77 protein-coding genes and 3 pseudogenes (1 of these 80 only partly in view) are annotated in these 87,233 nt (G+C 71.9%); 50 read left to right on the top strand and 30 right to left on the bottom strand.

The features are described from left to right. Positions 1–125 precede the first annotated feature (125 nt). A complete protein-coding gene (locus ABZZ38_RS13415; protein WP_138962230.1) occupies positions 126–407 on the bottom strand; it encodes an HPr family phosphocarrier protein in 282 nt (93 codons plus the stop codon). 129 nt (positions 408–536) lie between these two features. On the opposite strand from ABZZ38_RS13415, the gene ABZZ38_RS13410 reads away from it, so the two are divergent. Genes ABZZ38_RS13410 through ABZZ38_RS13395 form a run of 4 tightly spaced genes read left to right on the top strand, consistent with a single transcriptional unit; the run spans position 537 to position 6,041 of the window. Continuing rightward, positions 537–3,491 (top strand): GNAT family N-acetyltransferase, encoded by a 2,955-nt coding sequence (locus tag ABZZ38_RS13410; RefSeq protein WP_356738936.1) that lies wholly within the window; start codon positions 537–539, stop codon positions 3,489–3,491. A 40-nt stretch (positions 3,492–3,531) separates the two neighbouring features. Continuing rightward, positions 3,532–4,116, top strand: coding sequence for a DUF5998 family protein (locus tag ABZZ38_RS13405; protein WP_356738933.1), 585 nt, complete (start codon positions 3,532–3,534; stop codon positions 4,114–4,116). Beyond that, entirely contained in the window at positions 4,116–5,321 is a 1,206-nt protein-coding gene (locus tag ABZZ38_RS13400) for a nucleotide pyrophosphatase/phosphodiesterase family protein (RefSeq protein WP_356738931.1), read from the top strand. Before ABZZ38_RS13405 ends, ABZZ38_RS13400 begins: the two co-directional genes overlap by 1 nt. Before the next feature lie 42 nt (positions 5,322–5,363). Beyond that, positions 5,364–6,041, top strand: a complete 678-nt coding sequence (locus ABZZ38_RS13395; protein WP_356738929.1) for a thymidine kinase — start codon at positions 5,364–5,366, stop codon at positions 6,039–6,041. On the opposite strand, the gene ABZZ38_RS13390 is transcribed toward ABZZ38_RS13395, so the two are convergent. Then, positions 6,010–6,786 (bottom strand): VOC family protein, encoded by a 777-nt coding sequence (locus ABZZ38_RS13390; RefSeq protein ID WP_356738927.1) that lies wholly within the window; start codon positions 6,784–6,786, stop codon positions 6,010–6,012. The genes ABZZ38_RS13395 and ABZZ38_RS13390 overlap by 32 nt on opposite strands. A 226-nt stretch (positions 6,787–7,012) precedes the next feature. On the opposite strand from ABZZ38_RS13390, the gene ABZZ38_RS13385 reads away from it, so the two are divergent. After that, the gene (locus tag ABZZ38_RS13385) at positions 7,013–7,849 is read left to right on the top strand and encodes a sulfurtransferase (RefSeq protein ID WP_356738925.1); all 837 of its coding nucleotides are present in this window, start codon (positions 7,013–7,015) and stop codon (positions 7,847–7,849) included. Positions 7,850–7,894: 45 nt separating this feature from the next. Here the strand turns inward: ABZZ38_RS13385 and sepH are convergent, their stop codons facing one another. Beyond that, positions 7,895–8,920, bottom strand: a complete 1,026-nt coding sequence (gene sepH / locus ABZZ38_RS13380) for a septation protein SepH (protein WP_356738923.1) — start codon at positions 8,918–8,920, stop codon at positions 7,895–7,897. A gap of 487 nt (positions 8,921–9,407) precedes the next feature. On the opposite strand from sepH, the gene ABZZ38_RS13375 reads away from it, so the two are divergent. Then, positions 9,408–10,166, top strand: a complete 759-nt coding sequence (locus tag ABZZ38_RS13375) for a hypothetical protein (protein WP_356738920.1) — start codon at positions 9,408–9,410, stop codon at positions 10,164–10,166. Positions 10,167–10,170: 4 nt separating this feature from the next. Here ABZZ38_RS13375 and ABZZ38_RS13370 read toward each other — a convergent pair whose 3' ends face one another. Together ABZZ38_RS13370 and ABZZ38_RS13365 are read right to left on the bottom strand one after the other, a co-directional pair. Beyond that, positions 10,171–11,493 (bottom strand): D-arabinono-1,4-lactone oxidase, encoded by a 1,323-nt coding sequence (locus ABZZ38_RS13370; RefSeq protein WP_356738942.1) that lies wholly within the window; start codon positions 11,491–11,493, stop codon positions 10,171–10,173. Then, complete coding sequence (locus ABZZ38_RS13365) at positions 11,450–12,706, bottom strand: MFS transporter (RefSeq protein WP_356738918.1); 1,257 nt, start codon at positions 12,704–12,706, stop codon at positions 11,450–11,452. Before ABZZ38_RS13365 ends, ABZZ38_RS13370 begins: the two co-directional genes overlap by 44 nt. A 217-nt stretch (positions 12,707–12,923) precedes the next feature. On the opposite strand from ABZZ38_RS13365, the gene ABZZ38_RS13360 reads away from it, so the two are divergent. Then, on the top strand, positions 12,924–14,051 hold the full coding sequence (locus tag ABZZ38_RS13360; RefSeq protein ID WP_356738916.1) for a ferrochelatase: 1,128 nt from the start codon (positions 12,924–12,926) through the stop codon (positions 14,049–14,051). 9 nt (positions 14,052–14,060) lie between these two features. Beyond that, positions 14,061–14,894, top strand: coding sequence for an inositol monophosphatase family protein (locus ABZZ38_RS13355; RefSeq protein WP_356738914.1), 834 nt, complete (start codon positions 14,061–14,063; stop codon positions 14,892–14,894). 308 nt (positions 14,895–15,202) lie between these two features. On the opposite strand, the gene ABZZ38_RS13350 is transcribed toward ABZZ38_RS13355, so the two are convergent. Next, a complete protein-coding gene (locus ABZZ38_RS13350; protein WP_356738912.1) occupies positions 15,203–15,373 on the bottom strand; it encodes a hypothetical protein in 171 nt (56 codons plus the stop codon). Between the two features lie 404 nt (positions 15,374–15,777). On the opposite strand from ABZZ38_RS13350, the gene ABZZ38_RS13345 reads away from it, so the two are divergent. The 4 genes from ABZZ38_RS13345 (at position 15,778) to ABZZ38_RS13330 (ending at position 19,301) form a co-directional block, all read left to right on the top strand. Then, a complete protein-coding gene (locus tag ABZZ38_RS13345; protein WP_031075931.1) occupies positions 15,778–16,431 on the top strand; it encodes a response regulator transcription factor in 654 nt (217 codons plus the stop codon). Positions 16,432–16,434: 3 nt separating this feature from the next. Next, entirely contained in the window at positions 16,435–17,661 is a 1,227-nt protein-coding gene (locus ABZZ38_RS13340) for an ATP-binding protein (RefSeq protein ID WP_356738910.1), read from the top strand. Positions 17,662–18,055: 394 nt separating this feature from the next. Then, positions 18,056–18,352, top strand: a complete 297-nt coding sequence (locus ABZZ38_RS13335; RefSeq protein ID WP_003955561.1) for a DUF4193 domain-containing protein — start codon at positions 18,056–18,058, stop codon at positions 18,350–18,352. Positions 18,353–18,365: 13 nt separating this feature from the next. Then, the gene (locus tag ABZZ38_RS13330; RefSeq protein WP_356738908.1) at positions 18,366–19,301 is read left to right on the top strand and encodes a hypothetical protein; all 936 of its coding nucleotides are present in this window, start codon (positions 18,366–18,368) and stop codon (positions 19,299–19,301) included. Positions 19,302–19,333: 32 nt separating this feature from the next. Here ABZZ38_RS13330 and ABZZ38_RS13325 read toward each other — a convergent pair whose 3' ends face one another. Continuing rightward, positions 19,334–19,804: a DUF3093 domain-containing protein gene (locus ABZZ38_RS13325; RefSeq protein ID WP_356738906.1), complete on the bottom strand. Its 471-nt coding sequence runs from the start codon at positions 19,802–19,804 to the stop codon at positions 19,334–19,336. Between the two features lie 58 nt (positions 19,805–19,862). Here ABZZ38_RS13325 and ABZZ38_RS13320 point away from each other — a divergent pair, with 58 nt between their 5' ends. The 8 genes from ABZZ38_RS13320 (at position 19,863) to ABZZ38_RS13285 (ending at position 27,969) form a co-directional block, all read left to right on the top strand. After that, on the top strand, positions 19,863–20,438 hold the full coding sequence (locus tag ABZZ38_RS13320) for a PaaI family thioesterase (RefSeq protein ID WP_356738904.1): 576 nt from the start codon (positions 19,863–19,865) through the stop codon (positions 20,436–20,438). Beyond that, complete coding sequence (gene dut, locus ABZZ38_RS13315) at positions 20,438–20,950, top strand: dUTP diphosphatase (RefSeq protein WP_356738902.1); 513 nt, start codon at positions 20,438–20,440, stop codon at positions 20,948–20,950. The genes ABZZ38_RS13320 and dut overlap by 1 nt, the downstream gene beginning before the upstream one ends. Position 20,951: 1 nt before the next feature. Continuing rightward, a complete protein-coding gene (locus tag ABZZ38_RS13310) occupies positions 20,952–21,725 on the top strand; it encodes a DUF3710 domain-containing protein (RefSeq protein WP_356738900.1) in 774 nt (257 codons plus the stop codon). 858 nt (positions 21,726–22,583) lie between these two features. After that, positions 22,584–23,315: an ABC transporter ATP-binding protein gene (locus tag ABZZ38_RS13305; protein ID WP_356738898.1), complete on the top strand. Its 732-nt coding sequence runs from the start codon at positions 22,584–22,586 to the stop codon at positions 23,313–23,315. A 217-nt stretch (positions 23,316–23,532) separates the two neighbouring features. Next, a complete protein-coding gene (locus ABZZ38_RS13300; RefSeq protein ID WP_356738896.1) occupies positions 23,533–26,109 on the top strand; it encodes a sensor histidine kinase KdpD in 2,577 nt (858 codons plus the stop codon). Beyond that, entirely contained in the window at positions 26,106–26,792 is a 687-nt protein-coding gene (locus ABZZ38_RS13295) for a response regulator (RefSeq protein ID WP_356738894.1), read from the top strand. Before ABZZ38_RS13300 ends, ABZZ38_RS13295 begins: the two co-directional genes overlap by 4 nt. Positions 26,793–26,805: 13 nt before the next feature. Further along, complete coding sequence (locus ABZZ38_RS13290) at positions 26,806–27,204, top strand: OB-fold nucleic acid binding domain-containing protein (protein WP_356738892.1); 399 nt, start codon at positions 26,806–26,808, stop codon at positions 27,202–27,204. 3 nt (positions 27,205–27,207) lie between these two features. Beyond that, positions 27,208–27,969 carry a DUF3159 domain-containing protein gene (locus tag ABZZ38_RS13285; protein ID WP_356738889.1) on the top strand — a complete coding sequence of 254 codons (762 nt, stop codon included), beginning with the start codon at positions 27,208–27,210 and terminating at the stop codon, positions 27,967–27,969. 320 nt (positions 27,970–28,289) lie between these two features. On the opposite strand, the gene ABZZ38_RS13280 is transcribed toward ABZZ38_RS13285, so the two are convergent. Both ABZZ38_RS13280 and ABZZ38_RS13275 read right to left on the bottom strand, forming a co-directional pair. Continuing rightward, a complete protein-coding gene (locus ABZZ38_RS13280; protein WP_356738886.1) occupies positions 28,290–28,964 on the bottom strand; it encodes a TrkA family potassium uptake protein in 675 nt (224 codons plus the stop codon). Next, positions 28,964–29,632: a TrkA family potassium uptake protein gene (locus tag ABZZ38_RS13275; protein WP_356738884.1), complete on the bottom strand. Its 669-nt coding sequence runs from the start codon at positions 29,630–29,632 to the stop codon at positions 28,964–28,966. Before ABZZ38_RS13275 ends, ABZZ38_RS13280 begins: the two co-directional genes overlap by 1 nt. Before the next feature lie 226 nt (positions 29,633–29,858). On the opposite strand from ABZZ38_RS13275, the gene ABZZ38_RS13270 reads away from it, so the two are divergent. The 8 genes and pseudogenes from ABZZ38_RS13270 to ABZZ38_RS13235 all read left to right on the top strand — a co-directional run bounded on the left by ABZZ38_RS13270 (position 29,859) and on the right by ABZZ38_RS13235 (position 38,141). Next, the gene (locus tag ABZZ38_RS13270; protein WP_356738882.1) at positions 29,859–31,907 is read left to right on the top strand and encodes an APC family permease; all 2,049 of its coding nucleotides are present in this window, start codon (positions 29,859–29,861) and stop codon (positions 31,905–31,907) included. Positions 31,908–31,976: 69 nt separating this feature from the next. Next, complete coding sequence (locus ABZZ38_RS13265) at positions 31,977–33,305, top strand: class I SAM-dependent RNA methyltransferase (RefSeq protein ID WP_356738880.1); 1,329 nt, start codon at positions 31,977–31,979, stop codon at positions 33,303–33,305. Between the two features lie 959 nt (positions 33,306–34,264). Continuing rightward, a complete protein-coding gene (locus ABZZ38_RS13260) occupies positions 34,265–34,795 on the top strand; it encodes a hypothetical protein (protein ID WP_356738878.1) in 531 nt (176 codons plus the stop codon). A 10-nt stretch (positions 34,796–34,805) separates the two neighbouring features. Further along, the gene (locus tag ABZZ38_RS13255; RefSeq protein WP_356738876.1) at positions 34,806–35,213 is read left to right on the top strand and encodes a hypothetical protein; all 408 of its coding nucleotides are present in this window, start codon (positions 34,806–34,808) and stop codon (positions 35,211–35,213) included. Positions 35,214–35,703: 490 nt separating this feature from the next. Further along, positions 35,704–36,073 (top strand): annotated as a pseudogene (locus ABZZ38_RS13250) (hypothetical protein); the annotation flags it as partial. A gap of 117 nt (positions 36,074–36,190) precedes the next feature. Next, positions 36,191–36,976: a hemolysin III family protein gene (locus ABZZ38_RS13245; RefSeq protein ID WP_356738874.1), complete on the top strand. Its 786-nt coding sequence runs from the start codon at positions 36,191–36,193 to the stop codon at positions 36,974–36,976. A gap of 605 nt (positions 36,977–37,581) precedes the next feature. Then, positions 37,582–37,938 carry a PRC-barrel domain-containing protein gene (locus ABZZ38_RS13240; protein ID WP_356738872.1) on the top strand — a complete coding sequence of 119 codons (357 nt, stop codon included), beginning with the start codon at positions 37,582–37,584 and terminating at the stop codon, positions 37,936–37,938. Between the two features lie 35 nt (positions 37,939–37,973). Next, the gene (locus ABZZ38_RS13235) at positions 37,974–38,141 is read left to right on the top strand and encodes a hypothetical protein (protein WP_356738870.1); all 168 of its coding nucleotides are present in this window, start codon (positions 37,974–37,976) and stop codon (positions 38,139–38,141) included. Between the two features lie 82 nt (positions 38,142–38,223). Here ABZZ38_RS13235 and ABZZ38_RS13230 read toward each other — a convergent pair whose 3' ends face one another. From ABZZ38_RS13230 to ABZZ38_RS13190, 9 genes and pseudogenes are all read right to left on the bottom strand, one after another. Beyond that, entirely contained in the window at positions 38,224–39,462 is a 1,239-nt protein-coding gene (locus ABZZ38_RS13230; RefSeq protein ID WP_356738868.1) for a PP2C family protein-serine/threonine phosphatase, read from the bottom strand. 968 nt (positions 39,463–40,430) lie between these two features. Further along, positions 40,431–40,916: pseudogene (locus tag ABZZ38_RS13225) on the bottom strand (MMPL family transporter); the annotation flags it as partial. A gap of 217 nt (positions 40,917–41,133) precedes the next feature. Further along, on the bottom strand, positions 41,134–41,349 hold the full coding sequence (locus tag ABZZ38_RS13220; protein ID WP_356738865.1) for a ferredoxin: 216 nt from the start codon (positions 41,347–41,349) through the stop codon (positions 41,134–41,136). Between the two features lie 4 nt (positions 41,350–41,353). Next, positions 41,354–42,652, bottom strand: coding sequence for a cytochrome P450 (locus ABZZ38_RS13215; protein WP_356738862.1), 1,299 nt, complete (start codon positions 42,650–42,652; stop codon positions 41,354–41,356). 89 nt (positions 42,653–42,741) lie between these two features. Next, a complete protein-coding gene (locus ABZZ38_RS13210; protein WP_356738860.1) occupies positions 42,742–43,527 on the bottom strand; it encodes an ABC transporter permease in 786 nt (261 codons plus the stop codon). Further along, positions 43,524–44,501 (bottom strand): ATP-binding cassette domain-containing protein, encoded by a 978-nt coding sequence (locus ABZZ38_RS13205; RefSeq protein WP_356738858.1) that lies wholly within the window; start codon positions 44,499–44,501, stop codon positions 43,524–43,526. Before ABZZ38_RS13205 ends, ABZZ38_RS13210 begins: the two co-directional genes overlap by 4 nt. Before the next feature lie 146 nt (positions 44,502–44,647). Next, positions 44,648–45,484 carry a DUF4097 family beta strand repeat-containing protein gene (locus tag ABZZ38_RS13200; protein ID WP_356738856.1) on the bottom strand — a complete coding sequence of 279 codons (837 nt, stop codon included), beginning with the start codon at positions 45,482–45,484 and terminating at the stop codon, positions 44,648–44,650. 81 nt (positions 45,485–45,565) lie between these two features. Then, entirely contained in the window at positions 45,566–46,099 is a 534-nt protein-coding gene (locus ABZZ38_RS13195) for a hypothetical protein (RefSeq protein WP_356738854.1), read from the bottom strand. A gap of 380 nt (positions 46,100–46,479) precedes the next feature. After that, the gene (locus tag ABZZ38_RS13190) at positions 46,480–47,103 is read right to left on the bottom strand and encodes a TOPRIM nucleotidyl transferase/hydrolase domain-containing protein (protein WP_356738852.1); all 624 of its coding nucleotides are present in this window, start codon (positions 47,101–47,103) and stop codon (positions 46,480–46,482) included. A gap of 447 nt (positions 47,104–47,550) precedes the next feature. Between ABZZ38_RS13190 and ABZZ38_RS13185 the strand changes: the two genes are divergently transcribed. Next, positions 47,551–49,827 carry an excinuclease ABC subunit UvrA gene (locus ABZZ38_RS13185; protein WP_356738850.1) on the top strand — a complete coding sequence of 759 codons (2,277 nt, stop codon included), beginning with the start codon at positions 47,551–47,553 and terminating at the stop codon, positions 49,825–49,827. Between the two features lie 148 nt (positions 49,828–49,975). On the opposite strand, the gene ABZZ38_RS13180 is transcribed toward ABZZ38_RS13185, so the two are convergent. The 7 genes from ABZZ38_RS13180 to ABZZ38_RS13150 form a co-directional block, all read right to left on the bottom strand. Continuing rightward, positions 49,976–50,140 (bottom strand): hypothetical protein, encoded by a 165-nt coding sequence (locus tag ABZZ38_RS13180; protein ID WP_356738848.1) that lies wholly within the window; start codon positions 50,138–50,140, stop codon positions 49,976–49,978. A 309-nt stretch (positions 50,141–50,449) separates the two neighbouring features. Then, positions 50,450–51,448, bottom strand: coding sequence for an EamA family transporter (locus ABZZ38_RS13175; protein WP_356738846.1), 999 nt, complete (start codon positions 51,446–51,448; stop codon positions 50,450–50,452). Next, positions 51,445–52,584, bottom strand: a complete 1,140-nt coding sequence (locus ABZZ38_RS13170; RefSeq protein WP_356738844.1) for an arginine deiminase family protein — start codon at positions 52,582–52,584, stop codon at positions 51,445–51,447. Before ABZZ38_RS13170 ends, ABZZ38_RS13175 begins: the two co-directional genes overlap by 4 nt. Then, positions 52,584–53,780, bottom strand: coding sequence for a hypothetical protein (locus ABZZ38_RS13165; RefSeq protein ID WP_356738842.1), 1,197 nt, complete (start codon positions 53,778–53,780; stop codon positions 52,584–52,586). Before ABZZ38_RS13165 ends, ABZZ38_RS13170 begins: the two co-directional genes overlap by 1 nt. Beyond that, positions 53,768–55,033, bottom strand: coding sequence for an ATP-grasp domain-containing protein (locus ABZZ38_RS13160; RefSeq protein ID WP_356738840.1), 1,266 nt, complete (start codon positions 55,031–55,033; stop codon positions 53,768–53,770). Before ABZZ38_RS13160 ends, ABZZ38_RS13165 begins: the two co-directional genes overlap by 13 nt. 107 nt (positions 55,034–55,140) lie before the next feature. After that, positions 55,141–55,809, bottom strand: a complete 669-nt coding sequence (locus tag ABZZ38_RS13155; RefSeq protein WP_356738838.1) for an iron-containing redox enzyme family protein — start codon at positions 55,807–55,809, stop codon at positions 55,141–55,143. Positions 55,810–56,634: 825 nt separating this feature from the next. Next, positions 56,635–58,476, bottom strand: coding sequence for a BTAD domain-containing putative transcriptional regulator (locus tag ABZZ38_RS13150; RefSeq protein ID WP_356738940.1), 1,842 nt, complete (start codon positions 58,474–58,476; stop codon positions 56,635–56,637). Between the two features lie 452 nt (positions 58,477–58,928). Between ABZZ38_RS13150 and ABZZ38_RS13145 the strand changes: the two genes are divergently transcribed. Genes ABZZ38_RS13145 through ABZZ38_RS13125 form a run of 5 tightly spaced genes read left to right on the top strand, consistent with a single transcriptional unit; the run spans position 58,929 to position 65,750 of the window. Further along, positions 58,929–59,390: an SseB family protein gene (locus ABZZ38_RS13145; protein WP_356738836.1), complete on the top strand. Its 462-nt coding sequence runs from the start codon at positions 58,929–58,931 to the stop codon at positions 59,388–59,390. Continuing rightward, positions 59,387–59,956, top strand: a complete 570-nt coding sequence (locus ABZZ38_RS13140; protein ID WP_356738834.1) for a hypothetical protein — start codon at positions 59,387–59,389, stop codon at positions 59,954–59,956. The genes ABZZ38_RS13145 and ABZZ38_RS13140 overlap by 4 nt, the downstream gene beginning before the upstream one ends. After that, positions 59,953–64,578, top strand: coding sequence for a putative T7SS-secreted protein (locus tag ABZZ38_RS13135; RefSeq protein ID WP_356738832.1), 4,626 nt, complete (start codon positions 59,953–59,955; stop codon positions 64,576–64,578). Before ABZZ38_RS13140 ends, ABZZ38_RS13135 begins: the two co-directional genes overlap by 4 nt. Before the next feature lie 12 nt (positions 64,579–64,590). Beyond that, positions 64,591–65,148 carry a hypothetical protein gene (locus ABZZ38_RS13130; RefSeq protein ID WP_356738830.1) on the top strand — a complete coding sequence of 186 codons (558 nt, stop codon included), beginning with the start codon at positions 64,591–64,593 and terminating at the stop codon, positions 65,146–65,148. Continuing rightward, a complete protein-coding gene (locus ABZZ38_RS13125) occupies positions 65,145–65,750 on the top strand; it encodes a DUF4291 domain-containing protein (protein WP_356738828.1) in 606 nt (201 codons plus the stop codon). The genes ABZZ38_RS13130 and ABZZ38_RS13125 overlap by 4 nt, the downstream gene beginning before the upstream one ends. 478 nt (positions 65,751–66,228) lie before the next feature. Here the strand turns inward: ABZZ38_RS13125 and ABZZ38_RS13120 are convergent, their stop codons facing one another. Continuing rightward, positions 66,229–66,990, bottom strand: a complete 762-nt coding sequence (locus ABZZ38_RS13120) for a LysR family transcriptional regulator substrate-binding protein (protein WP_356738826.1) — start codon at positions 66,988–66,990, stop codon at positions 66,229–66,231. 37 nt (positions 66,991–67,027) lie between these two features. Between ABZZ38_RS13120 and ABZZ38_RS13115 the strand changes: the two genes are divergently transcribed. Next, positions 67,028–67,441 (top strand): DUF5997 family protein, encoded by a 414-nt coding sequence (locus tag ABZZ38_RS13115; RefSeq protein WP_356738824.1) that lies wholly within the window; start codon positions 67,028–67,030, stop codon positions 67,439–67,441. Positions 67,442–67,607: 166 nt separating this feature from the next. Here the strand turns inward: ABZZ38_RS13115 and ABZZ38_RS13110 are convergent, their stop codons facing one another. Beyond that, on the bottom strand, positions 67,608–68,261 hold the full coding sequence (locus tag ABZZ38_RS13110) for a ScbR family autoregulator-binding transcription factor (protein WP_356738822.1): 654 nt from the start codon (positions 68,259–68,261) through the stop codon (positions 67,608–67,610). 195 nt (positions 68,262–68,456) lie between these two features. Here ABZZ38_RS13110 and ABZZ38_RS13105 point away from each other — a divergent pair, with 195 nt between their 5' ends. The 8 genes and pseudogenes from ABZZ38_RS13105 to ABZZ38_RS13070 all read left to right on the top strand — a co-directional run. Further along, positions 68,457–69,599: an acyl-CoA dehydrogenase family protein gene (locus tag ABZZ38_RS13105; protein WP_356738820.1), complete on the top strand. Its 1,143-nt coding sequence runs from the start codon at positions 68,457–68,459 to the stop codon at positions 69,597–69,599. A 203-nt stretch (positions 69,600–69,802) separates the two neighbouring features. Beyond that, complete coding sequence (locus ABZZ38_RS13100; protein ID WP_356738818.1) at positions 69,803–70,294, top strand: phospholipase; 492 nt, start codon at positions 69,803–69,805, stop codon at positions 70,292–70,294. 71 nt (positions 70,295–70,365) lie between these two features. Then, positions 70,366–72,096 (top strand): DNA polymerase/3'-5' exonuclease PolX, encoded by a 1,731-nt coding sequence (gene polX / locus ABZZ38_RS13095; protein WP_356738816.1) that lies wholly within the window; start codon positions 70,366–70,368, stop codon positions 72,094–72,096. 74 nt (positions 72,097–72,170) lie between these two features. Then, a complete protein-coding gene (locus ABZZ38_RS13090) occupies positions 72,171–72,428 on the top strand; it encodes a hypothetical protein (RefSeq protein ID WP_356738814.1) in 258 nt (85 codons plus the stop codon). Between the two features lie 93 nt (positions 72,429–72,521). After that, the gene (locus ABZZ38_RS13085) at positions 72,522–72,920 is read left to right on the top strand and encodes a cell division protein SepF (protein ID WP_356738812.1); all 399 of its coding nucleotides are present in this window, start codon (positions 72,522–72,524) and stop codon (positions 72,918–72,920) included. A 65-nt stretch (positions 72,921–72,985) separates the two neighbouring features. Next, entirely contained in the window at positions 72,986–74,227 is a 1,242-nt protein-coding gene (locus ABZZ38_RS13080) for an ATP-binding protein (protein ID WP_356738811.1), read from the top strand. After that, a complete protein-coding gene (locus ABZZ38_RS13075; protein WP_356738810.1) occupies positions 74,224–74,592 on the top strand; it encodes a nucleotide pyrophosphohydrolase in 369 nt (122 codons plus the stop codon). The genes ABZZ38_RS13080 and ABZZ38_RS13075 overlap by 4 nt, the downstream gene beginning before the upstream one ends. 125 nt (positions 74,593–74,717) lie before the next feature. Further along, a pseudogene (locus ABZZ38_RS13070) lies at positions 74,718–75,161 on the top strand (DUF6099 family protein); the annotation flags it as partial. A 303-nt stretch (positions 75,162–75,464) separates the two neighbouring features. Here the strand turns inward: ABZZ38_RS13070 and ABZZ38_RS13065 are convergent. Then, positions 75,465–75,650, bottom strand: coding sequence for a hypothetical protein (locus ABZZ38_RS13065; RefSeq protein WP_356738809.1), 186 nt, complete (start codon positions 75,648–75,650; stop codon positions 75,465–75,467). Between the two features lie 205 nt (positions 75,651–75,855). On the opposite strand from ABZZ38_RS13065, the gene ABZZ38_RS13060 reads away from it, so the two are divergent. Further along, entirely contained in the window at positions 75,856–76,779 is a 924-nt protein-coding gene (locus tag ABZZ38_RS13060) for an LLM class F420-dependent oxidoreductase (protein WP_356738808.1), read from the top strand. 103 nt (positions 76,780–76,882) lie between these two features. Here ABZZ38_RS13060 and ABZZ38_RS13055 read toward each other — a convergent pair whose 3' ends face one another. Next, positions 76,883–79,423: a polynucleotide kinase-phosphatase gene (locus tag ABZZ38_RS13055; RefSeq protein WP_356738807.1), complete on the bottom strand. Its 2,541-nt coding sequence runs from the start codon at positions 79,421–79,423 to the stop codon at positions 76,883–76,885. Next, positions 79,420–80,877, bottom strand: a complete 1,458-nt coding sequence (locus tag ABZZ38_RS13050) for a 3' terminal RNA ribose 2'-O-methyltransferase Hen1 (RefSeq protein WP_356738806.1) — start codon at positions 80,875–80,877, stop codon at positions 79,420–79,422. Before ABZZ38_RS13050 ends, ABZZ38_RS13055 begins: the two co-directional genes overlap by 4 nt. 311 nt (positions 80,878–81,188) lie before the next feature. Here ABZZ38_RS13050 and ABZZ38_RS13045 point away from each other — a divergent pair, with 311 nt between their 5' ends. The 6 genes from ABZZ38_RS13045 to ABZZ38_RS13020 all read left to right on the top strand — a co-directional run. After that, positions 81,189–81,908 (top strand): Crp/Fnr family transcriptional regulator, encoded by a 720-nt coding sequence (locus ABZZ38_RS13045; protein ID WP_356738805.1) that lies wholly within the window; start codon positions 81,189–81,191, stop codon positions 81,906–81,908. Positions 81,909–82,046: 138 nt separating this feature from the next. Continuing rightward, entirely contained in the window at positions 82,047–82,892 is an 846-nt protein-coding gene (locus ABZZ38_RS13040; protein WP_356738804.1) for a hypothetical protein, read from the top strand. After that, on the top strand, positions 82,889–85,177 hold the full coding sequence (locus tag ABZZ38_RS13035) for a hypothetical protein (RefSeq protein WP_356738803.1): 2,289 nt from the start codon (positions 82,889–82,891) through the stop codon (positions 85,175–85,177). The genes ABZZ38_RS13040 and ABZZ38_RS13035 overlap by 4 nt, the downstream gene beginning before the upstream one ends. Further along, positions 85,174–86,559, top strand: a complete 1,386-nt coding sequence (locus ABZZ38_RS13030) for a hypothetical protein (protein WP_356738802.1) — start codon at positions 85,174–85,176, stop codon at positions 86,557–86,559. The genes ABZZ38_RS13035 and ABZZ38_RS13030 overlap by 4 nt, the downstream gene beginning before the upstream one ends. Next, positions 86,556–87,047, top strand: a complete 492-nt coding sequence (locus ABZZ38_RS13025) for a Pycsar system effector family protein (RefSeq protein ID WP_356738800.1) — start codon at positions 86,556–86,558, stop codon at positions 87,045–87,047. Before ABZZ38_RS13030 ends, ABZZ38_RS13025 begins: the two co-directional genes overlap by 4 nt. Positions 87,048–87,059: 12 nt before the next feature. Beyond that, a protein-coding gene (locus ABZZ38_RS13020) for a VWA domain-containing protein (protein ID WP_356738798.1) crosses the window boundary here: on the top strand, positions 87,060–87,233 show its beginning. The gene runs 2,364 nt beyond the window's last position; 174 of the gene's 2,538 nt are visible here — the first part of the coding sequence; its start codon is at positions 87,060–87,062; the stop codon falls past the right edge of the window.

The raw sequence follows: 87,233 nt of genomic DNA, 5'->3' as shown, positions 1-87,233 counted from the left end.
CGCGCGACAGGTTCATGATGCGGCCGATCTGCGCGGCCTCGTCCGGCGACACCCGCTGCACGCCGACGAGCCCGGAATTCCGGTCCGCACGGCTCAGCCGTTGAATTCTTGTCGTGACGGCGGGGTCAGACGGTCTCGGGCAGTTCCTCGAGGCCCTCGGAGACCAGCTTCGCCAGGCGGTCCAGGGCGGCGTCCGCGCCCTCCGCGTCCGAAGCGAGCACGATCTCCTCGCCGCCCTGCGCGCCCAGGCCGAGCACCGCGAGCATCGACGCGGCGTTCACCGGGTTGCCATCGGCCTTGGCGATCGTCACGGGGACGCCGGAGGCCGTGGCGGCACGGACGAAGATGGAGGCGGGGCGGGCGTGCAGGCCCTCGGCCCAGCCGACGTTGACGCGGCGCTCTGCCATGGTGTTGCCCTTCGAGTCCGGGGGTTGTCTAGACCAGTCTCCCATAGTGCGCGGAGTGCTCGGGGACTCCCGGCCGTGCCTCGTCCACAGGCCCTCCGCGACCGGTGCCCCGCACCGTACCCTGGCCCCATGCGGACCCCGTCGGATCAGCCGGAGCATGACTACCCCGACCACTGGGAAGCCGACGTCGTGCTGCGCGACGGCGGCACCGCGCGGATCAGGCCCATCACCCCGGACGACGCGGAGCGGCTGGTCAGCTTCTACGAACAGGTCTCCGACGAGTCGAAGTACTACCGGTTCTTCGCACCCTACCCCCGGCTCTCCGCCAAGGACGTGCACCGCTTCACCCACCACGACTACGTGGACCGGGTGGGCCTCGCGGCGACGGTGGGCGGCGAGTTCATCGCCACCGTCCGCTACGACCGGATCAACGACCAGGGGCATCCCGCGAGCGCCCCCGCCGACGAGGCGGAGGTCGCCTTCCTCGTCCAGGACGCCCACCAGGGCAGGGGTGTCGCCTCCGCGCTCCTGGAGCACATCGCGGCCGTGGCGCGGGAGCGGGACATCCGGCGGTTCGCGGCCGAGGTGCTGCCCGCCAACAACAAAATGATCAAGGTCTTCACGGACGCCGGGTACACCCAGAAGCGCAGCTTCGAGGACGGCGCCGTACGCCTCCACCTCGACCTCGAGCCCACCGACCGGTCGCTCGCCGTCCAGCGCGCGCGGGAACAGCGCGCCGAGGCCCGCTCCGTACAGCGGCTCCTGGCCCCCGGCTCCGTCGCCGTCATCGGCGCCGGCCGCGCCCCCGGCGGCGTCGGCCGCACGGTCCTGCGCAACCTCCTCGACGCCGGCTTCGGCGGCCGCGCGTACGCCGTGAACCGCGCCCTGCCCCAGGGGCGGAGCACCATGGACGGGGTGCCCGCCTTCCGCTCGGTCGCCGACATCGGCGAACCCGTCGACCTCGGGATCGTCACCGTCCCCGCCGACCGGGTGGAGGAGGTCGTCGCCGACTGCGGCGCGCACGGCGTCCAGGGGCTGGTCGTCCTCTCCGCCGGGTACGCCGAGCAGGGCGCCGAAGGACGGGAGCGCCAGCGCGAGCTCGTCCGCCAGGCCCGCTCGTACGGCATGCGCATCATCGGCCCCAACGCCTTCGGCGTCATCAACACCGCCCCCGGCGTCCGCCTGAACGCCTCCCTCGCGCCGCACCCCCCGGCACAGGGGCGGATCGGCCTGTTCACCCAGTCCGGCGCGATCGGCATCGCCCTGCTCTCCGGACTGCACCGGCGCGGGGCGGGCCTGTCGTCGTTCGTGTCGGCCGGCAACCGTGCGGACGTGTCGGGCAACGACATCCTGCAGTACTGGTACGACGACCCCGACACGGACGTCGTCCTGATGTACCTCGAGTCGATCGGCAACCCGAGCAAGTTCACCCGGCTCGCACGCCGCACGGCGGCGGTCAAGCCCGTGGTCGTCGTCCAGGGCGCGCGCCACAGCGGCAGCGCCCCGCCGGGCCACGCCGTGCCGGTCACCCGCATCCCCTACGCCACCGTGTCGGCCCTCCTGCGCCAGGCGGGCGTCATCCGCGTCGACACGGTCACCGAGCTGGTCGACGCGGGCCTCCTGCTGGCCGGGCAACCGCTCCCGGCCGGCCCGCGCGTGGCGATCCTCGGCAACTCCGAGTCGCTCGGGCTGCTGACGTACGACGCGTGCCTGACCGAGGGCCTGCGCCCGCTGCGCCCGCTCGATCTGACGACCGCCGCCACACCGCAGGACTTCCGCGCGGCCCTGTCCGAAGCCCTCCGGGACGACGCGTGCGACGCGGTCGTGGTGACCGCGATCCCCTGGGTCGGCGAGAACGGAGTGACCGAGTCGGGCGACGGCGAGGTGCTGGCGGACGCCCTGCGCGCCGCCTCCGCCACGACCCCGGCGAAGCCGGTCCTCGTGGTCCACGTCGAAATGGGCGCCCTCGCGGACGCCCTGGCCGCCGCCGCGAGCACCGCGCCGCAACCGGCCGCCGCGAGCACCGCGCCGCAACCGGCCGGCACGGTCGCGGACCCGGCCGCCGCGAGCACGGCGCCACCACGCCAGGCCGTCCCCGCGGACGGGCCACACGGGACTCCGGCCGACCCGTCCGCAGCTCCGGCCACCCCACCCCCCGCCCCGTCCGCACCCGACCCGTCACCGGGGACCGACAACACCCGCATCCCCGCCTACCCCGCCGCCGAGCGGGCCGCCCGCGCGCTCGCCGAGGCCGTGCGGTACGCGCAGTGGCGGCGGCAGGCCGCCGAGCCGGGGCGGGTGCCCCACTACGAAGGCATCGACGAGGACGGCGCGGCCGAGCAGATGAAGCGGGCCCTCGGCGGAGACGGGGGCGGAGGCCGGACCGTGGGGGAGCGGGGCATCACCCTGGACACCGAGGCCGCCCGCGACCTGCTCGGGCGGTACGGCATCGACGTACGACCCGCTCTCCTCGCGCCCACCCCGGACGCCGCCGTCCGCGCCGCCGGCAGCCTCGGCTACCCCGTCGCGCTCAAGACGACCGCCCCGCACCTGCGCCACCGCCCCGACCTCGGCGGCGTACGCCTCGACCTCGCCACCGAACAGCAGCTGCGCGCCGCGTACGCCGAGCTGACCGAGGCCCTCGGCAAGCCGGAGGAGCTCCAGCCGGTCATCCAGGCCATGGCGCCGCGCGGCGTGGACACCGTCGTCCGCGCCGCCATCGACCCCGGCGTCGGCGCCGTGCTGTCCTTCGGCCTCGCCGGCGCCCCCTCCGAGCTGCTCGGCGACACCGCCCACCGGCTCGTCCCGGCGACCGACCGGGACGTCGCCGAGCAGATCCGCTCCATCCGCACCGCGCCGCTCCTCTTCGGCTGGCGCGGCTCGGACCCCGTGGACACCGCCGCTCTCGAAGAGCTGCTGCTCCGGGTGTCGCGGCTGGTCGACGACCATCCGGAGATCGTCACCGTCGTGCTTGAGCCGGTCGTCGTCGCGTCGCGCGGCCTGAGCGTCCTCGGCGCGACCGTCCGGCTCGCCCCGCCCCCCGCCCGCACCGATCTCGGGCCACGGCGGCTCCCCAGTTACTGAGGGGGCAGCCGTGCCCGACCGGCCCCGTAGGATGGAGCCCATGGCGAAGACCGGTACGACGACCCAGGGGCTGCGCGCGGCGATCGAGCGCAGCGGCTACTACCCGGCCCTCGTGGCCGAGGCGGTGGAGGCCGCCGTCGGCGGGGAGCCGATCGCGTCGTACTTGGTCCACCAGGAGACCACCTTCGACGCCAATGAGGTGCGCCGTCACGTCACCGTCCTGGTCCTGACGGCCACGCGGTTCATCGTCAGCCACACCGACGAGCAGAACGCCGACACCAGCTCCCCCACTCCGTACGCGACCACCTCCACCGAGTCGGTCAAGCTGGGCCGGATCTCCTCCGTGGTCCTCAGCCGGGTCGTCGCCAACCCCGAGTCGTACACCCCCGGCACGCTGCCGCGCGAGGTCGTGCTGAACATCGGCTGGGGCGCGGTCTCCCGTATCGACCTGGAGCCCGCCGCCTGCGGCGACCCGAACTGCGAGGCCGACCACGGCTACACCGGCAGCTCCACCGCCGACGACCTGAGCCTGCGCGTCAGCGAGGCCGGCGACGGCCCCGAGACGGTCCGCCAGGCCCTGGCCTTCGCACAGGCGCTGTCCGAAGCCACCGCGGCCACCCGCTGATGGCGCAGCCCACCGCGGCGGCCGCCGCCTGGCCCGACGACCCCGTCCCGCTCGCCCTCGACACCGCGCCCGTCCCCGAGTACGGCTCCGGCTCCCTCGCCGACCTGCTGCCGACGATCGGCGCGGCACAGGGCGTACCGGGCTGCGAGCACCGCATCACGGAGCTGGAGCCCGCCGACCGGAACTGCGTGTTCCTGATCGACGGCCTCGGCTGGGAGCAGCTCAAGGCCCACCCGGACGAGGCGCCCTACCTCACCTCGCTGCTCACCACCTCGCGCGGCGGCACGGGCCGGCCCCTGACGGCCGGGTTCCCCGCCACCACCGCCACCTCGCTGGCCTCCGTCGGTACGGGACTCCCGCCCGGCGCCCACGGCCTGCCCGGCTACACCGTGCTCGACCCGGACAACGGCGCGCTGATGAACCAGCTGCGCTGGCGGCCCTGGACGCCGCCGCACGTCTGGCAGCCGTACCCCACGATCTTCCAGCTCGCCGACGCGGCCGGCGTCCACACCGCGCAGGTCTCCTCCCCGGCGTTCCAGGACACCCCGCTGACCAAGGTCGCGCTCTCCGGCGGAACGTTCCACGGGCGGCTCTCCGGTGACGAGCGCATGGACTTCGCCGCCGAGCAGCTGGCCGCAGGCGACCGGTCGCTGGTTTACACGTACTACAGCGAGCTGGACGGCAGCGGCCACCGCCACGGCGTCGACTCCGACTCCTGGCGCGGCCAGCTGATGTGCGTCGACCGGCTCGTCCAGCGCCTGGCCGAGCAGCTGCCGCCGCGCGCCGCGCTGTACGTGACGGCCGACCACGGCATGGTCGACATCCCGTTCGACGAGCAGTCGCGCATCGACTTCGACGAGGACTGGGAGCTGCGCGCCGGAGTCGCCCTGCTGGGCGGTGAGGGCAGGGCCCGCCACGTCTACGCGGTGCGGGGCGCCGAGGCCGACGTGCTGGCCTGCTGGCGTGAGGTGCTCGGCGAGCAGTTCTGGGTGGCGAGCCGCGACGAGGCGATCGCCGCGGGCTGGTTCGGACCTCGGATCGACGAGCGGGTGTACGGCCGGATCGGTGACGTCGTCGCCGCCGCGCACGCCGACGTCGTGATCACCGCCTCCGTCAACGAGCCGCACGAGTCGGCGATGGCGGGCGTGCACGGCTCGATGACCCCGGCCGAGCAGCTCGTCCCGCTCCTCGAAGTACGTTCGTAACCCCCGCCGGACCCACCTGACCCGAAAGGTCGTCACTTCGCCATGCCCGAGCTGGTGTTCTTCTCCGGAACGATGGACTGCGGAAAGAGCACCCTCGCTCTGCAGATCGAGCACAACCGCTCCGCCCGCGGCCTCCAGGGGATGATCTTCACGCGTGACGACCGCGCGGGTGCGGGCAAGCTGTCCTCGCGCCTGGGTCTGGTCACGGACGCCGTCGAGGCCGCCGAGGGCTTCGACTTCTACGCGTACCTCGTGAGCCACCTCTCCAAGGGCGGGCGCTGCGACTATGTGATCGTGGACGAGGCGCAGTTCCTCGCCGCCGAGCAGATCGACCAGCTCGCCCGCGTCGTCGACGACCTCGACCTCGACGTCTTCGCCTTCGGCATCACCACCGACTTCCGCTCCAAGCTCTTCCCCGGCTCCCAGCGGCTGGTCGAGCTGGCCGACCGCATGGAGCGGCTTCAGGTCGAGGCGCTGTGCTGGTGCGGTGCGCGCGCCACGCACAACGCGCGCACCGTCGGCGGCGAGATGGTCGTCGAGGGGGCCCAGGTCGTCGTCGGTGACGTCAACGCCGGGGACGAGATCGGGTACGAGGTGCTGTGCCGGCGCCACCACCGGCGCCGTATGACGGCCGCCACCGCGCACGCGGCGGCGCTGTCCCCGGACGTCCTGCCGGTGGCAGAGGAGATCAGCGACCGGTCGAGGACCGTACGATCGTGAAGACCGCGCCCTCCGGGTCCGCGACCGTCGCGAGCCGCCCGGCGGGGTCGTCGCGGGGCGGCTCCAGGACCTGACCGCCCAGCTCGGTGACGAGTCGCGCGGACTCGTCGGTGTCCGCCACCCGGAACCAGGTCATCCAGTGCGCGCCCCGGTCGCGCGGCAGGGCGGCGCCGACGCCGTGCAGCGAGGCCACCGCACGGTCGCCCACCCTCAGGGTCACCAGGTCGAGATCGGCCGAGACCAGCGGGTCCAGCTCGTAACCGAACACCGTCTTGTAGAACTTGCTGACGGCTTCCGTCTCCTGCGTCAGCAGCTCGTGCCACGCGGGGGTGCCGTGCGTGCCCGCCACGGCCGTACCGAGGTGCGCGGCGGCCTGCCAGACGCCGAAGACGGCGCCCGTCGGGTCGGAGCAGATCACCATGCGACCGGCGTGGGCGGCGTCCAGCGGGCCGACGGCGACCGTGCCGCCGCTGCACCGGATCGATTCCGCCGTCTCGTCGGCGTCGTCGGACGCCAGGTACGGAGTCCAGGCGACCGGCAGGCTCCGCTCGCCCGGCAGCCGCCCGATGCCGGCGACCTCCCGGTCGTCCATCAGCCCGCGCACGTACGGGCCGAGCTGGTGCGGCCCCGGTCTGAACCGCCAGCCGAACAGCGCCCCGTAGAACTCCTGCGTCGCGTCAAGGTCGTGCACCATCAGGCTCACCCAGCAGGGTGTACCGGGTTTGCGGCGAGCCGCCTCGGTCATCGTCACTCTCTCCTCGGACCATCGTGGTGGCCGTGCGGGGGGACCGGGCGTGAGCGCCGTTCGTGACAGGCCTTCACGCCTTGACAGATGCTCGCACCACTGGCCGCGTGGCGCGCTCGGGCCGCGCCGGGATATGGCGCGATCCCGCAGGAGGCTGCCCGAATTCTCGTCGGCCATCCGCGCTGTGACGGTCACCGGCGCCGGGGCCTGAGCGAGGATGGCTCGTATGAACCCCATCATCTCCGCAGCCGAACTGGCGACCGAGCTCGCCGGGCCCCGCCCCCCGGTCCTCCTGGACGTCCGCTACACGCTCGGCGGCCCGCCCGGGCGTCCTGAGTACGAGGCGGGACACATCCCGGGTGCGGTCTACGTCGACCTCGACACGGAACTGGCGGGCACGCCCGGTCCGGGAGGCCGCGGCGGCCGCCATCCGCTGCCGGACGTGGCGGAGTTCGGCGCCGTGATGCGCCGCGCCGGTGTCTCCGCGTCCTCGCCGGTGGTGGCGTACGACGGCTCCCAGGGGTGGGCGGCGGCCCGGGCCTGGTGGCTGCTGCGCTGGACGGGGCACACGGACGTACGGGTGCTGGACGGCGGCCTGGCGGCCTGGCAAGGGGAGCTGTCGACCGCGACGCCCACGCCGGCCGTCGGGGACTTCAGGCCCCGGCCGGGCTCGCTGCCGCTGCTGGACGCGGACGGTGCGGCTGCCCTCGCGGGCACGGGCCTGCTGCTGGACGCCCGGGCGGCGGAGCGGTACCGGGGGGACGTGGAACCGATCGACCGGGTGGGCGGCCACATCCCGGGCGCGGTGTCGGCCCCGACCATGGAGAACGTCGACGAGGAGGGCCGCTTCCTGCCCGCCGAGGCCCTCGCGGCCCGCTTCAAGACCCTCGGCGCGACCGACGCGCCACAGGTCGGCGTCTACTGCGGCTCGGGCGTCTCGGCGGCCCAGGAGATCCTCGCGCTCGAAATCGCCGGCATCCGGGCGGCCCTCTACGCGGGCTCCTGGTCCGACTGGTCGAGCGACCCCAACCGCGCCATCACCAAGGGCCCCACGAGGGGCTGACGGCCGGTTCGGCGGAGGCGGGGAGGCCCCGCCTCCCCGCTGGTCCTACTCCTGCTTCTTGCGGCGCGTCCCGAAGACGATCTCGTCCCAGCTCGGCACCGCCGCCCGGCGCCCCGGGCGGACGCCGTCCGCCTCCGCCTGGCGGTCCGTGGTGCCGGTGAGCCGGTCGCGGTGACCGCTCACCGCGCGCGGCATCAGCACATCCGCGTACGCCGAGCCGGCGCCCGCCGAGGCGGCCGGGGCCGGAGGCTCCTCCGCGTCCGGTTCCAGGTCGGGATCGGTCGCGGACGGGTCCGCCGAGGCCGCGCGCTCGGGCACCACCATGTCGCCCCGGAAGCTCGGCACCGCCTCCAGCAGGCTGGTCAGCGAGTCCCGCTCGGACGCCTCCTCGGGCTCCGGAGCCGGCGGGGGCGCCGGGGTCCGGTCCAGCGGCCGGTCACGCGGCAGCCGCGCGATCCGCGGTACGAACGGGAAGCTGGGCTCCTGGACCGCGACCGCGTCGTCGGACTCACCGATCAGCGCGCGCGCCTCGTCGTCCACCGCCTGGACCAGCCGCCTGGGCGGGTCGTAGGTCCAGCTCGCCGAGTGCACCTCGCCCGCGACCCGGTAGACCAGCAGCACCTCCCAGGTGCCGTCGTCCCGGCGCCACGAGTCCCACATCGTGGTGTCCTTGTCGGCGCCGCGCAGCAGCAACCGCTCCTGCACCGCCTCGCCGAGCTGGGGTCCGGTGTTCTCACCGGGTCGCCGTACGGGGGTCTTGCGGGCCCGCTCGGCCATGAAGGCGCGCTCCGCGAGCACGGGCCCCTCGAAGCGGCGTACCCGCTCGACGGGGATGCCGGCGAGCTGCGCGACCTCCTCCGCGGAGGCACCCGCGCGTATACGCGCCTGGATGTCGCGGGGGCGGAGGTGGCTCTCCACCTCGATCTCGATCTGGCCGAGACGGGCACGGTCGTTGCGCACGGCGGCGCGCAGCCGCTCGTCGATCGGAAGCGTGTACTCCGTGTTGTCGGCAGCCTTCAGCACCAGTCGTGTGCCGTCGTTGGAGACGGCCACGACACGCAGTTCGGGCATGGGGACCTCCCGGGTGGTGCCTGCCGACGTCACCTGCGTCGCCGCTTCCGCTAGTCGAGTGTGGCCTGCCCGGGTGCAGCCTGCCACAACCTTGCCGAGTTGCCCGGCGTGTCGGGCATGGGCCCTGGTACGCCGTTATGGCACGGTTACCTATTCGCAACGCAGGGTGACCGAGGTGGTCACTCTGCGCAGCGGGCATCCGTGCGGTGCCGCGGCGCCGCCGGATCGAGTGCCATGTCCGGCCCCCTCCCGTTGGTCCCGGACACCCAAGAAGGACCGGGGCCCAGGGTTCGTCACAGTACTCCATTCGGGCCACCTGGGTGGACCGGCACGCCGTCCAAGGTGCCCCCGAACACGCCGGTTGAATCCTCGTCGGTATTCCCGTACGTGGCATCCTTCACAGAATCGGCAGAAACGGAACTATTCGCTTCGCCCAAAGGTCCCTTCTCCTCGCACGTACGAGCAGATGGGTCGCCAAGGGGGCGAAATGGAACAGAGGTCGGACAAGCCGAAGCGGCTGGATCTGAACGCCGCACAGGTCGCGGGCAGCGCGGTCGCCGCCGTCGTGGCCGCCAAACTCGCCTCCAACATGGGGGTGTACGGAACCGTCCTCGGTGCCGGTGTCATCAGCGTCATCGCCACGTGCGGGGGTTCGGTGTTCCAGCATGTGTTCAGGACCACGGGGGAGCGGGTACGCGATGTGACGGTGCCGGCCCGGGTGCCCCGGCCGAGGACCCGCCACGCGCGCGTGGCGCGCGGGGAGTTCGGCGAGCCGGGCGGGCCGGCGGACTTCGGCGCGCCCACGACGTACGGCACGCGGGTGCGCGGGCGAAGGCGTTCGGCGGTCGGGGCGGCGCTGGTCTTCGTCCTGGCGATGGCCGGCATCACCTCGTACGAACTGATATCCGGTCATGACTTCGGTGGCGGCGAGGGCACGACCATCAGCTCGGTCGTACGCGGCGGCGACGAGGCGCACCGGCCGGCCACCACACCGCCCCCTGCTTCCGAGGACGGCGGCGATCCGAAGGGGGACCAGGAGCGGAGCCCGGAGGAGCAGCCGGAGCCAGGGACCGGCTCCCCGACCCCGCCCCCGTCCACGACGAACCCCTCCCCGTCCGGTCCGTCCGTGTCCCCGCCCGCACCGACGCCGTCCGCACCGGCGCCGCCCCCGTCCTCCGCTCCCGAGAGCCCGGCGCCCGAGGCCCCGACCCCTACGGTCCCGGCTCCGGAGGCGACGGCCGGATGACCCGTCAGTCGCCCAGCACCCGCCGCAGATGGTCGTTGCCGAACAGCCGGTCCGGGTCCAGCCGGTCCCGCAGCGCCGTGAACTCGCCGAACCGCGGGTAGGCCTCCGCCAGGTACGCCGCGTCCCGCGTGTGCACCTTGCCCCAGTGCGGCCGGCCCCCGTGCGCCGTCATGATCCGCTCAGCCGCGGTGAAGTACCGCCGGTACGGCGTGCCCCGGTACATGTGCACCGCGATGTACGCGGTGTCCCGGCCCGACGCCGTCGACAGCGTGATGTCGTCCGCGGGCGCCGTGCGCACCTCCACCGGGAAACTCACCCGCAGCGGCGACCGCTCCACCATCGCCTTGAGCTCCCGCAGGGCGCCGACGGCCGCCTCCCTCGGCAGCGCGTACTCCATCTCCATGAACCGCACCCGGCGCGGGCTGGTGAAGACCTTGTACGGGATGTCCGTGTACGTACGGGCCGACAGCGCCCGGCTGGAGACCCGGGCGATCGCCGGAACGGCCGCGGGCACCGCCCGGCCCACCGAGTTCACCACCTGGAACAGTCCGTTCGACAGAAACTCGTCCTCGATCCAGCCGCCGAACCGCCCGGGCGGGGCCGCCGGGCCCGCGCTGCGGTTGTTGCGCTTGGTGGTGCAGTTGCCGGTGTGCGGGAACCAGTAGAACTCGAAGTGCTCGTTCTCCGCGTGCAGCGCGTCGAACTCCGATGTGACCCGGTCGAAGGTCATCGGCTCCTCGCGCGCGGTGAGCAGGAAGATCGGTTCCACGGCGAAGGTGAGGGCGGACACCACACCCAGCGCGCCGAGCCCGATCCGGGCCGCGGCGAAGATCTCGGGGTTCTCCTTCTCGGAGCAGGTCAGCACCCGGCCGTCCGCCGTGACCAGCTCCAACTCCCTGATCTGGGCGGCGATCGACGCCGAGTCACGGCCCGTCCCGTGCGTACCGGTGCTGGTCGCGCCCGCGACCGTCTGCTCCATGATGTCGCCCATGTTCGTGAGCGACAGGCCCTCCCGGGCCAGGGCCACGTTCAGCCGCTTCAGCGGCGTGCCCGACTCCACCGTCACGGTCATCCCGCGCCGGTCGATCCGCCGGATCCCGGTGAGCAGATCGGGCCGGATCAGCAACCCGTCGGTGGCGGCGATGGCCGTGAACGAGTGGCCCGTACCGACGGTCTTGACCCGCAGCCCGTCCTCGGCCGCACCCCTCACCGCGTCCGCCAACTCCCGCACCGACGCCGGACGCGCCTCCCGCACGGGCCTGACGGCTACGTTCCCCGCCCAGTTACGCCACGTGCCCCTGCCGCTCCGGCTGTTCAGACCCTTCAGAGTCCCGCTCACGCTGCCCCTCCCGCGTCGGCACCGGCCTGCGCAGCCGGCGGTAGCCCAGGAACGCCACCACGGCCGCCAGCACCCCCGATACGCCGGGCACCGCGTACCCCGCCGCCGCTCCGTGCGCGTCGACGACCCAGCCGGCGGCCGAGGAGCCGAGCGCCACGCCGACCGCGAGCCCGGTACCCGTCCAGGACATGCCCTCGGTCAGTTTGGTGCGCGGTACGTGCGCTTCGACGAGGGCCATGGTCGTCACCATCGTCGGTGCGATGGCAAGGCCCGCGACGAAAAGCGCCACGGCCAGGACAGGCAGGCTCCCGGCCAGTTGGAGGGGGATCATACTCACGGCCATCGCGCAGACACCCAGCAGCCATCGGCGGGACGGCTCGCCCTTGAGGTGCAGCAGCCCGAAGACCGCGCCCGCCAGACAGGACCCCAGCGCGTACACCGCCAGCACCAGGCTGGCCGCCGCCTTGTGGCCCTCCTCCTCGGCGAAGGCCACCGTCACCACGTCCACGGCGCCGAAGATCGCACCGGTGGCGACGAAGGCCGCCACCAGCACCTGCAGGCCGGGCGAGCGCAGCGCGCTGCCGCCGGTGTGCTGCTCGACGGGGTGGGGCTTCGGCTCGGTCGCGCGCTGCGCGGTCAGCCACCAGACCCCCACCAGCAGGAACCCGGCGGCGAGCAGCGGCCCGGCCTCCGGGAACCAGATGGTCGACAGCCCGATCGACACGATGGGGCCGAAGATGAAGCACACCTCGTCGATGATCGACTCGAAGGAGTACGCGGTGTGCAGCTCACGCGGTGAGCCCCGGTAGATCGACGCCCAGCGGGCACGGGTCATCGCCCCAATGCTCGGCACGGCCCCGGCGGCGGCGGTGAAGACGAACATCGTCCAGTCGGGCAGGCGCTGCTGGGCACAGATCAGCAGACCCGCCACCGCCACGACCGTGCTCAGCGTCGCCGGGCGCAGCACCCGGCGCTGCCCGTACCGGTCGACGAGCCGGGAGATCTGCGGGCCGAGCACGGCGGCGGAGATCGCGAGGGTCGCGGAGAGCGCGCCGGCCAGGCCGTACCGGCCGGTGAGCTGGGAGACCATCGTGACGATGCCGATGCCCATCATGGCCAGCGGCATCCGGCCGAGGAAGCCCGCGGCGGAGAACCCCACGGTGCCGGGGGCGGCGAAGAGCGCGCGGTAGGGACTGGGCAAGGGGTACTCCGGCCGGTGAGGCGTGCGCGCGGGGCGCGAGGGCGTCGAGGGTCTGCTTGCGGCCTACGCGCTTCCGGCGGGCACGCGGCGTACGGGTCGGCGTACGTGCGTCCGCGTCCGCGTAAGGCGTATGGGCAGCCTTCACAGGTTACGTCCGAATGGATGACCGTGCACGGCGGTTTTCCGGCTGTCGGACCCGGGTGGCAGGATCGACACCATGTCCGATCAGCGCGATCCTGCCCCCTACGACGCCCTGCTGCTGCTCTCCTTCGGCGGCCCCGAGGGCCCCGACGACGTGGTCCCGTTCCTGGAGAACGTGACGCGGGGCCGTGGCATCCCCAAGGAGCGGCTCAAGGAAGTGGGGCAGCACTACTTCCTCTTCGGCGGCGTCAGCCCGATCAACGACCAGAACCGCGCGCTGCTCGCCGCGCTGCGCGAGGACTTCGAGGACGCGGGCCTCGACCTCCCGGTCCACTGGGGCAACCGCAACTGGGCGCCGTACCTCACCGACACCCTGCGCGAGATGGTCCAGGAGGGCCACCGCCGCATCGCCGTCCTCGCCACCAGCGCCTACGCCTCGTACTCCGGCTGCCGCCAGTACCGGGAGAACCTGGCGGACGCCCTGGCCACCCTGGAGGAAGAGGGCCTGCCGCTGCCGCGGATCGACAAGCTCCGCCACTACTTCAACCACCCCGGCTTCGTACGGCCCATGGTCGACGGGGTCCTGGCGTCGCTGTCCGAGCTGGACGAGTCCGTCCGCGCGGGCGCGCACCTCGCCTTCACCACCCACTCCATCCCCGGTGCCGCCGCCGACAGCTCCGGCCCGGTGGAGGAGCACGGCGAGGGCGGCGCGTATGTGAGGCAGCACCTGGACGTCGCCCGGCTCATCGCCGACGCCGTACGGGACGAGACGGGGATCGAGCACCCCTGGCAGCTGGTCTACCAGTCGCGCAGCGGAGCCCCGCACATCCCGTGGCTGGAGCCGGACATCTGCGACCACCTGGAGGCCCTCCACGGTGCCGGGGCGCCGGCGGTCGTGATGGTCCCGATCGGGTTCGTCTCGGACCACATGGAGGTCCTGTACGACCTGGACACCGAGGCGACCGCGAAGGCGGCCGAGCTGGGTCTGCCGGTACGCAGGTCGGCCACCGTGGGCGCCGACCCCCGGTTCGCCGCCGCCGTCCGCGACCTCGTCCTCGAGCGCGCGGCGGCCGAGCGGGGCACAGTGGTGGAGCGGTGCGCGCTGGGCGCCCTGGGGCCTTCGCACGACCTCTGCCCCGTCGGGTGCTGCCCGGCCAGGACCGAGCGGCCCGCGGCGGCGGGCGCCGACAGCCCGTACGCCTGAGGAGGCGCTGTGACAGGGGACGCTGTGACGAGCGACGTGGACACCGACGGCCCGCTCCTGGACGACCTTTTGGGCCTGGCCCTGGAGGCCGGGCGCCGGGCCGGGGCGCTGCTGCGCGACGGCCGCCCGGCCGATCTCGGGGTGGCGGCCACCAAGTCGAGCCCGATCGACGTCGTCACCGAGATGGACATCGCCGCCGAGAAACTGATCACCGGGTTCCTCGCGGAGCACCGCCCCGACGACGGCATCCTCGGTGAGGAGGGCGGCGTCACGGAGGGTGTCAGCGGTGTCCGCTGGATCGTCGACCCGTTGGACGGCACGGTCAACTACCTGTACGGCCTGCCGACCTGGGCCGTGTCCATCGCCGCCGAGCGGGACGGCCGCACCCTCGTCGGGGTCGTGGAGGTCCCGATGCGCGGTGAGACGTTCCGCGCGGTGCTCGGCGGTGGGGCGTTCCTGAACGACCGCCCCGTCCGCTGCCGGCCGGCCCCGCCGCTGGACCAGGCCCTGGTGTCGACCGGCTTCAACTACGTGGCGGGGGTCCGCGCCCACCAGGCCGACGTGGCGCAGCGGCTCATCCCGAGGCTGCGCGACATCCGCCGCGGCGGTTCGGCCGCGATCGACCTCGCCGACGTGGCCGCGGGCCGCCTGGACGGCTACTACGAGCGCGGCCTGAGCGCCTGGGACCTGGCGGCGGGAGCCCTGATCGCCCGCGAGGCCGGCGCCCTGACCGGTGGCCGGCCGGGCGCACCGCCGTCGGGCGAGCTGACGGTCGCGGCGTCCCCGGGCGTCTTCGAGCCGCTCCAGGAGCTCCTGGAGGAGTTCGGCGCCTGGCACGACTGACCGCGCCCGACCGCGCCCGGCCCCCCTGCCGGACCGGGCCCGGCGAGGGCGGCCACCCGGGACCCGGCCTGGGCGACCCGGCGACCCGGTCGAGGCGCGGGTAGGCCGAGCGGGGCCTGGACAGGCCGTACGCGGCCCGGGCACGGGGTGGCACGCCCCCGGGCCCGCCCCTGATCGCGGCGGGCCGCACAGGCCGCCCGGGCCGCCCGGCAATGGTCGGCGGACCCGGCAGACGGCCTGCCGCGTCGCCAGGGCATGCGAAAGGGCCCCGATGTCATACCCGGACATCGGGGCCCTCGCGCACGAGCTCAGGCGTTGGCGACGATCTCCACGCCGTGTTCGGCGGCCAGCCGAAGCAGGTCGTCGAGCTCTTCCTGCTCGACGTCGGCCAGGAAGTCGTCGCCCGTCTCGCGCGCCCGCGTGAGGTCGTACTCCGTGGCCTTTATGCGCTGCAGCAGTCCAGCGGTGAAAGCGTCCATCGTGCGCCCCCTCGTCATGGGTCGGTGGCACGGGGGTGTGCCGAGGGTTGTGGTCGATCGGGTTGTCGATCACGCATACACACGCACAGCACCTCTGGGGGACAGAGCGATTCGTGGCGCGCCACATACACGGCGTGATCTCGGGTGTGCAGTCGTCCTCCCCAAGAGCAACCTCACAGAAACCTCAAGCCGCCCGTGATTCCGGTGAATTCCCGGTGCGGGTTCCGTGACTCCGTGACGCCCCCGCCCGCGCACCCGCGCCTGCCAGGCCCCCGCCCCAGGCCGCCTTACAGCCGGTTTACGCGCGTAAGGGGCAGGATGGATACCCACAGTCCGTGCCGGTCGGTACGGAAGCTCTGCCCGAAAATCTGCCCGGATCCGGGCTCGGAGGAAGGAACAGCGCCGTGCGCGTACTCGTCGTCGAGGACGAGCAGCTGCTCGCCGATGCGGTGGCCACCGGATTGCGCCGGGAGGCCATGGCCGTCGACGTCGTGTACGACGGGGCGGCAGCCCTGGAGCGCATCGGGGTCAACGACTACGACGTGGTCGTCCTCGACCGTGACCTGCCGCTCGTGCACGGTGACGACGTCTGCCGCAAGATCGTCGACCTTGGTATGGCGACCCGCGTCCTGATGCTCACCGCCTCCGGTGACGTCAGCGACCGCGTCGAGGGCCTGGAGATCGGCGCGGACGACTACCTGCCCAAGCCGTTCGCGTTCAGCGAGCTCATCGCCCGCGTACGGGCGCTGGGCCGGCGTACGACCGTGCCGCTGCCGCCCGTCCTGGAGCGGGCCGGCATCAAGCTGGACCCCAACCGCCGTGAGGTGTTCCGCGACGGCAAGGAGATCCAGTTGGCGCCCAAGGAGTTCGCGGTCCTGGAGGTGCTGATGCGCAGCGAGGGCGCGGTCGTCTCGGCCGAGCAGCTGCTGGAGAAGGCCTGGGACGAGAACACCGACCCGTTCACCAACGTCGTGCGCGTCACGGTCATGACCCTGCGCCGCAAGCTGGGTGAGCCGCCGGTGATCGTCACCGTGCCGGGCTCCGGCTACCGGATCTGACCCGTGGCCACGACTCCCGCGCCGCCACAGGCGCCGCCGAAGCCGACCTGGGACCCGAGAGAACCGGTTCGCCCCTGGCTCCGCCCGACCATCCGGATACGGCTCACACTGCTGTACGGCGGGATGTTCCTGATCGCGGGCATCCTGTTGCTGTCGATCATCTATCTGCTCGCCGCGCAGGCGCTGCACATCGGCAGCGAGCTGCCGTTCAAGATCGTGAACGGCTCCGTGACCAGCGAGGTCTGCAACTTCCCGCAGAGGGCGGTGCCCGACGAGTTCAACCGCGTGATGAACGCCTGCGTCAACGAGCAGCGCCAGCACGCCCTCGACGATCTGCTGCGCCGTTCCCTGTTCGCGCTGCTCGGCCTGAGCGTCATCGCCTTCGCGTTCGGTTACGCGATGGCGGGCCGTGTCCTGTCCCCGCTGGGCCGGATCACCCGGACCGCCCGCAATGTGGCCGGCACGGACCTGTCCCGCCGCATCGAGCTGGACGGCCCGGACGACGAGCTCAAGGAGCTCGCCGACACCTTCGACGACATGCTGGACCGCCTGGAGCGGGCGTTCACCGCGCAGCAGCGGTTCGTCGCCAACGCCTCGCACGAGCTGCGCACACCGCTGGCGATCAACCGCACCCTGCTGGAGGTGCACCTCTCGGACCCCGGGGCGCCCGTGGAGCTCCAGCAGCTCGGCAAGACGCTGCTGGCCACCAACGAGCGCAGCGAGCAGCTGGTGGAGGGCCTGCTGCTGCTCGCCCGCAGCGCCAACGAGATCGTCGAGCGCAAGGCGGTCGACCTCGCCGAGGTCGCGTCGCGCGCCATCGACCAGACGCGCACCGAGGCCGAGGCGAAGGGCGTGGAGATCCGCGGCGAGCGGGCGCCCGCCGTCGTCCAGGGCAACGGTGTGCTGCTGGAGCGGATCGCGCTGAACCTGGTGCAGAACGCCGTGCGGTACAACATCCCCGAGGAGGGCTGGGTCGAGGTCACCACCGAGACGCGGCACGGCCAGGCCGTACTGTTGGTCTCGAACACGGGACCAGTGGTTCCCGCTTACGAGATCGACAACCTCTTCGAGCCGTTCAGGCGGCTGCGGCAGGAGCGTACGGGCAGCGACAAGGGCGTCGGCCTGGGACTGTCGATCGCCCGGTCCGTCGCGCGGGCCCACGGGGGCCGTATCATCGCGGAGCCCCGTGAGGGCGGCGGCCTCATGATGCGTGTCACACTCCCGGTTTGACACACCGACCGAAGCCGTCATCGTGTTCGCCTTACGCGGAATTTTCGGGAACTGTTCCCGCGTTGACCGTGTGTGATCGATCACAAGGGACTGCTTGCGGCCATCCACTCTCCGTGATCAAGAATTCCCCCGGAAAACCAGGAAAAGTCCGGGTTTCCAGGGGCCTGGATCACGGGAAGTACACGGGGTGGCGCCTAAGAGGCGCGGCCCCCGGACCGTGTACGGTCCCGTTCGCCACCCAAACACGATCACTCCGGAGGGGTCCGGTTGGGTGTCGATTGAGTAACAGACCTTGATGTGAGGCAAAATCTCCGCCTCAGGTCGGGCACAAGACCGGCCTCCCACGCGTTACGTGCGCTGGAGACACCGCAAACACCCAGAGGGGGAGAGCGACATGGCAACGGATTACGACACCCCACGCAAGACCGACGACGACGTCGACTCGGACAGTCTTGAAGAACTGAAGGCTCGCCGGAACGACAAGTCGACCTCCACGGTCGACGTCGACGAGTTCGAGGCCGCCGAGGGCCTGGAGCTGCCGGGCGCGGACCTTTCGAACGAGGAACTCGCCGTCCGGGTGCTGCCCAAGCAGGCGGACGAGTTCACCTGCATGAGCTGCTTCCTGGTCCACCACCGCAGCCAGCTGGCGCGTGAGAAGAACGGCCAGCCGATCTGCCGAGACTGCGACTGAGGTCCGGTCGGCCGTGGCAGGCGACAACCCGTCTCGGAAGCGACGCTTCCGGCTCTCCGGTCATCGGAAGCCGGAGGCGTACCAGGGCGGCACGGACCCGGCACCAGGCGCGAAGGACGCGCCCGCCGAGCACTCCGCCCTCCTGCCCTCCCCCGGCGCGCGTGACGACGAGCGGGGCCGTTCGGCCTCGCTCGAAGCAGCCGAGGCGGCCATGGCGGCCGAACCGACCGGCCGGGCCGAACGGCACCCGGCCACGAAAGCACGCCGGCTGGACGCCGTCAGGCGCGGCGTGCGGAGGGGTGGCGAAGGGGCCCGGGCGGGCCTCGCCCATCTCGCCGACCGGCTCATCGAGAACGCCCCGCGCGTTCCCGTACGCGACCTGGCCGCACTGCGCCGGCAGTTCCCCGGGCTCGGGCCCGAGGAGATCGCGGACAAGCTGATCGCGGGGGCGGCCAACGCCACCTCCACGGTGGGCGTCGGCGTCGGCGCCGCCGCCATGCTTCCCGTACCCCCCGCGATGCCGGCCGAGCTGGCGGCGGAGATCACGGGCGTCGCGGCGATCGAACTCAAGCTCATCGCCGAGCTCCACGAGGTCTACGGCCAGCGGCCCCCCGGCAACCTCAAGGAGCGCGCGATGGCGTACCTGACCTCCTGGACGGAGGAGCGGGGCATCGACGTCACCAAGCCCGCCACCTTCAACATCGCGCTCGGCGGCCGGATGAAGCGTGAGCTGCGCCAGCGGATCATGAAGCGCATGGTGCGCAGCCTGCCCAACCTGGCACCGTTCATGGTCGGCGCCGCCGTGGGTGCCGTGATGAACCGGCGCGACACCAAGAAGCTCGCCGAGCACATCCGCAAGGACCTGCGCAGCCGCCAGGTGCCCTGGGACGCCCTGCCCGCGCTTCCCCCGCTGGAGTACCCGGAGAATCCCAAGGAGCTCGGGTTCTAGACCTGCCCTCCCGAGGCCCCCGGAAAGCGCCGCTAGGCCTGACGGGCCTTTTCCAGCGCCGCCACGAGAGCCTGCGGGTCGCGGGTCGACAGGTAGACGTACGGCGTGGGGTCGGCCGGATCCGTGACCTCGATCCGGACCGCCGTCGGCACGTAGCCGCGCAGCACCATGAACGCGCGCGGATCGGCCTTGTACGTACGCCAGGCGCGCGCCTCCTCGGCGTCCAGCACCTCCGGCTCACCCAGCGCCGACACCGGAATCCGCGCGTCCCCCGCGACCAGTGAACCCGCCACCACGCGGATGCGGGCGGAGCCGTACGAACTGACCCCGATCGCCGCGAGAGCACCCGCGACGATCAGGCCGCCCAGCAGGGGCAGCGTGCCCAGCGGCAGCGCGATCAGCCCGCCCGACAGGCCGATCAGGGCGGCGATCAGCCACCAGGAGCGCGGGGCGGTGAGACGTTCGTCGTAAGGGCTGCTGGACGCCGTTGCGGAAGGTTGCATACACCCCAGCTTGGCACGGCGCGACCGCGGGTCGGCCGCGCGGGTAAGGTCTGCGCCTGTGAGCACTGCACTGACGCCTCCCGCCGAGGCCATACCGCCGGTACGGCACCCCGACGCGCCCGCCCCGGGCGAGCTCCTCGGCGCCCACTACGAGCACTGCTTCGGCTGCGGCGGCGGCCAGCCGCACGGGCTGCACCTGGCGGCGCGGGCCGGTGAGGGCGTGGCCGTCACCGCCGAGTTCACGGTCACCCCCGACCACCAGGGTGCCCCCGGCCTCGCGCACGGCGGCGTCCTGGCCACGGCGCTCGACGAGACGCTCGGCTCGCTGGGCTGGCTGCTGCGGGTCATCGCGGTGACGGGGCGGCTGGAGACGGACTTCGTGCGTCCGGTGCCGGTCGGGACGGTGCTGCACCTGGAGGCCGAGGTCACCGCCGTACACGGCCGCAAGATCTACTCCCGGGCCACCGGGCGGATCGGCGGTCCCGAGGGCCCCGTGGCGGTCCGCGCCGACGCCCTCTTCATCGAGGTCAAGGTCGATCACTTCATCGACAACGGCCGTCCCGAGGAGATCCGGGCGGCGATGGCCGATCCCGACCAGGTCCGGCGCGCCCGCGCCTTCGAGGTGAACCCCTGATGCGTACCCCTGTCGACGTACTGATCCGCCGCGTGGACCCGGAGGTGCCGCTTCCGTCGTACGGGCACCCGGGCGACGCCGGCGCCGATCTCGTCACCACCGAGGCCGCCGAACTCGCCCCCGGCGAGCGCGCGATTCTCCCCACGGGGGTGTCCATCGCCCTGCCCGACGGGTACGCGGCCTTCGTGCACCCCCGGTCCGGACTCGCCGCCCGGTTGGGCATCGCCCTCGTGAATGCCCCGGGGACCGTGGATGCCGGGTACCGTGGGGAGATCAAGGTGATCGTGGTCAACCTGGACCCGCGCGAGAGCGTGCGGTTCGAACGGTTCGACCGGATCGCCCAACTGGTCGTTCAGCAAGTCGAGAAGGTTCGTTTCCACGAGGTGGCGGAGCTTCCCGGCTCGGCGCGGGCCGAGGGGGGCTTCGGGTCCACCGGCGGCCATGCCGCCGTGGAGGGCTGTACGGGTGGGAATCGATACGCTTCGGTCGTATCCGACCGGGAAGGACAGTGACGTGTTCGGACGTCGCAAGAAGAGCAGTCCCGCTGGGGACGCAGCGGACGTGGCGCGCGAGGCCGAGCAGGTCGTCGACGAGGTCGACACCGACGACGCGGCGCAGGACGAGCCGCGCCGGGTGAACCTTCCGCCGGCGCCCCGGCCCGACGGGCCCTGGGACGTCTCCGAGGTCTCCCGGCCCGAGGAGGGCCGCGTCGACCTGGGCGGCATGTTCGTGCCCGGCGTCGAGGGCATGGAGCTGCGCGTGGAGGTCGCGGGCGACGCGATCGTCGCCGCGACGGTGGTGCTGCGTGACAGCGCCATCCAGCTGCAGGCGTTCGCGGCGCCGAAGAAGGAAGGCATCTGGGGCGAGGTCCGCGAGGAGATCGCCTCCGGGATCACGCAGCAGGGCGGCATCATCGACGAGGTCGAGGGCCCGCTCGGCTGGGAGCTGCGCGCCCAGGTCCCGGTGCAGCTGCCGGACGGCACCGGCGGTGTGCAGCTGGTGCGCTTCGTCGGCGTGGACGGGCCGCGCTGGTTCCTGCGCGGTGTCATCTCGGGCCAGGGCGCGGTGCAGCCGCAGGCCGCCGGGCTGCTGGAGCAGATCTTCCGCGACACCGTGGTCGTACGGGGCGAGGGGCCGATGGCGCCGCGTGACCCGATCGTCCTGAAGCTGCCGAACGACGCGCAGATGGTGCCCGAGGGTGTGCAGCAGGAGGAGCAGGAGGGCTCGCGCTTCTCGGGCGGTATGGGCCAGTTGCAGCGGGGCCCGGAGATCACCGAGGTCCGCTGACCCCGGCGGGCCCCGGTTCTCGCCGGGTGCCCCGGGTCGGCTGATCCGGGACGCCCGTTGCGCCGGGGCGCGTAGGAGTCGGCTGCCCCTGAACGCCTGCGCGCCGGGGCGCGGTGTGGGCGGCGGCTGTTGTCGTCGGGCGCCGGTTCTCGCCGGGTGCCCTGGGTTGACTGACCCGGACGCCCGTTGGGCTGGGGCGCGTAGGAGTCGGCTGTCCGCGTGTGCCGGCCGCTGCTGTCGGTCGGCCCCGGCGTGCATTCCGTTCGCCTGCCTGCCTGCCTGCCTGCCTGCCTGTCGGCGAGCGCGGGCGTCCCGCGCCGGTGGGCGCTGATCTTCGCGTACGGACGCGGGCGCTGCTCTCCGCCGGGTCGGCGTGGTCGGGCGTCCGGTAACCGCCGTGGGCGTCGGCGGTCCGGTTCCGGCCGACGCCGCGCCGGTCACCGGCGGTGGGCGTCGCCCGACGGCGCCGCCCGTCGGCGCTGGCGATCAGGCACCGCGCCAAGCCGCACCGTAAGCCACACCGACGAACCGGCAAGCAGCCGGAACCGCCCTTGGTGTCCTTGACCGCCTTGCCGACCGACGCCCGGCGGCACACATCGGCCGACGCTCGGCGTCCGCCGGAGTGGCGGACTGACCGCCGGGCGGCGGTAAGAAGCAGTCGTCGGTGACCGGTGACCGGTGACCATGGACAGGGCGTTGGCGTCACCACTCCGCCGACCCCGTTCCGCCCCCCGCCCCCCGCCCCCAGCAGGCCGTATTCCGCCGACGCGTCGAGTTATCCACAGGCGTTGCCGCGCGCAATCGGAGCCGCACATACTGACAGCGCGGAGTAACCGGGGGATCGACGGGGGGAAACGCATGAGCGAGCACGTGCGTGATGGCGGGGCCGCCGCGACAGCGGTCGCCGAAGGACGCGCGCCCATGGTGCGCGTGGAGGACGTGCATCGGTCGTACGGGACGGGGGCCGCCGCCGTCCACGCGCTGCGCGGCGTTTCGTTCGAGATTGGGCATGGCGAGCTCGTCGCGCTCAAGGGCCGATCCGGTTCCGGCAAGACCACCTTGCTCAACCTCGTCGGCGGCCTGGACGTGCCCGACCTGGGCCGGATCTCCATCGACGGCCTCGACCTCGCCGACCTGGGCGAGAAGCGGCTGCTGGAGCTGCGGCGCGACCGGATCGGCTTCATCTTCCAGTCGTTCGGGTTGATCCCCATTCTGACGGCCGCCGAGAACGTGGGCGTACCGATGCGGCTGCGCGAAGCGGACCCGCGAGAGCGCGAGGAACGGGTGGAGCTCCTCCTCGCCCTGGTGGGTCTCGCCGACCACGCGGCGCAGCGCCCCGGGGAGCTGTCCGGAGGCCAGCAGCAGCGCGTGGCGATAGCCCGCGCGCTCGCGAACCAGCCCTCCCTGCTGATAGCCGACGAGCCGACGGGCCGGCTCGACGCGGAGACCGGTCTCGCGGTGATGGAGCTGCTGCGCGCGGTCGTCCGCAGCGAGGGCGTCACCGCCCTGGTGGCGACGCACGACGCACAGCTCCTGGACCTCGCGGACCGCGTCCTGGAGCTGGGTGACGGCGAGCTCACCGAGCACTGACGACCATGGCACGGCGGTTGGCGAAGCCGGCGAAGGCACACGCGCCGCACCCGCCGGCCATGCCCCGGTAGGCCCCGCCTCCCTCCCTCCCGCCCGCATCAGAATCCCGTCAAGAGGACCCGGGAACAGGCCCTCCGGTCCGATGGGCCGATGTCCTCGGCCGTAAGGTCGACGCACAAGCAAGCGAACAACACGTGAAGACGCAGTCAGCGGGGCCATGGGACGCGGCAAGCTACGGATCTACCTCGGTGCGGCACCGGGCGTCGGCAAGACGTACGCGATGCTCGCCGAAGCGCACCGCCGCGTCGAACGCGGCACCGACTGCGCCGTGGCCTTCGTCGAGCACCACGGCCGGCCCCGTACCGAAGTACTGCTGCACGGACTCGAACAGATACGGCGCCGCACCATCGAGCACCGGGGCGGCCGGTTCACCGAGATGGACGTCGACGCCGTCCTGGAGCGCCGCCCCGCCGTCGCGCTCGTCGACGAGCTCGCCCACACCAACGTCCCCGGCTCGCGCAACGCCAAGCGCTGGCAGGACGTCGAAGAGCTGCTCGCCGCCGGCATCGACGTCATATCGACCCTCAACATCCAGCACCTCGAATCGCTCGGCGACGTCGTCGAGTCCATCACCGGCGTACGCCAGCGGGAGACCGTCCCCGACGAGATCGTCCGCCACGCCGACCAGATCGAACTGGTCGACATGTCACCCCAGGCCCTGCGCCGCCGCATGGCCCACGGCAACATCTACACACCCGACAAGGTCGACGCCGCCCTCTCCAACTACTTCCGCCCCGGCAACCTCACCGCCCTGCGGGAACTGGCCCTCCTGTGGACCGCCGACCGCGTCGACGAACACCTGCGGCAGTACAGGGGCGAGCACAACATCCGCTCCACCTGGCAGGCCCGCGAGCGCATCGTCGTCGGTCTCACCGGGGGGCCCGAGGGCCGCACCCTGATCCGCCGGGCCGTCCGTCTCGCCGAGAAGGGCGCGGGCGGCGAGGTCCTCGCCGTCTACATCGCCCGCAGCGACGGCCTGACCTCCGCGTCGCCCAAGGAGCTCGCCGTCCAGCGCACCCTGGTCGAGGACCTCGGCGGCTCCTTCCACCACGTCATAGGCGACGACGTCCCCTCCGCGCTGCTCGAATTCGCACGTGGCGTCAACGCCACCCAGATCGTGCTCGGCTCCAGCCGTCGCAAGACCTGGCAGTACGTCTTCGGGCCGGGCGTCGGCGCCACCGTCGCCCGCGATTCCGGGCCGGACCTCGACGTCCACATCGTCACCCACGAGGCCGTCGCCAAGGGCCGGGGGCTGCCCGTGGCCCGCGGCGCCCGCCTCGGCCGCTCCCGCATCATCTGGGGCTGGATGACCGGTGTGGCCGGTCCGGCCCTCCTCACCCTGCTGCTCAGGCATGTCGACGCCGACCTCGGCCTCGCCAACAACATGCTGCTGTTCCTGTCACTGACCGTCGCGTCCGCGCTGCTCGGCGGCCTGTACCCGTCCCTCGCCTCCGCCGCCTTCGGCTCCCTGCTCCTCAACTGGTTCTTCGCCCCGCCCCTGCACCGGTTCACGATCGCCGACCCCAGGAACATCGTCGCGATCGCGGTCTTCTTCGGGGTCGCCGTCTCGGTCGCCTCGGTCGTGGACCTGGCCGCCCGCCGCACCCACCAGGCGGCCCGGCTGCGCGCCGAGTCCGAGGTGCTGTCCTTCCTGGCCGGCAGCGTGCTGCGGGTGGGGGTCCCGGCGGCGCAGCACGGGGGAGAGACCGTGCTGGACACCCTGCTGGAGCGGGTCCGCGAGACCTTCTCCATGGAATCGGTGGCCCTGCTGGAGCGGGCGAGCGACGTCGAGCCGTGGACCCGCGCGGCCAGTGTCGGGCCGACGCCCGCGGCCCGGCCCGAAGAGGCGGACGTCGACATGCCCGTCGGCGACCACATGGCGCTCGCGCTCACCGGCCGGGTCCTGCCCGCCGAGGACCGCCGTGTGCTGGGCGCCTTCGCCGCCCAGGCCGCCGTCGTACTGGACCGGCAGCGCCTCGTCGGCGAGGCCGAGGAAGCCCGCGGGCTCGCCGAACGCAACAAGATCCGCACGTCGCTGCTGGCGGCCGTCAGCCATGACCTGCGCACGCCGCTCGCCGGCATCAAGGCAGCCGTCAGCTCCCTGCGCGCGGACGACGTCCAATGGTCCGAGGAGGACCGGGCGGAGCTCCTCGCGGGCATCGAGGACGGCGCCGACCGGCTCGACCACCTCGTCGGCAACCTCCTCGACATGTCCCGCCTCCAGACCGGCACCGTCACCCCGCTCATCCGCGCCGTCGACCTCGACGAGGTCGTCCCGATGGCGCTCGGCGGCGTCCCCGACGGCAGCGTCGAGCTGGACATCCCCGAAAGCCTCCCGATGGTCTCGGTCGACAAGGGCCTGCTGGAGCGGGCCGTCGCCAACATCGTCGAGAACGCCGTCAAGTACAGCCCCGCCGGCACGCCCGTCGTCGCCTCCGCATCCACGCTCGGCGGGCGCGTGGAGCTACGGGTCGTGGACCGCGGACCCGGCGTCCCCGACGACGGCAAGGAACGGATCTACGAACCCTTCCAGCGCCTCGGCGACGCGCCGCGCGGCTCCGGGGTCGGACTCGGCCTCGCCGTCGCCCGTGGCTTCGTCGAGGCCATGGACGGCACCATCACCGCCGAGGACACGCCCGGCGGCGGACTGACCATGGTCCTCACGCTCAAGGCGGCGACCGGCGCCGCGCCTCCCACCACCCCACCCTCCCGAGAGAAAGCAGGCCCCTCATGACGCGGGTGCTCGTGGTCGACGACGAGCCGCAGATCGTACGCGCCCTCGTGATCAACCTGAAGGCACGCGAGTACGACGTCGACGCCGCGCCCGACGGCGCGACCGCGCTCGAACTGGCCGCCGCCCGCCACCCCGACGTGATCGTCCTGGACCTCGGCCTGCCCGACATGGACGGTGTCGACGTCATCAAGGGCCTGCGGGGCTGGACCCGCGTACCGATCCTCGTGCTCTCCGCCCGCCACACCTCCGACGAGAAGGTCGAGGCGCTGGACGCCGGCGCCGACGACTACGTCACCAAGCCGTTCGGCATGGACGAGTTGCTGGCACGGCTGCGCGCCGCCGTGCGCAGGGCCGAGCCGGTCGGCGGCGGCGAGGGTGACGTGGTCGTGGTCCGCACCGAGGGGTTCACCGTCGACCTGGCGGCGAAGAAGGTCAACCGCGACGGCCGCGACGTCCGGCTGACCCCGACCGAGTGGCACCTGCTCGAAGTCCTCGTACGCAACGGGGGCCGCCTCGTCAGCCAGAAACAGCTGCTCCAGGAGGTCTGGGGACCGTCGTACGGCACCGAGACCAACTACCTGCGGGTCTACATGGCGCAGCTGCGCCGGAAGCTGGAGGCGGACCCGTCCCACCCGCGCCACTTCATCACCGAACCGGGCATGGGATACCGCTTCGAGCGCTAGGTAGGCTTTCTGTATGAGTGCCGCACCGCGTACAGACAAGCCGGCCGGACGCTTCCGCCGCATGATCGACCGGCTGTCCAGCTCCCAGGGTGACCTGGAGTCGGAAGAGCTGCAGGAGGATGCGCAGGCTTCCGGGTGCACCCCCATCTCCGACTGCGCCGATCGGCAGATCGTCACGGTCACTGGTACCTTGCGGACGGTCACCCTGCGTCCACGGGCCGGCGTGCCGGCGCTGGAGGCCGAGCTCTTCGACGGCACGGCTCCGCTGGACATGGTGTGGCTGGGCCGGCGATCCATCGTGGGCATAGAGCCCGGCCGCAGGCTCATCGCCTCCGGCCGGATCTCCATGAGCCACGGCCGCAGGGTCCTCTTCAATCCGAAATACGAACTCCGACCACTCGGACAGGAGTAGCCGGTGACGTCCCTCGACAAGCCGACGCCGACCAGCAGCGACCAGGACGCCCAGGGCGCCCACGACACGAAAGCCGTGACCGAAGCCGCGCTGTTCGACGCCTTCGGCGGCGTACGGGGCATGGTGGAGACGGTCCTCCCCGGACTGCTCTTCGTCACGATCTACACGATCAACAAGGACCTGCACCTCTCCGCCATCGCGGCGCTGGCGGTGTCCCTGCTGCTCGTCGCCGTCCGGCTGGTCCGCCGGGACACGGTGAAGCACGCCTTCAGCGGCGTCTTCGGCGTCGCCTTCGGTGTGGTCTTCGCGATGATGACCGGCAACGCCAAGGACTTCTACCTCCCGGGCATGCTGTACACGCTGGGCCTGGGCGTCGCGTACATCGCCACGACGCTGGCGGGCGTGCCGCTGATCGGCCTGATCCTCGGCCCGGTGTTCAAGGAGAACCTCTCCTGGCGCACTCGTAACCCCGGCCGGAAGAAGGCGTACGCGAAGGCCAGCTGGGCGTGGGGCCTGATCCTGCTCGCCAAGTGCGCGATCCTCTTCCCGCTGTACTGGTGGGCCGACACGACCCAGCTCGGCTGGGTGCTGATCGCGCTGAAGATCCCGCCGTTCCTGCTGGCGGTGTATCTGACCTGGGTCTTCCTGGCCAAGGCGCCGCCGCCGATCGACGTGTTCGCGGAGATGGAGGCGGAGGAAGCGGCGGAGAAGGCCCGCAAGGCCGCGGCGGCCACGGCCCCGCACCCCCACAGCCCGGAGGCCTGACCCGGGCCACCCGGCCGCCCTTCCGGGGGCGGCCCGGTCCGCGCGCGGCGTCGCCGGCCCCCGGGTGGGGGAGGAGCCGTCGAGCCCCTCGCCGGGCGCCCGCGCGCCCCCTTCGAGCCCGCTTTACGGTGCGGGCCCGCCGATCGCCCCTGACAGTGCGGGCCCCGCGCGCGTCCCTTCGAGCCCCTTCGCCGGCGCCCGCGCACCCCACCGGCAGCGCCCGCCCCCTCCCGCGACAGAAACGGGCCCGGGGACCAGCACCTGGTCCCCGGGCCCTCTCGCGCGCACCAGCGCGTCGGTGTCGGTGTCGGCGTCGTGCGTCAGCCGGCCGTGCCCTGGCGGACCGACAGCAGGTCCTCCAGCTGCTCCTCGCGGGCCTGGGCCGCCACGAACAACAGCTCGTCGCCCGCCTCCAGGGTTTCCTCCGGGCTCGGGGTCAGGACCCGGGAGCCGCGGATGATCGTCACCAGCGAGGTGTCCTGCGGCCATGCCACATCGCCCACCGACGTACCGGCGATCGCCGACTCCGGAGGCAGCGTCAGCTCGACCAGGTTCGCGTCGCCGTGGCTGAAGCGCAGCAGCCGTACGAGGTCGCCGACGCTCACCGCCTCCTCCACCAGCGCGGACATCAGGCGCGGCGTGGAGACGGCGACGTCCACGCCCCAGGCCTCGGTGAACAGCCACTCGTTCTTCGGGTTGTTGACCCGGGCGACCACCCGGGGGACCCCGTACTCGGTCTTCGCGAGCAGCGAGACGACCAGGTTCACCTTGTCGTCGCCCGTTGCCGCGATGACCACGTTGCAGCGCTGGAGCGCCGCCTCGTCCAGCGAGGTGATCTCACAGGCGTCGGCCAGCAGCCACTCCGCCTGCGGCACCCGCTCGACCGAGATGGCGGTCGGCGCCTTGTCGATCAGGAGCACCTCGTGCCCGTTCTCCAGCAGCTCGCCCGCGATGGAACGGCCCACCGCGCCGGCGCCCGCGATAGCGACGCGCATCAGTGACCGCCCTCCTCAGGGCCCTCCGCGAAGGCCGCCTCGACCTTCTCGATCTCATCCGTCCGCATCATCACGTGGACGAGGTCGCCCTCCTGCAGCACGGTCTGCGACGTCGGCAGGACCGCCTCGCCCAGGCGGGTGAGGAACGCCACGCGGACGCCCGTCTCCTCCTGCAGCCGGCTGATCTTGTGCCCGATCCACGCCGGCGACGTGTGCACCTCCGCGAGCTGCACCCCGCCGCTCGGGTCCCGCCACAGCGGCTCCGCGCCGGACGGCAGCAGCCGCCGCAGCATCTGGTCGGCCGTCCATCGGACCGTGGCGACCGTGGGGATGCCCAGCCGCTGGTACACCTCGGCGCGCCGGGGGTCGTAGATCCGCGCCGCGACGTTCTCGATGCCGAACATCTCGCGCGCCACCCGCGCCGCGATGATGTTGGAGTTGTCACCGCTGCTCACCGCGGCGAACGCCCCGGCCTCCTCGATGCCCGCCTCACGCAGGGTGTCCTGGTCGAACCCGACACCCGTGACGCGCCGCCCGCCGAACCCCGCTCCCAGGCGCCGGAACGCCGTGGGGTCCTGGTCGACGACGGCGACCGTGTGCCCCTGCTGTTCCAAGGTCTGCGCGAGAGCGGCTCCCACTCGCCCGCAGCCCATGATGACGATGTGCACGTCCGGTTACCCCGCACTCCTGGTGACTCTGCCGACGGTGCCGACCTGCGTAAACACCCTGCTCACTTCTCTCTCTCAGCCTGCGGTGCGGTGTTGCCTGATGACGAGCTTATGCCGCCAAGGTCCCCTTGCCCGCATCGGCGCAGGAGTACGACAAGGAGAGATTCCGTGGCGGTGGGGGGTGGTGGGTGGGCGCGTCCCTTTTCGAACGCTTACGATCCTCTGCGTGTCCAAACTGACCGACGTGCCCAAACGGATCCTGATCGGCCGGGCTCTGCGCAGCGACAGGCTGGGAGAAACACTCCTTCCCAAGCGCATCGCGCTCCCCGTCTTCGCCTCCGACCCGCTCTCCTCCGTGGCGTACGCGCCGGGCGAGGTCCTGCTGGTCCTGTCCATCGCGGGTGTGTCGGCGTACCACTTCAGCCCCTGGATCGCGCTCGCCGTCGTGGTCCTGATGTTCACGGTCGTCGCCTCCTACCGGCAGAACGTCCACGCCTATCCCAGCGGCGGCGGTGACTACGAAGTCGCCAACACCAACCTCGGCCCGAAGGCCGGACTCACCGTCGCCAGCGCGCTGCTCGTCGACTACGTCCTGACCGTCGCCGTCTCCATCTCCTCCGGAGTGGAGAACCTCGGCTCGGCCGTCCCGTTCGTGGTCGAACACAAGGTCCTGAGCGCCATCGTCATAATCCTGCTCCTCACGCTCATGAACCTGCGGGGAGTCAAGGAGTCGGGCAAGCTCTTCGCGATCCCCACCTACGTATTCGTCGCCGGCGTCTTCATCATGATCATGTACGGTGCGTTCAAGGGACTCGTCCTTGACGACACCATGAAGGCCCCCACCGCCGACTTCGAGATCAAGCCCGAGCACCAGGGACTGGCGGGCTTCGCACTCGTCTTCCTCCTCCTGCGCGCCTTCTCCTCCGGCTGCGCCGCGCTCACCGGCGTCGAGGCGATCAGCAACGGCGTACCCGCCTTCCGCAAGCCCAAGAGCAGGAACGCCGCCACGACCCTCGCCCTCATGGGCGGCCTGGCCGTCACCATGTTCTGCGGCATCATCGGCCTGGCCATGGCCACCGACGTGAAGATGGCCGAGCAGCCCGCGCACGACCTGCTCCGCGACGGTGTGCCGGTCGGCCCGGACTACGTCCAGAACCCCGTGATCTCGCAGGTCGCCGCCGCCGTCTTCGGCCAGGGCACGTTCTTCTTCATCCTGCTCGCCGCCGCCACCGCGCTCGTCCTCTTCCTCGCCGCGAACACCGCGTACAACGGCTTCCCGCTCCTCGGATCGATCCTCGCCCAGGACCGCTACCTGCCGCGCCAACTGCACACCCGCGGCGACCGGCTCGCCTTCTCCAACGGCATCGTGCTCCTCGCCGGCGCGGCCATCCTCCTGGTCTGGCTGTACGGGGCCGACTCCACCAGGCTGATCCAGCTCTACATCGTCGGCGTCTTCGTCTCCTTCACGCTCAGCCAGACCGGCATGGTCCGGCACTGGAACCGCCACCTGAGGACCGAGACCGACCCGCCCGCCCGCCGCCGCATGATCCGCTCCCGCGCGATCAACACCTTCGGCGCGTTCTTCACCGGCCTGGTGCTGGTCGTCGTCCTCGCGACCAAGTTCACGCACGGCGCCTGGGTCGCCCTGCTCGGCATGGTCATCTTCTACGGGACGATGACCGCGATCCGTAAGCACTACGACCGGGTGGCGGACGAGATCGCCGCGCCCGACGAGCCGAGCGACGACACCGTCCGCCCGTCCCGCGTGCACTCCATCGTCCTGGTCTCCAAGGTGCACCGGCCGACGCTGCGCGCCGTCGCGTACGCCAAGCTGATGCGCTCGGACAAGCTGGAGGCGCTCAGCATCAACGTCGACCCGGCCGAGACGAAGGCGCTGAAGGCCGAGTGGGAGCGGCGCGGCATCAACGTACCGCTGAAGATCCTCGACTCCCCGTACCGCGAGGTGACGCGGCCCGTCATCGAGTACGTCAAGAACATCCGGCGGGAGAGCCCGCGCGACGCGGTCAGCGTGATCATCCCGGAGTACGTGGTCGGCCACTGGTACGAGCACCTGCTCCACAACCAGAGCGCCCTGCGCCTCAAGGGCCGGCTGCTGTTCACGCCGGGCGTGATGGTGACCTCGGTGCCGTACCAGCTCCAGTCCTCGGAGCTGGCGAAGAAGCGGGCGAAGAAGCGCCAGGACTGGAACGCCCCCGGCTCGGTGCGCCGCGGCCCCGTCACCGAGCGCCCGAAGGAGCCGACTGCGAAGAGCTGACCTCCGGGCCACGTAGACTGGTGGGCTGCCACCCCGGCAGCCCCGTCTCACCTCTGGAGTCACCCCGTCATGCAGAACGCACCTGATTCTTCGCTGATCGGGGAGGAGTACGAGGTCGAGGTCGGTCCCGTGGCGCACGGCGGCCACTGCATCGCCCGCACCGACGAGGGCCGCGTCCTCTTCGTCCGGCACGCGCTGCCCGGCGAGAAGGTCGTCGCCCGCGTCACCGAGGGCGCCGCGGACGCGCGCTTCCTGCGCGCCGACGCCGTACGCGTCCTGGAGGCGTCCAAGGACCGGGTCGAGGCGCCCTGCCCGTACGCCGGTCCCGGCAAGTGCGGCGGCTGCGACTGGCAGCACGCCAAGCCCGGTGCGCAGCGCCGACTCAAGGGCGAGGTGATCGCCGAGCAGCTGAAGCGGCTCGCGGGCCTGACGCCCGAGGAGGCCGGCTGGGACGGCACGGTCATGCCGGCCGAGGGCGACAAGGTCCCGGCGGGCGAGGTGCCGGCCTGGCGGACCCGCGTCCAGTACGCGGTCGACGTCGAGGGCCACGCGGGCCTGCGCAAGCACCGCTCGCACGAGGTGCAGCCGATCGACCGCTGCCTGATCGCCGCGCCCGGCGTGAGCGAGCTCGGCATCGAGCAGCGGAACTGGGAGGGCATGGCGTCCATCGAGGCCATCGCCGCCACCGGCTCCGGCGACCGCCAGGTCGTCCTCACCCCGCGCCCGGGCGCCCGACTGCCGATCGTCGAGCTGGACAAGCCGGTCTCGGTCCTGCGCGTGGACGAGAAGGACGGCGGTGTCCACCGCGTGCACGGCCGCCCGTTCGTCCGCGAACGCGCCGACGACCGCACGTACCGCGTGGGCAACGGCGGCTTCTGGCAGGTCCACCCGAAGGCCGCCGACACCCTCGTGCGCGCCGTGATGCAGGGCCTGCTGCCCCGCAAGGGTGACACCGCGCTGGACCTGTACTGCGGTGTCGGCCTCTTCGCGGGCGCGCTCGCCGACCGCGTGGGCGACAAGGGCGCGGTGCTCGGCATCGAGTCGGGCAAGCGCGCGGTGGAGGACGCCCGCCACAACCTCCAGCACTTCGACCGCGTCCGCATCGAACAGGGCAAGGTGGAACAGGCCCTGCCGCGCACGGGGATCACCGAGGTCGACCTGATCGTCCTGGACCCGCCCCGCGCGGGCGCCGGCAAGCAGACGGTCAAGCACTTGGCCACGCTGGGCGCGCGGAGGATCGCCTACGTCGCCTGCGACCCGGCGGCCCTGGCGCGGGACCTCGCCTACTTCGCCGAGAACGGCTACAGGCCGCGGACGCTGCGGGCGTTCGACCTGTTCCCGATGACGCACCACGTGGAGTGCGTGGCGATCCTGGAGCCTGCCGCAAAGGGCGCCTGACCCGCTGGTTTTCCGAGTGTGCGTTATGTGCACTGTGGGCGTTACGGGCGATATCTTGACGCTGGGATGACGCTCGTGACGCTCAAATGACGCTCGATCTGGCGTGGCGTCAGGTAGGGGACCGTGCAGGTCGCGCTGGGTGCTGAGCTCACTTTCCGAGGTCTGACTTTGCGGAGGCTTGGAGAAAATCGGCCCGTTCCGCCGTCGCTGATTGCGGCAGCGGGCTCAGTAGGGGACCCGTAGGGGCTCAAGCCGTGCATGAACGGCTTGAGGTCCTCGGCCCGGGGCTCGGGGATTTCCGGCATCAACGGTGAACCGTCGAGCGGGTTCGATCGTTGCGCCTGACTCTCGGCCGCCCAGGCGATCCATACCTCGGCTTCGTCCTTGGCTGGTCCGAGCGGAGGACTTTCTGTGTGGAGTCGGAGTGCGCGACGTACTCGACTGGGCCCGCCGCGCGCCTCCACGCCGCGTCCGTACAGGGCGCTGAGCAGCCCGCCGAAGGCGATGCTGCCTCCGGTCCGAGCGGGCCTGGCGGTGGCGGACGGTGCTGGTGGTGGCGCGGGGCGACGGCGTGAGTGGTGTGGTGTCCACGGCGGGGCGCGGGCGGACCCGTAGGGCGGCGGCAGGTCGGCGACGGTCGCGCCGAGGTCCTTGGCCGTCCGTGCACTTCGCGGTGAGGAAGTCGATCTGACAGCCGAGCGCGGTGAGCCGGGCGGCGATCTGCCGGCCCTGCACGGTCTCCGGTGCGCCGGCGAACTGGCCTGCGGCCTCCATGAGTTCCTGGAGGTGGATCCTCAGGCCCGCGTCGTAGCCGCGCCGGGTGGCGCCGAGGGGCGCGTTGGACGCGGCACCGGCGTGCCGGGCTTCGATGACGGCCCGGATGACCGTAACGACCTACCTGCCCGTGGCCGGCGCGACCGGCCTCACGTCCGGGGAGGGAAGGGCGCAGCCACTCCGCCATGATCGGACACGGCCCAGAACTGCCTGGTGAAGGAGCACCACCGGACAGCGCCGTGACCGGGACTGGTGATCCCGCACGGACTGGCCATCCGCACTCGTCTCGTCGCTCGGAAGCCCTCCTGGACCGCTACGACGAGTGGGCCGCAAGGCCCGAGAACAAGTTCACCACCTTCTCCAACGCGTCCCCGAAGGACTTCGCCCGGATAGCGGAAATGGCCATCGCCGACCCCAACGAGAAGCTGCACATCAACATGACGGGGCTGAACGAACTCCAAGGCTTCATGGCGGCGGCCCAGCGTGGCCTGAGGGGCGGAGCGGCCGGAGCTGCTGCCACGGACTACGAGATGTCCATGATTGCGAGAGCTCTCGCCAATGGTCAACGCCCGTGGGATTCGATCAAGTTCTACTCCCCGTCAGGTCCGGATGGATCCATGCGACTGGATCCCCCGACAGATATGCCGGATCTATCGGTATTGAAGGGGGAGCTTCCACCCGTGAAAGGCTCGATCATCGGATACTGCCACTGCTGAGGAAGCGAACATGGATACCCATCGGCAAGACCTTTACCCGGACCTGACTGCTTCGGGTGGCCTTGGACCAGCCATGAAAGAGGCAGCGACGTGGCGCGGTTGTGACATCGGGCTGTCGCCCTGGGCCACCGATGTCATCAGGATCGAGACGGCAAGAGGTTACGTGTCGGTCGATCCTGCGACCGAGGAGCGCCTGTTCCGGGTGACAGTCCACATTCCCGGGTTCACCTGGGAGATCGGCTCGACGGACGATCTCGGTTTGCTCGTGGAGGCGGTCGCCGCATGGCGGGAAGGTATGCCGTTCGAGGAGTTGGAGGCGAAATTCGATTTCATGGAGCTCGAAGAATTCGCCAGGGCGCTTGAAACGGGAGAGCCCACCTCTCTGCAGTGGTCCGACCTTCTGTCGTCCGACTTCTAGCGGGGGCAATGGAACCTTCTGCGTCGCCTTCATGCGGATGAGGTGGTGCGGAATATGTTTCCAACGGTTACGCACGGTGCCGTCCGCCTGCGTGTGGATCCGTTGGACGTAACGAGCCGTCAGGTTCTGGTGCATGAGCTGGACGGCGAGCGTTACGAAATCATGCGTGCTGGGGTGCCAGGGGCCGCCTGGGTCGAGGTGTCGGCCGGTGATCTGATCGCCTCCCTGCGAGTCGCGTTGCACGAACAGTGATTTCGACGGATCGATGAAGGTGAAACCCCGCCAGGTGATTCCTGGCGGGGTTTCTCCGTGTTGCTCACGCGTTCGACCCGTACGCAGGCGACCGGGGCGACCCGGTCGACGGATGGGCTGTTCACGGCGTCACCCTCCGCCTCCTGATCGTCTCCGAACTCCCGCGTATCATCGGTCCTTACCCGCCTGCCTGACGTACGCCCGGCTGAAGAGGCCGTCCCATCCCCGGCCGACGCCCATGCCGCTCCCGACCAGGGCGACGCGGCCGAGGGCCACCCCGAAGCCGTCCTGGCGGACGCCGGCCGTTCGGACGATCGTCGACTTGACAGCGAGGGCCTGGCCAAGGCCGTGCAGCGGGATCGGGACGTGCACGAGTGGCCGACAGCGACCCGCGACGCCGACCTCCTAATGATCACTTCGGCGTCTGTCCTGGTTGAGGTGATCCACCCGAGGATCAACGATGCGGCTCACAAGTGCACTCTGTTCCCGGCTGCGATTGGAGCCGGTGCCCCAGGCCATCGCGCAGTCGGCCGCAGCTCTGCTGCGGGCTTCCGGCCTCCACGGCCACCCGTACGCCATCGACGCGATGCTGTGGTGCCACGGCCCTTGCTCAGCCGGCCCGGGGGTTCGAGACCGACCTCCCAGGATGCCGTCCGGGTGAGGTCTCCTAGCATGACCGCATGGTTGCCAGTGACGCCCAGGAGTCCGAGGGAGGCCGGGAAGCCGTGTCCCGCGACGCCGCTGAAGTCGAATACAGCCGCGTGGCCTCAGCGCGCGGGGAACGCCGTGAAGACGGGCTGCCCGGCGGAACACAAGGTGACGATGCGGGAGACAGGGATCACTCGGTTGCTGCTCTGGTGGAGAAGGCGGCCGACCTGGCCGAACCGATCAAGCCGAGGTTGCGTGGCTGGCTCCATGCCGGAATGGTTCCCGCCGCACTGATCGCAGGCGTCGTGCTCATCTGTCTGGCCCGTACTCCGCAGGCGGTCCTGGCCTGCGCTGTGTATTCGGTCACCGCGTGGCTGCTGTTCGCGACGAGCGCCATCTACCACCGCGGTACTTGGGGGCCGCTCGGTGAGGCTCTTCTGCGACGTCTCGACCATGCCAACATCTTCCTGATCATCGCCGGCACCTGTACCCCCCTGGCCGTGCTTCTCCTCCCGCCGGACGAGCGCTCCATGCTGCTGTGGATCGTATGGGCGGGCGCGTTGGCCGGCATCGTGTTCCGGGTCCTGTGGGTCGGAGCTCCGCGCTGGTTGTACACCCCGTGTTACCTGGCCCTGGGCTGGGCACCGGTGTGTTACCTGCCCGACTTCCTGCACACCGGCGGTGCGGCCGTACTCGTCCTGATCGTTGTCGGCGGTCTCCTCTACAGCGCCGGCGCGGTGGTCTACGCCCTCCAGCGCCCCGACCCCTCACCCCGCTGGTTCGGCTTCCACGAGGTCTTCCACGCGCTGACCATGGCGGCCTTCGCCGCGCACTACATCGCCATCTCCCTGGCCACCTACTGACCGCGACAGCGTTCCGGCTCGAGCCGCTCGTCACACACGTTGCCGCGCTGGTCCGCGACGGGCCGGGCGACCGCGCCGAGACGCCGCGCCACTCGCGAAAGCGTCTGCCCTTCCGGCCCGCGAGTTGGTCCTGCGAACGTATCCACGCCGGCAGGTGCAAACCCGGCGCCGCCGATCGCCGGAGCGGGTAGGGCATACGCCGGATGCTGCTGTCGTGGACGTGCCGGTCGGCAGCGTCGTGGATCCTGCTCACGTCGGGTCAGCCAGGCTGCGGAACTCCTCCCCGGCCGTCCTACCAAGTCCTGGGGCGGCCGAACGTCACCGGCTCTGGAGCGTGGGCTGTGCCTTTCGGCGTGCGGCACGTCCAGCCATGGTTCATGCGGCAACGGGATCCGGTACCGGGACCGGGATCGGGCTGGGCGTGTATTGCGGGGAGCGGCGATTGCGCAAGCGCTTCCCGGTGAAGGAGTTTCCGCCGCCCGATCAGAAAGGCACTGATCGCGTGGCTCTTCACGGGTGTGACGCCCCGTAGGCAGGTAAGGAGGGAAGAGCGAGGGAGAGACGAGACAGCGGTCCTTCAGCTGACCTGCGACAGAGGGGGCCCCGTGTTCGAGGCGGAAGACATCAGGGAGTGGCGCGGCCACGACGTGGTCGACCATGAGCGGCACAAGATCGGCGTCCTGGAGGCGGTCTACGTCGACACGGCCACGGACCAGCCCGCGTTCGCGACGGTCACGGTCGGCCTGCCGACCCGGCGCCGGCTGGTGTTCGTCCCCCTGGGTGACGCGACGGTCGGTCCCGGTTATCTGAAGGTCGCCTACGACAAGAAGCAGGTCAAGGAAGCGCCCTCGATCGGCACGGACGGCGAACTGCTGGCGGAGGACGAGAAGACGGTCTTCGCGCACTACGAGCTGGGCTACCGAACGGGTGCGGCCGGCGAGCGCCGTCTCGCCCGCCGCTGATGACTTCCCACCAACTCCCCCCTGAGGTGACACGGATGGCTCTCTTCCTCCTGCTGGTCATTGTGGCCATCGTGCTCGGGATCATCGGAGCGGTGGCGAAGGGCCTGTTCTACCTGTTGGTCATCGGTGTGGTGGTTCTGGTCGCCGACTTCGTCCTCCTCGGCCTGCGCCTGGGGCGCCGCCGCAGGCGCCTGCCCAGGTGACGCGGTCACCCCGGGGCGGAGCACCCCGCTTCGCCCGCCCGGGGGCGGGCCGGCCGAAGCGGCGTGTCGAAGCAGCCTGACGTCATCGCCCAGGAGTGGTCCGCCCCGTCCGCGACGGGGCGGAGGCGTCGGCGAGATCGGCGCCGGTGTCGGCGTCCCGCCGGGAGTGGCCGACGCCGTGCCAGTCCAGGCACATGACGGTCGCGTCGTCCTGCAGGTGACCGTGGTTGGCGTCGACGACCGCCGCGATGAGGGTGCGGGCGGCCTCACGGGGATGCAGCGCGCGGGTGCGGACGATCAGATCCGGCAGGTCGAGGCTGTTGGCGTTGCGCTCCAGCATGCCGTCGGTCAGCATCACCAGCCGGTCGCCCGGCCGCATGTCCAGCGACTGGACCCGGTAGCTGTGAGGGGCATGGAAGCCGAACGGCATATCGATCTTCGGAGTGATCTCCCGCACCTGTCCGTCCCGCATCCGCAGCGGCCAGGGGTGCCCGGCGTTGATGAACTCGGTCTTGCCGTCGATCAGGCTGATACGCAGGAGCTGGCCGGTGACGTAGCCCTGGCGGCCGTGCTCGCGCATGGCCTTGTCGGCCTGGCGGGCCTGCTCGACGAGGTCGGCACCGGCCCGCCGCGCCCGGCGCAGGGCGCCCACCAGGAGAGTGGCCAACAGCGCGGCGTCGACATCGTGCCCCATGGCATCGGTGACGGAGAGCTGGACCGTGTCCCGGTCGATCACGTAATCGAAGGTGTCACCCCCGACGTGGTCGGCCGGCTCCAGCGCCCCGGCCACCGCGAACTGGGCCGCCTCACACGCCAGCGACTCCGGGAGCAGCCGGTGCTGGATTTCCGCGGCCAGGCTCAGCGGCATGGTACGGCGGCCCCACTGGTACACGTCGGTGAAGGACCGGTTCGCGATGACGATGTACGCCAGGGCGTGCGCGGTCTCGCCGATCTCCCGCATCACCTCCGCGTCGGGCGCCGCGGGCAGGAACAGTTCCAGGAGCCCGATGGCGTCCCCGCGGTTGGTCACCGGGGCGACGATCCGCACCAGCGCGCCCTCGCCCTTGTCCTCCACACTCGGCCGCTGGGTGCGGATCACGTCGTCGTACAGGGTGCCCCGCAGCTTGATGCGCCGGGCGGGCTCATCGGTCTCGACGCTGCCCGCCATCCCCAGCCGTACGACCGAGCCGCCGGTGAAGTCGGTGATCAGAAACGACACCGACGCGGCCCCGAGGTGTTCCCTGAGCATGCGCGCGACCACGTCGAGCGACTCCACGGGCGCCGCGGTCTCCGCCGCCGCCAGTGTCCCCGCCAAGGTCACCGCTCTGTCCCGGCCACCGCCGTTCTCGGGAGTACGACTGATCGGCCCACCGTCCCCGTCAGGCCCACATACGGTCACGGTGACTCCTCGCTGCTCGCTGGCGCTCAGGACTCCGTCCCGGGTGGGCGAGGGGCCGGCGCCAGGCCCGGTGCCCGGCAGATGTCATTGCATCACAGAGGCCCTGAAGGGATGGGCCTGGCGGCCGACCGCTACGTCGAACGGTCCGGCGCCGCTGCCGTGTGGAACGCCCGGGCCTCGCAGACGCCCGGCCCACCGGAGTTCATGTCACACGGGTACCGGCGGCGACCCGTGGTGACTGCTGCGGCCTTCACATGCTGCGAGCCCGTGCTGGGCACCTTCGCCGGCTGCCTGCTGGATCGGGCCGATGAGGTGATGCTGCGTGACGCCGTCGGCGAACGTGGTCGCCTCTCTGGTGCCGTGGATCTTTGTTGCGGGCGAAGGCAGCCGTACAGGTGGGGGAAGTCCTGCACGCTCCGCCTGGGTGACCATGACGCTCGTTTGACACTCCGGCCGCCTCAGATCCCGGCCCCAGGTGGGCCTGCCCCCCCTGAACTGCGGATGCTCACACCTCCAGCCCTTGGGGCGTCTTTCCGATGACGCATCACGTGGAGTGCGTGGTGCTTCCGGAGCCGGTGGAGAGGGGCCACCGACCTGTGGCTTCAGCGGACGCACAGTGTGTGCGCCACCTGCGTGACGGGCGACGTCGTCTTGACGCATGTCTGGCGCACGTGACGCACGTGACGCACGCGACCCACGTGGACGCATGCCCCTCGTACCCTCTGGCAGGTCGTCTTTACCGGAAAGCCGCCCCGCCGGCCCGCGTCCGGGCCGTGCTGATGGGCGGCTTTCCGTGTAGCCATTCGGGCTCCGGCCGCCTTCCGGACGGGATGGTCACGGCGGCTCGGCGAACCGCCCCGGTAACGGCACCTGAGGAGGGGGCTGGGCGGTCAGCCCACGAGGTGGTTCTCCCGTGCGGGGCGCTCCGGGAACGGCCCGGGCCGGTGCGTCAGCTTCTCGCCCTCGACGTCGATGTTCGGCAGGAGCCGGTCGAGCCACCTCGGCAGCCACCAGACGGACTTGCGGAGCAGGGCGAACAGGGCGGGCACGATGGCCATGCGGACGACGAACGCGTCGAAGAGGACAGCCGCGGCGAGGCCGAAGCCGATCATCTTGACGAAGTCGTTGTCCTCCACGATGAAGCCGGAGAACACGCTGGTCATGATGATCGCGGCCGCGCTGACGACCCGGCCGCCGTACCGGAACCCGGTGACGACCGCCTCGCCCGTGCGGGCGCCGTGGACGTACGCCTCACGCATCCGGGACACCAGGAAGACCTCGTAGTCCATCACCAGGCCGAAGACCACGCCGATCATGAAGATCGGCAGGGTGCTCATGACCGGGCCCGGCTGGTCGACGCCGAAGAGGTCGGCCAGCCGGCGGGCTGTGAAGGTGAGGAACGGTGCCCATCGGGCACCAGGGGCACCACGCGCAGGTCCGAACCGGTGGCGTGGGCGCTGCGTGGGGCGGTGGTGAGCCGGCGGCGTCAGGAAGGGCGGGTTCGGGGACCGCCATGACTCAGGGCCGCTGATGGGAAGTCGCCCACGGAGGGGCGGTCACTCGGAGGCGACGCTCGTGGAGAGGCCGCCGCCGCTACGAGGCGGGGGAGGAGTGGTGCTCCGTGACGGTGATGGCCGCGGCGGGGCAGACACCGGCGGCGACGCGGACTGCCGCGTGCTGCTCCTGCGGCGGCCGGGCGTTCAGCAGGGTGACCAGGCCCTCGTCCTCGTCCTGGTCGAAGACCCGCGGGGCGCTGAGGGCGCACATGCCGGCCCCCAGGCAGCGGTCGCGGTCGACGCGGACGTCCATGGGATCAGTTCTCGTCCCAGGAGACCGGCAGCCGGTGCACGCCGTAGATGCTCATGTCCGTCCGCAGCGGCACCTCCTCGGCCGGCACGTCCAACCGCAGCGTGGGGAACCGCCTCAGCAGCGCGGGCAGGGCCACCGTCATTTCGACGCGGGCCAGTTGCTGGCCCAGGCACTGGTGGATGCCGTGTCCGAAGCCCAGGTGTCCGGTGGCCTTGCGGCGTAGGTCGAGGACGTCGGGGTCGGGGAACCGCTCCGGGTCCCGGTTGGCGGCTTCCAGCGAGATGGTGACGCTCTCGCCCGCCTTGATGAGCCGGCCCTCCAGCTCGACGTCCTCCAGCGCGGACTTCACGCTGGTGTGGGCGATGGTCAGGTAGCGCATCAGCTCTTCGACGGCCTGGGGGGCGAGGTCCGGGTCCGTACGCAGGGCGTCGGCCTGGGCCGGGTTGGTGAGGAGCGCGAACGTCCCGTGGGCGATCATGTTGGCGGTGGTGTCGAGCCCGGCGGCGAGCAGGAAGCCCCCGACGCCGATCAGCTCCTCGTCGGTGAGGTCCGAGTCCCGGGCCAGGTCGCCGAGCAGGTCGTCGGAGGGTGCGGCGCGCTTGGCGGCGACCAACTCGGCCATGTACTCCTGGAGTCCGGTGAAGGCGGCGTACCGGTCCTCGGGCGTCACGTCCATGGACATGATCGTGTGGGCGTGGCCCTGGAAACGCTCACGGTCGGCGTAGGGCACGCCGAGCAGCTCGCAGATCATCAGCGCGGGGAGGGGGCGGGCTAACGCCTCGACCAGGTCGGCACCCGGACCGCGACGCTCCATCGCGTCCAGGTGCTCGGCGGTGATCTCCCGGACCCGGTCGGAGAGTTGCCGCATCCGGCGGACGGTGAACCTGCCCATGAGGAGCCGCCGGAAGCGGGTGTGCTCCGGCGCGTCCATCCCGGTCATGTCGCCGACCGGGGCGGGCGGCAGCGGGCCCTCGGGCCCGCCGGGGAGGGGGTAGTGCATCAGCTCGTACCGCGAGCTGAAACGCGGGTCCGCCAGGATCGAGCGGACCGTGGAGTAGCCGGTGGCCAGCCAGCCGACGTGCCCGTCGGGGTATGTCATCCGCGCGAGCGGGCTCGCGTCGCGCAGCTCCGCCAGACCGGCGGGCGGGTCGAAGGGGCAACCGGCGGCGCGCTGGGTGGGAAGTGTGACGGGCTCGGCGGTCTTGGACTCGGTCCCGGTCCCTGTCCCGGTCCCGGTCCCTGTCCCGGTCCCGGTCCCGGACTCGGTCTCGGTCTCGGGGCGGGTCGTCGGTTCATGCTGCATGGTGTCCTCCGTGAGAGAGCGACGTGCGGTGAACGGTGACGTGCGGTGGCACCTGGCGGTGGCCGGCGCGAAGTGGGGGGAGGCGGGACTCACCGCTTGACGGTCCGGCCGAAGGCGGAACGCGCCCAGAAGTAACCGACCAGGCTGAGGCCGACGCACCAGGCGAGTGCGATGTATCCGCTGTTGCCGATCCCGGTGCCCATCAGCAGCCCGCGCAGGGTCTCGATGGCAGGGGTGAAGGGCTGGTACTCGGCGAACCAGCGCAGCCCGGTGGGCATCGAGTCGGTCGGCACGATGGCGCTGCCCAGGAAGGGCAGGAAGGTCAGCGGCATGGGCATGTTGCTCGCCGACTCGGGGTTCTTGGCCACCAGTCCGATGCCGGCGGACAGCCAGGTCAGGGCCAGCGTGAGCAGGGTGAGGAGGCCGATCGCGGCGATCCATTCGACGGCCGAGGCGTCGGGGCGGAAGCCGATGGCGAGTGCGACACCGATCACCAGGGCGATGGCGATCAGGGTCTGGACGAGGCTGCCGACGACGTGCCCGGTGAGGAACGCGGCGTGGGAGATCGACATCGTACGGAACCGGTTGACGATGCCCTCGGTCATGTCGACGCAGACGCCGACCGCCGTGGCCACCGCCCCGGCTGTCGCGGTCATGAGGATGATGCCGGGTGCGACGTAGTCGATGTACGCCCCTCCGCCCGCGCCGGGGATTCCGGCGCCGAGCGCGCCTCCGAAGGCGTAGTTGAAGAGCAGGAGCATCATCACCGGCATGGCGACGACGGAGATGGTCATCGTCGGATAGCGCAGGGCGTGCTTGAGGTTGCGCCGCAGCATGGTCTTCGAGTCGCTGAGGGCGTACGCGAGGGTGCTCATCGGGCCATCTCCGTAGCGGTGTCGGGGGTGCCGTGACCGGTGAGGGTGAGGAAGACGTCGTCGAGGTCGGGGGCGTGTACGGTCAGCGACTCGGCCCGCACGGCCGCGCCGTCGAGGACGTCGAGGACGGCCCGCAGGGTCGGGATGCCGCCGTCGCTGGGGATGCGCAGCGTGAGTTCCTCGGCGTCGCGTGCGGCCGCGCCGAAGTGGCGGGCAGCGGTGTCGAGTTGGTCGGCGTCGGAGAACCGCAGCCTGATGTGCCCGCCGGGGATGAGGCGTTTGAGCTCGTCCGCGGTGCCCTCGGCGACCAGCCTGCCGTGGTCGAGGACGGCAATGCGGTCGGCGAGCTGGTCGGCCTCCTCCAGGTACTGCGTGGTGAGGAAGATCGTCACACCGTCCCGGTCGACCAGCTCGCGAATGATTGCCCACATGGTGCGACGGCTGCGGGGGTCGAGCCCCGCGGTCGGCTCGTCGAGGAAGATGATCCGCGGGTCGCCGACCAGCGTCATCGCCAGGTCGAGCTTGCGGCGCATGCCGCCCGAGAGGGTGCTCACGGGTTTCCGGGCGGCCTCCGTCAGCTCGAAACGGTGCAGGAGCTCGGCGGCGCGCCGCCTGCCCTCGGGGCGGGGCAGGTGCTGGAGGTCGGCCATGAGGAGCAGGTTCTCCTCGGCGGTGAGGAGGTTGTCGACGGCGGCGAACTGCCCGGTGACCCCGATGGCGGCGCGCACGTCGTCGGGCCGGTCGGAGAGGTCGTGGCCGGCGACCCGGGCCCGGCCGGAGTCGGGGGCGATGAGCGTCGACAGGATCTCGACGGTGGTGGTCTTGCCGGCGCCGTTGGGGCCGAGCAGGGCGAAGATCGTGCCCGCGGGGATGGTCAGGTCGATGCCGTTCAGGACGACCTTGTCGCCGTACGACTTGTGCAGCGCGCGGGCGGAGATCGCCGGGTGGGCGGTGGTGGTGGCGGGTGTTGTCATGAGGCCGTTGCCCCCTTCAGAGGTGTGACATGCCACCCGTGACACATCACAGATCGTGTCGGTCGCCGCATGTGCGGCTCCGGTGGCCGGGTGTGTCGGCCTGTCGGCCTGTCGGTTCGGTCGGTGTTCCGGCGGCGTAGAGGAGATCAGGCGCGGCGGATCACGATGTCGCCGACGCCGGTACGCGCGTGGATCTCGACGGTCTCCTCGGAGGAGGCGGGGCCCTGCGCGGTGCCGAGCGCGTTGCGGACGGTGCCGAACCCGGAGTTGACGTCCAGCCAGGCGGCGGTGGACTCGCGGATGCCGACCTCCAAGTCCCCCACGGCGGTCTGGAGCTGGAGGACGCCCCGGGCCACCTCGTCGACGCGGATGGCGCCGTTGGCGGACTTGGCCTCCACGGAGGCGTGTGCGACGCCGACCGTGATGCGGCCGTTGGAGGAGTTGGCCTTCAGGTCGCCGGTGATCTCACCGATCACGGTCTCGCCGTTGCCGTTCTTGACGGTCGCCGTGCCCGCGATCTCCCCGATGTCGATCCGGCCCGCGCCGTGGATCTCGGCGTTGCCGGCCGCCCGGTTGACGCGGATGTCGCCGTGGCCGGTGCGCAGGTTCGTGCCGGCCGCCTCGTCGAGCAGGATGTCGCCGAACGAGGTCTTGACCCGGCACTCCCCGAGCGGTCCCTCGCAGCTGTAGTCCCCCATGGGGGAGGTGGAGTTGAGGCGCGAGCCCGTCGGGAGTTCGACGGTGATGTCAATCGATCCCGGCTTGCCGAACAAGGAGCGCTTCTTCGGCCCCTTGATGGTCAGGCTGCCGTTGGCGTACGTGACCTTGGTCTGCTGCACCGCCCGTACGTCGGCCTCGTCGGCGCCGTTGCTCGGCAGCACCTCGACGACCGTGTCCTCGCGCTTGCTCGCCGCGACCCGCACGTTGCCGACCTCGAACTCGAGGATCGCGCTGATGGGCTCGGGGGTCTCGAAAGAAGGCATGGCTGTCCCGTCCTCTTGGCTCTGAAGTGTGTTTGCGCAGGTGGGGGATGGTGGGGTGGTGATGCGGCAGTGTGTGGGGGGCTAGCGGACCCAGCCCCGGTAGCTCTGGCCGTGGCGCGAGGTCCGCGCCGGCTGGGTCGGTGCGCCCGGCTCCAGGGCGAGGGCGACCGCACGTACGAGCCAGGCGTTGACGGACAGGCCCTCCTGGCCGGCCGCGTCCTCCACCCGGGCCTTGAGGTGCGCCGGGAGCCGGAAGTTGATCCGGGCGGTGCCGCCTTCGTCGCCGTCCGCAGTGAGTGGCGCCACCGGTGCCACCGATGGCGCCATCGGTGCCGCCGCTTCGGCCGGGCCCTCGCCGGGCATGTCGGGCGCGGGCGGCGCCGTCACCACGAACTCGGGGTCGAGTCCGCGCAGGCGTACGTCCACCGAACCCGGCGCCAACTCGCGGGTGATCTCGTCCGAGGCGGCGGACAGCGCGTTCAGAAGCGTCAGCCGGGCGGCCGACTCCAGGGGGGCGGTCAGCCGCTCGGCCAGGGCGCGGGCTTCGTCCCCGCCGGCGTTCGCGGCGACCGCGAGCTCACGGCGGAGGTGATCGACGTAGGGGGTCAGGTCCATGGAGAGATAGTGGCACCATAATGGCGCCATGGCAAGTCATTCTGGCGCCAGATGGCGCACCGTGGCGCCGAACGGTGCCCCCTGTGGTGCCGCCGGTGAGCTTCGTGGCGCCATGAGGTGTCATGAGGCGTCATGCGGTGCCATCGATGCCGGAGGGCGACGGTGTGCGTGCGAGCGCGCGTGTGAACTGTGCCGTATGGCGTCAAGGGCGGCGAGAGAGGTGCTCGGTAAGGCCCGGCCCGAGGCGCTGCGCGGTCCGAGCGGACCAGCCGTGCAAGAAGCAACCGGTGCCCGCCGTCGACGCCACCGTCACCGACCTCGCCACACTCTCACCGGGCGCGACCACACGTGCGACGGCGACGGGCTGGTGCCGTGCCGCGTCAGACAGCGTCGAGTGCGGTGAGCAGGCCGTCGAGTGGGGCGGGTACGCGGTCGGGGGCGAGGGCCTCGACGAGGACGTGACCGTAGCGGATCTTGCGCCCTTTCTTCGTGCCGAGGAAGCGCTGCTGCTGCTGTGCGGTGCGGCCCCGCTGTGCGGGCTGGCGCAGGAAGGTCTGGAGGGCGCCCAGGTCGCCCTCCGCCCGGACGAGTTCCTCCACCCGTGCCACGCCCAGCGTGCGGATGAGCTCGTCCTCCAGATCCGCCGCGCAGACGAAGAAGCCTTGTTGTGCCGCACCGGCCCGCTCCAAGCCGCGTGCGTAGTGGCGGCGCTCCGCCTCGTCGCACAGTCCCGTGAGGTCGAGGCCCGGACCGGGCGGCCCGAGGAGGCGGGTGAAGCGCCCGACGTTCATCGCACCACCCATCGGCAGAACGCAGACTCCTTCGGCCTCCAGGTTCCGGCCACGGCTCGCGGCCGGCGCGATGACCGCTGCGACGTCGCTCGGCCCTTCGAGCAGGGCCACTGCCCGGACGCGCAGCCGCGCGGCCAGCTCGCGCGCGGGGTCGCCGGGGCCACCGGCCGCCCACGTGGTGACCGCGTCCCGGAACGACCTCATGTCAGTCATGAGGGGAGTCTCCGCCCTTTCCGGCCGCCACGGTAGGGAATTTCCGCGACCCCCGAACCCCGGTACCGACATCGACCGTAACCGTCAATCGTCGCCCGTCGCCCGTCGCCCCGTGGCCGCGAAGGCGGCTCGGGCACCACTCGCCGGGAGAGCCCCCCGGCCCGTGCGGCGCCCTGTGCCCAGCCACCCCCCCCGGCCATGGGCGGCCGGTGCCGGCCCACCCGGGAGGAGCCCGAGAGCACCTGCACGTGATCACCGGCGGCAAGGCCGGCGCTCCGGCGACTTCCGTCGGGCGGCGGTCCGCTCCGTCTCGGCGGCGCATGGCGGGCCGGGTCTCACGGTTCGTCCGCCCGAGTGTCCTGGCGGACCGATATTGCGGCCAGGAAGTGTCCGCAATCGCCGATACCGTGACGAGCGTGGCCCTCTTCCGTCGACGTGAGGAAGCTTATGCAGCAGCAGGCTATGCAGATCATCGGCGCCCGCGAGAACAATCTCAAAAACGTGTCCGTGGAGGTGCCGAAGCACAAGGTCACGGTGTTCACCGGTGTATCGGGGTCGGGGAAGTCGTCCCTGGTGTTCGACACCATCGCGGCGGAATCCCAGCGGCAGCTGAATGAGACCTTCACCGCGTTCGTGCGGAATCGGCTGCCCAAGTACGGGCAGCCCGACGCCGACGTGATCGCGAACCTGTCGACGGCGGTGATCATCGACCAGAAGCGGATCGGGGGGAACGCCCGGTCCACCGTCGGGACGATCACCGACGTCTACGCGCTGCTCCGGCTGCTCTACTCGCGGGTGGGCAAGCCCTGGATCGGAATCTCGAACGCCTTCTCCTTCAACGACCCCGCGGGCATGTGCCCCGACTGTGAGGGACTGGGGAGCCGGGTGAAGGTCGATCTCGACAAGCTGCTCGACACCTCCAAGTCCCTCAACGAGGGGGCCATTCGGCATCCGGCCTTCAATGTCGGGGGCTGGTTCTGGAAGCTGTACGCCCATTCCGGCCTTTTCGACAATGACAAGAAGCTGCGCGACTACAGCGAGAGCGAGTGGCAAGCGTTCCTGCACGGGGCCCAGGGGTCGATCGCCCTGGACTGGCAGGGCGGCCGGATCAACTCCAAGTATGAAGGGCTGCTGGAGAAGTTCAACCGGCTCTACCTGCGCAAGGAGCCCGATGAGATGAGCGCCAAGAACCGCGTGGCGCTGGAGCGGGTCGTCACCCGGGGCCCCTGCGACACGTGCAAGGGGCAGCGGCTCAGCCAGCGGGCGCTCGGGTGCCTCATCGACGGCCGGAACATCGCCGAGCTCGCCTCCCTGGAGGTCGCCGATCTGATGGAGGCGGTCAAGAAGGTGGACGCCCCGGCGGTGTCCACCCTGACGGCCGGCCTCGTCGAGCGGCTGCAGCACCTCCTCACGCTCGGGCTCGGATACCTCAGCCTCAACCGCGAGACCTCCACCCTCTCCGGTGGCGAGTCACAGCGCATCAAGATGGTCCGTCACCTGAACAGTTCGCTTGTCGACATGGTGTACATCTTCGACGAGCCCACCATCGGCCTGCACCCCGGTGACGTGCGCAGGCTCAGCGAGCTCCTGACGGAACTGGCCGACAAGGGCAACACCGTGCTCGTGGTCGAGCACGACCGCGACATCATCGAGATGGCCGATCACGTCATCGACCTCGGGCCCGGGGCCGGACGGCACGGGGGCGAGATCGTGTACGAGGGCGATGTACGGGGCCTCACCAAGGCGGACACGCCGACCGGGCGGTTCATGCGGCGGGTCCTCCCGGTCAAGGAGCGGTTCCGGGAGCCCAAGGGACACCTGGAGGTGACGGGGGCCCGGCTCCACAACCTCAAGGACATCTCCGTACGGATCCCGCTCGGCGTGCTCACGGTCGTCACCGGGCCCGCCGGGTCCGGCAAGAGCACGCTCATCCACGACGTACTCCTCCAGCAGCACCCCTCGGCCGTCATCATCGACCAGTCCGCGGTCACCACGAACCGCCGCTCCAACCCGGCGACCTACACCGGCATCATGGACGAGATCCGCCGGCTGTTCGCCCAGGAGAACCAGGTCAGCCCGTCGCTGTTCAGCTTCAACTCCGAGGGCGCCTGCCCGAACTGCCAGGGGCACGGCATCATCTACACCGACCTCGCCTTCATGGACCCGATGATCACGACCTGCGAGGTCTGTGCGGGCATGCGCTTCACCGGGGACGTCCTGCGCCTCACCCTGCGCGGGCAGAACATCCACGACGTGCTGTCGATGAGCGCCGCCGAGGCGGCCGAGTTCTTCAACGAGCCCAAGATCGCCAAAACCCTCCGGTCGATCAACCAGGTCGGTCTCGGCTACCTCCGGCTCGGGCAGCCCCTCAACACCCTCTCCGGCGGTGAGTGCCAGCGCATCAAGCTCGCCACGGAGTTGGGGAAGAAGGGCAGCGTGTACGTCATGGACGAGCCCACGACCGGGCTTCACATGTCGGACGTCGACAGCCTCGTCCACCTCATCGACGGCCTCGTCGAGAAGGGCAACTCCGTCATCGTCATCGAGCACAATCTTGACGTCGTCAAGCACGCGGACTGGGTGGTCGACCTCGGCCCCGGCGGCGGCACCGAGGGCGGCCGGGTGATCTTCGAGGGCACCCCTGCCGACCTGGCGAAGGCCGAACACTCCCTCACCGGGCAGTTCCTCGCCGCGTCGCTGCCGACCTCCGGGGGCCGTGGCTGAGACCGGCGCGTCGCCGGCGCCCACCGGCGCGGGCGGCGAGGAGCGGACCGTTCCCAGGTACCGGCCTCACACCGTGCTCGGCGGCCGGCCTCAGACCGTGTGGCGGCCGGCGCCCGGCCGGATGCCCAGGAGCTGCTGAGCGGAGTGCTCACCCGGCTGCTGGGCCGCTGACCGAGGCGTCACGCGCGGGCCGCTCCGCGGCGGAGCGGCCCGGCTCCCGTGGCGTCACCGCCCGGGCCGGCCGCCCGGACAACTCCCGCACATAGGCGACCAGTTCGGGCGGCTCGTGCACCTCGAACTCGATACCGAGCAAGCCGATGGTGAGCGCGAGCCACTCGAGCGAGTCGGCGGCCGTACGCAGTCGGCGCGTCCGGTCGTCGACCGCCGTGAGAATCCCGTGGCGCGGCCGACCCCCGGAGCCACCTCCGCATGTGCCTCTCTTGCTCGGCTTGGAGGGGGCGTCCGCACGACCACCGGGATCGGCTTCGCCCCCCGCTGCCGGGCATGGTCGGTTTCCGGGTCCTCAGCAACCGCTTCGGGGCCACCGTGCCGGCCGTCGTGTCCACCTGGTCCGGTCCTTCCGCCCCGTGCACGCCCGTCCGGCCGGGCACGGGCGGCCGTCTCAGTGCCGGGGCCCCCGGCGCCCGGCCGGGTCCGGGGACGGAGCGTTCCGCGGGGACGTCCCCGGGGGCGGGGCGCCGGGGCGGCTGCGGGCGTCCAGGATCTGGAAGGCGCAGAGCGCGCCCAGGATGACCGCTCCGCCCACCATCTGGAGCGCGCCCACCGCCTCGCCCAGCACCACCCAGCCGAGCACCACCGCGACGACCGGGCGCAGGAGGGCGGACATGGATGCCAGACCGGCGTCGACCACGCGCAGCGCGTACGTCATCAGCCCGTGCCCCAGCAACTGGCTCACCAGCGCGTAGACGAAGATCAGGGCGTATCCCCCGAGGCTGTGCGGCAGGACGGGGTCGCTGGTCAGCATGGCCACCGGGGCCAGCATGACCATGATCACCACGGAGTTGGTGAGCATGATCAGTGTGGTCGGGATCCGCTCCCGGAGGTGCTTCGTCATCAGCAGGAACGCCGCGTACAGCGCGGCCGAGGACAGCGCGAGGGCGTCGCCCAGGAAGTGGTGGCCCCCGAGAGAGGGCCGGTTCGCCCCGCCGAGCACCACCAGGGCGCCGCCGGCGAGCGCGACCAGCACGATGACCAGCTTCGCCGGTGCGGCGCGTTGGCGAAGGACCAGCCAGCTGAGCAGCAGGACGAAGACGGGGGAGAGGTTCATGAGGAACGCGGTGTTGGCGACCGTGGTGAAGTGGACGGCCCACTGGTTGGCCAGCAGGTCCAGCCCGGCCACCAGGCTGGAGACCATCAGCAGGGACAGGTCGCGCGGCCGCATGTCGCCCAGGCGCGCCCCGCCCCCGCGAGGCACGGTGACGGCGCCGACCAGCACGGAGGCGACCACCATGCGCAGCATGAGTGTGGCGGTCGGATCGACCTCGCTCAGCCGCACGAAGATCAGTGCGGACCCCACGCCGACGGTACTGGCCGCCAGGGCCGAGTAGCCCAGGTACCGGTCGCGTGCGGCGGCTGCCTCGGGGGTGCTGTCTCGGGTCATGCCTCTTCTTCCGTGGCCGCCCGATCGCCGGGCGTGGAGACGGTGTTGACGGCGCAGTGGACGCTTCCGAACTGCTTGTGGTGCTCGTCGAACGGTACTGCGACGACGTCGACGTCGTACAGGTCGAGCAGGGGGGCCACGTCGTCGTAGGCGGCCTCCGACGTGATGGCGACGCGCTGGTCCGGGACGAAGAACGCGTTGGCCGCGAACCGTTCGATCTGCTTTGGCGACAGCGCGACGATCCGCGTGTCCGTGTCGTCCAGCGCCCGGCGCAGGCTGACCGGGGGAGCGGGACGGGCCGGTTGACCGGTGGCCGCGTCGAACCGGTGGACGGTGGCCGTCACCGCCGGGTTGTCGAGCCGCTCCTCGGCCACCAGGGCGACGCCCGGACCCACGGAGAGCCAGTGGTCGAGATGGAACTCCTCCGGACGCTTCAGGCCGTCCCGCACCTGGATGACGGGCCGGCTCTCCGTGACCAAATGGGGGATCAGCGCCTCGGCCGACTCCGGACCGGTCCGGAAGCCGCAGCCCAGGACGGCGAGGTGCTCGGCGACCGCGACGTCACCGCCCTCCAGGTGGCGCCCCTCGGCGGGCGGGACGTCCGCCCCGCGGCCCCGCAGCCGGTGCAGCAGCACCTCCATCACCGCGGTCTCGCGGGCCCGGTCACGGCGCCGGAGCCGCCCCAGGGCCAGCGGGCCCCCCAGGTCCGCGTAGTGGTCGCGCGGGAACATCAGGCCGAACAGCGGTCGCAGCACGTAGCTCTCGTACGAGGCGTCCGGGCTGATCGCCGCGATCTCCGGGTCGGCGTGCAATTCCAGGCGCGGCTGCCGTACCACGATGTCGATCAGGTCGGACTGCGCCCAGTGGGCGAACGCCCGCCGCACCCCCTCGCGCCGGCCGGGATCGTCGCAGCCAACGGCCTGTTCCGCCAGCCGGACGATCTCCTCCCGGGCGACCGACTCCAACCCCTGACGAACCGTCACCACCGGTCCGTACTTGGCGAGGGTCTCCCGCAGCGCCGCCGACTCAGCCGCCGCCCGCCGCGGGTCGTACGGCGGGTCGGACTCCATGAACAACCCCATCTCCACCGGCATCACTTCGGCCGGGTTCTGCACGATGAAGGTGGTCGATGGCATCAGTGGTCTCCCGCCAGTTCGTAGCCGTACGAGTCGAGCGTCTCCAGGACGGCGTGCTCGACGTCCTTGGTGGAGGGTCCCCGGTACCGGAAACGGCCGAGGATGGCCTCGTAACCGCCGGAACCGTCGAAGCGGTGGCCCGGCTCCGGCAGCACCTCGGCGTACAGGTGCGGCACCCGCCCGAGCATGCCGGTCCGGGAGACGAGGGTGTGGCCCTTCGGCTCCGGCAGCATCAGGAAGCCGGCGTACTCCCGCAGCTCCGGGCCGCACGCCGGTACGCCGACGGGCTCCTCGCCGAGCAGCACCCGGATCCACTGGGCGAACAGATCGACCCCGTACACCTCGTGGAGCACGAAGGGGATCTCCCCGCCGCCGACCCGCGCCCCGACCTCCAGGAACGCCAGGCCCTCGGGGTGCTGGATGACCTCCAGGTGGAAGGGGCCGTCGTCGAGGTCCAGCGCGTCCAGGCAGCGGTCGGCGAAGTCGGCGACCGCGTCGGACTCCTCGTCCTGGACCACCACGGACCCCAGCGGCTCGCCCAGCGCGAAGCCGTGGCAGGTGCCCAGGTACCGCGAGGCCAGCCGGAAGACGGTGGCGCCGCGGTGCCGCAGTCCGTCCACGTGCCAGATCGGACCGTCGAGGAACTCCTCGACCTCGTACTCCTCCCCGGGCACGCCCGACAGGTCGGGCATGGGGTCCGTGGCGCCGCGGATCACCGTGACCCCGGCGGACGCGGCACCGGTCCGCGGCTTGACGACGAGCGGACCCGGTCGGGTCCGGGCGAAGGCGGCGATGTCGGCGGCCGAGCGGACGGACGCGAAGCGCGGTACGCGCAGACCGGCCCGGGCCACCGCCTCCTTCATGACGGTCTTGTCACGGACCAGCAGGGTGGCGCGGACGTCCGGACCCGGCACACCGAGGCGCTCACGCACCAGGGCCCCGGTCAGCAGGTCGAACTCCGACAGCGCCAGCACCGCGTCGAAGCCACCCACCGCCCGGTGGCACCGCTCGGCCGCCCGCAGCACCGCCTCCCGGTCCCCGAAGGAGCCGACGGTCTCGATGTGCCCGCCTCCCTCCGGGATCATGGGCAGGTGGTCGACGACCGTCACGTACGACACCTGGTGCGCCTGGTGATCGAGGTACCGGCCGTAGTCGGCGAAGCTGTCGCTGTAGCGGTTCAGGATCAGTACACGCATGGCATCGGCTCCAGGGTCGCGTTCGCCACCAGCCGGTCGACGGCCCCGAGGGCGGCGTCCAGCCCATCCCGGTCCGCCGCCGTGACCACGGCGTGCCCGAAGCGCTGGCGGAAGTCGGTCGCGGGCAGCAGGACGGTTCCGGCGGCGCGGTTGACGGCGGCCTCCGTGCACCCGGGCAGCCGGGTCAGCCGCTCACGCAGGCCGTCGGGGTCGGTGAGCCGGGCCGGCCGCGGCACGCTGAAGAAGCGCACGCCGGCCACCCCGGTCGCCGGCCCGGGGTCCGCGACGGGCCGCCCGGTCAGGCTCAGCACCATCGCCTCCGGCAGGGAGAAGCCGTACACGGCGGAGACGAGCCGGTGGATGCGGTCGCCGCCGAGGCGCGCCCCGACCTCGATGACCGCCGGGCCCGAGGGGGTGAGCCGCGCCTCCAGGTGGAAGGTGCCGGCCGTCAGCCCCAGCGCCGCCACCGCCGCGAGCGCGACGGCCTCCAGCGCGGCGCGGTCCCCCTCCGGCAGGTCCGCCTCGACGACATGGCCGACCTCGACGAAGTGGGGCTCGGGGCCGAGTTGCTTCCCGGTCACGGCGACGACCCGCGCGCCACCCCCGGCGACGTACCCCTCGACGCTGAACTCGGGTCCCTCCAGGTACGGTTCGAGCAGCAGCCGCTCGCCGATCATCCGGCCCATGTCCTCCACCGGGCCGACCGCGGCGTCCTCGGCCAGCGTCCGGCGCAACGCCGCCAGGTCGTCCACGCGCCGCACCCGCAGGCTGCCGGAGCCGTCGACCGGCTTGAGGACGGCGGGGAAGCCCACCCGGGACGCCAGCGCCCGCAGGTCACCGGCGCTGACGTCGTCCAGGGTGAACGGCACCCCCTCGGCCACCGGGACACCGGCTCCGGCCAGCGCCTGTTCCATCCGGTACTTGTCCCCCAGGACGTCCGCCGCTTCGGGCGTGATGCCCGGCAGGGCCAGCGCCGCCGCCACCGCCGCAGCCGCCGGCACCGCGTAGTCGAAGCCCGGTGCGACGCCGGAGACGTCGTTGTCGTCGGCGAAGGCGAGGGCGGCCTTGACGAACGAGGTGGCGTCTCCGTCGACGTGCGTGGCGGTGACACCCCCGGCGAGCAGCGCGGGGGGCAGCGCGTCGAGCGGCCGGCTCGTACAGACATGGACGGGAAGCCCCAGTGACAGCGCGGCCGAGACGACGTCGAAGCCGGACGACTCCGGTTCGAGCACGAGGAACGTTCCAGGTGACACTTACTACCCCTCACTGCTCCCCGGTGGAGCACGGGCGTGCGTACGGACATCGGCCGCCTCGGGCCGTGGCGGGCGGCACGGGCCGCTCCGCCTCGGCCCCGCCGGCCCTACGACGTGACGGTGTCGGCGTGCAGTTCGGTGAAGTAGAGGCCGACGAGATCGATGAAGTTCGTCAGCAGGCGCTCGGCGGAAGCGAAGTCGCCCCAGCCCTGCACCGCCCGGTCGACCGTGGACCACATGAGGTCGTCGTGGTCGTGCGACTCGTCGTACTCGATGTGGGCCTGCGAACCCTTCACCATGTCGAGACCGAAGGCCTTGGCGGCCTTCTTGGTGATGAAGGGGTTGTACTGGTCCGAGTACCACTCGACGAACCAGTTCCAGACGGCCGTCGGCAGCGGCCCCTGCTCGTTGATGGCGAAGTACAGGTACCCCATGAGGTACTCGGTCGACGGGAACGGGCGCGTGGCGTCGACCTCCTCCTTCTCGAGGCCGAACCGCCGCAGGTCCCGGAGGAACATGCCCTCGTGGTTGTTCTCCTCCGACAGGTACTGCGCGAGCGTCGCGGCCAGCCGGTGGTCCTTCGAGCCGACCTTGTACAGGCCGTAGGCGTCGACCTCGTTGTTGAGGCGGATGCGCAGCACGGTCTCGATCAGGTGGCGCTTGTAGTAGTCGCGCTCGATCCAGGACCCCGTGTGGAACTCCCGTGCTCCGGGGACCTTTTCGAAGAGCGCTTCCATGCGCTCGGTGGCCAGCTTCTCAAGTCGTTCGCGAGACATGTTTTCCCCTTGGGTCGTCTTCATGAAGCCACGGCGGAAGAGCGGGCCCGGTCGTTGTGGGCACCGCCGGGGGACGGGCCTGGGTCCCCGCGGCGAACGCGGATCGTCGTGATCACCCCCTGTGCGTGCTTCCGTGGGACGTGACGGCTCGTTGCGGTGGAAGTGGAGGGGAACGCCCGGGTGACCAACGGGGCGGCTCGGCGGCACGGAAGCACACCTCCGCGGCGAACGCCGCGTCCTGCTCGGCCGTCAGCCTCCTCCCGTGGGCGAGCGCCGCGTCCCCGTTCCCGCTCCGCGCGGCGTGAGGGCGGCGGCCCTCGCGTAGGCGGAGGCGGTCGCGTCCGGTGCGATCGGGGCCGCGGGGGCGCCGGCCTCGGTCGACGTGTCGCGGATGGTCATCAGGGGACATGCCCGACCAGGCGCGGATCGATGAGGAGAAAGGCGGGCTCGCCATCGGCGCGCGGGACGACGTGATCGTCCCGGACCTTCTCCACGAGAGTCCCACCCATCGCCTGCCCTCCAGTCGGATTCGAGAGAAAACTAGGAGGGCGCGTCCCCGGCGCGTCCTTCATCCGTCCTCGCCAAAACGGACAGAGCGCTCGGCTCGCGAGGGGAAGCGGAAGCGGAGGGCCGCGTTCCGTGCGACGCGGGCCCGCCGGCGGCCGTATCGCGGCGAGCCGCCGGGCCGGTGGCGGGAGCTGGCCGTCCCCGGGGCGGGCGACGAGGTGGAGGCCGTGGCCGTCCCGGGGCCGGGCGGCACGGCGGCCCCTCGGGTATTTACGGGACGCGCGGTGGCAGAGGGGCTTCGGCGGACGTTCGGTGCGGTCAGGAGGCGCGGGCGGCCGAGACGCGCGGTGGGTCGACCTTGTGGTCGGCGAGGGTGTCGGTCATCGGCGCCTTCCGCCGGAGGTCGGGCGGCGCCGCCCCGGCGTCGCCGGCGAGTTGCGTGGCGTACGCGTGGAGCAGCTCGTGGATCACGTAGCGCCCCGGTTCCGACGTGCTGAGCAGATGGGCGTCGACGAGCGATTCGAGCAGGATGTCCGCATGCGCCGGGGACAGCCCGGCGAGTCCCGCGACGTTGTGCGTCTCGATGTGGTCGCCGGGGAGCCCGCCGAGCAGCCGGAAGACGCGCTGCTGCCCGGGTGACAGTCCTTCGTAGGACTGCCGGAACACCTCGGTGAGGCCGCCGTCCTCCGCCTCCAGGGTGGCCAGCCGCTGCCTGCCGGTGGTCAGACGGGACGCGAGGTGCGAGACGGACCAGGAGGGGCGGTGGCGCAGCTTGGCGGCGGCGAGCCGAATGGCCAGCGGGAGCCGTCCGCACACGTTGACGATGGTGTCCACGGCTTCGCGCTCCTGGTGCGGGCGCTTGTCCCCGATGATCCTGCAGAAGAGCTCACGGCCCTCCGCCGGCGACATCTCCTGGAGCGTGAGCTGGAAGGTGGCCATGAGATCGGTGAGGCGGTTACGGCTGGTCACGATGGTCAGGCAGCCGGGTGAGCCCGGCAGCAGCGGGAGGATCTGGTGGGTGTCGGCGACGTTGTCCAGCAGGATGAGCGCGCTGCGGTCGGCGACGAGCCGGCGCCATGTGGCGGAACGTTCCTGCAGGCTCGCCGGAATGCCGCTCGGCGAGACCCCCAGCCCCGACAGCAGAGCCCCCAGGGCCGCGTTCGGGTCCAGTGGCCGATCACCCACCGCGCGACCGCCCATGTCGACGAACAGTTGCGCGTCCGGGTACAGCGGCGCGAACTCGTGCGCGGCGTGCACCGCCAGTGTCGTCTTGCCGATGCCCGCCATGCCGTCGATCGCCACCACCGCGGGAACGGCGGCGCGCGAGCCCCCACTTGTCCGGACGTTCCGGACCGCTTCGTTCAGCAGGAACAGCTCCTGGACGCGACCGGTGAGATGAAGGGCGTCGGCCGGCAGATTGTTGTACCGAAGGGCCGGGACAATGCGTACCGGCGAAGGGAGATCGCTCACCAGAATGTGGTGGTGGAGTTCCTGGAGTTCCGGTCCCGGACTGACACCCAACTCGTCCGCGAACGTCCGGCGGGTCTGTTCGTAAACGGTGAGCGCGCGCGCCTGTGCCCCGGAACGGTACAGCGCCAGCATGAGTTGGGCCACGAGGCGTTCACGCAGCGGGTTTTCCGCCACCCATACGGCTAGTTCACCGATGGCGGACTTGTGGTTCCCCTGGGCGAGTTCGAGTTCGACGCGTTCCTCCATGACGGCGAGCCGCAATTCGTCCAGTCCGGCGACCTGCGCGCGCAGGGCCGGGCTCTCGAGCCCGGCCAGGGCCGGTCCGCGCCAGAGGCGCAGGGCCGCGCGGAACTCCTCCAGGGCTTCCGCGAGGCGACCCACCTCTCGCAACGCACGTGCGCGGGCGGCGTGTTCGGAGAAGGTCCGGGCATCGAGGCGGCATCCCTCGACCGTGAGCCGGTAGCCGTCGCCCACCAGAGTGAGCCGCTGCGCCAGCTCCGGGTGGATTTGGCGGAGGTCGGACGTGGCGTTGCGTATCTGCTTGGCGGCGGTGACCGGAGCCCGGTGGCCCCACACGGTGTCGATCAAGCGGTTCATCGAGACCGGCTTGCCGTCGGCGAGCAGCAGGGTGCTGAGGACCGTCCGGCGTTTTCGCCCGGACAGCCGTAATTGCTCCTGGCCATACCACATTTCGAGCAAACCCAGGATGCGAAATTCCAACATCGAACCCCCCGTGTCCGAAACATTGATGGGTCATTTAGGAATGTTGCTGGAATTGCGCAGTTCAGGCTACCCCCAAGTCCTATGTGTGGGTAGAGACCTTTCACTCCTCGGGATGTCCCAGGTCGGACACATGGGTGCTCGCGCGGCTGATCGGCATGCTGAGTTTGCACCACGCATATGCTTGACAAAACATCAACTTCGAAGATGGCCAGAATTCGACGCCGCCTGCCGACGCGCTTGTCGGCTGCCGCTTTCCGGGCGCGGCCCGGTACCGCCGGCCCTGGCGCGCCCGCCACCCCCGGCAGCCCCGCTGTCACGGAGCGTATGCGGTCGGGCCGTCCGGTCGTCCCGGACGTGACTGTCGGTACGGTAGGGGCGCCGATGTCAGACGACGAGGACGCAATGGGGGACGGTCCGGCATGAGGCTGAGAGAAGAGATCGCGGCCGTGCGCGGTGGCGCCGGGCGGGCGGAGCGGATGCTGGGTGAGTTCCGGCGTGCGGTTCTCCTCGCGCCGGTCGGCGACGGCGGGCTGATGTCCGGCGAACAGGGCGGCGTCCGCTGGTTGTACGCCTTCACCGACGAGGACGCCCTGGCGCGGTTCGCCGCCGCGCGCGGCATGGAGCCGTCCGCCGAGCTGGAGTACGTGTCGATCCTCGGCGCGCGGCTCGTGGACGCGGTCGTCCCCTCGCTCGACGGGCCGACGGGCGTCGCCGTGGACGTGGCGGACGAGGAGGGGGCGATGCTCTTCCCGCCGGTGAGCGGGATCGTCCCGGACGCGGTGGCCGTCGACGCGCCCACCGTCGACGCGCCCACCGCCGGGGCGCCCGCCCCGGCCGCGCCCGCCGCCGTCGAGGCGCCGCGCGTGGGGGGTGACCGATGAGCGGGGACAACAAGGACCTGGCGATGGACGCGGGCGCGGTGAAGAACATCACCGAGGGCCTGCGCGGCGCCGTGGCCGAGCTGCGGGAGATCGGCACCGCGGGCGGCGCTTCGATGGGGGCCGGGTTCGAGTCGCTGTCGATGACGGGCATGGAGGCCGGACACCCCGACGTGGCAGGGCACTTCGAGGACTTCTGCGAGCGCTGGGAGTGGGGAGTGCGGGCCCTGGTGCAGAACGCCAGCAGCCTGGCGGCCGGCCTCGGTATCGCCGCGGGCACGCTGTGGGAGGAGGACCAGTACATCCAGGGCGCCTTCAAGGTGGGCGCCAACTCCCTCTACGGCAACCCGCACGCCAACGAGGACGACATCGAGCAGAAGGCGTGGGGCGACATCTTCAGCGCCGACGTCTACAAGCCGGACTACAGCGCCGAGTCGTTCGCCAAGGCGCAGCAGAACATCGACGAGACCTGGCGGGCGACCGGGGAGAACCTCAAGGGCAAGGGGGCCATCGGGTCGCTCAACGACCTGGTGGAGCAGGCGAACGGCAACGGGGGCAAGAGCGGATGAGCTGGCGGGACTTCACCCCCGACTTCATCGAGGACGCGGGCGAGGATCTGGTCGAGGGGGCCGGTGACCTCGTCGAGTGGGCCGGTGACAAGACGGCCGACCTCGCCGAGGAGGTCGGCTGGGACAGCGGCGCGGACTGGATCCGGGACAAGAGCCGTTCGGTGGCCAATTCGATGGGCGCCGACGTGGCCGAGCTGGAGCTGGACCAGACCGAGGACCCCAAGAAGATCATTTACGGCAGCGTCGCCACCCTCCGCGCGAACGCCAAGCACCTGGGCGACCTCCGGACCAACTTCGACAAGGTCGGCAAGGGCATCAAGGGGCTGGACTCCAGCGCCATCAAGGGCGAGGCGGCCAACGCCTTCAGCGAGGCGATCGCCCAGGAGCCCCCGAAGTGGTTCAAGGCCGCCGACGCCTTCGAGAAGGCGCAGAGCGCGCTGACGCGGTTCGCCGAGACCGTGGAATGGGCGCAGGGGCGCGCCCAGGAGGCGATCGACGACTACAAGGCAGCGAAGAAGGCGTCCGAGGACGCCCGCGCCGCCTACAACAAGAAGGTCGACGAGTACAACGCCGCCCTCAAGGCCGGACAGGACGACCTTCCGCCCCGCCCCTCGGGCTTCACCGACCCCGGCGAGGCCGGCGTCAAGGCCGCCTACGACAAGGTGATCGAGGCCCGCAAACAGCGCAACGAGGCGGCGGAGCGGGCCCGTTCGGCGCTCGCCGCGGCCCGTGACGCCGCACCACCCAAACCGTCGTACGCGGAACAGGTCGGCGACGGCTTCGAAGCCATGACGATCGACGCCACCCACCTGGTGGGCGGTGTCGTCAAGGGCACCGCCGGCCTGGTCAACTTCGTCCGCTCGGTCAACCCGATGGACCCGTACAACCTGACCCACCCCGCCGAGTACATGATGAGTCTCAACTCGACGGCGGCGGGCCTGGTCAACGCGGTGAACGACCCGGTCGGCACCGCGAAGAACATGGTCGACGCCTTCATGAAGGACCCCGCCGAGGGCGTCGGCAAGCTCATTCCGGAGCTTCTCGGCACCAAGGGCCTGGGCGCGCTGAAGAAGGCCGCGACGGTGGGGAAGTACGCCGACGACCTCAAGCCGCCGGGCCGCGCGCAACTGGACAAGGACGGCCCCGACGCGCCGTCGCGCACCGACAAGGACAAGGTGTGCGTGGACGACCCGGTCGACGTGGCGACGGGCCGGATGGTCCTGCCGCAGACCGATCTGGTGCTGCCCGGCTCGCTGCCCCTGGTCTTCACGCGCACCTTCGAGTCGTCCTTCCGCGCCGGCCGCTGGTTCGGCCCGTCCTGGGCGAGCACGCTCGACCAGCGCCTGGAGGTCGACGCCCAAGGCGTGGTCCTCGTCGGCGAGGACGGCAGCCTCCTCGCCTACCCGCACCCCGCGCCGGGGCTCGCGGTGCTGCCCACGCACGGCCGGCGCTGGCCGCTGGCGCGCACGCCCGAGGGCGGGTTCACCGTCACCGACCCGGAGTCGGGCCGGGTGTGGCACTTCACCGCCGAGGGCGTGCTGGCCCAGCTGGACGACCGCAACGGCGCCTGGATCGCGTACGACCACGACGCCGACGGCGCGCCGACCGGGATCCGCCACAGCGGCGGCTACGAGGTCCGGATCACCACCGCCGACGGCCGTGTCACCTCACTGTCCCTCGCGGACGGGACGAAGATCCTCGACTACGCGTTCACCGGCGGGAACCTCACGGAGGTCGTCAACTCCTCCGGCCGACCGCTGCGGTTCGGCTACGACGAGCACGCCCGCGTCGTGTCGTGGACCGACACGAACGGCCGTCACTTCGACTACGCCTACGACGACCGCGACCGCTGCGTCGCCCAGTCCGGTACGCACGGGCACGTCAACTCCCGTTTCACCTACGAGGACGGGGTGACGACGGTCACCGGCGCCCTGGGGCACCGGCGCCGCTACCTCATCGACGACCGGGCGCACGTCGTCGCCGAGACCGACGCCAACGGCGCGACGACCCGTTTCGAGCGGGACCGGTTCAACCGGTTGGTGGGCCGCACCGATCCGCTGGGCCGGACGACCCGGATCGAGTACGACGAGCACGGCTGGGTCACCTCGGTCACCCGTCCCGACGGCCGCCGTACGACCATCGAGTACAACGACCTCGGTCTGCCGGTACGGGTGACGAAACCGGACGGCACGACGGTCCGACAGGAGTACGACGAGCGGGGCAACCGCACGTCGGTGACCGGGCCCTCCGGCACGACGCGGTTCACGTACGACGACCGGGGCCACCCGGCGTCGACGACCGACGCCCTGGGCAACACGACGTCGGTCCGGTGCGACGCCGCCGGTCTCGTGGTCGAGTCCACCGACGCGCTCGGCGGTGTCACGCGGTACGCGCACGACGCCTTCGGCCGCCCCGTCACGATCACCGATCCGCTCGGCCGGGTCACCCGCCTGACGTGGAGCGCCGAGGGCCGGCTGCTGCGCCGGGTGGAGCCCGACGGCAGCGAGCAGACGTGGACCTACGACGGTGAGGGCAACCTGCTCAGCCACACGGACCCCGCCGGCGGCCGGTCCGTGTACGAGTACGGCGACTTCGACCGGCTGGCGGCGCGGACGGGGCCGGACGGCGCGCGGTACGAGTTCACCCACGATCTCGAACTCCGGCTGACCCGGGTCACCGACCCGCGGGGCCTGACCTGGTCGTACGAGTACGACCCGGCGGGCCGGCTGGTCGCCGAGACGGACTTCGACGGCAGGACCCTGCGGTACGCGTACGACGCGACCGGCCAGTTGACGGCCCGGACCAACGCGCTCGGCGAGACGATCCACTACGCGTACAACGAGCTCGGCCAGATCGTCCGCAAGGACGTCGCCGGCGCCGTGACGACGTACGAGTACGACTTCTTCGACGAGCTGGCGCTGGCGACCGGACCGGACGCGACGCTGAGCCGGGTACGCGACCGCGCCGGGCTGCTGCGGTCGGAGACCGTCAACGGCCGCACGCTGAGCTTCGCGTACGACGAGCTGGGCCGCCCGGCCCGGCGCACGACGCCGACCGGCGCGGTGAGCGAATGGAGCCACGACGCGGCGGGCAACCGAGCGCGGCTGACCGCGTCGGGCCGCACGCTCACGTTCGAGCACGACGCCGCGGGCCGCGAGCTGACCCGTACGATCGGCTCGTCCGTCACCTTGTCGCACGGCTTCGACGAACTCGGCCGCCTCACCGACCAGCACCTGGTCGGACCCGACGGCCGCACCGTGCAGCGGCGCGGCTACAGCTACCGCGCGGACGGCCATCTGACCGCGGTGGACGACGCGATCAACGGCCGGCGCACCTTCACCCTGGACGCCGCCGCCCGGGTCACCGCGGTGGAGGCGGGCACCTGGGCCGAGCACTACGCCTACGACGCCGCCGGCAACCAGACCGCCGCCTCGTGGCCGGCCTCCCGCCCCGAGGCCGGGGTGGCCGCCGGTCCGCGCACCTACACCGGCAACCGCCTCACCGGCGCCGGCGGGCTGCGCTACGAGTACGACGCGCAGGGGCGCGTCATCCTGCGGCAGAAGACGCGCCTCTCCCGCAAGCCGGACACCTGGCGCTACGAGTGGGACGCGGAAGACCGCCTGGTGGGCGTGGTGACCCCGGACGGCACGGTCTGGCGCCACCTGTACGACCCGCTGGGGCGGCGCGTGGCCAAACAGCGGCTCTCCCCGGGCGGCGAGGTCGTGGAGGAGACGACCTTCACCTGGGAGGGCGCGACCCTGTGCGAGCAGACCACCGTGTCGCACGAGGGCGGCGCGCACCCGGTCACGCTCACATGGGATCACCGGGGCCTGCATCCCCTGACACAGCGGGAGCGCGTTCTCTCGGCGTCCCGGGAGGAAATCGCCGACCGCTTCTTCTCGATCGTGACCGACCTGGTGGGCACGCCCACCGAGCTCGTCGACGAGCACGGCGAGATCGCCTGGCGGACGCGTTCGACCGTGTGGGGAACGACGTTCTGGAACCGCGACGCGACGGCCTACACGCCACTGCGCTTTCCGGGCCAGTATTTCGACCCCGAAACCGAGCTGCACTACAACGTATTCCGTACGTACGACCCGGAGACGGCGCGGTACCTGACCCCCGACCCGCTGGGTCTGGCCCCGGCGCCCAACCCGGCGGCGTACGTCCACAATCCGCTCACGTGGTCCGACCACCTGGGTCTGGCTCCGGACGAATGCACGGTCACGGTCTATCGCAAGCAGACGGAACACCCGCTCAGCAAGCGGGTGCACATCGACGAGAACGGCAACGTCTCGATCACCGGCAACAACCAGCTGTACGTCAACATGAGCGGCGACATCCGACACACGGTGGAATTCCGGGGTGACGGCGGCCAGATCGTCTCCTTCGAGGTGCCGAAGAGTTTCGTCGACGAGATCCGCCAGAACGCGGTCCCGCAGAAACAACCGGACGACCTGGGCTTCACCAAGCAGGAATGGAAGCAGCTGAAGAAGTATTACCCCGAGATCTCCGACCCGACGATGGGTCCGGACCTCTACGGACTGCCGGGCGAGGTGATCGACAAAATGCGGAAAGTAATCATTCCGGGTTCTGGTAAGATCGTCCAGGATTTTGACTGAAAGTTGCGGAAAATGCTGCACGAAATCGAGGGTGTCGAGCAGGAGCGGTCGCGGGTTTCCCAGCGCCCCGAAATCGACCCCGGTGTCCCCCTGCTCGCGTATTTCGAGCTGGACGTGGCGGGCGCTCCCGACGCCTGCGCGCGCAGGCTGCGCGACGTCCTGGCCGCCGTGTACGACCTCGCCGTGCGGGAGGACTTCGACGAGGAGGAGCTGCCCGTCGACACCATCCCGGCCTGGTTCGCGGGTGCGTGCCGGGGTGGCGGTGGGACGGAGCCCTTCGCCGCCGAGGGCGGGGAGCGGTACACCGAGCGGACCGGCGACGGCCCCTGGGAGCTCCAGGACTGGCTGTCCCGCTTCGACCCCGAACTGGAGGCGAGGGGCTGGGCGTTCTGGGACCTGACCCGTTCCCCCGCCGGCGAGGGCCGGCTGCGGCTGTGGGTGGACACCTGGGGCGAGCCGTTCTTCTCCTGGGAGGAGCTGCGCTGGCTGACGTACACCTGCGGGGCGCGCTCCGTGGCGAACCCGGTGCTGGTCAAGCCCGAGGTATGGGCCGAGGAGACGTCCGTATGACCGAGGGCACCACCCCCACGCACGAGGTCCGCGCGGTCTTCACCGACGAGACCATCACGGTCTACCAGGCGTACGCGTCGCGGATCGCGGACCCCGCGCTGAAGGCGGGCACGTTCGTGGATCCGTTCAAGCGGACCCGCATGACGTGGATCAAGCCGTCCTTCCTGTGGATGATGTACCGCTGCGGGTGGGCCACGAAGCCCGACCAGGAGCGGGTCCTCGCCATCGACATCACCCGGGAGGGCTTCGAATGGGCGCTCGCGCACGCCTGCCTCAGCCACTTCGACCGGAAGCGCTTCGCCACCGAGGCCGAGTGGCGCGAGACCCTCAAGTCCAGCCCCGTCCGCGTCCAGTGGGACCCGGAGCGCGATCTCCGGCTGAACCCGCTGCCTCACCGCGCGATCCAGATCGGCCTGTCGGGCGAGGCGGTGGACCGGTACGTGGAGGGCTGGATCACCGCCATCCGGGACGTGACGCCGCTGGCCCACGACATCCACGCGGCCCTGACCGCCGGTGACCGGCCCGCCGCCGAGGCGCTGCTCCCCCCGGAGCGGGTGTATCCACTCCCCGCGCACCTCATCGACCGCGTCGCCCGGCACTGACACCGTGGTGACGGGGACCTCGTCCGAGGAGGAGGGGGCGCCGACGTGTTCGCCACGACGGCGGTGGGCCGGCCCACCACCCCGGCACGGAGCTGTACGGGTAGAGCGACACGCGCACCTCGTCCGGCTCTCTTGGAAGACCGGCCGCATCCGCCTCCGGATCAAGAGGTCCGGGACCGGCCGTCGGGTGTGCCCGACGTGCTCAGGTTCGCCGTCATACGCCAGGCCAGCCCACGAAAGCGGGCCACGAAGCACCGGATTCTCCCCAGGGTGGGGTGCCGCCCGTCCATCATGTCCACTCCGCCCCGGGCCCTCCGGCCTCGTCGCCGCATGTGATCGCAGCGCGTGTACCCCGGATCGCGCGCGTCATTCCGCAATCGTCCGGGCCGGGTGTCGCCCGGCCCGGTGGCGGCCGGCCGGCCGGCCGGCCGCGACGTACGTCAGGCGGTGGGCGACCGGGAGGCGTCCGGCGCTCGGGCTACGACCGTCGGCGGGGTTTGCCGCGCTTGCCGCCCTTGGTGCCGCCGGAGCCGGGGCGCGGGCTCTTCCCGCCCGACTTGGCGGCGGGCTTCCGGGGGGCGCCGGCCTTGTCGGGGCGCTTTTCCTTCGGCTGTGCCGGGGCGGCGGGACGGCGGCCCCGGGTGCTGTTGACGGTCCGCCCCCGGACGATCCCGATGAAGTCCTCCACCAGGTCGGTCGTCGCGTCCTCGGGCCACGACAGCGCGACGCGCGACTGGGGCACGTCCGTGAGGGGCCGGTACGTGAGGTCCTTGCGGTGGTGCAGGCGGGCGAGGGACTGCGGGACGACGAGCAGGCCCACCCCGGCCGCCACCAGCTCGATCGCGTCCGCCGTCGTGGCGGGACGCTCGATCGCGGGCCGGCCCGGGGGCCCCTTCCAGTCGAGGGTGTCGTCGAGCGGATGGAACACGACCTCGTCGGCCAGGTCCGCGGCGGACACCTCGTCGACCGCGGCCACGACGTGGTCCTTCGGGACCACGACCACCGTCGTCTCGGCGTAGAGAGGGATCGCGCTGAGGTCGGTCCCGCCGACCGGCAGCCGGACGAGGCCCGCGTCGGCGTCGCCGCGGCGCAGGACGTCCGGTGCCTCGGCGGCGGACACCGCGACGAGGGCGAGCGGGATGTCCGGCAGGCGCTCCTGCCAGATCCGCACCCACTTGGCGGGCGTCACGCCCGGTACGTACGCGAGGCGGAACGACGGGGGTACCTCCGAGCCTGTCACCGGTCCAGGTTACCGGGCGTGGTCAGAGGTGGTGCACATGCTCGATATCCTTGACGTCATGACGTCGCACCAGAGCACCCAGACCATGAAGCCCGCGACTGCGGCGAAGAAGCTGGGTGTGTACCTCGAAGCCACCCCCGCGGAGTTCCAGGAGGGTGTCGTCACCCGCGACGAGCTGAGCGCCCTGCAGGCCGATCCGCCGGAGTGGCTGCGGGAGCTGCGGCGCGACGGCCCCCACCCGCGGCCCGTGGTCGCGGCGAAGCTGGGCATCTCGATCTCGGGCCTCGCCCGTGGCGGGATCACCGAACCGCTGACCACGGAGCAGATCGAAGCGCTGAAGCAGCAGGCTCCGGAGTGGCTCCAGAAGGAACGCGCCACCCAGGCCGAGGTGCGGAAGGAAGCCGCGCGGATCAAGGCCAAGCGCGCGGAGGGCGCCGACAGCGGTCGCTGACCCCCGCCCCGCCGCCCCGGGGCGGCGCGCGCCGGGCACGGCCCTCGGGGAAGCAGGACCGGGACGGGCCCGAGACCGGGCCGGTCAGGACCACGACCAGGATCGGGATCGCCAGGATCCGGGGCAGGCCGGCGGAGCCCTCGGCACGTCATGGGGACACGCCGGCTCAAGGGGTCGTGATGAACCCCTTGAAGAGGACGTCCCGCATCTCGGCGTAGCGCTGCATGAGGTCCGCGCGCCCGCTCAGGACGTCCGAGATGTGCTGCATGCCGAAGAACGCGGAGACGATGACGCGGGCCAGCGCGGCCGGGTCCGTGTCCGCGCGCAGCTGGCCCGCCTCGCGCGCGTCCTCGATCAGCTCGGCCAGCGTGGCCTCCCAGCCCACGAACGGCCGGGGCAGGTTCGCCGCGATCAGGGACCGCTCGATCTGGAGGCGCGCGCCCGCCTGGACCATACGGTCGGAGGCGAAGGCCTCGGCCGTACCGTCCATGACCGCCAGCAGCCTCTCCAGCGGGCTGACCCGCTGCGTCCGCACCCGCTCCACGATGGGCTGCCACCGGTTGTAGTGCTCCTGGACGACGGCCGTGGCGAGCGCCTCCTTGTTGCCGAAATGGAAATACACGGCGCCCTTGGTCAGTGAGGCGCGCTCGGCGACGGCCTGGAGCGACACCGCCGGATATCCCTCCTCGGCGAATACGGCGGCGGCGACGTCGAGGATGAGCTGCTTGGTGCGCCGGGACCGTTCCTGCTTGGGCTCCTTGTCCACCGGCACCGAGATGGACGGGCGCTTCGCTTCCGTCGCCGTATTCGAGTGGTCCATCCCCGCGCCTCCTTGTTCCGGGAAATCGGAATCCATGAGGTTCCTGTCCCTCCCCTCGCAATATACCGTCGTGAAGGTATATTTTCCGATCGCCGTATGCGGTTTCCGGCCACCCGGGCCCGCGCCCGGTACCGGGGAAGCGCGCGTGGCGACTTTTGCAATGAACCGATGTTGACCGGAAATTGAGGGCCCTTCATGTCCGTCGCCACAGGTGCCGCCTCCGACGCCGTCCGTCCCGGACACCACTGGGCCCACCGCGCCGCGGCCGAGGCCTCGGCCCGGGCGGCGGACGCCGAGGACGCGCGCACGCTCCACACGGAGACGGTCACCGCGCTCGTCGACGCCGGATTCCCGCGCCACTTCGTCCCACGGCGCTTCGGCGGGGCCACCGGCACGTTCACCGACCTCCTCGAAGCGGTCGCCCTCGTGGGCGAGCGGTGCACCTCCGCGGCCTGGTGTGCCGCGCTGCTGGCCGCGCACGGGCGCCTCGCCGCCCACCTGCCCGCTCAGGCGCTGCACGACCTGTGGGGCGCCGGCCCCGACGTGCCCATCGCCGCCGCCGTCGTACCCCCCGCCGGAACCCTCACCCGGAGCGCCGGCGGATGGCGCCTGTCGGGGCGCTGGAACCTCGCCAGCGCCGTCGACCACGCCGCGTGGATACTCCTGACGTCCCTGGAGCACACCGACGACGGACCGAGCCGGCGCGTCCTCGTTCTGCCCCGCCGGGACATCCGCGTCGAGGACACCTGGAACAACGCCGGCCTGCGCGGCACCGGAAGCCACAGCGTCACCGTGGACGAGGCCTTCGTGCCCGACCACCGCACCGTCGACCTCGACACCGTGGCGGCCGGTCTGCGCGCCACCGACGCCGCCCGCTGCCACCGCATCCCGTACACGCTCGTCGCCTCGCTCATCTTCGCCGCACCCGCCCTCGGCGCCGCGCGGGGGGCGCTGCGCTCCTGGACCGCGCTCACCCGCGCCCGTACCGCGGCCGACGGCCGGCCCGCCCTCCACGACGGCACCTTCCAGGACGTGCTGGCCCGCTCCTCCGCCGAGATCGACGCCGCCCAACTCCTCCTGGAGCGCGCCGCCCACCGGGCCGACCACGCGCCCCTCGGCGATCTTCCCGTGGCGGTCAACATGCGGGACGCCGCGATGGCCGTCGACTGGCTCACCACCGCCACCGACCGCCTCTACCGCAGCGCCGGAGCCCGCGCCCAGAGCCACACCTGCGACCTCCAGCGCTTCTGGCGGGACATCCACGCCGTGGCCGCACACGCGGCGGTCCAGCTCGCGCCGGCCGCGGCGGCGTACGCGCGGGAAACGCTGGCCGGCTGATCCCACCACGCCGCCCCGAGCGGCGCGCCGGGGGCGGCGGCGCCCGGTACCGGTGCGGTGGGGCGGCGTCAACTCCGCGGGTTTGCAGTTTTCTGACCTGGCGTCAACTCGCCACCGAGGCATAGGTTTCGGCCGTGCCGCGCATGCTGTGGTCAACCCCGATTCTCCCGGGTTCACCGCACCCCCTCGCCCGGAGGTCACGCATGCGCCGTCGCTTCACCGCCCCGCTGGCCGCGCTCGCCCTCGCGCTGCCCACCGCCCTCCTCCCGGCCGACGAGGCGACGGCGGCCCCGGCGGACAGGGAGCGCGTGCTCGCCTCGTGGACACAGACCGACGTGAGCAGCTACCGCGCCTGGTACGCCGCCCGGAGGAACCAGACGGCGTGGAGCGCCTACGGCTTCGACTGGTCGACCGACTACTGCTCCAACTCGCCCGACAACCCGCTCGGGTTCCCCTTCAAGCACGCCTGCGCGCGGCACGACTTCGGCTACCGCAACTACAAGGCGCTCGGCGCCTTCCCCGTCCACAAGCCCAGGCTGGACCGGGCCTTCCACGCCGACATGAGCCACGTCTGCGCGACCTACACCGGCTCGACGCGCGCCACGTGCGACAGCACGGCCTGGACCTACTACCAAGCCGTCGTCATCTTCGGCAGGTCCCCGATCGTGGACGACACCTCCGTCGTCCGCACCTGACACCCGGCACCCGCGCACCCCCCGGCCCGCCGCGCATGCGCCACCCGGCGGGTCCGGAGCATCCTGGAGACATGGTCCGAACCAACGAGGAGATCCGGGCCCTGCTCCAGGAGTACGCCGACCTCATCGCGATCACCGGAGGCGACGCCTTCAAGGCGCGCGCCTACGAAAAGGCCGCCCGCGCGGTCGGCGGCTACCACGCGGACGTCTCCACGCTCGACGCCCGGCAACTGCGCGACATCCCCAACGTCGGCGCGTCCATCGCCCGCAAGATCGCCGAATTCCTGGAATCCGGACACGTCTCCGCCATCGAGGAGCGGCGCGACGCCATCCCGGCCGGCGTCCGTGAGCTGATCTCCATCCCCATGCTCGGCCCCAGGAAGGCCATGGTGCTCCACGAGGAGCTCGGCATCTCCTCCGTCGACCAGCTGCTCGACGCCATCCACCAGGAGCGGCTGCGCGACCTGAAGGGGTTCGGCGAGAAGACCGAGGCGAACATCCTCCACGGCATCTCCCTGATGCGGAAGGCGGGCGACCGGATCCTCCTCGACGCCGCCATGGACACCGCCGAGCAGATCGTCGCCGAGCTGTCCGGCATCACGGGCTGTGAGAGGTGCTGCTACGCCGGGTCACTGCGCCGTATGCGGGAGACCATCGGCGACATCGACATCCTCGTGGCCGCGACCCGCTCCGCGCCGGTCATGGAGGCCCTCGGCACGCTCCCGTACACCGCCGAGATCATCGCGCACGGCGGGAAGAAGACCTCCATCCGCACGACCAAGGGCCTCCGGATCGACGTCCGCGTGCTGCCCCCCGACTCCTGGGGCGCCGGGCTCCAGTACTTCACCGGCTCCAAGGCGCACAACATCCGCACCCGCGAGATCGCCGTGCGCCACAAGCTCAAGCTCTCCGAGTACGGTCTCTTCCACGCCGCGAGCGGCAAGAGGATCACCTCCGAGACGGAGGAGGACATCTACGCCCGTCTCGGCCTGCCCTGGATCCCGCCCACCCTGCGCGAGGACCGCGGCGAGATCGCCGCAGGCCTGCGGGGCGAGCTCCCCGACCTCCTCCGGCCGAGCGACATCAAGGGTGACCTGCACACCCACACCGACCTCACCGACGGCCTCGCCCCGCTGGAGGAGATGGTCGCCGCGGCGGCCGGCCTCGGCTACGCCTACTACGCCGTCACCGACCACGCCCCGGACCTCGCCATGCAGCGCATGACCAAGGAGAAGATCCTCGCCCAGCGAGAGCGCGTACGGCGGCTGGACCGCGCCCACGGCGGGATGCGGCTGCTGCACGGCACCGAGCTCAACATCGGCCCGGACGGCACGGTGGACTGGCCCGACGACTTCCTGGCGACCTTCGACCTGTGCGTGGCCTCCGTCCACTCCCACTTCAACCAGAGCCGGCAGGCCCTGACCCGTCGCCTCGTACGCGCCTGCGAGAACCCGCACGTCACCGTCCTCGGCCACCCCACCACCCGGCTGCTCGGCAAACGACCGGGGCTCGACGCCGACTTCGACGCGGTTTTCGAAGCCTGCGCCCGCACCGGCACCGCGCTGGAGATCAACGCGCACCCCGACCGCCTCGACCTGTGCGACGAGGACATCCTGCGCGCGAAACGGTACGGCGTGAAGTTCGCCGTGAACTCCGACGCGCACGCCGTACCCCACCTGCCGTACATGCGCTACGGCGTCGGCACGGCCCAGCGCGGCTGGCTCACCCCCGACGACGTCATCAACACCTGGCCGCTGACCAGGCTGCGCCGCTTCCTGCGACAGGGCGCCGCCGTCGCGTAAGGGTGAACGGCGTTGATCCACGCGCGCCATGGTGGGGCGAGGAGTGTCTGGTAGCGTCGAAAACCCTGCACCACTTGACCACGGAAAACGGGTGTGCGATGTCCGACGGCGCGAGTGTCTGGGAAGTGCGGCTGGGAATCCACGCGACGGAGAAGCAGGCCGAAGAGGTCAAGGAAGCCATCACCAGGCTGCTGTGCCCGGATCCCGACCACGCCCCGCCCTGCCCCATCCCGTGGTCCGTGATGCTGCTCCACGCGACGGACCTCCCCGACGGCGAGGCGTACGCCGAACTCGTCGAGCAGGCCCGTGTCGAGGCCGGCGACGGCCGGTAGCGGTCGGCCACCAGGAACAGGCCCCGTCCGCTCTCGCTCGGCTCCCTCGTGTCGCAGTTGGGCCGAACGGGTGAGGCGGGCGAGGATAGGCGTATGAGTAGGTACGAGAGGTACGACGTCACCGACGAACAGTGGGAAGGCCTGGCCCAGGTAGTCCCGCTTCGGGGGCGCAACGAGTGGCCGTCCAGGATCGACCACCGTACGATCCCGCAGGACTACGAGGCCGCCGAGCAGCGCCGCATGGTCGTACTGCGCGTGCAGGTCTTCGCGGACGCGCGTGAGGTGGCCGAATACCTGATCGCGCAGATCCCGGTGCTGCTGGACCTCACCGGCGCCGACACCGAAGTCGCCAAGCGGGTCCTGGACTTCAGCAGCGGGGTGGTCTTCGGGCTCGGCAGCGGCATGCACCGCGTCGACCGCAACGTCTTCCTGCTGGCGCCGGTGGGCACGGAGGTCGAGGGAGCCGCGGCGGCGGCTGTCCCTCATTCGTAGGAAGGCTGTTCGGGCGGAACGGTTCGGCGGGGGCCGGCGCCGGCGCGTGACCGTACGGTCCGGCCATGGACTCGACCGGCCCCACGGGCCCCGCTCACCCCACCGGTTCCGCTCATTTCGTCGACCCCGCCGACGACGCCGCTCCGGCCGACGCTGTTCGTCCCGCCCGGCCCGTGCTCACCGAACTGCGGCTCTCCACCTTCAAGAGGCACCGCAGGGCGGTCTTCCCGCTCGGCCCCGTCACGCTCTTCACCGGGGCGAGCGGCAGCGGCAAGACGAGCGCGTTACAGGCGTACGAGGCGCTGGCGTCGCTGGGCGCGGGCGCCGCGCTCGACCGGGCGTTCCCGGACCCGTCCGCCTGCGTGCCCGAGCGCGCGGCGGCCGACGCCCAGGGCCGCCGGGGCTTCCGGATCGGCTGCACCGTCGACGGCCCGGCCGGACCCGTCCGCCTCGACCTCGCGATCCAGGCGGAGCCCGAATTGCGCATCGTGGGGGAGCGGCTGACGGACGGCGACGGGCGGACGCTGCTGACCACCGCCCTGCGCGACCCGCGCCGGCGCACCGTGCAGGCCGAGTGGCACACGGCCGGCCTGGTCCCGGTGACCCGGGCGCCGCTGCCCGACGACCGGCTCGCCACGGCGCTGCTGCCGCTGCGGGTGGCCGGCCGGACGGAGGGCCAGCGCCGGGTGCTGGCCGCCGCCGAACAGGTCGTCGTGGCGCTGCGGTCCGTCTTCCCCTGCGACCCGCAGCCGCAGCGGATGCGGGCGCCGGTGGCGGCGGGGGAGGGGCGGCTGAGGCGCGGCTGCGACAACCTCGCGGAGGTGCTGCACCGCACGCGCGCCGACTGCGCGCGGCGCCACGCCCGGCTGGCGGCCGTCGCCCGCGCGGGGTGCGCGGGACCCGTACGGGACGTGGGCGTCGAGGAACTCGCGGACGGGACGGTGCGGGCGGTGCTCGACCGGGGCACCGGCGCACCGGGCGGTGGCGCAGCGGGCGCCGGATCGCCGCTGGAGCGGCTCGGGGAGGGGGAGTTGCGCTACCTCGCGCTCGCCCTGGTGCTGCTCACCGGGCCCGGCGTGCTCGCCATGGATCAGGCGGCGGAGGTGCCCGACGCCATGCAGACGCTCACCGTCCTCGCGGACGGCTTCGACCGGGACCTGGACCGGCGACAGGCCCGCGAACTGGTGGAACTGGCCGCGGGCATCTGCGCGGACGGCCACATGCGGCTGGTGGGGGCGGTCGGTGAGACGGGGGCGCGGGCCGCCCGCGGGCGGGAGGGGGTGACGGTGGTAGACCTGAGGGCGTGACAGAACTGGATGTACGGGGATTGCAGCGCAGGCTGGCCGAGTTCGCGGCGTCACGGGAGTGGCAGCCGTACCACACGCCGAAGAACCTGGCCACGGCGCTGAGCGTCGAGGCGGCCGAACTGCTGGAGATCTTCCAGTGGTTGACGCCGGAGGAAGCGGCGCGGGTGATGGAGGAGCCGGAGACGGCGCACCGCGTCGAGGACGAGGTGGCGGACGTGCTCGCGTACCTGCTGCAGTTCTGCGGCGTGCTGGGCGTCGATCCGCTGGCCGCGCTCTCCGCGAAGATCGACCGGAACGAGCTCCGCTTCCCCGTGGGACGGCCGCCGGGCCGCGCCGCACGCAAGGATCGTCACTCTCCGGAGTGATCGAGTTATGCACACTGAGCTTCCTGTCCACAGATTTCCGAATTCCCCTGGCTTTTTGGTCCATTCGGCTTCACTCTGGGTAATGAACCTGTGGGCGGAAAGTCATATGAACGGGGGCGGCGGACATGGATGCGGAACGACTCATCGCGACCGGCCGGGGTGCCCTGGCGGAGAGCCGGGTGGCGCTCGACATCGTGGCGGAGGCGTGGCAGGCGCAGGCGCTGGCGCAGGCCATCGGGAACCATCTGGCGCTCTGCGGACCGGCGGAGCTCCGGAATGAGGCGCGCGGCCTGGGGGAGATCGGCGGACGAGGCGGCACCGTGCCCGACCACCCGGCGCTGCGCGGTGGCCTGCGGGCCACGCGGCTGACGGGGATCACGGATGTGCGCGGCGTGTTACTGGGGCTCGGCGCGCTGTTGGGGGAGGTGGGCATGGCGCTCGTCGGCGTGGCCTGCGCCACCGACGAGGAAGGGCTGTACTGGCAGTGCATCGAGGCGATCGACGCGGCCGACGAGTCGAGCGACCGGGTGCGCGCCATGCTGCGCCGGCTGTCGGAGCGGCAGCGCGACAGACCGTCCGGCGCGGAACGCGACCGTGACCTCCGTGTCGACCGGCGGGACATACCCGACAGGAGGGCCCCCGACGCTGGACCGGCCCCTGTCCCGGCCGCTGTCCCGGCACCCCTCCCGACGGATCCGACAGCGGACCTGACGGACCTGACGGACCTGGCTGAGCTGGCGGCAGACCTCTCGGCAGACCTCTCGGCTGACCTCTCGAATCTGACCGGACTGACCGCCAGACCGGACCCCGCGGACTCGACGGCGGGACCGCCCTGACCGGGGAACCGAGCGGGACCGGGTCGGGCGGAGACGTCAGGTGGCCGGGCCCTTTGGGGCGGAGCCGTCGGTGGGGGTGCGGGTGCTGTCGGTTGTGGAGTGGAGGTCGGCGTCGAGCCGCGAGAGGTCGGCGGTGAGCGCCGCCATCAACTCCTCCATCTGTCGCAGCAGACCCTGCGGGGCGCCGGCGCCCAGTTGTTCCGCCATGGCTTCCCGCGACATGGCGGCGTCCTCGGCCCAGTCCCTCCCCGCCGGGGCAGGACCACATGGGAGAACGACGCGCCGACAGCTCCCGCCGGCACGCGGGCCGGGTGGTCCGGCTCCAGCCGAGCCAACGACAGGCACCGGCCGGCGGTCACCGGGCCCGGCGATCCTCACCCGGGCGGGCCCGCGCCGTGACGTCCGTTCGACAGGGCAGGATGGAGGCATGGAACTGCGCATCTTCACCGAGCCCCAGCAAGGGGCCGGTTACGACACCCTGTTGACCGTGGCCAAGGCCACCGAGGACCTCGGCTTCGACGCCTTTTTCCGCTCGGACCACTATCTGCACATGGGCGACGTGGACGGCCTGCCCGGCCCGACCGACGCCTGGATCACCCTGGCCGGTCTGGCTCGTGAGACCAAGCGCATCAGGCTCGGGACGCTCATGACCGCGGCGACGTTCCGGCTGCCGGGCGTGCTCGCCATCCAGGTGGCGCAGGTGGACCGGATGTCGGGCGGCCGGGTCGAACTCGGGCTGGGCGCCGGCTGGTACGAGGAGGAGCACCGGGCCTACGGCATCCCCTTCCCCAAGGAGAAGTTCGCCCGCCTCGAGGAGCAGTTGGCGATCGTCACGGGGCTGTGGGGTACGGAGGCCGGCAAGACCTTCTCGTACGAGGGCGAGTACTACCGGCTGACCGACTCGCCCGCGCTTCCGAAGCCGGCCCAGGCCAAGGTGCCGGTGCTGATCGGCGGCCACGGCGCCACGCGCACGCCGCGGCTGGCCGGGACGTACGCCGACGAGTTCAACATGCCGTTCTCCTCGGTGGAGGACACCGAGCGGCAGTTCGGCCGGGTCCGGGCGGCGGCGGAGGCGGCCGGGCGCGCGGCGGACGACCTGGTGTACTCCAACGCCCTGGTGGTCTGCGTGGGCAAGGACGACGCCGAGGTGGCGCGTCGTGCGGCGGCGATCGGCAGGGAGGTGGACGAGCTGAAGGAGAACGGCCTCGCGGGCTCCCCCGCCGAGGTCGTCGACAAGATCGGCCGCTATGCCGCGGTGGGCTCGTCCCGCGTCTACCTCCAGATGTTGGACCTGTCCGACCTGGACCATCTGGAGCTGATCGCGTCCCAGGTCCAGTCCCAGCTCTCCTGACCGCCGGGGCGCGCGGGGGCCTGCCTCCCACAGGGCCCCCGCCCTTGCCCCGGGGCCCCCGCCCTTGCCCCGGGGCCCGCGGGAGGGCCCCGGGGAGCGGCGACTACAGGCGGGGGTCGACCGGTTCCGACTCCAGGGCGAGGACCGCGAAGACCGCCTCGTGGACGCGCCACAGCGGCTCGCCGCCGGCCAGGCGGTCGAGGGCCTCCAGGCCGAGGGCGTACTCGCGCAGCGCCAGGGAGCGCTTGTGGGCGAGGAACCGGTTGCGCAGGCGCTCGAGGTTGTCGGGCCGGGTGTACTCGGGACCGTAGATGATCCGCAGGTACTCACGGCCGCGGCACTTGATGCCGGGCTGGACCAGGCGGCCCTTGCCGTCACGGGTGAGCGCCCGCAGCGGCTTGACCACCATGCCCTCGCCGCCGCGGCCGGTCATCTCCAGCCACCAGTCGACACCGGCGTCCACCGACGCCTCGTCGCCGGTGTCGACGTACAGACGGCGCGTGGTGTGCAGCAGACCGGTGGCGTCGTGCTCCACCATGCGGTCGATGAGAGCCAGTTGCTCGTCGTGCGGAAGCGCGGCGAGGCTGCGGCCCCGCGCGGCGAGGATCTGGAACGGTGCCAGCCGGACGCCGTCCAGGCCGTCGGTGGTCCAGCAGTAGCGGCGGTACGCGTCCGTGAAGGCGGCGGCGTCCGCTGCCCGTTCGCGCTGCCGGGCCGGCAGGTCGCCGACCTCGACGCCCCGCGCGGCGGCGGCTTCGAGCGCCGCGAGGGCGGCGGGGAACGCGGCGGACGCGGCGGCGCCCACCGCCGCGTACTGGCCGCGCAGCAATCCTGACGCCTTGAGGGACCAGGGCATCAGCTCGGCGTCCAGCAGCAGCCAGTCGGTCTCCAGCTCGTCCCACAGGCCGGCCGCCGTCGTCGCGGCGCGCAGCCGCCCGAGGATCTCCTCGGTGACGGCCGCGTCGTCGAAGAACGGCCGCCCGGTGCGGGTGTAGAGGGAGCCGGTGACTCCTTCCGCGCCGAAGCGCTCCCGTGCCACGTCCGCGTCCCGGCACACCAGGGCGACGGCGCGCGACCCCATGTGCTTCTCCTCGCACACGACCCGTTCGACGCCGTCGGCGGCGTAGGCGGCGAAGGCCTCGGCCGGGTGTTCCAGGAACCCGTCGCGGCGGGACGTCGCGGTGGGCGCCATGGTCGGCGGCAGGTACGGCACGAGCCGCGGGTCGACGGCGAAGCGGCTCATGACCTCCAGCGCCGCCGCGGCGTTCTCCTCGCGCACGCCCACGTTGCCCGCGTGCCGCGTCTCCACGACGCGCCGCCCGCGCACGTCGGCCAGGTCGAGCGGCCGGCCCTGGTGGCCGCCCGGCGCCTCCGTGGTGAGAGGCCGCACCGGTTCGTACCAGACCTTCTCGGCCGGTACGTCGACGAGCTCCCGCTCGGGCCAGCGCAGCGCGGTCATCTTCCCGCCGAACACCGCTCCGGTGTCGAGGCAGATGGTGTTGTTGATCCAGGTGGTGTTCGGCACGGGCGTGTGGCCGTAGACGACCGCGGCGCGGCCCCGGTATTCCTCGGCCCACGGGTAGCGCACGGGCAGCCCGAACTCGTCGGTCTCGCCGGTCGTGTCGCCGTACAGCGCGTGCGAGCGCACCCGTCCCGAGGTGCGGCCGTGGTACTTCTCCGGGAGGCCCGCGTGGCAGACGACGAGCCTGCCCTCGTCGAGGACGTAGTGGCTGACGAGCCCGTCGATGAACTCCCGCACCCGCGCGCGGAACTCCTCGCTCTCGCCCTCCAGCTGCGCGATCGTCTCGGCGAGGCCGTGCGTGTGCTGGACGTTCCTTCCCTTGAGCCAGCGGCCGAGCTTGTTCTCGTGGTTGCCGGACACGCACAGCGCGTTCCCGGACGCCACCATGCCCATCACGCGGCGCAGCACGCCCGGGCTGTCGGGGCCGCGGTCGACGAGGTCGCCGACGAAGACCGCCGTACGCCCTTCGGGGTGGGCCCCGTTCTCGTACCCCAGCGTGGCGAGCAGCGTCTCCAGCTCCGAGGAGCAGCCGTGGATGTCGCCGATGATGTCGAACGGACCGGTCAGGTGGCGCAGGTCGTTGAACCGTTTCTCCAGGACGACCTCGGCCGCCTCGACCTCCTCCACGCTGCGCAGCACGTGCACCTTGCGGAAGCCCTCACGCTCCAGGCCGCGCAGCGAGCGGCGCAGCTCGCGGCGGTGGCGCTGGATGACATGACGGGGCATGCCGGCCCGGTCGGGGCGGGTCGCGTTGCGTTCGGCGCACACCTCCTCCGGCAGGTCGAGGACGATGGCGATGGGCAGCACGTCGTGTTCGCGCGCCAGCCGTACCAGCTGCCGGCGGCTCTCCTGCTGCACGCTCGTGGCGTCGACGACGGTCAGCCGGCCGGCCGCGAGCCGCTTGCCCGCGATGTGGTGCAGGACGTCGAAGGCGTCGCGGCTCGCGCTCTGGTCGTTCTCGTCGTCGGCGACCAGTCCGCGGCAGAAGTCCGAGGAGATGATCTCGGTCGGCTTGAAGTGCCTGCGCGCGAAGGTCGACTTGCCCGAGCCCGTGGCGCCGATGAGCACGACGAGGGACAGGTCGGTGACCGGGAGCCTGCGGGGTGTGGTCACGGTGGTCATGCGGCCTTCTCCTCGTGTGCGGCCAGGGTGAACACGGCCATCTGCGTCGGCGGACCCACCTCGGGGTCCTCGGGCCCGACGGGGGCGAACTCCACTCCGTACCCGTGTCGTTCGGCGACGGCCCGGGCCCAGGCGCGGAACTCCTCGCGCGTCCACTCGAACCGGTGGTCGCCGTGGCGCGCGTGCCCGGCCGGGAGGGACTCCCAGCGCACGTTGTACTCGACGTTCGGCGTGGTCACGAGCACGGTGCCGGGCCGGGCGGCGCCGAAGACGGCGTACTCCAGCGCGGGCAGCCGCGGCAGGTCCAGGTGCTCGATGACCTCGCTGAGCACCGCCGCGTCGTACCCCTTGAGCCGTTTGTCGGTGTACGCGAGCGAGCCCTGCAGGAGCGTCACGCGCTCCGCCTGCCGCTCGCCCATGCGCTCGATCCGCAGCCGCCGCGCGGCCAGGGACAGCGCCCGCATCGACACGTCGACACCGACGATCTCGGTGAAGCGGGGGTCCTTGAGCAGCTCCCGCACCAACTGGCCCTGCCCGCAACCGAGGTCGAGCACCCGGCTCGCCCCCGCGGCGCGCAGCGCCTCGATGATCGCCTCGCGCCGCCGGACCGCCAGCGGGACCGGCTTCTCCTCGGTGTCGGTGGTCTCGTCGACGGCGTTGTCGATCTCCTCGACGTCGCTGTCGTCCGCCGCGGCCAGCCGCGCCAGTTCGATCCGCTCCATGGCCTCGCGCGTCAGCGACCAGCGGCGGGCCAGATAGCGGCTGGTGATCAGCTTGTGCTCGGGGTGCTCGGGCAGCCAGCCCTCGCCGACCCGCAGCAGCTTGTCGACCTCGTCGGGGGACACCCAGTAGTGCTTGGCGTCGTCCAGCACGGGCAGCAGCACGTACAGGTGCCGCAGCGCGTCGGAGAGCCGCTGGTCGCCCTCCAGGACCAGCCGTACGTACCGCGAGTCGCCCCACTCGGGGAACCGCTCGTCCAGCGCGATCGGGTCCGCCGTCACCGCCCAGCCCAGCGGCTCGAACAGCGCGCGCACCAGGTCGGCGCCGCCGCGCGCCGGCAGCGCCGCCACCTCGACGCGCAGCGGCAGCGGCTGCCCGACCAGATGCGGGCGGGCGGCGCACTGCCCCTTCAGCGCGCTGGAGAACACGTTGCCGAGGGCGACGGCGAGCAGGGAGGAGGCGGCGTACGGGCGGTCGTTCACATACTGCGCGAGCGCCTGGTCGGGCGCGCCGCCGCGGCCCTTGCCCTTCCCGCGGCGCACGAGCGCGACCGGGTCCACCTCCAGCAGGAGCGCGGCCGTGCAGCGCTCGGCGGACGCCTCGGGGTAGAGGACGTGGGCCGTGCCGTAGGAGGTGGAGAACGCCTGCGCCTTGTCCGGATGCTTGTGCAGCAGGAAGCCGAGCTCGGTGGCGGGGCGTTCAGGGGTGCCGGTCGTACTGATCGTCAGGAACACAGGTCCGAGTATCACCGAGCGTGACCTGACCCACCACGGGATTTCAGCCGCGCGTGATCCGGGGGCGCGTGGGAGGCGCACGGGGGCGCACGTGAAGGATCACCGTTTCACGCTCGCTGCGGTGTGTTGACGCAGGTCCGGCAAGCCCATACGTTCATCACCCACATGGAGTGACGCGCCATCAACTCTGTTACTCCGCAGGCAAGTTAGGTGCGAACAGGCGCACGGTTGCACGTACGTACGGACGGCGGTGTCCCCCCGGCAAGGCCAGCCCGACCACGGGCGAGGGGAACGGTGCGCGGGGGTGAACGATGAGTCTTTTCGGCCAGGATCGCGGCTTTCTGGAAGCCCTCACTCCGCAGGACCGCCGGTCACTGCTCGCCGAGGGCGCCCCGCGTACGTACGAGCCCGGCGAGGTGATGATCCGGGAGCGTGACACCACGGCCTATGTGCTCGCCCTGCTCTCCGGCTGGGCCGTCGTCTCCGTCGAGACCGACCGCGCGGCCCGGCTCATCCTCGCACTGCGCGGCGCGGGCGAGGTCGTCGGCGACCTGGCCGCCGTCGACCGGGGCCCGCGCAGCGCGACCGTCACCGCGCTCGGCCGGGTGGAGGCGGTGTCCATCTCGGGCGACCGGTTCCGGCGGTTCCTGACCGCCCGGCCGCACGCCGCGTCCCTGATCATGCGACAGCTCAGCGCCCGGCTGCGCAGCGCCGACGTCGAGCGCCGCTCGCTCGCCTCCGGCACCGTCCTCCAGCGGCTCGCCGCACGGCTCGCCGAACTCGCCGAGCGGGCCGGCCGCCCCGGCGGGGACGGCACCGCGATCGAACTGCCCCAGCACGACCTGGCCGCCGCCATAGGCGCCACCCGGGAGGCGGTCGCCAAGGCCCTGCGGCTGCTGCGCGAACGGAACGTCGTCCGCACCGCCCAGCGCAGAGTCGTCGTCATCGACATGCCCGTACTGCTGCTGCTCGCCCGGGGCAGGGCGCTGCCGGGGACGGCGACCGCGGAGAAACATCCGCCGGGTGTGTAAACGGCTACATCGCGGGCCGCCGCGCGCGGCCAGGCTGGTCCCGTCACCACAGCCACAGGGCATCACACGGCACTTCACGTGATGCGCGGCACGACACGGCACGACACAACACGCGACATCACGGCACAGGGGGTCCGAGTGAGCAGTGCGGGAGCCATTCACCGACTGGTGGTCTTCGGGGACGCCTGCGGCTCCGGGACGCTGGGCATCGACGCGAAGAAGCGGATGCGCGCCGCCATGTACGCGGCGTTCGGCGAGGCGTACGCCGCCATCGGCGTCGAGCCCGGCGCGGTCCACCAGGAGGACCGCGGGGACGGCATCCTCGGCGCGCTCAACCCCGACGTGCCGCCGACCCTCGTCGTCGGCCGGTGGATCGACACGCTCTACGAGAGCGTGCGCGAACACAACGCCGGCAGGGACCAGCGGCTGCGGCTGCGGGTCGGCATGAACGCCGGCCTCGTCCTCGACGACGGCAAGGGGCTCGTGGGCCGCGCGGTGGACCTGGCCTGCCGGCTGTGCGACAGCCCGACCGCCAAGGGGGTCATGGCCACGGCCGGGGACGCCGACCTCCTGGTGGTCGTCTCCGAGTGGTTGTACGACAACGTCGTCTCCGAGGGCGGCCGTTACGTGGAACCCGGTCACTACCGCCGGGCCCGCGTCCACCACAAGGAGACCGACGAAGCCGCCTGGTTCCACATCCCCAGGTGGCCGGCGCCGCCGCTCGACGGCGACAGCGGCGACAGCCGCCGCGACCCGGGCGAGGACGGCGGCGACCGGCCGACCCGGACCGGTGGCGGTGGACCGAGGACGGGGGACGGCCCACCGCCACCCACGGCCGGACCGGCGGCGAGCGGCCCGTCCGCCGGTCCGGCACCCACCCGCCGGTACACCGCCCAGGGAGACCTGCAGGTGTTCGAACGCAACACGATCCACGGCGGCTTCACCGGCATCCGCAAGGACCGCGACGGGGGAGAGAGCGCATGAGCGACCAGGACGACGCCCCGCAGCAGGCGGACAGGCCCGACGAACCCAAGGAGCAGGCACCGCCCCCCGGCTCCGACAAGCCCGCCCCTGACGCCACGGACACACCGCCGCCCGAGGCCAACCCCTTCGACCAGGCCGGCCGCAACCCCCTCGGCGCCTCCGGCGGCACCGGCGGCGCCGGGACCGCCCACGCCGCCCGCCGCACCTTCGCGCGCCAGTACGACTTCCACGGCGACGGCCAGGTCTACGAAGGCAACACCTTCATCAGCCAGTTCGGCATCGACACCGGGCCACCCGTGGTCCGGGGAGCCGTCCCCCAGGACACCCTGGAACGCCTCACCGAGGTGTACTGCGAGACATCCGGCTACCAGCGGATGAAGCACCTCCTGCGCACCAACGGCCTGCTCGTGCTCTGCGGCGAGCCCGGCAGCGGTCGCACCGCCACGGCCCTCGCCCTGCTGTCCGAACTCAGCGGCGACAAGGTCACCCGCCTCGACCCGTCCACCGTCGTCCACGAGATCGACCCCGACGCCGGGTGCGGCCACCTCCTGGAACTGCCGCCCGACGACGACAGCCCCTCCGACCACGACCGGCGCCACCGCGGCGACCTCCGCGACACGCCCGCCCGGCGCCCGAGCCGCCTCACCGAACTCCACCTCGACGGCCTCAGCGACCGGCTGCGCGCCAAGGGCGCGTACGGCATCGTCCTCGTCCAGAGCGGCGACCTGGCCGACCGGCTGTCCCAGGGACGGTACGCCGTGTACTGCGCGCCGCCGCCCCAGGCCGAGGTGCTCCACCGCCACCTGCGCGTCCTGCTGCGCGGCGAGCCCGACGGCGCGCTCGCCGGCGCCCGCGCGCTCGCCGTGCGCGAGGACGTCACCCGGGCCCTCGGCCTCGACGAGCTCCGCCCCCGCGAGGCCGCCCGCCTCGCCGAGCAGCTCGCCCGCCACCAGCGCGGCGAACTCACCGACGAGCAACTGCTGGAGTCGTGCGGCACGTTCGTCCGCGCCCAGGCGCGCGCCTGGTTCGCGGGCGCCGACCGGCCCGGCACACTGCCCGAGGCGCGGACGGCGATCGGCGCCGCCGCGTTCCGGATCGCCGTGGCCGTCTTCAACCGCTCCGCGTACAGCCTGACCGCCGAGGCCGCCGAGCAGCTCGCCTGGGAGCTGGCCGTCACCCTCGACCCCGAACGGCCCGTCGGGCGCCGCCTGTTCGGCAGCCACGCCGAGGACCGGCCCGTCGTCGCCCGGTCCGTACTGGAGGACGGCGAGATCGACCTCGGCGCGGCGCGCGTCCCCGTACGGACCATCCGCTTCCAGGGCGAGGCCCTGGCCACCGCCGTGCTCCGCGAGGTCTGGCACGGCTACCACAACGCGCGCGGCCCGCTCTCGCGCTGGCTGCGGTCCCTGTGCGACGACCCGCGCCCCGAGGTGTGGGTGCGCGCCTCCATCGCCGCCGGGGTGCTGTGCTCCTGGGACTGGATCTATGGGTTCGGCGAGCTCGTGCGGCCGATGGCCGCCGTCGACAACCCCGTACCGAGGATGGCCGCCGCCACCGCCCTCGCCGAGGCCGCCCGCGACCCCAAGGTGCAGCCGGCCGTCGTCGCGCTGCTGAAGGAGTGGGCGAAGAGCGACGACGGCGCGCTCGTCGAAACGGCGGTCCTCGCCCACGGCTACGCCCTGCCCGCCGGGTCGGTACGCGCCTCCGTCGACGCGCTCGGCGCGGTGGTGCGGGGCGGTGGCGCCCGCGAACCCGACGTGCTCGGCACGGCGTCGTTCAGCGTGATGCGGCTGCTCGCCACCGACGAGCCGCACACCGTCACCGCGCGGATGGACGACTGGCTGCGGGACGGACGCCGCGAACTCGTCGACCTCGTCCTGCTGTCCGTGATCGGCACGCTGACGATGCGCACGACGCACCTGTGGGGCCTGACCGAGGTGTCCGGCCTCGAACCGCACGGCTCCCGGCCGCTGCTCGTGGCGCTCCTCGCCACCCGCCCCCACCTCGCGCCCGAGCTGGCCGTGATGGTCCGCCGCGCGCTGTCCACCGCCCGCTCCGGCGCACCGGCCCTCGACGGGCTCGGCAGCCTGCTGCGGCGCGCCGCCAAGGACGCCGAGGCGCTGCGGCTGGTGTGCGGGTTCCTGCCGCTGCTGGCCGAAGGGCCGAGGGACCGCGACCGGTTGCGCGGCCTGCTGAAGGACCTCGTACGCGACCGGGACCGACCACTGGACAAGACCGCGGCCGGCCGCATGTGGGACGCCGTGGCGGAAGGAGCACAGCGATGAACGCCGGACCCGGACCCGGACCCGCCGGCCGGATGCCCGGTCAGCAGGGCGAGTCGCGGCCCAGGGGCCCGCTGCTGCGGGAGTGCCCGCCGCCGTACAAGCGCCACAGCGGCCAGCTCGCCGCCGTCCTGCTCTACCGCAACGGCGGCCACAGCGTGCTGTGGCCCGAGCGCCGCGAGGACCACCGCAAACCGCTGATCGGCGGGCCCTACACCGTCTTCGAGGTGCTGCTCGGCCGTAACGTCACCAAGTTCGACCTCTCCCTGCCCGCGTCCGGCGACGGCGTCTTCTTCGACGTAGCGGTGAGCGTCCAGTGGGAGGTCGTGGACCCCTTCCTGGTCGCCACCCAGCGGGTCTGGGACGTGGCCGAACTGCTGCGCGACGACCTCCTCGACGGGCTGCGGGCGGTCTCCCGCCGGTTCGGCCTCACCGAGGCGCAGGGCGCCGATGAGGCCGTACGGGACGAACTGCGCGACGGGCGGCTGGTCCTGGGGCGCGACCTCGGCCTGCGGACCCGCGTCCTGGTCTTCTTCGACCTCGACAAGGACGTCAAGACCAAGGTCGGCGAGGCCGACCGGACGCTGGTCGAGATGGGCGTGGACCAGCGCAGGGCCGCGGCGGAACGCCGCAAGGACGCCTACGCCCGGGAGCTGGTGGCCGAACGGGCCCGCGAGCTGGAAGGGCTGCTGCGGCAGGGCGAGATCACGCAGATCGCCCACCACATGGCGGCCAATCCCGACAAGCAGTGGCAGATCCGCCGGGAGCTGCTCCAGGAGAAGCGGGAGGGCCAGGCCGACTTCCTCGCCGTGTTCAACCGGCTCATCGACACCGGTGTCCTGGAGCGCCACGACATCGACGACACGATGCTCCAGGTGCTGGAGCACCTGCGCGAGAGCACCGGCGGTGTACTGGGCGGGGTCGCCGACCGGGTCCTGCCGCCCGCGCGACCGCGAGGGCCGCGCCGCGCGCTGGAAGCGGCCGACACCCACCAGGCCTCCGGGGCACGGGACCGCCGGGACCGCCCGGACTCCCGGGACGACCGGGAGGCGCAGGACGTCCGCGGCTCACGGGACCACCGGGACCCGCGGCAGGACCGGAACCCGGGGCCCCACGCGGACTCGTGGGATCCCCCGGACCCCTGGGAGACCGCCGCCGACGACGCCCCGCGGCGCCGCGAGCCGATCCGTCCGCCCTGGGAGGACGACCCCGACCCGGCGCGGGACCCCGGCCCGGCGCGGGACCCCGATCGGGGGCAGGGCTCCGACGACCAGGTCTACGAACCGACCCGCGTCGAGTCCGCCTCCGAGCGGAGCCGCGACAGGAACAGGCCCGCCGGGCCGGCCCGCCCCAGCGCCGACTTCGACGACTGGGACGACGAATGAGCGGACCCGCCGCGCCCCCCGACCCGGCCGACGTCCGCTTCATGGCGGAGCGTCTCCTGGTCACCGTCCGCGAGGACATCGGCAGGGCCGATACGAAGGCGGCGATCCTCCTCTCCGGGGCGATCGCCTTCCTCGCCGTGCTCTTCTCCCGCGACGGCGCCCCGCTGCCCACGGACGGCCCCGGGCTCGCCCTGGTCGTGTCGGGCGGCGCGCTGTGGGGCGCCGGGGTGCTGATGCTCGTCGCGGTCGTCATGCCGCGCACCAGGATCGGCGCCGAGCGCACCCTGCTGCGCGACCTGTCCGCCGGCGCCCCGGTGGACGCCCTGCTGGACCGGCTGAACGCCTCGGGCGAGGACACCACCGGCTGGCTCCTGGACCAGGCGAGCGTGCACGGAGCCGTGCTCGCCGCCAAATACCGGTGGCTGCGGATGGGTGTCTGTTCCCTGGCACTCGGCGCGCTGCTGGCCCTCTTCAGTGGACTGTGGTGAGAGACGATGCACTTGAGTACGCCGAGAACGACGGCGGGCGCGCTGACAGCGGTGATGACGCTGCTCGCGCTGGCCCTCCCCCTCAACCCGGGCGCCGCCGCCGAGACGCCCGAAGGGCCCGACCCCATCGACTTCGCCATCGTCGTCGACCAGTCCAAGAGCCTCCCGGACGAGGACCTGGCCCGC

This window comes from Streptomyces sp. NPDC006368 (assembly GCF_040612535.1).
Taxonomy (GTDB): Bacteria; Actinomycetota; Actinomycetes; order Streptomycetales; family Streptomycetaceae; genus Streptomyces.
The sequence above is the reverse complement of the archived record's forward strand: the minus strand, read 5'-3'. Positions and strand labels throughout refer to the sequence as shown.

Coding starts and splice junctions, on each gene's coding strand:
- ABZZ38_RS13415 (WP_138962230.1), bottom strand. CDS start 407: ATGGCAGAGCGCCGCGTCAACGTCGGCTGGGCCGAGGGCCTGCACGCC.
- ABZZ38_RS13410 (WP_356738936.1), top strand. CDS start 537: ATGCGGACCCCGTCGGATCAGCCGGAGCATGACTACCCCGACCACTGG.
- ABZZ38_RS13405 (WP_356738933.1), top strand. CDS start 3,532: ATGGCGAAGACCGGTACGACGACCCAGGGGCTGCGCGCGGCGATCGAG.
- ABZZ38_RS13400 (WP_356738931.1), top strand. CDS start 4,116: ATGGCGCAGCCCACCGCGGCGGCCGCCGCCTGGCCCGACGACCCCGTC.
- ABZZ38_RS13395 (WP_356738929.1), top strand. CDS start 5,364: ATGCCCGAGCTGGTGTTCTTCTCCGGAACGATGGACTGCGGAAAGAGC.
- ABZZ38_RS13390 (WP_356738927.1), bottom strand. CDS start 6,786: ATGACCGAGGCGGCTCGCCGCAAACCCGGTACACCCTGCTGGGTGAGC.
- ABZZ38_RS13385 (WP_356738925.1), top strand. CDS start 7,013: ATGAACCCCATCATCTCCGCAGCCGAACTGGCGACCGAGCTCGCCGGG.
- sepH (WP_356738923.1), bottom strand. CDS start 8,920: ATGCCCGAACTGCGTGTCGTGGCCGTCTCCAACGACGGCACACGACTG.
- ABZZ38_RS13375 (WP_356738920.1), top strand. CDS start 9,408: ATGGAACAGAGGTCGGACAAGCCGAAGCGGCTGGATCTGAACGCCGCA.
- ABZZ38_RS13360 (WP_356738916.1), top strand. CDS start 12,924: ATGTCCGATCAGCGCGATCCTGCCCCCTACGACGCCCTGCTGCTGCTC.
- ABZZ38_RS13350 (WP_356738912.1), bottom strand. CDS start 15,373: ATGGACGCTTTCACCGCTGGACTGCTGCAGCGCATAAAGGCCACGGAG.
- ABZZ38_RS13335 (WP_003955561.1), top strand. CDS start 18,056: ATGGCAACGGATTACGACACCCCACGCAAGACCGACGACGACGTCGAC.
- ABZZ38_RS13325 (WP_356738906.1), bottom strand. CDS start 19,804: ATGCAACCTTCCGCAACGGCGTCCAGCAGCCCTTACGACGAACGTCTC.
- dut (WP_356738902.1), top strand. CDS start 20,438: ATGCGTACCCCTGTCGACGTACTGATCCGCCGCGTGGACCCGGAGGTG.
- ABZZ38_RS13305 (WP_356738898.1), top strand. CDS start 22,584: ATGAGCGAGCACGTGCGTGATGGCGGGGCCGCCGCGACAGCGGTCGCC.
- ABZZ38_RS13300 (WP_356738896.1), top strand. CDS start 23,533: ATGGGACGCGGCAAGCTACGGATCTACCTCGGTGCGGCACCGGGCGTC.
- ABZZ38_RS13295 (WP_356738894.1), top strand. CDS start 26,106: ATGACGCGGGTGCTCGTGGTCGACGACGAGCCGCAGATCGTACGCGCC.
- ABZZ38_RS13290 (WP_356738892.1), top strand. CDS start 26,806: ATGAGTGCCGCACCGCGTACAGACAAGCCGGCCGGACGCTTCCGCCGC.
- ABZZ38_RS13280 (WP_356738886.1), bottom strand. CDS start 28,964: ATGCGCGTCGCTATCGCGGGCGCCGGCGCGGTGGGCCGTTCCATCGCG.
- ABZZ38_RS13265 (WP_356738880.1), top strand. CDS start 31,977: ATGCAGAACGCACCTGATTCTTCGCTGATCGGGGAGGAGTACGAGGTC.
- ABZZ38_RS13260 (WP_356738878.1), top strand. CDS start 34,265: ATGATCGGACACGGCCCAGAACTGCCTGGTGAAGGAGCACCACCGGAC.
- ABZZ38_RS13255 (WP_356738876.1), top strand. CDS start 34,806: ATGGATACCCATCGGCAAGACCTTTACCCGGACCTGACTGCTTCGGGT.
- ABZZ38_RS13235 (WP_356738870.1), top strand. CDS start 37,974: ATGGCTCTCTTCCTCCTGCTGGTCATTGTGGCCATCGTGCTCGGGATC.
- ABZZ38_RS13220 (WP_356738865.1), bottom strand. CDS start 41,349: ATGGACGTCCGCGTCGACCGCGACCGCTGCCTGGGGGCCGGCATGTGC.
- ABZZ38_RS13215 (WP_356738862.1), bottom strand. CDS start 42,652: ATGCAGCATGAACCGACGACCCGCCCCGAGACCGAGACCGAGTCCGGG.
- ABZZ38_RS13210 (WP_356738860.1), bottom strand. CDS start 43,527: ATGAGCACCCTCGCGTACGCCCTCAGCGACTCGAAGACCATGCTGCGG.
- ABZZ38_RS13205 (WP_356738858.1), bottom strand. CDS start 44,501: ATGACAACACCCGCCACCACCACCGCCCACCCGGCGATCTCCGCCCGC.
- ABZZ38_RS13200 (WP_356738856.1), bottom strand. CDS start 45,484: ATGCCTTCTTTCGAGACCCCCGAGCCCATCAGCGCGATCCTCGAGTTC.
- ABZZ38_RS13195 (WP_356738854.1), bottom strand. CDS start 46,099: ATGGACCTGACCCCCTACGTCGATCACCTCCGCCGTGAGCTCGCGGTC.
- ABZZ38_RS13190 (WP_356738852.1), bottom strand. CDS start 47,103: ATGACTGACATGAGGTCGTTCCGGGACGCGGTCACCACGTGGGCGGCC.
- ABZZ38_RS13185 (WP_356738850.1), top strand. CDS start 47,551: ATGCAGCAGCAGGCTATGCAGATCATCGGCGCCCGCGAGAACAATCTC.
- ABZZ38_RS13175 (WP_356738846.1), bottom strand. CDS start 51,448: ATGACCCGAGACAGCACCCCCGAGGCAGCCGCCGCACGCGACCGGTAC.
- ABZZ38_RS13170 (WP_356738844.1), bottom strand. CDS start 52,584: ATGCCATCGACCACCTTCATCGTGCAGAACCCGGCCGAAGTGATGCCG.
- ABZZ38_RS13165 (WP_356738842.1), bottom strand. CDS start 53,780: ATGCGTGTACTGATCCTGAACCGCTACAGCGACAGCTTCGCCGACTAC.
- ABZZ38_RS13155 (WP_356738838.1), bottom strand. CDS start 55,809: ATGTCTCGCGAACGACTTGAGAAGCTGGCCACCGAGCGCATGGAAGCG.
- ABZZ38_RS13150 (WP_356738940.1), bottom strand. CDS start 58,476: ATGTGGTATGGCCAGGAGCAATTACGGCTGTCCGGGCGAAAACGCCGG.
- ABZZ38_RS13145 (WP_356738836.1), top strand. CDS start 58,929: ATGAGGCTGAGAGAAGAGATCGCGGCCGTGCGCGGTGGCGCCGGGCGG.
- ABZZ38_RS13140 (WP_356738834.1), top strand. CDS start 59,387: ATGAGCGGGGACAACAAGGACCTGGCGATGGACGCGGGCGCGGTGAAG.
- ABZZ38_RS13135 (WP_356738832.1), top strand. CDS start 59,953: ATGAGCTGGCGGGACTTCACCCCCGACTTCATCGAGGACGCGGGCGAG.
- ABZZ38_RS13130 (WP_356738830.1), top strand. CDS start 64,591: ATGCTGCACGAAATCGAGGGTGTCGAGCAGGAGCGGTCGCGGGTTTCC.
- ABZZ38_RS13125 (WP_356738828.1), top strand. CDS start 65,145: ATGACCGAGGGCACCACCCCCACGCACGAGGTCCGCGCGGTCTTCACC.
- ABZZ38_RS13115 (WP_356738824.1), top strand. CDS start 67,028: ATGCTCGATATCCTTGACGTCATGACGTCGCACCAGAGCACCCAGACC.
- ABZZ38_RS13110 (WP_356738822.1), bottom strand. CDS start 68,261: ATGGACCACTCGAATACGGCGACGGAAGCGAAGCGCCCGTCCATCTCG.
- ABZZ38_RS13105 (WP_356738820.1), top strand. CDS start 68,457: ATGTCCGTCGCCACAGGTGCCGCCTCCGACGCCGTCCGTCCCGGACAC.
- ABZZ38_RS13100 (WP_356738818.1), top strand. CDS start 69,803: ATGCGCCGTCGCTTCACCGCCCCGCTGGCCGCGCTCGCCCTCGCGCTG.
- polX (WP_356738816.1), top strand. CDS start 70,366: ATGGTCCGAACCAACGAGGAGATCCGGGCCCTGCTCCAGGAGTACGCC.
- ABZZ38_RS13085 (WP_356738812.1), top strand. CDS start 72,522: ATGAGTAGGTACGAGAGGTACGACGTCACCGACGAACAGTGGGAAGGC.
- ABZZ38_RS13080 (WP_356738811.1), top strand. CDS start 72,986: ATGGACTCGACCGGCCCCACGGGCCCCGCTCACCCCACCGGTTCCGCT.
- ABZZ38_RS13065 (WP_356738809.1), bottom strand. CDS start 75,650: ATGTCGCGGGAAGCCATGGCGGAACAACTGGGCGCCGGCGCCCCGCAG.
- ABZZ38_RS13060 (WP_356738808.1), top strand. CDS start 75,856: ATGGAACTGCGCATCTTCACCGAGCCCCAGCAAGGGGCCGGTTACGAC.
- ABZZ38_RS13055 (WP_356738807.1), bottom strand. CDS start 79,423: ATGACCACCGTGACCACACCCCGCAGGCTCCCGGTCACCGACCTGTCC.
- ABZZ38_RS13045 (WP_356738805.1), top strand. CDS start 81,189: ATGAGTCTTTTCGGCCAGGATCGCGGCTTTCTGGAAGCCCTCACTCCG.
- ABZZ38_RS13035 (WP_356738803.1), top strand. CDS start 82,889: ATGAGCGACCAGGACGACGCCCCGCAGCAGGCGGACAGGCCCGACGAA.
- ABZZ38_RS13030 (WP_356738802.1), top strand. CDS start 85,174: ATGAACGCCGGACCCGGACCCGGACCCGCCGGCCGGATGCCCGGTCAG.
- ABZZ38_RS13025 (WP_356738800.1), top strand. CDS start 86,556: ATGAGCGGACCCGCCGCGCCCCCCGACCCGGCCGACGTCCGCTTCATG.